Origin of the sequence: Lachnotalea glycerini (genome assembly GCF_003201285.1) — a bacterium.
Lineage (GTDB): Bacteria > Bacillota > Clostridia > Lachnospirales > Lachnospiraceae > Lachnotalea > Lachnotalea glycerini.
This window is the reverse complement of sequence record NZ_QICS01000008.1, coordinates 57,672-171,400: the sequence shown is the minus strand read 5'-3', so window position 1 is coordinate 171,400 and position 113,729 is coordinate 57,672. Positions and strand designations below refer to the sequence as shown.

Genomic DNA, 113,729 nt, shown 5'->3' with positions numbered 1-113,729 from the left:
AGAGTAGCAAACGGTGTGAATCCTGATAATAATTTTCCTACACCTAGCATTTTGGCAATGTTAATTAAAAATCCACCTATAGCGCCGCCAACAGCTAAAAGAGCATCTTTAAATATTAAAAATCCAGTTGCAATCTTTGAGCCTGCAACAACTTTAGCCAATGACTCTATGCCAATTGCTATTGTCCCAATTGTTTTAAAACCTATCAAAGCAGTTGCGATTATACCAAGCGCATATCCTATTTTCTCAGCCTGCTCAGGGCTAATTTTTTTCAATGCTCCTGCAATTCCATTTAATCCACCAGGGACAACCGCATTGATGAAGTCAGCGCCAAAAGATAAAAGATCCGAAAAGAATCGAATCAACCCCTCCCCGACTTTTTCTGCAAATGGCTCTAGTGCCTGCCAAAAGTTTTTTAAAGCAGAATTAATTGCACTCCAATTTATCTTAAGTAAAAAGTTGTTAATAGCATCAATAAACATTGGCAATCCCACGCCTAACGTCCACTTTCCGATAGGTACAAGAAACTCATTCCAAAAATCTTCTAAAGCTTTCCATGTGAAATTAGCAAGTAACGATAACCCCTCATCCCAAAGTTTTTTTACTGCCAATCTTGTAGGTTCAGCAATGTCGTAAATTTTTTTAAAAGCTGCCTGAATCTTATCTGCTATATCTTCAGCTTTACTTTCCATGTTAGCAAATGCTTCATCCCAAATAGCTTGATACTCAGCAAGTGCGGCCGTAATTGCATCATCAAGTACTCCATATCCGCTGCTTGTCCCTGTCGTTCCCGAGTTACTACCGGAATCAGATGTTGTGTCTTGAGTTGCTATATTCAATTCATCGATGCTTGTTGTAATATTTTTAAGTTTCTCAGCTTGCTTTGTCGCATCTGTGAGTCCGTCTGTTAAATCATCTGTAGAGTCACTTGCATCTTCAATATCTAAAGCCGAATCTCCTATAGAGCTTGACAATCCTGTAATATCAATACCCATTAATCCGCTTATCCATGTAAATAATCTTCTAAGTGCAATAACGAGTCCATTTATGTATGGTAGTATTTTTGCAACAATAGGTAGAAACATATTTCCGATAATACGTGCTAAATTAGAAAAGTTTTGTTTTAAAACTCTTAACTGATTTGCAGGTTGATTTATCGTATTTGCAATATCGCCCATGGCAACCTTAGACTGATCTAAGATAGCCAATAATCTTAATTGAACTTTTGCAGCTTGGCTCATCTCTGAAACAGCATCAGAAATTCCATATTTTAACGCATATGTTTCTAAGGTTGTTTGTGATATGTCAATACCTAGTTCACGAACTGGTCTGATTTGTCCGGTCAAAGCAGATGCAAACTTATTCATTGCTGTGTCCATGTCAATATTTTTCAAGGATGACCAGTCAGCACCTAACATTGTCAACGCATTTGATACATTAATGGTAGTATCTTCCAGCAGACCCATAGAATCAGTCATTTGCGCAAATGTAGCTTGGTAATTTAAAATTTCATTAACATCTAAACTAAGGTTTTTAATGTCTAGTTCTGTCGTTGTTCCATCTTTATTAACCTGAAATCCTGTCATTTTGGAAGTCAGATCAGTCATTCTGTTCCGAAATGAATCATAATAAGCTTGTGCCGAATCGTATCCACTTTGCTTCCAGCTTGAAATTGCATCATTGCCGATTTTGTCTACGGTTACATCAAAATAATTTAGAGTCTCAATATAATCCATAGAACTTTCAACAATTTTCATAAACGCTCTTACTGCTCTTACAAGTAACCAATACTTTGCGTATAACGTTCCAATTGCTGCCGCCAAACTTAGTGTGCTTTTTGTTGCCCTATTTGAATAATTAACATATCCATTTAAGCTACTTCTAATACTATTTGTAGCGCTATCAACTCTTGAACCTTGATTTGTTAACCTAGACAAAGCTTCTGTCAATCGAATCAAGTTATTGGAAACTCTAGGTGTCCTAGACAGTTGCGTCATCATATCATTTAATGCTGTTGAAAGCCTTGGAATATTAGCAATCGCATTAGTTACTGACTTGTTTCCAAGCTTGGAAATGTTTTTGGATAATTCCCCAATCTTCACGGCGTTTGAAGACACATTCCCTACATTATTAAACGCTCTGCTTATTTGACTCATGGCGCTCGCGGCATTGTTTAAGTTTGCAGTGTTTATGTTTCCTAGTTTAGTTATATTGCTTGCAAGTCTGGTGAAATCCGAAGTCTTAACATTGTTCATAGACTGCATAGATGTTGATAGTCTTTGAACTCCATTAGCAAGGCCTGTCAGTCCAGAAGCGTTGATTCCGCTCAATGCGCCTGATACACTATTAAGTTTTGAAATAAGCTTATCTAATTGCTGGCTCGCCTTTGTCGCTTGTGCTTCGACCGCAACCTCAAGTCTATCTACTTCTGCCATTGAGTATCACCAACTTTCTTTAATTACTGGCGCTCAATGGCACTCATTTATTTTTGTTTTCAAATTTCTTATTAAAGACTTCTGCAAATGCTTCAAATTTCTTAGCTGCTATTTCTGCTCTAAGTTCATTTGAAACATTTCCATCTTGTTCAAGATTTTTATAGGAGTATGGCTGCGTTGGATATTTAGCTTTTTTATTAAAGCACGAGTTAACTGCTTCCATAAAATATCTTCCTTGAAACCAAGATGCGTAATCAATCTTGTTAAAATCATCTTTTCTTTCATTAATAAAAACCTCTTGGTAAATATCCATTTTCACAGGATTTAGACTCCAAAAGGTTTCATATGATATGCCATATTTGATTGCTGCTGGAAGCCAAATTTTATTTATGGCATCCTTAAAGCTGTTAATTGTTATTGTTCCTGATCCTGTTCCTTGTCCAGACTCTTCACATTCGCTTTCTTCTTCTCCCCTAAATCGAGGAGTTTTCTGAAAAAAGCTGATTCCTCCATAGCTTTCATAAAAGTTTCTGTGATTTCCTCAAAAGTTCCTCCACCTAGCACATGTTGCTCACAAATACGCTCCGATTCCTCTCTGTCGCACCCCACAACAATAGCGACAAATCCAGTAATTAGAGAAAAAGATTTATTTTTTCTTATAATATCGTCAAGACTAAATCCCATATCTTCTAATTTAGTCATGTGCTTAAATCCCAGCTCTGGAACGGTGTAATTTTTGTTATTAATTCTTACTCGCATAATCTAAGTCCCCCTTAAGATATTTTTGTAATTACAGTACTTGGAGTAATATTGATAGTCATTTCAATAACGCCATTTACTTCTGTTTCATTGATAAATACAGATAACTGACCGTCAAATTTGTATTTTCCAGCGCTACCAAGACCATCATTTCCAAACCAAACTGCATAGTGCTCAGTTTTATTTTCAAGTACCTTTAATTCATCATACTGATCACTGTCGTAATTGGCCGTAAAAGACATTGCCTCAGATGACTGTATACCATTGATAAAAGTCTGCATATCATCATCTAGGGTTGTTGTTTCAAGCTGTTCTCTTTCTCCACCAATTTGTGGTGTCGTTTTAACTGGCAGCAATTGTGTCCATGCTGTGCCGTCCGTACTGTGCATGAGTTTTGTATTATAACTCGAGATAGACATAGTTAAATTCCTCCTATTTTTACATAAAAAAATAAGCAGTCACCTAAACGACTACTTAAAATTAAAAAGTTTTATATTGTATCCCCATCAGCCACCACACGCCTATATCGTGCCACCCAACGAGAGATTGATTTGTCTGTGTTAGCAATTTTAGCCGGGCCAAATAAACATTTGAATCCCATTTGTAACATTGCATCTTTTGCTTTTTTACTAATGTTTTCACATTTCGTATCTTTTGTACTTGTATTATCATATACAGTGATTAATATAACAGGAGTAACAGAACCCTCGTTATTATCCAAATCATAATGTCCACCTGGCATATCCTCCACTGACATATCGCAATACGGAAAGCTTGCAGGAGTATCACCACTTGAATTTTTACCAGTATTAGTGCAAACATCTTGTATTCCATATTTTAATTTCGTGTAGACAACATTTGAACTAAATCCCATGATATCAACTCCTAACTCTTAAATACTTCCCTTGCAATTTTTACTACACTGCTTGCCATTACAAGACTTGCAGTATACATAGGCATAACTGCTTTTGTACCATAACTATGTTTCCATTCTCCATTTTCATCCTGATACCACCAACCGTTAGGGTCGTATGCATGTGTTTGGTCTGGATAAGTTCCAACGCCATAACCAAGTTTTCCTGCTTTTGGATTTTCATTTCCTTGGTTATAAGTGATACCTGCACCAAACTCCAAAAATAGAATAGCTTCGCTTTCAACAACTACTCTCATGCGTGTTATTTGCCCTGTGGAATCGGTCACTACTCGTAGGCTTCCAATCGTTGAACCACTAGCGGTATGGCTTTGAATAATTGCTCTGGCCGTAATTAAGCCAAATTCAGAAAGACGTCTTGCAAAGATTTGAACTTTATTGTTTAACTCTTTTTTGTAAGCTTCTACTTCTTGGATTGCCTTATTAACTTCACTTACGCTTAAACCAAAGGATATTTTTTTTGCCATATCAATCACCCATTCTGTAGCTTTTTAACAGCATACATGATACTGTTCAAGCTTCTTGCCACTTGCACAACTGAATAATCAGCACTATCAATGTCAACCATTCCATCCGTTTTTATAACTGGTTCCGTTTCATACCAAATCTTTGAAGTTTCAGAAATAGGTAAACTCATATCTGTTACGCAAATTGACTTCGTGTAATCAAGGTTTAGTCCAAAAACTTCCTGATCTGCACTTCCTTTTGCTGGTGATATATTTGCTTTAAATTCTAATGGAAGTGAGTAGCCAGACTCATACTCACCAGTTTCAATTGGTACCTGTTCTCCGCCAATATTAATATAGACAATATCTCCGTTTTCGTCTCGTTCATAGACTGGTGCAGATTCAGAGTATGTCGAGTAGTACATTTTTTGTTTATTTCTTTTTAATGAACGCATCTAACACACCCCTTATTGACATTATAATAATTCTGCTTCTTAGTCTTTTTCTGCTCTACAAGAGATAAAATCTTATCTCTGTAGATTTCATCATTGGAAACTCTTGATAGACTTATCAAAAGATAAATTGATAGATGCCCAGGTATTCGCTCATAATGCACCATATCAATTATGTACTTCGCTGTATTAAAACTGTCTAAGTGCGTATGACCGTACTTAAACTCTTTCTTTGTGTTATGAACTATATATCCATCACATGAACGATAGATATTGAATCCAAATTTCGAATATATCATTCTCATAATGCCTGCACCCAACCCCTTGCGTATTTGTGGCATTTAACCCTGCGGCACGATTTGTACCACGTTACCAACTATAAACCAACAATCACCATGTGAAAGTCGGATTCCTTTTCTGCGCATGGCAGATAGGTATTTATGCCCTTAAGGCTCTGTTATTCAACAATGGACCAGTCTTCTGCAAGCATATCGGCTTGACTTGCCAACCAACCTAGTTGAACACCAGACGTACCAACAAATGCTAGTGCTTTATTTCCAATTGCATCATGTTCAGCGTTTACTAATTCGTGTTTTGAATTAATATAACTGATACAGGTTGCCAATTCGACATATTGTTTTTTCCCATTCCAACCTTTACGCGCAACCTTGTGTCCCTCTTTCAAATTTTGAATAGCAGAACCAAAATCAAAAGTATCTTCCACCAAGGAAAAAACATAATCATCAATGTATATTTCATTGCAATTAGCATGATATAAATCATCATCGTAAGTTTTATCAATGTATGCCATCTTTTCAGCTACATTTGGATTGGTAATTACCTCTGTTTCACCAGTCGGCATATGAATAAATAAACACATACATTCAATGCCTTTATCTTTTAATTCCTCATAATTTTTAAGCAATTCTTCTTTCTTTGTCATTATTTAACCTCTTTTCTAATTAATTTCCGCAATAGGAAGAACACCATCAAAGCAATCATTTCTATCTGCAAATGAACGGCTTATACCGTTTTCAGAATGTGAAGTCTGAAATTCACCGCCAACAAGACAAAAATCATAAGCGGCAAGATTCTTGATATTAGAATAGTAACTCTGAATATCCTCTTCAATATAAGTATCCGTTTTACCTTTATATTTCCTTGCCAGCTTTACTTCCCTGATTGCTCCCTTGATTTTAGAAGTCAGGAGAGCAATGTCGGAATCTTCTGTAACTTCTAATTCAATTGTAAGTTCTTCTAAGATTTCATCTATCATTGTCCCCATGCTTCATCACTCCTTATTACATATCTGATCTATTGCTTTGCAGATTTGCCGCTTTTACTCGGTTGTTCTGCGACAGGTTCCTCACTCTCTGCCTTTTCTACTTTTTTATATCCATTGTTCAGAAAGGCGGATGCCTGCCCCTCTGTTTGAACTCTCATTATAATTCCATCTTTTACTAATTCAATCATTAGAATTCACCTCCATTACTAAGCTGATTTGTGAACACCTATAGCCGCTTTCTTTTCATCTAAAACAAATGCATCATAGCGAACACGTCCTTCTACTAACCAACCGGAAATGCCAGGTGCATCCGTATGAATTTTGTATTCCTGCAATTTAACAGGAGAAGGTGTACAAATTGCATTTGTGATGAAGAAATCAACATCAGCCGGAATATACGATGCTGGAACTTTTACAGTTGGAACACCATCAATCTCACCAATCAATCCATTAATAGCAATCTTTGTAGCCATATCACCTACTTTTGTAAATGATTCATCAAGCTTAATCTTATTATGATAAGCTGGAGAACAAATACAAATTCTTCCTCCCTGTGGAGCTAATCCATTATCAAGTAACTCTTGAACTGCTAGAAACTCTTCAAACGCATTTGATTTTGTGGTGGCAATCGTTTTGATATTTGCTGTTTTAGCACCTGCTACAATCGCTGCAAATCTGTACTTATCAACCGATGGAATAATGACTTCATTAATTTGGCGAGATAATGCTTTTCCTGCTTCCATTGTCATTTGAGTATCATCATAAGATGCTCTATCAATGGTAAATGTAAATGATTTATCTTGTGTAATTTTCATTTCCTGAACTTCATTACCTAATTCATCCGGTGTACCATATCTGCTTGAACCGGAACGAGTGTAATCATTTAGTTCAACTGTTGGAATTGAATAAACGTTAACTGTTTCAACACCAATCCAATCAAAGGCATTATTAATAACTCCGTTGGAAAAAGATGCAAGCGTGAATCTTTCATCTACTTGCTGTGAATATTTACTAGCGTAATTTACTGGCATAATTTACATCCTTTCTACCGCTATCTTTTTGCGGTCAGCGACTATCTCTTTTCGATAGCCGGTAAATAATTTTATTTGCTATTAAACCCCTCTAAGAATGGGTCTTTCTTTGAGTCATCATCATTCCCACCCTGTGGAGCTGGTCTGTTTTTAAGCCATTCGGCTTCTTTTTGCTTTACAATAAATTCGGTAGTTTTCTTGATGTTAGAAGTTACCGTATCTTTATCTCCCTCCAATTCAGCTTTAGCTGTAGCCTCTGCCGTTTCAGAATCCATTCCCATTGATGTATAACGCGAACGTGCTTCAATTAGTGCAAGTTTATTTTCAAGTCCTTTTACATATTCTGCGTGTTGCTCTGCCTGTTCCATTTTAGCTTCTGCTTCCTGCTCTTCTGCTGTCTGCATGGAACGAACTGTTTTAGTCAAGTCACCGACCTTTTTCAGTGCATTATCAAGAGCCGCTTTGTCTTTCGCTCTTGCTGCTCTTTCAGCTTTTAAATCAGCCATAACAGATTCAACAGTAATTTCCTGTTCGCCTTGACCTGCACCATCATCTTGATTTTGTTCTCCACCCTCTGCCTGGCTAGTATCCTGTTCGCCACCCTCTGCAAAGAACTGCAATTTGTAAGGAATTTTAGTTTCTAATACGTTTTTTCTCATAATTAGCTACCTCTTTCTGTGTTTTTAAGTCTTCTCTGACATGAATATTTTGTGTTTAAGGTTCTCTCCGTTTTTTAATGTGTTTGGTTATCCGCTTCTCTGCGGAATATATAAAAGACAGTCGATTTTTCGACTGTCCTATTTAACATTACTCCCAAGAATAGGTGAATTATCTGTCTGATCTGAATTATCAGACAATGTCCTATCATTATTTGGCGGATTTTCATTGTTTGTATTATTCAATTTTTCAAATATGGACTTTTGATATGCTTCTATCGTATCTTTGCTGTTCGTATAAACAGCTTCGATATTTGACGTAGCATCAACCATGGCCAGCGCATCACGACCATGAATGCCATGACCGATATATGTAGCAAAAGCATTGGCTTTAGTTGCCATATCGTAAGTCTTGTTACGAATAAATCTTATTTCTATATCACTTGCAGTTAACTTTAACAATTCGCTATCTGCCGGAACATCAGGACTTTTTTTGATTGCTTTTAAAATAACTTTTAATGCCTGCAATTCACTCTGTTCAATAATCAAAGCTTCTTTTGATGCTGAACACTCTGCATCACTCCAACCGCTTGACATGCTCATTGCTGTTCCAGTTGAGCCGCCGCCCGGCTCACTTCTAAGTGGAACGCTACATTTCTGCATAATCACATCACGTCTGTATTTGATGTTTTCTAACATGCCTTGATAATCATATTCAGTTGCTAAAGGCTTGACAAATGGCTGTTTTCCATCTCTGGTAGTTTGAGTGTTTAACCATTCATTAGATTTTGGTGTTATAGAATCTCCATTTTCATCAGTTGGAAGTTCTACGTCATTTAAATGCCAAACAGCCTGTGTACCCTGGTCAACATCATTTGTAAAATCAGAAATAAGAATATTTAAGTTGTCCATGTCACTTATTTGTCGTTCAAAACAGCCCATTCGGTCAGCGCTGCGGTTGTATTCAATAATCGGAATCATTCCCAATGGATTTAATTCTGTATATTGGTTGGCAACCATATAATTATCTTTTTTCTCTCGACTTACAATTTTAACTGCATTGATAATTTCAAATCTTGTATCTTTTGTATAGCAAGTATAATAAGAATTTCCGTTTTCAACAGTTCGGAACGAACATGCCATAACAGGTTTCCTGTAAGCATCATTTGTGTAAACAACAAAAGCAAAAAGAGGATTCAGTATTGAAATATCAAATACTGCTTCCCCGTCTTCGCAATCTCGTTTTATATCAATTAGCCTATAGCCAACTCCGCAAATTTCTATGTATCTTGCTAACTCCTGGTCTTTTGTATTTTTATATTCGCATTTGAGCATATTATTTAACAATGTAATTGCGCTATCTTCTGTATCTTTATTAGAACCTTTTGGATGGTCATTACTGCGCTGGACAAACTCAATGGGATTTCCCCAGTTGTAACCTAATTTAAATTCTGTTATTTGATTTGCAACATTATCACAAACCTTTATATCAATATCAGACCTTACTTTCTTTTCTCTTGTAAGCGGCTGATATCCTGCTTCATAATTTAATAAAAAACGAATCCTATCCGCATTTTGACTATGAGTGATAAGCGCATCCCTAAGAACTTGAAGAATATTGCTTTCATCAATCACACGTTCATCTGTATAAATTCTTTTTCTACCTGTAAAGGAATATTCTTTTTGCTCATCCATGCTCAATCACCACCTAATAGAAAAATGTTTTGCCGCTAATCGTTGAACGCGGCGGCTCTTTACGACTTTTGTAATCGTCATTATCATATTTGAATGACACGATTACACCGCAACCGCTACGAGTACATTTAATTTCTAAATCCCCATTTGTGTAGCATAATTTTTTACTGCAAACAGGGCATCTTATTTCTTTCATTTTCTTTTTTGACATTCCGTCACCTCATTTATTGACACGCAAAAAGAGCCGCCTACATTTAGTAAACGACTCATTCGCACCATAATCTGAAAGGAAAGTACATTTTATGAAACTTATCTACGATATCATATTAACATATTACCTTGTTGCATGTGTTGCATCTTCTATTGACTTCAAAAACTTATCTATTTTTCTTGAAATACTGCTCTTATCATAATTTAATTCTTCTCCGATTTTTTCCATTGACATATTATCAATATATTTCATTTGCATTATAGTTTTCATCTCCAAATCAGCAATACCCTCTAAAAACAGTTCAATTTCAAGCTTCATATCCTCATATAACCGCTCATTTCCCTTAATGTCAATTAGAAGCTGGCTAATTATTTTTTGTCTTTCTTCGTCTGATTTTATATTTGGTCCTGTCACAACAAAGTGACATTGCGCATATGGAAAATTGGGCATTGAACCAGTTACAACACCGTATTCTGACTTAATGGGATTCTTTTTATAATATTCATATTTCCGCCTCAGCCTCTTAATTTGCGATTCCAAATATGTATACTGTGCTAAATATTCTGATGTAATATTCATAATCAATCGCTCTCCTTTAATCTATCTTGCATATGGGTTTTTCATAATAATTGCTACGCTTGGCGTTGAATCTGCATAGCTACATAAGTATGCCAGCATATCAGGTCCATCTTCATGCGGATTTTTTCCTAAAACCTTATAGGAATAAACATTACTCATAAGTTTTGAGTAATCCTTATCTCTCTTACTATCTTTCAAAAAGTAAATATCTCTGATTTCTGGCGCCCTATCCATAATTCTATTTTGCTTACTCTTTGTAGTTGGAGCATAGGAACCTATCATGTTGTGCCTATAGCCTTTTTCCTTTAAGAGCCTTTCTATATCATCTTTAAAACCCTCACCACCGTTGTTATATTCCCAAAAACTACGCTTAACTTGATGTTTTAAAATCATCTGAACAATTCGAGGTTGAGTAATATTCTTTTCACTGTTATCAAAAATACAATCAACAAGATACTTTTCCTCTCCATAAATATATAAAATTCCAAATGCCAAGAAGTCGGGACCACCAAAAGCAATGTCACACGCTGCAACAATATTATCTGGTTCCCCTGCAGGAAGAACACCATTGTAAAATCTCATAAATTCCGGTGTAAATAATGCACCTGCTCTTTCAATTGGTTCTTGCTGATACTGTGCTAACCAACTGGCCGTATCTTCGTTTCTTTCAAACTTAGCTCTGATTTGCTTATAATGCTCTGTATTAAATCCAACATTGTAATCATAATCAAAATTGCTTTCTTCATTTTCATCTAAAGCCGGAATTTTTACAACTTCCCACCGTATATATTGCGCGCTTTTATCATTTGTTAAGAACTCAATTCTATTTGAATATGGATCTTGCAAGCTCCATATTGTTCCCATCCACAACCTTTTCGCTCCTGATTTTGCTCTTGGAATATAGTTATTGTCAACAATGGCTTGTTTCCTTTTCAAAATTTCGGGATTCATTGCATCTTGAATACCCTCTAACAAATCATCACCAATTTCAATTCCATTACAGTCACACAAACCATTTAGCCCTGATGTTAAACCCTTTGCGGTAATACTCTTGTATTTTTTCTTTCTGCCAACATCAATCATATTTCCTTTTGAATCTGTACCAACTATTTTAAAGTCTGGGAATATTTCTTTATGTAGGTATGTTGGGTCTGACATTAGCTCTAAACAACCGTCATAAAATGCACCTGCAACACTATCTGCGTAGGAACAATATAAGTTGCTCTTTTCAGGGAATCGACTTGAATACCAACAAAGAAATTCTGTAACTAATTGAGTCTTTCCGACTCTACCAGGCATATGAATAAACAATTCGTCAAGTTCATCATCTGCAAGTGCCTGCAATTTATCTACCAATACTTTTAAAGTTTTTCTTCTTGGCAAATAAAATCGTTCCTTAGACTCCCTATTTTTCTCCAAGTAAATACAATAACTATCAAAATCATAGGGAGCCAATAGCAAAAGTGACTTATAATACAAATCCATGAATCTAACATCTTTTCGGGAACCAATTGCGGCCTGTCTTTTTACAAACTTAGATTCTTTAATAGCAAGTTCTAAATCATCATTCTTTACCGCTATACACATGTCCATAAGCATGCTAAGATTCTTGTATTGGCTTAGATCAATCTTATGTAATTTTTCAATTATTTGTCTATTTTTTTCTATATCGCCCATAAATACCACCCTTTTAAAATGGCACTCATAGGCGCTCAATAGTTATTTAATTATGATTGTGAAATTCATCAATGATTTTCATTACCATTGTTCTTCCAATACATCTTGAAAAACAAAGAATAAGTTCTTTATTTTCTTCTTTTGCTTTTTGATATTTCAACAATATCTCTTTTTGAAACTTATTCAACTCTTGATTAGGACAAACTCTTTTCGCAAATTCTATTATATCCATATCATCACTCTTTCTTAAATCCTTGAAAATCAGCAAATCCAAGTGAGCCATCCTTACAACGATGTTTTTCTGTTAGATGTAGCAGGTAATTTCTTCCACTAGCATATGATCTTAATTGAAAATCCGAAATAATCTTTTCAATGTTATCTGAATATATTTCTATCTTTGGAAGTGGAAATTTCTTACCACATAAACAACATTTATAAATTGCCTTGTATGTATCACTCATTTTAACAATCCCCCTTTTAACGGAAAGAATGGGATTCGAACCCATGCGCCGTAATTTAGTACACGGCATCACTTTATTTATTTAACCAATTGTTATCTAAATAATAGAATCCAGATACCAAACATGTCATTAACATAATCCATGCTATCCAAAATAATATTGTTCCAACTCTAACTTCCAAATACTTTACTGTTTCCTGAATTGACATATTATCATAAAACTTTGAATTGTCAGATATTGTATTATCTTTTAGTTGTGTAAAAATCGTTCCTGTATATTTTGTTTGACAACCATATAACTTATATCTTATATATTTCGATTCTTTAACAGTTTTTATATATTTAGAATCAGGAGTTTTAATCTTGTTATAATCAAATTCAACACCAAGAAACTTAATTCTATTTGAGTGAATATTTTCTGAATCAACTCTATCCCAAGTCCAATATGTTTCAGTTGTTGTCCATGATGTTTTACCATTTGAGTGATGAACAATTCTTGTATGTTTTGTATATTTTTCTTTTACTTTCTCAAGATACAAATATTCTCCTGTTATTTCAGGATAAGATACTGTGTCAACTGCTTCAAAATCTCCATAAACAAAAGCATTACCAACATTAGTTTCCATTCCATACTGAAACAAATCGTTTGATTCAATCTTTAGTGATTTATTATATTTCTCATTTTCATCTAATTCATAGTCAGAAATTTTAGAGCTTATCCAAAATCCAATTACTAACATAATAGCAATAATCGAAATACTCACTACAATTTCTCGCTTTGTTATCTCCATAACTTAATCCTCAAATAAATCTTGTGGTGCATCGTCTGAAACATCGTATTGCAAATATGTATAAACAACACTTTCATAATCAAGCATACTCAAAAATTGATTATTAGGAAATTTACGAACATATCTGTTATATTCTTTAATCTGCTTATTATAATTACTCCGATACTCTGCAATCATATTTTCCGTTATACTCAGTTCATTCATTAGCTGCTTATAATTATCACTTGATTTCAAATCCGGATAAGCTTCAGCTGTGGCCGCAATCAAAGTTGTAACTTCTGAAATATCTCCATCACTGGAACCCCTAGCATCCACAACGTCTTTCAGTGTGCTGTATTCGTGCTTATCATATTCTTTTACAGTATCAACTAAGTTATAAAGCAAATCGACACGTCTTTTTTCTTGTACCTTAATATCTGAATCTGCCGTCTTTATCTGCTCTTCAAGTGAAATTGCCCTGTTTTGAACTCCGTTGACCGCAAATACACACATAAGTATTACGACCAAAACTCCTGCAATTGATATCAATATCATTTTTCCATTTTTCATTATCCTAACTCTCCTCTTGTCTTATTTCAAAATCTTCAAACCCAACGCTTAAAGAACCTCTTGAATTATCCTGCAAGTAACAAATTGAAACTCGTTTTTGCTCAATATGTAATTCTGTTATTTCGTGCGTATCAAATTCTAAATACTTGTTTCCAACTTTAACAATAAAAGTACAATTACTTAACCGCATTTAATTTCCCCTTTTCAATACCACCATATCAAATATGTGTTTATAAGTGTAAGAACTGCCAGTGAGTAGAAAAACCAATGTTGATTATTCTTACAATCCTTCGAATTTCCAAACCATATGTACAACAGTGCAAGTATAATATTTAAAATTGTTACTGATATTGCTATTAACTTCATAAAATCACCCCAGTCTATGTATTTTCTCAAAATCTACATCGTTGAGAATCTGATACAATTCACGAATAACCTTTGCGTCATATAAAGCATTGTGCTTATCACCTTGTACTTTATTTTCTTTGTAATGCTGATACAAAATATCCTCTCTTGACTTATCAAAAGCTTCTTTCATGGAAATTCCATACTTTCTTGCGATATCTTGATTAATATCATAGCAAGCATGAGCAACATTATTTGGCATATTGAAAGCTGTTGCAAATAAATCTATTAGCAAAACCATATCGTAATGGCAAACATCAGACACTAACTCTACCTCTTCAAACTGGACTAACCAATTATCTAATGATTTCCCAATTTCCTGTTTTGCACCAATATGATAATTTGGAATATATGTCCCTCTTTTTTCCCTCCAGTCAGTCTTTCTCAAATGCTTAATCACATTTTCTTTTATCCATGTATCGCAATGATTTTCATTGTAATCAATTAATTCTGCGTAGAACTGTCTTCTATCTTCCGAAATCAATCCAATACTAATCAGCGTAGTATTTTTATGTAATCCTGTAAATTCTGTATCAAAAAATATTTTCATTGCTTTTCCCTCCTATGTATCCACTTGATATTATAAAGGAGTGGATTTCGACCCCCTTTAATTTACAAACCAGCTTTTTCAGCTTTATATTTTGCGAACATATCTTGTGCTATCTTAGCAGCTTTATTACGGTCCTTTTCAGTTGTGACAACTTTAATCATATATTTATTGTCTGCATATCCATTTTTATTTTCTCTAACTTCGTTTTTTTCTCCATTTACAGCTAAACTGCCTTGTACATTTTCCCAGTAGTCATTGAATTTTCCATTAAACGTAAATGTATATTTAGGATATATCAATGATAAGTCAATATTTTCATTGAGGTTTTCCAATTCGCAAACTTCGTAATTCTCGTGTGGATATTTATCATTCATAAATTGGCAATATTTTTCTGCCTGTAATTTATCCGTAAAAAATCCTACTATATTCCAATCTGAATATTCGCCAGTTCCAATTCCATAAACTTTATCCACTTAGAACTACCTCCATTCTCAAATTTAACCGTGTGCAATTCGATACGGTTAGTTATATGGCAAATCGCTATCGAAATTCAAAGATACTGATTGCCGCTTTTTAAATAACTTCAGAAATCTAAAGTTCCAAAATATAAACCATTTATCACGAACCTTGCCGCACTCATGGCAATAATCTTCTTAGACTGCAACTGAAAATAGTTTATTTTGATATCTCTCTGCCAGACAAATTCCTTGTCTTGCATGAAAATGTTTTTCAAAGCATTTTTTATTTGTCATGGTGTCAGCTCCTTTTTTATTTTTTGAGAAAGTTTAGAACACGTCCTCATATTTCAAAATCTGATATTCTTCCGGCACACATGAGTGGCATAGAAGAAAACGTTTTATTTTCAAAATATTTTCAGCCTTATTACTTTCAATCAGCCACCTATCATCATCAAACAAAATTAACTGGTCGATACGTACCGCACGACGAGAGCTTAATAAGTTAGTATTTGTGATAGGGATTATCTTGGTCTCATCTGCAAGTTTTAAAAACTCTTTTTTATGCTGTTCGACCTGTTCCTCATTGTCACAGGCTAAATCATGTAAACCCCTGAATGATAAGTCTGTGTTATATCCAAGGATTCCAATGGTTAACGGCTTAAGTTGTTCAATTTTATTCAATACTCTACACGCCCCTTCTATCCATTACACCGCCATGAATCTTTCTCTAGTTATTTGATGTTGGGAATCCAATAAGGGCAAGCCATAGCCTTACATGTGATCTAGGCTTAATATTTAGACTAACTTCACAACTACTTGACGGCATTTCGAAATCTTTATTGCTAGTCGCTTCGGTATCATTTGAGTTTAGTGTTAGTTCCGGTATTCCTGAAAGTTCAATTTCTTCTCCTGTTTCGCTGATTAAACAAATTTTCATTTTGTCTATATTTTCACCCATGCTGGTCACTCCTTTCGCAATATATCTTTTAGCTTAGTTGGCAGCAATATATCAATACAATCTTGTATACCTTGCAAATAAGCTGACTGCATATCTACATCATTCGGATATTTTTCATCATAGTGATATGACAGGTCTTCAATACGTTTTATTAAATCGCCCTCGTATCTAAGCTGAACTAAATTGTTAAAACATTTATCGCATATATCAACCTTTACCCAACTGATTATTGGTAAAACATTTGTGCAGTCGGTCATAAGCTTTCGTTCTTTGATTTTAAAATGCCTTTTTGGATTTCTATTCCGCATATGTCGCAAACACATTTATTCATAATTTCTTGTACCCCTTTACCATCTTCAATTTTGTAAAACTCTCATATTCTTCTTTGGTCATTAAACATCTTGTTGGAGCTAATACATATATTTCAGTGATTTCAGCAGAAACAAGCATTAATTTTTCATTCAGTAATTTTATGTATTCAAAGTTGTTATCTTTTCCCTCTGTGTAATATGCTTTTTGCAATTCACTAAAAAATAAATCTCTTGTACTGTATAAAAATGCTAGTCTGGATTTTTGATTTTCAGTAAATTCATATTCTGTTTTCATAGATACCTACTTTCTGTTGTTTGGCTAGAAAAGGTCTTTTTGTTTTTGGGGGGAATTTCGGGGACTCACTACCCCTCTGCGGCACTTTCCACACAGACCCCCGTACCGGTCTTTCTGTAAAAATACTTTATGCTTTGTTGCAAAAATAGACCCTACTCTAATTTAACACTTGAAACACTTCATTTATTGTAAAATATAGGTTGTTTTACATGTTTATTTTACATTTTGTAAACGTAGTTATAGACTTATACTTTACATTATGTTATAATATCCATAACAAACACATACGGAAAGGATTGATATAATGAATATCGCATATGTTAGAGTATCTACAGTAGAACAAAACGAAGCACGACAGGTTGAAGCTTTAAACAAACATAATATTGATAAATGGTTTACGGAAAAGGTATCAGCTAAGGACACCAAGCGCATACAGTTGCAGGCTATGTTAGAGTTCGCTCGTGAGGGTGATTCAATCTATGTACATGACTTTAGCCGTCTTGCTCGTAGCACTAAGGACTTGCTTGACATAGTCGAGATGCTTAATGCAAAAGGTGTTAATCTTGTAAGCAACAAAGAAAATCTTGACACCAGTACACCAACTGGAAAACTTATGCTTACAATGATTGGTGCTATCAACGAATTTGAGCGTACAAACTTGTTGGAGCGTCAGCGTGAGGGAATCGCAATAGCTAAGTTACAAGGCAAATTCAAAGGACGGCAAGCTAAAGAAATACAAGGCTTTGACGAACAGTACAAGCGATATAAGAACCGTGAAATTAACAAGGTTCAATTAGCCACTGAACTTAATATCACTCGCCCAACACTGGATAAACTTATCAAGGAACACGAAACAAACAACTAAGCACTAACTCCAAAGCATCAGGCATTCGCTTGGTGCTATTTTAATGCCTTATTCCATGTCAATTGGTATGTCGCTCTCAATCTGTTTTGCTATCTCGTCAGGTGTATGACCTGCTTCTAGGTTATTATTTGGTGTAATCGTGATATCCTGCTTATCCTGCATGCCATAATAGTTCTTTGCTCGAAACATGTAAAGGATTGGATTATCCACTCCTTCTACTGCCAAAAGTTCATCATATTCCGCTATAAATTGCTTGGCTTTTTTAATCAATGCCGAATAAGCATTACCCAGTTTTCCGTCTCTTGCTCCATTCTCCCAGTCATTAAGAGTACTATAGACAGTTCCAAGGCTTGCAGCTAGTCCTCTTATAGTCGGTCTAAGGTTGGCTTCTGCACAGTCCTTGAAATACTCTTCAATCAAAAAGGCAGCTTCTTCCGTACTCTCAAACTTTGGTACGCCTCTCTTACTTGTGATATTCCATAGACGGTTAAATAGATCCGCTTTAATCTTTGCTTTCTCTGAATCAGTTTCTTTAATAGACATATTAACAGGATTAGGGTTTTTAACTGTACTCTTAACAATGTCTTTTATATTATCTTCAATACCACTACTCTTTGTATTACTCATACTCTTACTCACCTCAATGCTATAAAAAAATAATAAATATATTAATAGTTCCGCTCTTTGTAATAATTAATTTTGTGCTCCGTTTTCCAGTATAACTTTAAGCTCTAAAAGTTTTTCTAATACTTGTTTATTATGTTCCCCTAACTCACGCTGTTTACCTGTAGTAGCCATCTTGAGAGGTGATATATAATTTAATTGTTCCTCATATACTTCTTTAACTTCTGCAATTTCCTCATCTGTTATTTTTAGAACATTTCTGCATATTCCATAAATTTTATTCTGCATCTTGCTTTCCTCCTAATTTATCAATGTTATTTACTGTCTTATCTATGTAATTTACAAGCTGTCTTGCTAATACTCCGTAGCGGATGTATACTTCCTCTTTCGTCTTTGAACCCTCGTTAGCAGCCAAGAGAAGAACTTTATTTGCTATCGCTCCAACATCCGCTACAATTGTCTTTTCTCTTCCGTCCATCTGCATAATTTCAACTATTCCGTTTTCTGATTTTACCTCTAGCACAATTCCTCACCTCACAATCTATTTTCAAACAACAAAAAGACCCAAACACGCAAAAAGCGAACCGGATATAGCACTTGATCTTGCTATGTAATTCTCCGTATTCCCTCGTTCGTGTTTGAGCCTTATAGTCTCAAAAAGTTTATTTAATTGTCTTTATAATACAACAGTACTTACAAGATTGTCAATCCCCAGATATTTATTAATTATCTTAATATCTTTTTTATAAATACCCTCTCTAAGAATATTCTTTAGTTCGACTGTATTATCTTCAATTACTGGCATATTATTAAATGCTACTTGCTTTTCAACATCTAATTTTCTAAATTCCTCGTCAGACATATCCAAAACTTCTCCAAGGTCGTATTTTTCATTTACTGTATTAGCTTCAATCATAGCATACACTTCACCAATTCCGTCAACAAAACCGTTGCTCTGTTCCTCTGTCATATCAAGCAACTTTATAAATAAATCGTTCAGCTCTTCATCCTCAAAGTAACGATAAAATTTCCACCATCCAATTTGAGTCTTATCATAATCATCTTCGTGATTTGGATTGTATCGCTTCATTTCCATTTTTTCATCATCCTTTCCTGCAAAAACACAATATATATTTTGTTTTATATCTTGTTTTATATCTTGTTTATCTTGTGCATGTGATTGCGTGCCTGTACATGCATCTAATTGCATGCTACTACATGCATGTGATTGCGTGCCTGTACATGCATCTAATTGCATGCCTGTTATCGTTTTGCATGCGTCTAATACATCTACACTCCACTCATTGTAATTTTTATTAAATTTCAAAGTACGTGGACTAGTAAAAGTTGATGCTCTTATTACTTGAATCATGTTACAATCTATTAAGTTGTTAATTTCTTTGTTAATCACCTGTCTGGTAGAACTGACTGCTTTAGCTATAAAAGAATCTGATATCTCGGCTTCTTTTCTGCTGAATCCGTATGTATACCGCCATAATGCTAAAATAATTTTAAACTGCGTACCATTCAGTTTCAACTTATAAACATGCTCTAGCAGCTCATTTGCAACCGGAGTATATCCATTTTCTTTTTGTGGATTTGCCATGGTATCACCTCACTTTCTTTTTTACAAACCCTATTTTAAGTTCATACCCTAACAAATCAGCTATCTTCCGTAATTCTGATTCTCTGAAATCATCGTATTTTAATTTATAATTTAAATTTTGTGGTGTAGTCTCTAATAATTTAGCCAATGCCGATACAGACATGTTACTATTTTTAACCAACAAAATTCTTATCTCTTCTGCCATTCCCATGATATCACCTCGCTCTATTTTATTATAAAGTATATACTTGCCATTTACAATAAATTTATTTATATTTTAAAATATTTATTTTATTCATTTAATAAGAATTACTAATTATATATCACCATATTTATTAATTATTTTCATGAGTGAATATGGTGAACAACTAAAAAAATACCGCATCCAATTATGAATACGATAATTTTAAGTATTATTCATTTTTTATCATCTTCTCTATGTATTGCCTTACCTTAAAATCTTCTTCATCCGTAAGTGAATAGACTCTATCACTTCTCATAGTAAAATCAAAACCTGTTCCTTCAATTTTTATTCCGCAACTTTTTAAATATCGTTCAATTTCTTCAGCGCTTTTGGTTAGAAGTAAACATGTATTGTCAATATTAGTTAGTTTATGATACCTCCCCAATTCGTTATCTTTATTGTATTCATCAAGAAGTTGCTGCAACTTTTCATCAGATAATAATTTAATTTTTTCCAGATCTAAAACTGTATCATCATTTAATAGTTTATTTTGACTTTCAAAAAATATCCCAACCCTATCATCATCCTCAATCAGTTCTTCTATTGTATCAAAATAATCTGTTGTAAAATGCATTCCTTCTTCAAATAGTCCTTCTTTAATATCTGTATATCCCTTATAAATTCTTCTCATTGTAATTTAATTCCTTCCTATATGATATTATTGTTAATACAAAGTTAATTATAGTGTGCAATATTTAAATTTAATTGTCAACAGCGGCTTTCCAGCATTTTAAATATTAATATGTTCTTCTTAAAAAAGCACCTAGAAATAATTCTAAGCGCTTTAGTAAAATTTTTATTCATTGTAAACATGATTCATCATATCAACGATTTCGCTTACAACCACATTTCTTGTTAATGCCTCACATAATATCTTAGTAAATTCTTTTTTATCAACTGCAAAATCAACTTTTCCCCAAATACCAACGCTACAGTCAAAAGCTATGTAGTCTACAATTTTGTGTAGCTCTTTCTTAGTTCCCTCAAAATCATCATATACTTTATTTTCCATAATCCTTTACCTTTTTCAGCTATCTATTATATAATAGCCTTGCCTTTCTTATTTGGGTGCTGGTCATGTTCGTTGGTAGCGGTGTGATCAGCTTTTATTATTTAGCCTATCTTCATCAGAGCCGGGCGGCTAGTCCTCGGCTGACGCTCATAAGAGTGTTTCGACTCTTCTCTATTTCATGTAGAACGTGGAATACATATAATTCCCGTTATCATCTTGAACTATTTTTACCTCTGCAATATTTTCAAGTGCTTTCGACATTGAACTGCCGTAAGTTCCTTTTATGTAAAGACCCGATTTTTCAGCCATTTCAAAGAAACAATTTGTTTCAATTCCTTTTGCGAACTTTGGAATTTTTCCAAATGTTGATTTTATAAAATTCTCGCACCATTCAACTTTTATATTCTTTGTCTTTTTCATTTCTACTTACCTCCGATTTCTTTATTTGTTATACTTATATTATCACTTTAAAAAGTGATTGTCAATACTATTTATAACTTTTTTTAGTGATATTTTATTGACTTGTTTTTATATGTGTAGTATGTTGTATTTAGATGAAATCAATAGGAGGCTTGAACAATGATAAAATATAAAATAAATGTCGCTGATGCTTTGGAACGTGCAGGGATAAATATGTACATTGCAAAAAGAACAAAGATACTAAGCCAAGATACTTTAAAGAAAATTAAAAATGAAGATACAAATATATCACTTGAAACTATAAACAGAATTTGCGCTATTTTGGATTTACAACCGAAGGATTTAATTGTATACGAGGAAGATGAAAAAGAAAGAGAAGAACTCTTTAAATATTTCAATTAATACTTGACTGTAACTTTTAAAAGTGATATAATTAACTTATCTTAAAGAAAGGAGAACAATCCAGTGGGTAAGAAACAAAAGAGGAAAAAAGAAAAGCTATCAACTTTATCATTAAAGCCATGGTCGCCACCGCCGCTTTAATTACTGCAATCGCAGAGTTAGTAAAAGCTTTCAAATAGTCACAGGGGAGAGAAATCTCCCCTACCTAAAATAATATTACCACATTGGATTTAAATTGTAAAATGAAAAAACTATCGTTTGAAACACTATTTTTAATATTTGCTTTGATACTGGCGATTACTACTGACTGGACTGTTTACTCCTGCGTATTTGCCATTCTAGCGTCAATTTTTATGCTAATTGATGTTATTCCTAAACTATGGAGGTATGGACGTGAAATTAAAAGAAATAAGGACTAGCAAGGGGCTTTCTGTACCTCAACTAGTCGAATTAAGTGGAGTACCAAGACGCACGATCCAAGACATAGAGAAAAATAATAATTGCAAGGTTGATACCGCTTTAAAACTGGCGGATGCCTTGCACGTTACACTTGATGAATTATGCAGGGATTAAGGTAGCTTATGGCTGCCTTTTCTTTTTTCTAAACAAGCGCTTAAATTTATTTAAATAAAACTTATATGTTCGTTTTGGAGGAATATTAGTTTTGTCTTTTAATTTACACCACTTTATTGATTCAGATATAATTTGCTTATATATGGTTATTTGTTCTTTTTCCTTTTCAATAAACTTTCTTCTATCTTCTCCATTTCTAACTAAAATATTTATACTATCATCTAATATTAGATATTTGTCAAGCAAATTTATTATGTCTTTTCTATGATTATTTATTTCTGTTATTATAATACCCTGGCATTTGCTTAGCTTAATTCTTTCACTTTTGGAAGGAAAATTATAAGTAGCATCTTTTATGCGTCTAACGCTATTTACCCTATCATTCTTTTCTTTTCAATTGATTTAGTCATTAATTCGTTAAATACTTTATTTGCATAATCATTTATAGCTTTCATATAATCAATTTTATCAAAATTATTATCTCTTATTCGTAAAAATATTGTTACAATTAAGCCTAAAACAAAACCTATAAACGCACCAATAATTGTCCAAAAAATTGTAGTTGGATCCCACATCTATTTTACCTCCCTATTCTAAAATGATTATTTAATTGCATTAACTCTTATCTTAATACCTAATCAATAAGCTAGCAATTGTAGCAATTACAACCACTATAGTTAATATAGTCATAGTCTTTGTATATAACAACATTTGATTATTAATTTTCTGTGCCTGTTCATTTATTTGTTCTTGTTTTTTAATAAAATATATTTGTTGCCAAGTTGATAATGCTTCTGCCGTGTACCTAGCTACATCATTATAATTTTCAGCTACTTCTTGCAAACTCATTTTTTCGATATCTTCAATTTTTCGGCTCATACTTTCCCTTTCGTACATATGATACTAAATATATGTTATATATCATATATTTTTTTCATCATTTCATCAATGTAATTATCATATAAATCATTTAATTCATTCCTGTTATTATTAGATAATCTTGATAGTTCTTTAATATCTTTTAAAACACCATCAATAAATTCTTCATTTGTATTAGCAAGTCTTTCTAACAATGTGAATCTTTCATATTTAGCAATTAAATTTAATCTTTTGAAGAATTCGTTTTTATGAGATGTAGCTTCATTAATCCATGCCATTTTTTTTAAATCTGATTCAATATCAAGAAAATCACGGGAAAAACTTTTATATTCGTCAACCATATCGTTTTTGTTGCTAAAATTAAAACGATATTTATCTAGCAATATTATATTTTTGACCTTAGTTGCGCGCTCTATCTCTTTCTCAATTCTGCTGTTTTCATATTGCTTACTTAGTTGTAGCCTTGATTTTTTACTCTCAAGCCTAATAGTAATATAGAAAGTTAATATTGTTATTATAGAACCAATATACCCGCTCCAAAAAACAAACCACTCAGAATTATTAAATGACGATGGAATATTATTATAAATTACCAAAAATTCTAGCATAATGGGAAAAATCAAAGCAATAATGATTACCAAAATCAGTGGTAAATATTTAATCTTTGCTCTATTCTTTTTGCAAAATAATTGTAATAATGCTATTTTAATATTATTCAAAGTAATTTCTTTTAATTTCTTAGCCATAACATCACTCTCCTATCATTCCATCTCCATCCCGATCATCCATATAATTACTTAATGTGTAACTAATAATTGATTTGATGTTATAATAACAAGTTTTCTTCCTTCTTCTGATATATAATAAGTTGTGCCAACTTGTTTTACAACTAATCCATTTATAGATTTACTTTCTGAATTCATATAGTTTATTTTGTAGCATTTTAATTTACTTGTCATACCAAAATAATTACCAAAATCATAAAATGCTACATATAATAAAAAATATAACATCGTAAAACAAAGTATAAAAGTAGGAAATAACATTATTTTTATTGTTTTATTCTTTATCATAATTTTATTTTTTTTTATTTTTTTAAATTTCTTTTCATATTTCTTAACATTTTTTCTAGATTCTATAATATTAGATACCTTTTGTATTCCCATTAAAGATAAAACCACAAAAAAAATAGCACTTATTGTTAAACTATTAAAATTATTGTACTTGTCATATATAATATAGCTTACTATAATAACAACCAAGGAAGATGCAATAAATATTTTTATATTTGAAAAAATATATATGAGGGCTATTCCAGCTATATAAAGTATAAAAAGAAATATTGCTCCATAGTAACTATTAAATTCTATTGAAATCATAGATGAAAATATTACTAATGCAATTAAACTAAATAAATAACAGAATGAAAAAAACGTTCCTAAAAGAAGCTTCTTAATAAAAATTATATTGCATTTGATGAATCCTAGGAAAATATACAACATAGAAAATAATTGATATAATAATTTAGTATAATTACTGAGATTTAAACCACCTACAATAATATTTATTAACTCAGTTATTAGTAAGTACATGAAACAGTTAATTATAGCATAAAAAATTTTAGTACAAAGATTGTTATTATCACTTACAATCATATATGCTACTATAAAAAAAAGACTTAGTATTCCTGATATTCCAATTCCAATTATTACAATATATTTAAAATCAAATGGAATTTGATTGATTAGTGTAAATATAGGAGCTGCTTCTTCTCCTCCAAAATAATAACCATATAAAAAACTATATCCCAACTGATAAAATAAATATGCAGCAAATAAAAACACACCCGTTAGAACAGCTTTACCGACATAATTTGAAGAAAAATCCACTATAATTTTATAAATTTCTTTATAATTATAAGTTTTTATTGTTTTTTCATTCGAATTAATTATTTCATTATTTCTGTTTTCATTTACCATATATTCTCCTTTGCAAAATAAATATAATGTATTTTATCGCTAATATATTTTGTTTAAATTTACTGTGGCGGATTGCACTTACTGCAAGGCTCCAACCCACTTGCTTTTGCCTTGTCCAAGGTTGTAATAATATCACTTTTACTTAAATACTGACACCCAGCACTATGATATTTCTTTCCAGTATTCGTTATATGTACTTCAATACTTGTTTCGTCTGAACTAGCTGCTGCCTCTTCTACTTGCTCAACAACTTCCGAATCTTGATTAGAAGTGGAGTTATTTGCCACTGCTGAATTAGATGTTGCTGCAACAGAAGAACTATTGTCATCTACCTTTGCATTTATTTCATCAGGATTAACATTGTCAAAATCATCTGTGATGGTTTCTCCATTCAGGACATATGTGTAATTGTAGTGTGACGGAATCTGTGTTTCGGTATCAGGATATGTAATCGTAGCAACGAAGTTTTCACATCCACCAGCATCCCTGATTACCTTTTCCATATAAGCCTGATCACCGTGACGATTCAAGGTACTGTTTTGAGGAGTAATATTATATGCATTAGAAACGCCGCCAAGGCTATCCGCAATTACATGTCCCTCATCCAGGTCGGTTGCTTCTGTTCCAGGGACTTTTGCTTCATCATTATAATAGCGGCCATCAGAATTTACCTGTTCAGTCTCATCATCCTGCAATAATATTTTATCCGCTACTATATTAGTAAGTTGTCCATACTCATTCGTATACGCCCAATACTCTCTATCTCCAAAACCAATATCTACCGCAACATTGCTCAGTCTATCGCCAGACAAATCGCCGCCATCAACCTCTATAATTGTATATGTATCACCATTATATTCCCTTGTGCTTAAATCCTGTTGATCTGTCTGTTTCTCGGAATTTGTATCGGTTGGCTCTTCTGGCTGAACCTCTTGAATTACCTTTTCAACATCAGTACTTGATTCTTCTAATTCCTGTATTTGTTCAACTTCATTAGTCTGTATCGCATTATGGTTAGTTGATTCCGAACATCCAGTGATAAGTAAAGTGATTAAAAACGGTATAAATAATTTAGTTCCCTTACCTTTTATTTGTTTTCCTACGCTTAATAAATCCCATAATAATTTTTTTTGCTTCATATTTCCTCCCTCATTGTTCTATCTTATTTGTCAGAGCTGTTAGTACATATGTATAATGGGCATATCCACCCTTAAATCCATGATCATTTAATCCGTTACATTTCCTTCCCCTTTCAGTATCATAATATATCGGTCATTGACTCCTATTTAATGTTTTTTGCCATCAATTAATTCATACTCTTCCATAATATTTATTGACTTATCCACCTTATGACAATGATATAATCTATCAAAATAACTTGTCATTTTACGCCTACTCTCTAAATGCTAAAGTATTCCATCTTTTTGCTGCCTCAAATAGATTCCTATCCTCTAGATGACTTGTTGCTAAATTGCGATATTCTATAAATGTATTTATATCTCTTGTGTTTAAATAAATAAAGTCAACTGTACTAGCATCGTTAAAAGATAAAACATTTTCTACAAAAATAGCCTTTGTATCATAACATCCTGTATTTAACCTGTTATTTTCGTATCCTTCTTCTGGTAGTAACTCCTTACCTTTAAAAAAATTAAAGAGGACTAAATCATCTCCATAATGAAGATACTTTACAACTTCTTCTAGCGTTTCAAAAGTAATAATTCCTTCATCCAAAATAACTACTTTACCTAGTATTCCCTGTATGGAAGATATCCGCCTTTTCCCCGCATTTTTAAAGAACTCTTTCCAATTTTACAAAAAATTGCACCATTTTGTTCCTCTTTAATAAAATCTTTTAATACCATATTAATAACCTCTCACTTACTATAAATTATTTAACATTATAAAATTATATCATATTTATAAAAAAATCGTAAATATTTCCTATTAAGCAAGAAAAAAGAGCCTCAAATGAGACTCCAAATTCAGTTTGTTATTTTATATTACTTTTCACTTTACTTTCATTTTAAAAATAATATATCTTACTTCTATTTTATATTTCTATCTATTTGAAGTGGTATAGTGGATGCCGTATAACATCCACATACCAACATTAATTAATAAAGTTAAATTACTTTATTACCGTCTGCTCTTAATTATGAAGCTAACCTTATAAAATAAATTAAAAACAAAGATAATACTTACGATACTAGCTGTAATAATCAGCGCTTCCATTTACTTTGCCTCCTTTGTTAATAAATATGATTATAACATTATTAATTCAGTTTGTAAAGTTTTTTGTTTATTTTTTATATTTTTATGTAGTTTATTAGCGTTTTTATTGTGCACTTTTATTTAATATTTCTGTTTACTTTAAACAGACAAGAATAAACTTGCCTGTTTTTGTTATCTAAGCAAACCTCAGTTGCCCTTTGTTTTCGACCTCTATACTCATATTTGGAACTCTTTCAAAAATACAAATTTCTGGTAAATTAGCACGAACAAGGACATTTGCGAATGGAGGCGGCACAGCGTTACCGCATCGTTTTACTTGCTCTGTACGGCTGTATGTTTTCCCCTCAAAATCTTTATCAATTATGTAATCATCAGGGAAGCCCTGACAACCATATAATTCCTTTGGTTCTAACATTCTAAGTCCAATATCAACTATTTGATAATCAACTCCATGGATTGTAACCAGTCCAAAGCGGTCATTTGATGTTACAGTGTCTAAGGGTTCTTTAATTTCTTGCCCTGTACCTTGCCCATAGTACTTAATTAAAAATGCTCTTACTTCCCCAAAGTGTCCATCACCTGCCGTTATTGTTGGAATAGGTTGTCTTATATCTCTTCCGTCACAATTATTATTCATTTGAATAAGGTTTGTTGTCACTATACTGTTATGGTCAACTGCTGTCACGGTATGAAGCGGCTCGCTCAAAGAACTTCCAGCACCTTTATAATTACCATCATAGTATTTATGTAAGAATGATGTCACAAGTCCATATCGATTAGAGCCATCCACGGTCGCTAATGGTTCATTCATACTATGAGTATAACTCCAATCACTTCCACTGTGATTTACTTGAACTATAAAAGGTTCTTCGTTATCAATTACAAATTTCTGTAAACCCCTTGCAATTCTTTGCATTGTTTTAGGAGCCAAAGGTCTTACCGCTCTTATTTTATATTTCTCTTTAATTTCTTCTGCTGTATCAAAAATACTTGGACATGGCCTATTAAAATCTATTTGAGTATATGCTCCAACATAAGGCTTACAAATATCAGCCTTAACCTTTTCACTATCAACTGGTGCATGTGTAGGCTCTGGCCAAACAATTGGATGACCATCACACCTTGCAATCATGAAGAATCTTTTTCTTTTTGTAGGTGTTCCAAAATCTGCGGCAACCAATTCTTTAAACTCAACTTCATATCCAAGTGCTTCCAGTGCCTTAACAAATTTTCTAAAAGTTCTTCCTTTGCGCTTCGGATCCGGTTCCATGACTTGTAAATTTAAAGGAACTACTTCACCCGGTTGTGCAACTCTAAATTTTGGCTTTCTTTTTTGCTCGTTCTTATTCTTTCTATCCGAAAAATCATAGACTATGCATCTTCCTGTTTCTTTATCCCTTTGTGGTCTTAATGGCCCCCATGTTTTAAACTCCTCAACGTTTTCTAACATGATAACTCTTGGTCTTACTGCCGCCGCCCATCTAATTGCAACCCAAGCAAGTCCTCTTATTTCTTTTTTAACTGGTGTTCCACCTTTGGCCTTTGAAAAATGTTTGCAATCTGGACTAAACCAAGCTAATGCCACAGGTCTGCCCTTACAAGCTTCAACAGGATTAACATCCCATACTGATTCACAATAATGCTTTGTGCTAGGATGATTTGCTTTATGCATTTTTATAGCTTCTGGATCGTGGTTGATTGCGATATCAACACTACGACCAGTCGCAAGTTCTATACCGGTACTGGCTTCACCGCCGCCGGCAAAATTATCAACTATTAATTCACCATTTATCATTTTCTTTAAAGGAGCCGACATGTTGTTGATTTATAATTAAAAATGAACAGTCGTTTACAAGGAAATCTGAACACTTTTAAGCGGTTCGGAGAATCGTAAATTACTGATTTGAATAAAACTTTTACAGATAGAATTGAACACTTCCATTACATCATGTACCATTCTTTCGTATGTCAAAAACGAAAGGTGGTGAAAAAGGAAGTGAAAGATTTGCAGGATTGGGCTGCGGTGCAAAAGCTACGCAAGAAGAATAAGAAAGTAGCTGTGATTGCAAAAGAATTAGGAATGTCAAGGACTACAGTTTATAAGCTCCTAACTATGGATGAAGAACCTATATATTCAAGAATTGTTTATCTCTGTAAGGTGGATTTCTATGCAGAACAGATTATAGAATGGAGATTTAATCCGGATTACGATTTCAATGGAACCAGGATTTTTAGGGAACTGAAAAAACTTGGCTATAAAGGTAGCATTACACCCGTTTATACGTTCTTGAATCGTATTTCAGAAACAAGCTATTCTGGTAATCGTAAAGCAACCATGCGTATTGAAACACCTGTCGGAGATCAGGCACAGTTTGACTGGTCTCCATATGAGATGTGGATTGGGACAAGGAAAAGAGAAGTCTATTGCTTTACCATGATTTTCGCAGCATCAAGAAAAAAAGCTATTGTATTTTCATTAAAATCTGATGCAGATGCTATTTATGAAGCAATACAGGAATTGTTTGAGGATCTTGGTGGCGTTACACTGGAGCTGTTGATTGACAATCCAAAGTCTCTGGTTATTGAGAATGATCCCAAAACTGAGGATGAAATTACGTATAATCCCAAAGCACTGTTGGTTGCGAAACACCTTGGAACTGAACTAAACGCATGTAACTGCTATTGGCCCCGTACCAAGGGAAAAATAGAGAAGCCTTACCAATACATCGAAGAACAGTTTGTAAAAGGAAACCGCTTCACAGACATGGAGCAATTAAATCGTGAAGCAAAAGATTTTATGAATAAATGGTGTAATGAAGTTCATGGAACAACGAAGAGAGTACCTAATCTTCATTACGAGCAGGAAGAGAAGGCAGCATTGCTGCCACTGCCTTCACACCGATTATATCTGGATACGAACCTTGACAAAAGAGTTGTCAGCCCTGACAGCTACATAAGTATTCATACAAATAAGTACAGTCTGCCTGTAAAGTATGCAGGGATGAAAGTGCAATTTCGGATTATTTACGGATTTCGAATTCAGGTGTATTCCATGGAAAAAGATTTCATACAGACATTGTGGGTGCAGGATGATAAATATCAGACAAAGACCCAGGATGAACATTTTACTGATATCCGGATAGTTACAAAATCTATTCCACAGATAAAGCGTGAATTCACAGAACGTTTTCAAAATGGACAACGTTATCTTGAGGAACTTGCAAAAGTTACGCAGCAGCCATCCCACCATGCCAGAAAAATTCTTCAGATGTGCGATACCTTCAACTTTGAAGATCTGGATATCCTGCTTTTACATGCTATCAAGCAAAATAAGCTGGAAATCAGGGAATTTAAGAAAATGGTAAAGGAACAAGGATATGAACTGCTACACAAAAAAACATCCCCATTACAACAGGAGCTAAAGAAGCAGTCCGATGCAGGTCTCACCAGAGACTGCAGCTACTATGAAACAGCACAGGAGACAATAAACTTATGAGTAACAATACGAAACAAGTATCAAAGACTGAAATTGAAGAAATTTGCCGGAAACTAAAGCTTGTGGACATTCGAGAGAATTATGAGGACATCATTTCCGAAGCCGTTTCAGCCAAAGAAGGCTATCTGAGTTTTATGCACCGGCTTCTATCAAATGAAGTACAGGGGCGTAAGGACCGATTATCGGATCGATTGATCATAAAGGCTGGTTTTGATTACGTTAAGACACTGGATGAGATTGCATTCGATTTTAATGCCTCGTTGAATTATCAGTACATTAAAGATCTTGGCACGCTCTCTTTTATGAATCATGCAGAAAACATTATTATTATTGGTCCCCCTGGGGTTGGAAAAAGCATGATTGCCACCGGAATCGGTGTAAATGCCTGCCGTGCAGGGAAAAAAGTCCTTTTCTGTAATGCCAAGGAACTGATGGATGACCTTAATGATTCCATGTGTAAGGGGAATTTAAAACAAGAATTAAAGAAACTTTCAAAAATCGAATTGCTGATTATAGATGAATTATCTTATCTAAAAATGGACAGAGAAAGAGAGAGCATATTTTTTCAGATTATCCGCCAACGATACGAAAAATGCTCCCTCATTATCACGACCAATCTTCCACTGGGAAGGTGGGACGAAGTATTTACCGGACAGCTGGCAGCAACTGCCATTCTGGACAGATTGATGCATCACTACCATGTTATAAATATAACTGGTGACAGTTTCCGTGTCAAAGGAAATGATTACATAATGAAAAAGGAGCATGCGAATGAATCATAAAAATGACAGCATTTTAGCTGAAAACATATTGGAAGAACTTCCATTTCCAGGGAATGATCCGGAGATGTTAGAAATAAGAAATAAGCCTGAACCAGATTACAGCCTGATGGATTGTAGTTGTAATAATTGCCAGGATTTAATAAAGAGTTATCTCTTAATTGATTCTCTGGTTCAAGATATTCTTGGGCTTGAAGAAGAAATGGTCAGATGGCGTCAGGCATTGCTGAGACATTTGCCACCTATAGATGCGCAAAATCTGAAAAGTGATATTTATGATAACCTTGCGCGTCGTTATTACGATAATAAAAGTTATCAATCCTATCTAAAGCGGATGTACAACGGACAGGATCCAATGGAATCGAAGGAACACAATCAAATGCTTCACCGTCTGAAAGAAGGAACGGATGAAACAAGTGTAGTTTTATAGGATAATAAAAAATCTGGCACTGGTTTTTCTACTGATCTTAGTGCCAGATGATTCAACATGAAAGTATCGCCCATGGCGTTTATATGATAGATATCACATGTAAAGGAGAAGAAAAAAATTGGCACGATTAAAGGTAGAGGATTCAAAAGTAATAGAAATCTACAATACACAGGGAAAAGCCGCTGCTATTGAGACAATCCACGCAACTTATGGGGTAAAGGATGCATACTATGTGTTACGCCGGTTGAAAGCAACCGAATCCTATGCGTATGATTCAAAAAGAGATTTATTTTGTAAAAAAGTAGAGATGCCATTTCTGGCACTTGATGAATTATGTATAGAATCACGCAAAAATAGTATTGATAAAGATGTGGACTGCAGACCAACAGTTCAGATTGAATCAAAATTCGATTCCTATGTTCAGGAATTAGTAAAAGAACGTTTTATGGAATACGCAAGATTCATCCAAGCAAATTCTGTGGACAGAATCTGGAGAATTAATAAAACAGCATTAAAATCAGCGGGATATCAACTGGAACTCTATTAAAAAGTGTTCAATTCTAACTGTGAAAAAACAAAAAAATATAAAGAAACAGGGAAATTAAAACTGTTCATTTCTATCTGTAAAAAATAGAAAAAAGTGTTCAGATTTCCTTGACAATCAACACATGTCTTTGCCCTGCAGGAGCTCGTCTCCTTTCTTTGTTTAATATTTCTATTTTATGTACAAAAAAACTACCAATACGAATATTGATAGTTGATATTGTATAAATACTAATCTACGCTTTTATATTTCAGTTTTAAAATATCTTTAAGTTTTATTACTTTTTCAGCAATGCAGTTAATTTCATCTTTAGTATTCTCAAATTTTGTCAAATCCATAGCAATATCAATAAAATCATTTTCGAATTCTTCTAAAAATTCCGTACTCCACAAATAATCTATGCTACAATATTTTTTACAAAAACTTGCCGTCCCTAAATAATAAAAAGTCGTAAGAATGAAATCATCTAAATTTGTTTTGTTGGGTTCTTCTATAAAGCGATCCCTATAATTTTCAGCTTCCGTACTAAGATTTTCATTTAGCTTCAATACACTTCCATAATAAGGAATTTGAGTAGATGATTTAAACTCTTTATACTTATCTATATTTTCAAACCCTAAAGCACATGCTAACTCAACTTGCTTTGCATGAAATTCTGTATACACCCTATAGAATATAATTTTATTGTTCATTAACATTACAACTTTTTGTAGTTCTATCCAATCATATATGTGTGTAAATTCATGAAATAATGATTGTTTAATTAATTCGGGTTTTTGGATCATGAAATCAGTATTAATATGTAAAATAATCGGGGGTCTTAGTATTGGGTTTACACTCATAGCATAACCAGCACTTCCATTGACCTCTGAATATTCCGTTTCAAAATCTGGTAAATTATCATTATTGCAAAATCTTTTATATTCTTCATAAATTTCATTTTTTATTATTATATCCCACTTCTTTTTTACTTCTTCTTTAGTTCTGCACATATTTACCCTCCTCCACACTATGCGTATATTATACTTCATCTTAGTTCAACTATCAATATTCAATTATCAATGTGCTTTAGTTTAAAATATTTCTTCCTCAGAGTAATTTGTTGACTATTTTTTCTTTTTAACCTTTTAAAACGCTTAAGCCTGAAAACCTCTATCAGTATTGTCGAATATATAGATGGACATAGTGTAATTAATATGTTATATTGAAATTACTAGCTAGTGATTTTAATTTTGAAAGGGGTTATTAATTATGAAAACAAAAAAACTTATTACTTCACTACTTCTTTGTGCTATGATTTTGACAAGCTCATTGCCATTGACTGTTAATGCAGCAACATTATCTACAACGAAAAAACAAGCATCTGTATCTAAAACAAGTTCAACTAGTGTATCTAAATGGATAGTAACAGCTTCATCATTAAACATTCGTAGTGGACCTGGCACAAATTACCAAACAACAGGAAGCTTAAAAAAATATGATTATATTGAAACTTATGAAAAAAGTGGAAGTTGGTATCATCTTACTTCTAAATATGGCTCAGGTTGGGTACATGGAGACTATCTTCTTACTTATGGTGCATAATTAAAACTAATAAAATAGTTATAAATTTTTAATTGGACTTTCGATAATGAAAGTCCTTTTATTTTTAATACTCACTTTTGCTATAGTCTATTGCCTTTTCTCTATCTTTGTCATAAAACAAGTAAACATCCGGCTTAGAGTTTCCTTTATGCCTTTTTCTATTATATCATAAATAACTTTCATTATTTTACTTCCTTAAAGCCTACTTTACACTATAGGAGCTCTTCTACTTTCTATAATTGCTAAAGCCTAATTTAACTTAGTAAACTCATATGTACGCAAGAACTCTGCCGCATCCGAATAACCTTGTTCCTTGAACAATTCCCCAATTGCATCAATCTTCGCTCTCTTACCCATTGTTTCATCATTTATATCCTGTGTAGCACTAACAAGATCAATATCAATTCCTAAATTATACTTTTCGTTTGCTTCTCTAGCGTAGTCTGTAAAGGTCACATAATGATTACCAAATCTCGTTAAATCTGCAATACACATTGTCTTTTCATCAAATACCTTTTTAAATCGCTTCAACCGTTCTTTTCGGAATCCAAATGTATCATGAAGTACTGCATACGCAATAGTTAAAATATTGTTATAAATCCTGCCGCTCATTAACTTGTAAAAGCTTTCTAATTCCTCAGGACTAAATCTCATTGGAGCCTTTAAAATATTTCTACTTCGAATATCATTTTCTAAGGCTTCAACTCCATCTTGTTTTGCTATTTTCAAAGCAAATAACATTCCTTCCATTCGCCACTGAAACTCTTTATCACCTTTAGCCATCTTGTTTGATCCTTTCTTTGTATCTCCTGTCTATGTCATTTGCTATAGCAAGTAAAATATCTTTGCATAATTGTGTTTTATATTTGCTATAAATCACATCAACTTCGGCTTTTAATTGCTCCCAAAATTCATCATTTGACTCCGGCATGTAATACTTTTTTAGAAGAGTGAATACGTCACCAAACATATTAAAAATCTCTGGAATATCTTTACTTGTAACAGATGCCATATTATCACTCCTCCCATGGTAATCTTGTATTACTATCAAGTACCATAAATCCATCTCGTGACTCACTTGATTTCTCAACTGCTTCAATACTTTTCTGTATGTTTGTCTTGTCCAAGGAATAGAAAGTCATTAATTTTCCCATGAATCCAATCTTAGTTTTACCTGTTTCACCTTGTCGGCTTTTTGCAACTTTAACGTTTCTCAAATCTTTAATTAGATTGTTGCCACCGTCAAAAGCTTCATAAAGGAAAATTACAGAATTACAATCTTGCTCAATATCTCCACTTTCTCGTAAATCTGCCAATACTGGTTCTTTATCTGGTCTACCCTCAATACTTCTACTCATTTGAGATAAAGCTATTACTGGTACTTTCAACTCCATTGCCATTGCTTTTAAACCTCTACTTATATCACCAATTTCCTGTACCTTGTTTCCATTTCTGCCCTTATCAGGTTTAAGTAATTGCAGGTAATCAATTATTATTAACCCTAGGTTATCAATGTATTTGCACTCGTTTCTAATTTCTCTTACCGTTTTGGTTCCGCAATCATCAATAATTAGATTCTCGCAATTAAGAAATTTACTTTCTGCATCTCGAAATCGCAATTCTTCGTCACTCATAAATTTCTTAGCGTGCCTTATTCTGTCAAATGGTATCTTTGTTTCCGAACATAGTATTCTGTCAATAACCTGTTTATCATTCATTTCTAGGTTATAAAACATTGTTTTTCTGCCCTGTTTTGCCTTGCTATAGGCTATTTGCGTAACAAAAGCCGATTTTCCTATACTAGGTCTAGCAGCAATACATACAAGGTCAGTATCTTCAATTCCACTAAGCATTCTATCAATATCATCAAACCCAAGGTTTAAATATTCAGGATCGTAATTTTCATTGAAATATTTGTGCTTGTTTTCCTCGTATATCTCTTTCAGGGTTTTAGATGTTGTTTTCCTGTCTGCTGCCAATTCAGATAATTTATTGATTGTTTCTCCAATGACCTCATTCACATTTCGTTCATCCGCTACACTTGCATCTGATACAATATTTCGTAGTAATCTTGATTTATAATTGTCAATTAGTTCATTTGCATGATACTCAATATTTACTGTTGTAGGAGTTGACAATACACATTTTCTAAGTATTTCGCTTAGTTCTAACTCTGTTATGTCTTTTGTTCTTGCATGATTGGCAACTGATTGTACATCAATAGGCTTTCCCAAAGTATACAGTTCCTGAACGGTTGCATAAACTTTTTTAAGCTTTGTATGTGTAAAGTGTTCAGGCTTTAGCCTTGTATATACTTTCTTAATGCTATAGTCAATATCAATAAACAAGGAGCCTATCACATTCATTTGCGTTTCGATTAGATCTGCCACACTTTACGCACCACCTTTGTTGTCAATTATCAAATCTCTACCTATTTTTTCAAAATCCTTGCAGAACAATTGATAATCACTGTATTTCTTAATCATGTATTTATTATTGCTTTTAAACATTGTTGCCATAACAGCATATATTTCCTTTGGTGTTCTGCCGTTTATTGTAAGTTGCTCAAAGCTGGTACAAACAAGGTTAATATTTTCATATTCAAATTTACTATCCAGTTTTTGTATGAAGTTTTCAAAACACTTAGCCAGCTTAAAACAGTTCGAATTTTCATCATAAGTTTTATTTACAAAGTCATTTAGGTAGCTGTCAAAATTACTAGGAATGAACAATGTTTTTGGTCTTAAATAGATTTCTCTTTCCGTGTTAAGCCACTGCTTACACTTAACATCAATAACTCTCTTAAAATCTTCCAGTGTATAGCCATCTTCAATCCTAGCACAAATATGTCGCTGGGTTTCTGCAGTGGAAGCTCTGAAATTTTTACCAGTCTTATCATTCAAGTAAGCAACCACTTCCGCACATAATGTATTATTTTTTTCTTTCTTTTTATTTATATCATTCTTTTCTTTATTAGTTGTTGCTAATAGCATGTCATTAGACTGTTGACTGACTGTAAGCTGACTGTTCTCTTGACTGTCGTTGTACTGATATTTATCGTAGTTAAGTACTGTAAATAAGCCAAATTTATTGAATTGCTTGTGTGTAACCTCGCCTGTCTTTTTCAAATGGTTCAATGCTGTTCTAATCTCTCCTGTTGTCAGTGCTGTTTCCTCGGATAACTTTGAATAAGAAGAAATAAACTGTCCTCTATCCACTGTCATTCCCTGCCACTCTTTAGCTTTCCAATTTGCCTTTAGAAGCAAATGCAAAAACAAAACCTTTGTATTTATGTCACTGTACCACTCCCATTCAGTCATTTTTCTATGTAATCTTATATAGCTTCCGTCAGCCAATTTGATTCACCTACTTGCTTATATATTTTGCTTTTCAACTCTTTCAAATTCTATAACCCAAACCCAAGGATTAGCCATCCAAGAATATTGTTCTGCCTGCTCTTTTTTGATTGTGGAATCCCATAATAATTTGAATTTAGTTAGTGCATGGTTTAGGTTCATACAAACGCAAGAATTAATTCCCTCTTTCAAGCAGTCTTCATTTTTCATATCCTGCAACCGTTCAACTCTAGCATTTGTTACTTTCAAAAAGATTCTTGCCGCTTCTGCTGGCATATGAATACTTGGAAGCCATTTGCCAATGTCACTTGCATAATCCGAATCACAACTTGCCTTATAAACATATTCTTTGTCACTGTAAGGATTTAAGCATTGCCACGTTTCTCTTACATAAAGAATATCTCCTGTATGACATGGTGGTTTTGCATAGCTTATAACTCCGCCATATTCATCTAAACCCCAACCAAAATTTCCGATATTTTTATTGTCCGTTGAATCAGTTACAAACCCTAGTGGATATTGATGTTTAGTGCTTGGTTGCGGTTTTACAACTCTTCTTGTAACTGTCTTTCTATCTTCCAGAATTGCTTTTACCATTTCTGTATTGAATAAAATTGGTTTCATGCTTAAGCACCTCCCATAAAATCAAATAATGTAGGTACGCTTATTTCATTTTCCGCAGACTGCAGGTACCCAACACCATCTCTGAAATAATCCTCGTTTAACTCAATCCCATACCCTCTACGCTTCATTTTAACTGCTGTCATAGGTACCGTCATAAGTCCACCAAAAGGGTCTAATACCAAATCGCCCTCATTGGAATATCTGTTAATAATTCTCTCAACTATATCAATCTGCAAAGGGCATACATGCATTTGTTGTCGTCTGCGGCTCTGCTGTGTATTCAAGGTTTTCATTCGGTTAATATCGTCCCAAACCTCTAATGTATTCCATGAACCAGGAGCAACAACCATGAACGTTGCTGGTAATTTCCCATTTTTATCTAGCTTTTTAGCAAGTTCAACATGCTCCTGATAGTTGTAAATACTTTCCCTTGAATAGATTCTGTAAACACTCTGTAATTTGTCTACAGGAATATTTTCAATTTCTTCTTTACTTATCAACCTATCACCACTGCTTCTCCAGTATCCATGAGCATCTATCTGCCATTGTGCCCTTGTGTAATCTTCCTTGGTTTTTGATACCGGTTCATCCGCATATGCATTTGAACGGTCCGTAGGAAGCTTTCTGAAAAGTAATATATATTCAGGGCAACCAACCCCCATTTTGGAACCATCTTTGCACTGTTCAGACCATCCAAGGCGGTACGTTTGATTATTTTCTCTTACAACATCAGTAAGAATCGTAATCATTCCAAAGTACATAAATCCATGTTTCATATAATGCCTGATACAATCGGAATGAAAAGGTTCAATTGTTGGCATTCCGGTACCGGTAGCATTTCCAAATAATACACGGTCCTTAACATGAATAGCTGCAACTCTTCCCGGCCTTAAAATTCTAAGAAGTTGCGGTGTAAGAAAATTCATTTGTTCAAAGAATTTCTCCGTATTTTGATTATGGCCAAAGTCATTATAATTTGCGGAATATTCATAATGATTTCCGAATGGAATTGATGTATGAATAAGGTCAATACTGTTTTCTTGCATTCTTTTAGTTTCCTCCACACAATCATCCAGTACGGCCGTGTAATATTGTCCTTGTACTTTCACTGTTTCTACACCCATCTTTCTCTTTAATCTTTCTACTTTATTTGGAGAATTTAGACCATATTGCTTTACAATTTCTATCATCTTTTGCACCATGTGGTTATGATTTTTCCATTTTTCTAGCAAAACATTTTTTATATTCTCTTCATTCTCCATATAGATAATATCTATGATTACTTTTTCAGTTTGCAAGAATCGGTAAATCCTATGTATTGCCTGAATAAAATCATTAAATTCGTAATCAATACCAACGAATATTGCTCTGTGGCAATGTTTTTGAAAATTGCATCCGGATCCTGATAATTCTTTCTTAGTTGCAAACAGTCTAGTTCTTCCCTCTGAAAAATCAATAACTCTTTTTTCCCTGATTTCATAATCCTGTGAGCCGAATATATCAACGGTTTCTGGAATGGCTTTCTTTATGGCCAGACGTTCCGCTTCGAGGTCATGCCAAAGAATAAAACTATCTCCATTGCTTTGCTCAACAATTTCTTTCAATTTAGCAATTCTAATATCAATACTTTCCCTCTTAACTGCTGCTGCATCTTTTAATCCTGCTGCTGCTTCTTGAAACAACTGAACTTGTCCATACTTATCTGTTGAGTTGCCGTACTCAACTGGTATCTCATGCCAATTAACCTGTAATGGTGGTAAATCATAACCTGCATCTGAATACTTCTGATTCAAGTCTGAAGGTTTCGTTACAAATAACGCCCAACTACTTACCCATAACCAAAATTCATCTTCCTGATTTGGATATAAAGTTAAATTATTTGCTTTTGTAGAATCTCTTTGAAAAAATCTTGTTAATGCCTGTCCGGTGTCCATAACCTCTAAATATCCGGCATAGTGGATTAGCTCCTTGTATCGGTTCGGTGACGGTGTGGCCGTAGCAACTAATTTATATTTAACACCTTTAAATTTATCCAAGAAAGTTTGATAAGTCTTACTTCCGAAACTCCTTAAAACACTGGCTTCATCCAAAGAAGTTGCTGTGAAATATTCTGGCCGGATATCTCCATCACGTACTCTTTCATAATTCGTAATCATGATATCTGTATTTGCAGATTCTACCTCTTGCATGTTTCTCACATATAAAGGCATATCGTACCCAAGTACCCCAACTGCATCTCTTGTAAATTCTTGCTTAACTCCAAGTGGTAAAACGATTAGTGCATTTCCACCCTCGTGTTTAATGACCTGATAGCAAAATTCTATTTCTTGTATAGTTTTTCCAAGTCCAAATGATTCAAATAAGGCTCGCTTGCCGCCTTTAATTGCCCACGCAACTGCATCTTTTTGATGTGGCTTTAAGGCTTTATTAATCTTCGACACATCAATGTCAAATCCGCTATCGAAAACAAGTTCTACCTTGCTGTACAAAAACTCTTTATAATTCATTCGTGTACGTCTACACGAGTGCGCACTCTTTTACCTAGGATTATGCTTTTCCTTTCTAAAATTAATTACTCTTTCAAATCAGCAATACTAAATACAATACCCCTGCAATAAGGTTCTCCATCTTCATAAACCATAAATGTTTCATGCGGAATGTCAGTTTTGTAAGTCCAAGTAATGATGTTTCCTGAATCATCTTTAGATTCCTTATCATCACACCATAAAGCTTCAATTCTGTTTGTGGCATAACCATCACTACCAAACGCGCCCTGACGGTCGAAATATATCATTCCCCCATCGTAGCAACCTTGTTCATCTTGAATTGTACCCTCAAACTCCATCAAGTCATCAGACGCACCACTCACAATTACAAAACCATTATCTTTTGCAATTTGTAATTCTTTTTTGCTAAACATTGGATAACCATATTCTTTACCGTCAATCATCTTTGCAAAATTCTTTATATCCATTTGCACCTTACCTTTCATCTTTTTTTTCTTGTAAAAATCTACGAATCATCACCAACCGTTTTGAATCATCATTTTTGTGTAAATCAATAGATTTGTTCCATGTTGCTATAAAATCGCTAACTGCATCACTATATCCAGATTCGTAATTACTAGGTTTCCTTGAATAGATTCCATATATCTCTCTGCTAGCTACAACTAATATGAACATAACAAACCATTCAACCCTTATCATTCCTCATTACCTAGGAACGGAACCTTGTATAAATGTTGTACCTTCGAATTTTTATCATCTATGTAAATATCAGCACATATCTTACGAGGATTACCACCAAATAAAGCAATTAGTTCCGGTAAATTCTCATTAACTGCATCAAATTCAAGACCTTGTTCTTTGCACCATTCAACCGCTTCTGTGAGCCTTTCCTCGCATCTGCAAGTCCAGAGGATTAATTTGTCACCTTGTAATTTTCTAAATTTTAAATGCCTGATAAGGTCTTTGTTCGGTTCTCCAATCTCGGGCCATTCACTTACGCATAGCGTTCCGTCAAAATCAACTGCAATCACATCAAAATTTCTACTCATTTATTTCACCACCTAACAGATCAAGTACTTTTTTTCCTGCTTCATGCGGCTTACAAAATATAAATTCTACGCCATACTTATGCTGCATAGTCCCCATTGATTTTGCCAGTGTAATGCCACTTGTTGGCTTTGCCTTTGGAAGTTTTCTACTTAACCACTTCCCAATGCTATGCATGTAAGCAATCTTGTTGTAATTATGTAAGCGTGGATTATTCCATTCATACAAATTATTGATGCAAGTCACGCCGTCTAAATTTTCTACTAACACATAAAGTTTAATTCCATTATTTTGTGCAAGAATACATTCATCACGGAACCTTGCGTGTGCCTTACCACAAATATTGCCAACCACTTCCTCGATATCTTTTTTTGTATCCACAGCTATGGAATATGTACCAACAAAATCCATCTTTTTGATGTCTATTCCCCTGCCTGCTTTACGATTCATAACATCATTTACTTTCTCATTTGCAAGTATATAATCACCAACTGGTAAAGGAGCTCGAATAACTTCAATTCCTTGACTCTGCCAGTATCGGTTTTTAGTTCTGTGCTGATTTTCTTTGTTTCCTATATCTTCAAGTAATGTCACTGTTATTCCCCCTTTTTACAAATCCGCACTATCATCATTTAATTTGTCAAAATTTTTAGACATAGATTGTGTTGCTTCTAAAAATCCTCTATATACTATTTCTTGCGCTTCTGTCAACTGCTCATTAGCTGTTTTTGGATTCATAAGTCTGACGATTTTATACTCTTCATGCAATTCCTGTCTTGTTGCCATTGTTATTCTCCCTTACAAAATATATTTTTTACCGGGGAGCGACCAACTCCCCACATTTAGTTTCATTATGGCTTAAATATTTCGTGATATATTATCCAAACATGAACAACCGGTCTGATACTGCCAACTACAAGACGGTTATTTTGTTATGTATAGGCTCATGCCTAAACAACTAGGATATTACTGTGAACTGATCCAAATCCTCTAACTCGTCTCTCAAATAATTTTTGATATTCTGCATTGCTTCATTCTTCCATGCACCGCCATCAGCTTCAAAAATTGCACATTGGATTCCGCGCTCTGATTTCATTCTGAATACGAAATCCGAAAGAGGTTGTGCTACTTCTAAGAAAGTTCTGTATGGAGCAAGATTAACTGGGTTAGGAATAATAGCTTCTGTTTTACTTGCAATTCCATTTTTAACTGTAGCTTTTTGCGTAACTCCATCGTCCCCATACTCTGCCACGCTTTTATCTTCAACAGTTCCAGCGAATTTAAGAACCAATCCTCTATCACCTGAATCAATGAATTTAGATTGAAGATTAATCAAAAATTCTTCATGGTCAATGAACTGGTTAAAACGAAACTCTGGCACTCTTGCAACTACGTTTACAAGGTATTCTCTTTCACGTTCAGCGTCCAATTGGGAATACAAAGACACTTTAGTTGGACTTTCTACATGAACAATCATTTTATCGCTCATGCTGTCAATGTTGGCTCTAATATAGTCAACAAAACTTGTTAATGTTCCCATCTGTATAGAGGATGCCTGTGGGTTGTGATTGATTCTGTGAAGTTGCTTATCAGAATACTGCTGTCCTTTAATTTCTTGTACAACCGGCACACTTAATCCAACTACATATTTTAGTGCTTCTTTAATCATCTTCTTTTCCTCCATTTTCTTAGGCTTGTTTTGCCTTAAAATCAACTACAGTTTCATTTTTAATCTCACCTGTTTCGGTATCTACTTCTTTGCCATCAATGACAACCTCTTTGGCTGCTGCCTGAACATCTTCTATGGACATTTGACCTCTTATTTGTCTGCCATACTCTTCTGCATAAACTTGACCTGTTTTAAGGTCTTTTCCAATAGCAAAACGTGTTTCAATTGGCTTAACAGGTGCAAGTTTTTTATCAACTGAAATCTCGCAGTTTGAATCGTTTCTTTCTTCATTTTGGGTAAATTTCAGCTTGATTGTAACCTCTCTTTTGTTCTTCCATGGAGTGTTCGGATCCTGCATGTTCTTAACCACTTCCTCAATTGCCTTACTTGCATTTTCCTGTAATGCTCCATCAACTAACTCTTCTAATTTAACTTGCATCATATGATCGTATTCCTCTCTATAAAAATACTGGTTTTCTAGTTACATATATTTCAACGGCCGTTAAAAACTAATTCGTAGTTTAGCGTCATTGCGGACAAGTGCTACTTTCTCTCTTCAAAATCACAACATGTATGGTTGTAATCTGTTTCTAATCCAAAATCCTCTGCTTCATCATTATCACAAGTCCATTCGCCATCAACTATGGTATGATAAAAACAATTTCCACAACATTCCATAAATCATCACTCCTTATATTCTTGATTCCAACATTTAGTGCAATCTTCACTTCCAGTATCGCATTCGTCTTTCTCATAATGTCCATCTAATTCAAAATAACAACCTGGGCACATATCAACTCCACCTTCAAACTCTTCTGAAACACTTTCAGTGTATTCCTCTGCAATTTTTTCTTTCAATGTTATATATTCTCATCACCTTTCACATAAACGGTATTAAGTTTAAATTTACTTCCAGTCCCTTATCTGCAATATAGCAATCACAGCGAACTATCTCTTTTGTCTTTTGAAGAAATTTCTCCGAATCGGAATTTGAATCTGATAAATGTAATAACACAACATTCATCAAGTTTGGATTATCATTCTTCATAAGGAACTCACAAGTGGTATCAATGCACATATGACCTGTCAGAACATGATTTCTTTTAAAATCCTCATTACACATCAAATCTTTATCATAGTTAACTTCAACTAGAATATGGTTCGATTTAAGGCTACTAAAATTTTGTGGCACATACTCCGTATCAGTTATGAATAACAATTTGCCTATTTCATAATGTCTAATATAGAAGCCAAGGCAAGGAACATCATGTATTAATTCAAAAGGCTGAATAATGAAATTTCCAATCTTATAAGCCTTATTAGGCATCATAGACCTTGCATATTCACCAGTTGTAATTTCAAGATGCTCTTGTGTTTCATCACTTGTGTAAACTTCGATACCAACTTTCATATAATCTGTTATGTACTTGGCATGGTCACCTTAACCATGTTCGTGAGAAACTAGACAGCCAACAACTTTTGATATGTTGAAATCCAAGGCTTTTTTAATATCTAATAACTTACAACCTGCTTCAATTATCAAGGCTTCTTTATCATCTTGCAGAATATAGCCATTGCCACTACTACCGCTATTTATTACCCTCAAAAACATTTAATCACCCTCTTTCAATTCCCAATGTTCGCATTCTGATTGATAATGTTTTTCCAGTTTCATTGGTTTAATATGGACAGACATAAGTGTTTTACCGTCAAAATCGCAGAAATAATAAGGTTCTTCGTAATCATCATCACCGTAATTACTATCTCCTCTCGGTGGAACATAGACAGTATTATAATCTTTTATAAAATATTTGCATGTAAGGCAGGCTTTATTGTCTGGATTTTTAAAACACTTCTTTTTATGTTTCCTTGCACCACTTTTAGTCATATATGCTTTACTGCAACACTTAGGTTTATATGCTTTAATCTCTTCCATATTTACCTCTCTTTCCAATCCTTGCACTTAATACGCTCCGTGTGGTACGGTGGAAATGCCTTTAATATAAATTTGTCGTGTGCTTCACAGCCATAGGCAAGCTCTGAATCAATATCAATTAAATTTGCACATGTGGCACATACACCGTCTTGTTTCTTTGTGAAACGTTCTAGTAGTCCACCTTTTTTCATTTCTCTTCCCCATAACATATAAACGGCAAATAAAATCTTCGATAAGAATTAAAAGCACCACTGCTATAAATATCAATTGGTTTTCCGTGTAGTTCAAATCTGAAATGCACTGAATTAAAAATGTTGCTTTGGCCATCAAGGAAAATACTGGTATGTGATTGCCCCATTCGAATATCTGTAACATCGTATTCTTTTAACTCTAAATCATAATGCTTATCTATAGGAATTGCCTTTATAGGCAACTCCATTGATATATTAATTTTCATTTAAACAACTCCTATTTCATGAAATCTGGTTCGATATCTCCTGATTCCTGAATCACTTCGGTTTCAACAACTTCCTGCTCCTGCACTGGTTCTTCCGCTTCTGCTTCTTGAAATACTTCGGCGTTGGCTTTTTCCTCAATCTCAACAGCAACATTTTCAGCAACAATATCTAATTTGTCATTATCGCTAGTTTCATTGAATGATTGCAAGAAATCGTCACCCATAATTGAACTATCATCGGTGGCATTAATAAGACGTTTTGAAGCACGATTAAGAACTGTTTTCTTTGCCATTTCTTCCGGAAAGTTCTTATGAGTTGCTGATTCATATCCGTTCTTTTTAGCAGATTTCCATGACTGCCCCTGCGCCCAAGCACTTTCAATTTCATTTTTAGACATAATCTCAACAACTTTTTCTTTGTCCGTTGAAATTATTGCATATGCTGCAATTATTGGATTATTAAGATTCTCAAGCTTTGTTTCATGCTTATAAATTACCATTTCTCCGTCATTTTCCAAGTCATATCCATATTCAAATATATCACCTTGTCTTACTACATTTGCTACTGGTTGACGTTTTAGGCTCTTAACACGATTGAGCATTGCCAATGTTCCGAAATATGATGGAACTAAGGTACATTTCTTTCCATAAGCCACAAAATAGCACTGTTTTTTTACTGGGTTTAAACCTTGTGTAGCCATCTGCATAAGTGATTGAATTACACTTTCCTGTGTACACACTTCCAATAAAGGATTATGATTCTTGTCCTCTGCTTCTTTAAGCATTAAGTAAGCCGAATTCATGGCGTTCTGGACACTATAGTTTGTTGGAAATTTTAAGCCTTTCTTTTCTTTTTCTTCTAGCTGAACAGTTAGCTGTTCGATTGTTTTATTTGTTACTGTTAATTGATTTGCCATTTTCATCTACCTCGACTTTCTTAATCCATTCAATTACATTAATTGTCTTTTCGCGCTCAATTTTAACAACTTCAATTGGTTGTTCCCAAAACTCATTTTCTTGGCACTCTGTTAATCCCTCCTGCCAGTCAACAGCAAACGTCCTTTCACCTAACTGACATATTGAACGAACTTCTCTTTGCCATCTGCGGTTACCTCCCTCAATACGCTCAATATCAAATTCAAGAGCCAGCATTTTCAATTCTCGTTCCGACAATCTATCTCCACTGTCAATTTTGGAAAGTAAATCTTTTTCATAATCACTCATCTGTTTGCTCCTTTTCTACAACCTTACCTGTGATGGTCTTTACTCTATCTTTAAAAGCTTCAATCTCACTCTCTGGCACATCAACTTCGGTTACTACACCTTTGGCACTTGAATTGATTTGTACTAAGTCACCAGGCTTAACCAACTCATTAGAGTAAAACGTGTAGTCCTTGCCGTTCGGCACTTCTCCTTTTAAATACTTTACTTTGATAATTTGCATTTAGATTTCCTCCAATTCTTTTTCTAACTCTTTGATTTTTGCATCTATTATTTGTTTCATATTATTAATAGAATTGCGAATACCAGCTTCGCCTATTGAATCATTTGTTATCTTTGTATCTTGACCAGCGAATGTAAAACAAATTGTATAATATCCCTCGCAGGGTTCACTGAATGAATCTCTAAGTTGCTTCAATTCATCTAGCTTTTCTACTACCGATTTCGCTTTGTGATAGTCTGACATTTTCATAATTAACCTCCCCCTACTCTTGGAACGCCACGCCCATATCTTCTAAAATATCGTATAGCTTATCTTCAAGGGTTTTCTGGTTCTTCTTTGCGTCTTGCTCTTCCTCTTCTTTCTTTGATTCCACAACAAAGCCTTTCTTCTTTAAGCACTCTTTGCAGATATCAACTTCCAATGTCGTAGCTCCTGTAAATCCTGCAATTCTAACTCCGCGATAAGTACCTGCTGTTACTTTGATTTTTAATAAATCATCATTACTCTTTGATTGCTTGCAAATATCGCAAGTATAAACTGTTGTCTGTGCCATCTATTTTCCCTCACTTTCACTTCTACAAATCAAATCCAATCCGTCCATGGCATAACCACCTCGAACTCCTTCTAGTTTCACAACCATAGTTCCGCATAAATTCCAAGGCTCGCTGACAACCTCAAATTCCTTGCCCTGCTTTTCTTTGGGAACATAGTATTTATTATTCATGATAACAATATCACCGATTCTTGCATCTAACATTTACTGATCCTCACTTTCCACTAAATCATAGGTAACTTTAATCTCTTTAATTTTTGTTTTGTATCCACTGCAATACTTTTCAACAAAGTTCTCAACTGATTTAATAGAATTCCATTTTTTTGCAGTAGTAATTTTTACAGTTAAGTTTAAATCATGACAACTCCAATAAGTCTTTCCAACATATTTGTAAATGCCGTTTCTTTCAGCAAGCAAAACATATTGATGCTTTGATTCATGAGTTCTCAATGTTCTATTGTCAGTTGAATGAGTATTCATACTATTCGCCCTCCACTTTCAATTTATCATCAGATACTTTCAAAACAATTAACTGGCTATCCATGCTAGGAATATTCTCTGTGCTTAATCTCTCTGCATTATCAAGGAACACTGGTACTGACACATTATTAATCTTCTGCAGTGTATTGATAATATCCATTTCAATAAGGATTTTGTGACCTGCATTTAATCCATTTCCGTACAAAGTACCTTTATATGTAGGTTCACAAATATTTTTATATCCCTCTGCTTGGATATTCTTTTCAAACAATCTCCATTTAATAATTGAGAAGTGCTTGTTTACCTCATCAGTTAGCAAATCAATCTTTGCCTTTTTGAAATCTTCATAAAGCATCAACTTCTTTTCTTCGTTAGCAGCCAACTGGACAACCTCTTTGTGACGAGCCTTGTATCTTTCAATCTCTTCCTCGATTTTGGAATTATCGGCTTTGGATATTTGAGTATTTACGGAATCTAGTTCCTCTTTCAATTCATCCTTTTTGACTTTTAACTGCTTGCGATAATCAGCACCGCTATTCATTGATTTCAAAGATTCTTCTTTTTTTGCAATTTCAGCAGTCAAGGCTTCGTATTCTTGATTTGTTGACAGGTCAGCTTGTTGTGGAAGTTTTGCGAGTTCTTCCATTGCCTTTCCCTTTTCAGCATTGAACTTTATTTTTTCTTCTTTAAGTGATTCTAACTGTTTCTCATATGTAGCAAGTTCTTCTTTATGCTTTTCAATTTCAGCCTTTAATTTCATTCCTCTTTCATACATCAAAGCAAGTCCATTACTCTTTTTAGTCTCGAAATCCTCTCTATACCCTGCCGATTTTTCTTCGGGAAATTCCTGTCCACACATGGAGCAAATCAGTGTATTTTCATCAAAAACTTTACTTTGAAATTCCTTGTATTCAACACCTAATTGTTTACGTTCTGCATCTTTACGCTCAATATTATCCTGTAATCTCTTGATATCCATTTCAATGTTACTGTGTCTTGAAAAAGTATCTTTAAATCCTCGGTCAGCTTCATCAATTTTCTTTTGAATTTCTCTCTTCTGACTGTTTAATTCTTCATATGCCGCTCTTTCAATATCACTTTGCTTAAATTTCAATTGCATAATATCATCAGAAAACTTGCTAAACTCTTCAAAAGCCTTTTCGTTATCCTCTTCCTGTTTTTCAATTTCTGCAATTTGTTCTTTTAAGGCGTTTTTCTGTAATTCCAAGTCAGATACATCAACACTCACTTTTAGCTTGCTAATAGCGTTGATTTCGGTTGGGATATCATCAATTTCGCCCTTGTAACCTTTGTTGGTTTTTCCATTACCCCTTAGGGCGAAATTACTTTCACTTATCAGATCATCAATACTTTTTGATTCAAACAACTCTCTTAATTCTTCAAACTTAGGATTAATAACATCAGCATCTGTTTTGTCTGAAATCAACTCAAATAACTTCTTTCGTCTATCTTCTGTTTTCAACTTCAAAAAAGCATTTGCGTTGGTAGTGAATTTGAAAAGTTCCTCGTCAATAATTTCTGAAAAGAACTTCTTGAACTCTGTTTCACTCTTTGGAGTACCATTTACAATGTAGCCATTGGTATTTCCCTTAAAGTACTTCTCTGTTTCGCCTCTTCTCGTAACCCAATCTTGATTTTGAGTTTTAATAATATTCAGAGGTCTTTTATCCACTTCCATATCCAGTTCAATAAGAATTTCAACAAAATCAATATCAACGCCGTTTTCATCATGCGGTCTGATTTTATCCGCCTTGGTACCGTCTGCAAGCTTGTTGAAAAGAACCCAATTTACTGCATCTTCAATGGTAGTTTTTCCCTCTTCATTCTTGCCACTGATTTTTGTTACTGTGTCAGAAAAATTTATTGTGAAGTTCTCATAACACTTAAAATTCTGCATTGTAAGTTTCTTTAATTTAATTACCATAGTTTTCTAGCTCCTTTTCTAACATATTTATTACAGACTTAAGCACTTGTTTGTTAATTGTTATTGTTTCTGTTTCGCATCGATCAGTATTATGATTTAATCCGGATTGTTCCTCTTTAATCTCTTCTTGAATATTAATCCAGAGTGTATGAAGCAAAGCTGAATTACTTGTATATACAGTTGTTAAATACTTATTTACCATATTCAAATTACTGCCTTTTTCGATTACACTATCAAAAGCGTGCTTGATTGCTCTTTCGACCCTTGAATAAGTATCATTGTTCTTTTTAGCTATTGCATTGTATAAACCTATTGTCTTTCCATTGCCGTCCGCTTCATCTAATAAAGCAATCGCATCACAGATATATCTAAATCCTTTTGTGGCAGGATTAAAGCCAATTTTTAAAAGAATTTGTTTTGTTTTTTCTCCAATGTCCATTTCAAACACCTCCTTAATCCTGTTTTGCTTCTGTTAGCTTAGATACAGATAATTCATAAGCTACCTTTACTTCTTCATTTTTTGCATATTCCCTGCTCTGTAGTCGGCCTATAATCTTTATACAATCTCCAACGACTAAACCCTCTGAGTATCTTGCGTTTCTGCCCCACGTAATACATGGAATATAGTCAGTCTTTTTATAAGGTCTGTTAACCGCAAGTAACAAATCTGCTATCTCTCGTCCTAATGGTGTCTTTCTGTATACAGGTAGCTTACAAATATAACCGGTAACCTCAACATTGTTAAAGTCTTTCTCTCTCAAATCGATAATATCAAGCATAAATATAGATACCAAAAGCCTTGATTTACCCTCTTTATACTGATTGTAAGTTCGAACTTGCCCAATAAAAGCTATTTTTGTGTCAGTAAGGTCTACTTTTACGTCAAGTAATCTTTCAGATACCATTGCAGGTAATACGTCTTCGATATCACTATTTCTCTTTGTTGAGAGCATAAATGTATAGAATTTCTCTCCAAAAACCTCATGACTGAACTCAAAATTTGATACTACCGTGCCTTGAATTTCTATGTAATTGTTAATTTCCATTGCTTTTTCCTCCGTTGTGGTGATATAATCACTTTATAAATTGTTTATTAGTTGCTTGAATCCTTTGGAATGGCTGTTCCTTGGGATTCTTCTTTTTTGATTTCTCCAAGTTCCAAAATTACAATATCTCTTACCTCTCTCCACTTGTCAAAGGTCAAAGGCACTTTGTAGCTTATTGCATTTGCGATACGCTCTGCTTTGTCCATTACGTTCAATTAATCACCTTACTTTCTTCTTATATTTATCAATTAATTTGATTTTACCTGTGTTTTTGTGAATGATTTTCAGATAAGAACCCAAGTCATCTGCAAACATCCACTCTTTGGTAATTAAATTATTGTTCGCAACGATTTCTTTTTGTTCCCTGGTAAGTTTCTTTGGCTGTTTAATATTTATCACTCCTTTCAGAATCTAACCTGCAGCCTATGTACTCCTATTACGCTTATATATAAACCACATACCGCATCATGCTCGCTCAAATAGTTGTTGAACTCTTTGCACGCCCTAATATGTGAGGAAATTGTTATTGACCGCTTTACATTATTACTGCAATCAATCCAAATTTCTTTGTAAGACTCTGCTCTGTTATGTATTTTACATGCGACCGGAAATTTTTCTTTTTGATTGAATTTGACCCGATTTAATATTTTTTGCAAATCAGACTGTGTTAGTTGTTTACCCTTTTGCATCTACAATCACAACATCACAATCATTAATTCCCCAATCCAAAGCATCTGAATGATTTTCAAAGTACATATCAATCGTATTTCCCTTTATATCACCGCCAATATCCTCCGCTTGGTAAATACCAATCAAAGAATCCTCATAGTAAATCAATACTGTTGAGCCTAAAGGAATCACACTTGGGTCGACTGCAATCGTTCTATCCTGTAACGCTGTTGTTTCGGTATAGGTTAACTTGTCCGATTTGTCACAACACTTTTTACATGCACAATAGCCATAAACTGTAAACTCATTTGTCGTACCATAAAATATCTTTGGCTTAGCATCTATTTGCAGTTTTGGAAGCAAAAGAACCGCCGCAAACACTGCCATTAATTTTCTCTTCATCCTTATTAATCCTTTCTGCAAAATTTTTTATTACCTGTTCTAAATTTTCGTAATCATAATTAGAAATTGCATTTGTAAGCTTCAGACCTGTGACAAATCCATGCCACATAGCCACGAGTAAGCATCTTTTAGATAAGTTGGTTTCAGTTAAAATCAACGCTTTCTGTCTTGTTACAAATCCATCTATTTGTTTTGATGTATTGTCTGTCATTGCTCGTTCTCCTTTATTTCAAAATGTTCATTTTCAAGTGGACACTTTTCTAAATCTTTAAAAATACAATTTGATTCCTTACAATTTCCGTAGCAATTTTGTGTTATTATTGCTATTTCTTCGTAGGTTCCAATTATCATCATCATTTATACCCCCTTGTATTAATGATTAGCCCTCAGATTCATTAATGTGATGCTCTTTAACTTTTCAAGTATTTTGTAATGTTATGTTTCCATCATTTCTGCTACTCCTAAAGTGGTTATTGTTATCTGCTCTAATAATTCACTTAATCATCCTCTGCTTTCTCCACTTTTCAAATTCTTCTGTATCAACTATCCACTTTCCACCTCCGGGTGTCTTTGTTCCAGGGAAACCTTTTATGTAGGTATATTGTTTTAATGTTTCTCTGTTAAATCCAAGGGTGGTAAGTTCTGTTATACTCATAATTGGTTTTGGATATTGCATAAATAAACTCCTTTCTACGCTGCTCCATATCTAATAGCCATTTCTTTTACAATAGCCATGTAACCCTCAATCAACTTCTTATCTTCTGCAATGATATCAACATAAGATAGCTTGTCTCTCTTAGATTTACAGATTCCTTCATCTGCCATTCTCCTACGTTTATTTGTAAGTCTTGTTGCTAAGCTCACACCCATTCGTTTTTCTAACAACTCATAACTCTCTGCTCTCACTTGGCTATAAATTTGACCACCGCCAAGACTATGTCCAATTTTTTTAAGAATATTACTCGTATCTTCTCTCCAAGAAGTTGTATCAAGTGCAACTACTTCACGAATACTTTCAACTCGGTCTTTAACCGAAGTGATTTCTTTATCATGCTTTGCAAATTGCTCTTTCATAGCTTTCATTTCTTGAAGTGATTCAATTAGGACATCTTCTATACAATGAGGTTTTGTGAGGTCCTTCAATTTATTTTCTACCTTAATGAAATAGTTTCTTGCTTGCTCACCTTTTTCTGATTTGGAAGCCATTGCAAGTTTTTTAGCAAAATCAGCAGTAAGCTTGTAATCTTTGGTATCGTTGCCCTCGACATTGATGTCGAACCCTATGTAATCCTTATTTTCATCTGCAAAACTATTTGTTAAAATGTTACTATTGCACCATCTTGAAAATTGTCCTTTTGCTAATTCTAAAAATTCATAGAGTTTCCTAGCCGTAGTCATTCCGTTTTCATCAATCTGCAATGTTATTTCAATAGGGGTCAGTCCTTTTTTGTTAATTAATTCAAATTGATTCATATGTTGCTCCTTTCAAGTTCAATTTAATTGAACTTCTTGATTAAAAAAATATAACATTATCTCATTATCAGATATTCCTAGAAGATTAGATGCCTTTGTGATCTCGTCTTGTTTAAAGTAAATTGCTCCATTTAACTTTAAAGACAACGTTCGCTCTGACACTCCTAGCTCTGCCGCGAATTTACCTTGCGTGCCATATTTCTCTACAATTTTTCCTCTTAACTTATTATAATTGTACGACAAGATTATTCCTCCTATCTTTTTAATGTTCAACGCGTTTGAACTATCTTCATATTATCATCAATAAAATTCACTGTCAATACTAAAATTCAATTATTTTGAACTTTTTGTTTTTGTCTATTGAACTTTTATTCAAAACGTGTTAATATAGTAAATAATAAAATGAAAGCGAAGGGGTAACATGAAAGTAGGAAATACTGCAAAAAGACTTAAAGAAATTATGGAAGAGAGAAATCTTAAACAGATTGATATTCTTAATTTAGCTCAACCTATTTGCGAAAAATTTAATACTAAGCTTAGCAAATCCGATTTAAGCCAGTATGTATCTGGTCGAGTTGAGCCAGGCCAAGATAAGCTGTCTATTTTATCTTTAGCACTAAATGTGAGTGAAGCATGGTTAATGGGATATGAAGTACCAAAAACGCCTGTAATAATAGAAATGCACAAAAAAAATAATAATGTTTTAAAAAGATTATCCACTTATATGAACTCTGAAATTGAATTAAATCTTTTAAAAGAATTTGATAAACTTAATATGGAGGGCAAAGCAGAAGCTGTAAATCGCGTGTCTGATTTAACCTATATACCTCAATACACAGAGCAGAATATCGTATCATTGGAAGAAAAGAAAGAATCTAAGAAAAAATACGAACCAACCGAGGAAGATATCAAGTCTCTGGTTGCTAGAAATGGTAAAAAGATAACACGTGAACAAGCTTACGATTTGGTGTCATTATTATTTTCAGTGGATGATGACGAAGAATAATATAAAGGTACTAATATGGATTATTTAAAAATTAAATCATCAATTTTAGAAGTATTCAAAGAATGTGATGTTCATTCTTTTCCTATTGATTGTTTTAAATTATTAAAGATGTATGGCTTTAAAACAAAATCATATAATTCGCAATCTTCTAAAAAGAAACAGGGTTGCTTTGTTGTATCTAATGATGCATTTACACTTAAAAATACAGTTTTTTATAATGATAATATGCCTTATGGAAGAGTTCGCTTTTCACTAATGCATGAATTAGGACATCATGTTTTAGGACACGGTACACCTAGAACCGAACAACACGAAAAAGAAGCCGATTATTTTGCAAGCCATATTCTTGCTCCTCGCATGGCAATACATTATGCAAGATGTAAAAATCTCAATGATGTATCAAAATTGTTTTATTTAACATATGAAGCCGCGGACTATGCCTTTCAGGACTATAGACGTTGGCACAGATATGTTACATATCACAAAATGAGTGAATTTGATAAGTCCATGTATTCTCACTTTTATAGTGATGAACACAAAAAGTTTGTGTACACTGTGAAAGAATGTACTTTATGCGGTAGAAAGTTGATTAATTTCAATAAAGATTCCTGTCAATCCCACCACTCTTTATATGAGCCACGTATGCATTATCATCAAGACCCCTTAGAATCTTCTCTTCTAAGGGAAGAAAAAAGATTTCTTTATGGCGGATTGTGATTGACATATTGGTACATTTTTCCTATTATATAACTATGTGCATAATCGCATAAATAAAACTTATGAGAAAGAGGGAATACATATGGCATTAACAACATGTAAAGAATGTGGAAAGGAAATATCCGACCAAGCGACTAGTTGTCCTAACTGCGGTCATCCCATTTTTACACAGCAGGCAAAAGTAACTGTAACTATTGACGATTCAAAAACAAAATTTAAGGGTGCAAAGACAACAATTGGAATTATATCCATTATACTATTTGTTATAATCTCTTTTCAGTCTTGCGCCGCTGGAGTAGGTAATGCACTTTCTGAAAGTGGCGAAACAAGTGGTTCATTCGGGTTTTTTCTTGCTTTGTTTATGTTGATAGCTGGAATTTTAACAGTTGTTAATCGGAGTAAGTCAAGCAAATCTAGCTTTATTATACCAGCATGCTTTTACATAATCGGAGGTTTATTTGCAAAAATTGAAATAGGTTCCTTTACCGACTTAGGTATTTGGTCAAATCTTTCAATCTTCTTTGGTGTTTTACTTATTATTTTTATGATATTTGCTAACAAAAAGAAAGAATCTTAATAAAACAAAATAAAACCGCTTCCATGGATCGGAAACGGCTTCATATAGATTACTCGTAACATGACTGGTTTACGAATAACTCTACCTTCGACAAGTAGAATTATATCATAATCCTGATGGAAAATCGAGGGTTATTTTTTATACCCTTTTATAAGAAAGGAACAAAAATTTAATGGCAAAATACAAGAAAAGAAAAGATGGCCGATATGCTGCAAACGTCATAGTTGGACATGATGAAGATGGTAGAAGAATTTATGCCCCAACTATATACGCTCACTCTATCCCTGAACTGGAACGTTTAAAGGCTGAAATAATTACACAAGTCAATAAAGGTACATATGCTAACGATAAAGGACTTACTGTGGGTAAATGGGCTAAGGATTGGATTGTGGCATACAAAAATAACGTTGCTACCAGTACGTATATGAATTACGAAAACATCATCAGGAATCACCTTAATGCTATTAATGATATCCGTTTAATGGATTTAAGAAAAATTGATGTGCAAATGCTTATAAATAGCAAGAGTCATTCTTCAGAAACTCAAAGGATGATTAAGATCACCATGAATCAAATGCTTGAGGATGCAATAGACGATGGCTTGGTCTATAAGAATGTATGTCGAAGTATAAAAGTATCTAAACAAAATGAATCTCAAAAGCGAGCTTTAACCGATAAAGAAAAAGAAGCAATCAAAAAGTGTGAGTTTACTGACAAGGAGCAGGCATTTATTGATATTCTTCTATATACTGGCATGAGACGTTCAGAGGTGCTTGCACTAAGTAGGAAAGATATTGATTATTCAAATAGGTGTATCAGTGTAAATAAATCTCTATCATGGGCAGGGGGTAGCCATATTAAAGACCCTAAAACAATTAAATCCAATAGACAAGTAAACATGCCTATTAACCTATCTCACTCACTAGAAAGATATATAAACACTATTGATACCCTTTACTTATTTACAGGGCAAAATAGAACAATTATGAGTAGCGCAACTTTTAAACGATTTTGGAATGATATCTTTAATAAGATAAACTGTGCTATGGGTGGAACTCCTAAAATAATATACCAAAATAAGGTAACACAACATGGTATCCAGGTAACTGATCTTACTCCTCATATCTTTCGCCACAACTATGCTACTATGTTATATCATGGTGGGGTTGATGTAAAAGAAGCTCAAAGGCTTTTAGGACATTCAAGTATAAAAGTGACTTTGGAGATTTATACTCACTTAATGGAAAACAAAACAGATTTAACAGATAAACTAGATAATATCATGTGCATATAAAAGAAATTGCATAAATTTGACTAACCTAGAAATTTTTATACAGCCTAAGTACCTAGAAAATATAGGGGGTTTTGACTAACTTTTTGACTAACTTGTTCCGAATTTTGCTTGTGAATTATCTGACAATTATCGACTGACTAACTTATGACTAACTCTATTTTACACAACTTTACAAAATTACAGACTATTAAAAAATAGCTTCAAACCCTTACTATTAAAGGATTTGAAGCTATTTTAAACTAATTTTCACTAAGCTGTTAACGAGAGTCGAACTCGTGACCTCAACACTACCAATGTTGCGCTCTACCACCTGAGCTATAACAGCATTCTTATGTAACCTTGTATAATATATTATATTATTCATTAAAAGTCAAGTGTTATGATACAATTTGTGTGAATTTATTTTACAAATACAAAAATTTATAATTTTATTGTCTTTAGATAAGACAAAAGGCAACGAAAAAGTATTTATTTTCTATTGCCTTTTGCAATTATTCAAACTTCTTTGCCAAAATTGTACTTAACTTCCCTCGAATTCGCTGAATTGCATTATCTACAGACTTAGGAGTTCTCACCAAAATCTGTGCTATTTGTGAATAAGGAGTACCTGCTATATACAAATCCAGTACTTCCATTTCAAAGGGACTTAAATTTTCATGCAATTGCTCTTCAATATACCCTTTGTTTTCTTTATCAATAACCAATTCTTCTGGATTTTTGTCTTTTATCGAATAGACCTGATTCATCAGTGTCTGATTCTCATTCTCTTCCTCTGACATTGCTGAATATAAGGAAACATAGGTATTTAAAGGTATATGTTTTTTTCTTTTGGAGGCATGAATTGCAGTATATAATTGCCTGGATATGCATAAATCTGCGAAAGTAAAAAATGAAGTATCCTTTTTAATATTAAAATCTCTGACTGCCTTAAAAAGTCCAATCATTCCTTCCTGTATCAAATCATCATTATCTCCACCAGTTATATATAATTCATATGCTTTTTTTCTAACAAAATTCTTGTACTTTTCCATCAGATAATCCATTACCTGATTATTTCCATTCTGTGCTAAACGAATTAAATGTTCATCGCTCATTTCGTTGTACTTATTCACATACTCACCTACTTTTTATAACAACTCCTCATTTCTAGCTCATTCTCTGTCTTACTATTTCATAAGACAATACTCCCATTGCTACCGATGCATTCAAGGAATCTATATCTCCATGCATAGGGATAGAAGCAGCAAAATCACACTTTTCCTTTACCAGTCTACTTACACCTTCTCCCTCACTTCCTATAACAAGTCCGATTGGCCCCTTTAAATCAAGCTTGTACATTAAATCTCCGCCCATATCAGCACATACAAACCACATTCCCTGCTCTTTCAACTCTTCTATGGTATTGCCCAAATTAGTAACCTTTGCAACAGGAGTGTAATTAATTGCACCTGCAGAGGTTTTCGCTACAGTAGCAGTAAGTCCTACTGCACGCCGTTTAGGGATAATAACGCCATGAGCTCCAGCCAGATTTGCTGTACGAATAATTGCTCCCAAATTATGAGGATCTTCAATGTTATCAAGTAATATGACAAATGGCGGCTCGTTCTTTTCCTTAGCTATGTTTAAAATATCTTCCACTTCTGCGTATTCATAGGCTGCCGCATAAGCAATGACTCCTTGGTGCTTGCCTGTCTCTGACATATTATCCAATCTGTCCTTATTCACATAATTGATAATGGTATCATACTTTCTTGCTTCTCGGGTTATCGTTTTAATCGGACCGTCCTGACATCCGTCTAAAATGAAAACCTTATCTATAGTCTTTCCTGCCCTAAAGGCTTCCAACACTGCATTTCTTCCTTCAATCGTTAATTCCTCGTATCTCACTGCTACCTCCTATAATAATGGTATTCTTATTTTTCTTCTAATTCACTTTTCTCTAAACCGCTCTTGATCAAGTTTATCATTCGTTCAAATTGTCCTTGCAAATACAAGTATCCCATTAGTGCTTCAAATCCTGTTGCACGTCTATAATCTACCATGGAGGCATTTTTAGCCACAGTTGCAGACTTTGCATTTCGACCTCGTTTGTAAATCTTTCGTTCCTCCTCCGAAAGCTCTTCCATAACAGCTTCTATCATAGCTGATTGGGCAGAAGCTTTTACTAAACGACTTGTTCTTTTATGCAGCTTATTTGGCTGACTATTCCCTTTTGTAACGATAATAGTTCTGATTATGATATCATAAATTCCATCTCCGATATAGGCTAATACCAACGGTGAATACGTTCTGATATCCACCTTAGGCAGATTAAATGCCTGCTCTAAATAAGGCATGATACCTTCTATGCTTTTTTCCATTTTACCCCTTCTCTTGTATCCTCTAACACGATTCCTTGCGAAAGTAATTCATCTCTGATTTCATCTGCTCTTGCAAAATTTCTAGACTTTCTCGCTGCCTGTCTCTCTTCTATCAAATTCTCAATATCTTCTGCTAAAATTTCAACTTCCCTATCAACAACAATACCCAGAATATCGCACAGCATTTTTATTTGCTTATATAACTTATCTAAATATTCCTTAGAATAATTAACACTCGAATTCATATTTGCATATTTTACCAGTTCAAAAACCACTGAAACCGCATCTGCTGTATTAAAATCATCATCCATGGCCTCTTCAAACTTTCGAACAAATTCTTCTGCTGCCTTTAAATTAGAAGCTTCTTCTTCTGTTATGGAAAGTTTCTCAGAAGCCTCCTTTAAATGTTTTAAATTATCTACCGCAGTAAGAATTCGTTCCAAACCGTTTTTCGAAGCCTCCATTAAATCTGCACTAAAGTTTAAAGGGCTTCTGTAATGAGCACTAAGCATAAAGAAACGCAGCACTTGCAAATTATATTTTTCACTGATATCTCTGACCGTAAAGAAATTTCCTAACGATTTGGACATCTTTTTATTATCGATATTTAAAAAACCGTTGTGAAGCCAATACCTTGAAAACTGCTTTCCATTGCTCGCTTCACTTTGAGCAATTTCATTCTCATGGTGAGGGAATATTAAATCTTCTCCCCCTGCATGAATATCAATTTCATCACCCAAATACTTTTTAGCCATTACTGAACATTCAATATGCCAGCCTGGGCGGCCTTTTCCCCACGGTGATTCCCAGTAAGGTTCCCCATCCTTTTTTGGCTTCCATAATACAAAATCCATTTCGTCTTCTTTTTGTTCTTCTACTGCAATACGCTTTCCAGCCTCCAATTCATCCAAATTTTTCTTAGATAACTTTCCATATTCGTCGAATTTTTTGGTTCTGAAATATACCGTACCTTCTTTTGCATATGCATAGTCTTTATCAATCAGCGTCTGTATCATCGCAATCATTCCGTCAATCTCTTCGGTAGCTAAGGGATGCTTTGTAGCAGGCCGTACATTAAGAGATTCCATATCCTGCTTACATTCTGCTATATAGCGGGTTGAAATCTCAGACGAGGGTACTCCCTCCTCAATTGCCTTTTTAATTATCTTATCATCCACATCAGTAAAATTCGATACATAATTTACTGAAAATCCTTTGTATTCCATATATCGTCTAACCGTATCAAAAATAATCATTGGCCTTGCATTACCAATATGAATAAAATTATAAACCGTAGGCCCGCATACATACATTCTAACCTTGCCTTCTTCAATGGGTTTAAAATCTTCCTTTTGTCGCGTTAAAGTATTGTACAGTTTCATGTTTTTCTCCTTTATTTTTTTATTGTATATCAACGTCTGTCTTTTTTAAACATTTTTGAATCTTCTCAATACAACCTCTTAATTCCTCATTTTCTTTTTTAAGCTCCATGAGATCACAATAAATGGGATCGGGAAGATGAATCTGATCCATATCACTTCTTGGAATTTTTATATTATCCTGTTTAACAATCCTGCCCGGAACACCTACAACAGTACAGTTTGGAGGCACTTCATTTAATACTACAGAGCCAGCACCAATTTTTGAATTTTCTCCAACTGTAAAGGAACCGATTACTTTTGCGCCTGCACTTACCATTACATTATCTTTCAATGTTGGATGTCTCTTTCCCTTTTCTTTTCCAGTTCCTCCCAGAGTAACACCCTGATATAATGTTACATTTTCTCCTATAATTGTGGTTTCACCAATTATAACGCCGCTGCCGTGATCAATAAAAAGTCCCTTTCCAATCGTAGCACCAGGGTGTATTTCTATTCCAGTTTTTCTTACTGCTCTTTGTGATACCCATCTAGCCAGAAAAAAATGTCCTTTTTTGTATAATTTATTAGCAACTCTATAATGCAACATCACCTTAAAGCTTGGATACAGCAACACCTCCCAGGGTGATCGAATCGCCGGATCTCTTTCTGTTATAACATTGATTTCTTCTTTTATATATTGAATCATTCCCATAATTAGACCTCCCTTAATTTAAATGAGAATGCAAATATTCTGTCTCGAATAAATTTAACATACCCTATTTTTGCTACAGAATTTTACTTTATTACTTTAATGAACTTTCCAATAGAATAAAAAATAAACCTCATCTCAAAATTAGAGACGAAGTTATCCGCGGTTCCACTCTATGTAAAGGTATAGTCCTATCCCTTCCACTTATACACTTAACGGGTGTTATTCGTATTAAGCTACTAAAAGTTTTCACCTAATCTGCTCCTGGACGCACATTCATTTGTTAAAATATAAGAATTGCTTTCAGCCGATGACAATTCCTCTCTGCTAATTTTACCAAACTACTTTTTCCACTCAACACATTTATCTTCTATTATAGTGTATTCAAAAAACTGTATTTTGTCAACCAAATATTGCTATACAAACTCATTCAAAAAAATTGAATGAAATTTTGAAACCTTATTAAGCTTATTTATAACATATTCATTCGCTTTCTCTTCTATTCCTTTTGGTAATATTTCATAAAAACACAATGCTGTAAATTCACTGATACTAAGCTTAATTTCAGGTTCTGCAGAGGTACGCTCAAACTCTGTACTATTATCATCAATGTATAATTCAAAAATTCCGTTATTTTGCTCTATAAATTGGTCTTCAATTTGTAAAATCAGTTTAACAGGCTCTGAGGCCTTAAGATATTTTACAAACATATCAAGTGAAACAATTCTGGTCATAACTGTAGGTTTCGTGGTTATATTTTTAAAAGCATCTTCATTTAAGAAATCAAAAGCTGTTACTCTAATTTGCTTTTCACAACCCTTAAACTTCTTTGCTATTACGTGAACCAATTCATCACGGTATGTATCAAGGCAAACCGGTTCCATAATTTCAATCGCTTCATATTCACCATAGAAAAAATATCCAACCAACAAATCTGAATGGTAAACACAAATTATTCCACCATGCTCTGCCTCATACTGTGCTTTTATCATCTGGTAATAACTTTCTTCTCTATTAACAAATACCTTATATTTTTCCGATAGAACTTCCTCCGAAAACCATGCCAGATATTTAAAGTCCTCCTCCGAAGCATTTTTAAAGGTAAGCTCTGTTTCATCTGAAGTTTCAAGAAGAATGCCGCTCTTTTGATAATAAACTGTTACAAAGTCAAAAGCTGTATAATATTCTTCCTTTGCCGGCATTAAATAAGTAAAAGGCTCTTTATTTTTATACATTTGTTCAAAACAGGCGGCCAGAATACTTCTCATAAAACCCTTCCTGCGGTATTCCTCTAAGGTTGCCACGCCAACAATATAATGTGCCAAAACGATTGATAAGCCCAAATGTATCTGATAAGGGTTAAGTTGTGCCATAGAAAGTATTAAATCGCCTTCTTTAGCAACCCATATACTGTTATCAGTCACTTTATTATTATAATAATAATCGATAAACTCCTTGCTATCTTCCTCAAATGTTGTTTCCCACAAAGGTCGTGTAATATTATGTTCTTTATATGACAGAGATTGTATTTGCTTTCCATCCTCTTTCTTTTTTTTATTATTTTTAAATAACATCTTTTCCTCCATTCGTGCATTTCGCACGCACAAACTTATGTTGCAAAAAATGGGATACGCCTATTCTTCTGTCTTGTTTGGGCATCCCGCGCATCCATGGCATCCTTCGCATGCTGGAAACTTTCTGGTATTTCCTTCATTATAACGGTAATCTGCAATTGTGTTCAAAGCACATATCGAATGTGCTGAAATACCTTCTCCACTTCCGGTAAAGCCCAGTCCTTCTTCTGTAGTCGCCTTGATATTAACACAATTTACAGGAATTTTTAAGGCATCCGCTACATTTTCTATCATTTTAGGTATATATGGCAACAACTTAGGCTTTTGTGCAACTATAGTAGCATCTATATTTTCTATAATATACATATTTTCTTCAATTAATTTTGCTACTTGTTTTAATAAATTGATACTTGATACGCCTTTATAAGACGAGTCTGTATCAGGAAAATGCTTTCCTATATCTCCCAGGGCTGCCGCTCCCAAAATAGAATCCATAATCGCATGTACAATGACATCTGCATCCGAGTGACCCAAAAGTCCTTTTTCATAAGGAATATTTACTCCTCCCAGTATCAAATCTCTGCCTTCTATTAGCTTATGGACATCATATCCCATTCCAACTCTCATAGTTATCCTCCTATTATTCTTAACCAAAAATTACACTATATTCATTCGCTTCATTTTTGTTCGATTTATTTTAATTTACAGAAAATAAACTACCTACTTATCATGAGGGTTGCAGATTCAATTCTACTAAAATCTGTCTCATATGATATATTCCTTATGCATTCGTGTGAATCTCACACGTATAAAAATAGGTAATTGCATTCGTGCGCATTGTGCTTTTATTTCATAGGAATCAAAACTTTGATACGTTGCCACAACAAGGTCTTTCCTATGAAACAAAAAAACCTAACATAACCACAGTTATATCAGGTATTCGAGTAGCGGAAATTGGATTTGAACCAACGACACCACGGGTATGAACCGTGTGCTCTAGCCAACTGAGCTATTCCGCCATATACTTTTATTCAATTAATATGGGACCAATAGGGCTCGAACCTATGACCCTCTGCTTGTAAGGCAGATGCTCTCCCAGCTGAGCTATGATCCCATAAACTGCGACAAGTTTCTCAACCTGCTTTGCTAGTATACTAATTTAATCAAAATTTGTCAATACCTTTTTTACAAATTCTTACTAATATTATATAAGCAATTTGGCTAGACCTTATACTTTTCATTACAACTTAAAGTACTGTATCATTCTCCATATTTACCGTCAAACCAAAATTCCAAGCTACATTTAATGCATCTATGCTTATAGTGCTCTTTTTCATTAATTATTTTTGTATCACCTGTGTATCGAAGTTCTGCACCCTCGCAAATTGGGCACATTCTGGTTCTTCCTGTCTTAATTGTATATCCTCCAACTGTCTGCATATTCATCCCTCATTTTCTCATTGTGTGCTAAATAACTTAATTTACTTTATGTTATCATATTTTTCCTATTTCAACAAGTTTTTCTGATTAATTATTAAATGTTAAATTTTTAAAAACTTTGATTATATTCAAAATGGATTATTCATTCCATATAGATCTAATTATTCAATGGTCGTCTTATCTTTCACCTAACTTATATTTTATAAAAGCAGAGAATTTTAATTCCCTGCTCTCATACTTTTGCCATATTTTCTTTACTGTGTATATGTTCCTCCAAAAGCAAAACTATCATCACCAGATTCACTTTCCGTTACTGTAATTGTATTTCCCTCTTTTACAAAACTTAACTTAAAACCATCTTCATCCTCATACTTAGCTTCCTTACCACTTACCTGTGCCACTCCTGTTAAGGAATCCGTATTATTTTCATTTGCAAACGTAAATTCAAATGAATTAGAATCTGCCGGCATTAAATCCAATGTCACAGTTTCACTCTTATATGAACCTTCCCACTCGGTTTCTTCATCTGTGCTTTCATCATATAGCGTGAATTCAGAATATGGAGCTATGGTTTTATCTTCCTTATAAGCATAAAGCTCACCGGATATTTTATCAACAGCTACACCCATTGATAACTGCTTGTCTCCTTCAAGAATATTAAATATATAATAGTTCACGTCATCTACCGTTGCATCTTCCGCTTTTTCAACTGAATATTTTGTCGTATCCAGTCTTTCTTCAACCAATTGTTGTGCTGATTTTTCATCCATCTCTATGATTTCACCAGAATCCTTAGTACTATCTACTTGCACAGATTCGTTCGTTTTGTCTTCCTGATATGCTTTTTTACTGCTGCAGCCTGATACTGCAACTATTACAATAGCAAAAAATAATGCATGCATCATTTTTTTCATGAAAACACCTCTCTTTCTTTATCATAGTTTCATTATAGCAGTTATTTTATACTTTACAATTGCAAAAAGTATACTTTTTTCTTACAACTTCTTTGTGAATAAGTGAAATGTTTTACAACTATTTCATTAATTAGATATTTATGTTGACTATAATTATAAACCATATTATAATTTATTTAATTTCCGGAAATTAAATAAATTATATGGAGGGATTTATATGAAACTTACTGTCTTATTTAAAAACTTGAAACGTTCCTTTGTAATAGTTGCGGCATCATCAATACTTATTTCAATACCTGTTTCAGCTTATGGAGGTACTTTTAACTTTAAGCTTACTTTCAATTCAGACAATGATAATGCACAATCAAGTTATGCTTACAGAGACGAAATATTCCTTGGTGAAAACGCATATGTTACGGTCTTAAAGCAAAAAAATGCACATAATAATTTAAAGATGAAATTGTTAAAATACTATGCAGATACTGATTCAATTAGTGAAGCTGCTACAAGTATAAGTACATATACAAATTCATGCTATCAAAAAAATTTAACTTTAACATATAAATCAAATTATATTGCTAAGGATGGGGCATATAAATTATATGGGTATTGTTCAAAATCAGATTGTACCGCTTCAGGAAATTGGCGTCCATAATATTTAGTAAAGAATCAGAGAGCTCTTAATCAAAGCTCTCTGATTAAACTTAGGAGGGAAATATAATTATAATGAAATTACAAATCAAACTACTCTTAATATCCGCTATTTTGCTCACATTATTTACTTCGGCATGTAATAATACGCATACTTCAAATACGGTTGAAAATATAAGTAACAATACTTCTTCACATATTTCAAAAACATTAGATACTAATTTAGAAGTAAATGCAGATGTGATATCCTCACCCTCAAGCACACTTCCTGTTTATAACGCTCATATTTATGAACCGTCTGCGCAACAGGTTCAAAAGGCTTTCTTTTATGATGCACCGGAAAGTGAGCTTATCTATCAATCTGATACAACAGAGGATGATTATAGCTATAAACTTAAATATCAAAATAGAGCATATCATTATCTAGGCTTCCAAAGTTACAGTAATTATGACTATTACAATTATTTTACGTTAATTAGCTATTTTCCTGATTCTGCCTATGAACTGCCTCAAAATTTTGACAATGCCGGAATCAAAGATGCCGGCAGCCTATCCTTTATGACGAAGGAAGATGCACTGAGCTTAGTAAAAAACGCTTCAAATATATTAGGATTATATCTTGAAGATACTCCTTTTACGTGCATCGCATTAAATTCTGAGAGCTTATCCACACTATATGATTATATCGGAGGTTCTCCTGAGCTTTTTTACTCTGAAAAGGACATTTCGTTTGAAAATGATAAAGGATGTTATTACATTGTATGGAATCAAAAGTCTGTCAATGGGGAATCCATAATGAGTGAAAATTACTCTTCCAATACACTTTCAGGTATTGGAAACTGCAGAGGTGATTATATTTCTGCAATTGTAAACGAAGAAGGTATCGTCACATTTAATTCAAAGGTAAACTATGAGCTTGATAAATCCAAATGTGACGAACAAATTATCGATGTAGAAGCTGCTCTAAATTGTATCAAAGAAAAATATAGTTATATAATTTTAGAAGATCCTATCACAATAACGGAAATCAATTTTTGCTATACTTATACATTAATTGATAGAAATTCCCTGACCTATGAATTTATTCCTACATGGAGTATTTTGTCGCATAATGCGTCTGATGATTCTTATTCCTTGACTGCTATAAATGCGGTAACCGGAAAAATATTTTAATCGGAGAGAGTTTTTATGAAAATAATACGTGCTGATTTATATAGGTTTTTTCATTCAAATAAACTAATTGTAACACTTATTTTATATATACTTGCTCTATACTTTTGCAATTTCAGTGACATGATACAATTTAATGAATTTCTCTCAGTAGATACAATGATAGACAGCATTACAGAAAGCGGATGGTTCCGTGAAATACTTTATGTTATATCAGCACTTCCTTTTACATTATGCTACTGTGAAGACATAAGCAATAACTACTTTTTATGCATAAATACGCGTACTAACATAACTTCCTATGCACGTTCAAAAGCATTGGTTACAATACTCAGCACCTTTTTTGTAAGTATTGCCGGTTTACTCATGGTCATTGTTTTATTCTCTTTTAATTATCCTTTATATGACCCTAAATCGGCTTTGCAGCTAAATATCTCCGGGGGCTATGGTACATTAACTACAGGAGCTTTTCCTTTCTTGTTTTTCTTTGTTAGAATATTGTTGTTTGCAAGCGGAAGCGTTTTATGGGCCATAATTGCCCTGTTTGTTTCAAGTTATCAGCCTGACTATTTTTTAACTACAGTTATGCCCTTTGTTTCAAGCTACGTTATATACCGTTTCGTCATGAATCTGCCGGATATACTGAATATTGATTATTGTATTTCCGGTTATTGCGTAATTGATCATGCAGGCATTATGTATAACTTTTTATATTCAATGGGATATATTTGGTTAGCCATACTAATAATAAGCACCGCCTTTATTCAAAAGTTGGAAAGGAGTATATGATGATTCTACTAAAAAAGGCATTACGCGTTACTCAGAATGACATCTTGAATCTATGGTCTGAACTGCGTTTTAAGATATGTATTTTTTTAATTTTTTTATTTACCAGCATCATTTTGGAAGAAGTGAATCATTTTGCTTATCGTGTTGGTTATAAAATATCTCCTTGGCTTTTACCTTTTATTATGAATCAACGTTTTATGCGTGTTATTCTTTTCAGCCTATTTTTATTTTTGATATGCGAAGTACCTTATTCTAATTCTAACCAGCTTTTTCTACTGGTACGAAGCGGCAAGATAAGTTTTTTTATTGGCAAAGTAATTTATCTTTTCATTCTTTCTATCGTTTATACATGCATAATTTGTCTTAGCTCCATTTTAATTATTATACGGCATATTGATATTACAATGAATTGGGGCAAGGTTTTAGGTACTCTGACTTTAACCGATGCTGGTGCTGATTTTAATCATTCTATAAAATTAAATTCCAATTTTATTTTAAAATTCTCTCCCGCTAATGTTTACTTGCTCTCCTTTTCTCTATGTGTATTATCTTTCTTTACTCTCGGATTGTTTGTTTATGTCTTTAATATTATAATAAGCAACCGATTAATCGGAAATGCCGTAGCCGCGATTATAATTCTTTTTGATTTTCTATTGGAAACTGATATTGTATATCAACGGCTAATTTATTTATCACCACTAACATGGTCTAATACATCCTTATTGGATTTGCGGAAAAATGTAACGGTATATCCGTCCTTATTTTATTCGATATGCGGTTATTTAACTCTAATTTTATTATCTATCTTTATTATTATAGCTTGTGGCAAAAGATATGGCATTGATAAAATTGCAAATTAATTACTAATATTTAAATTAAAGCATTGGAGAAATAGTATGAATGAAAAAAATATCCTAATTAATAACGCAACCAAAAAATATGGAAATGTAAATGTCGTTAAACATGTTAATCTGACATTCGAAAAAGGAAAAATACACGGTATTATAGGTAGAAACGGCTCTGGAAAAACCGTTTTGTTAAAAGCTATTTGTGGATTGATTACATTAACAGAAGGGGAAATTAATATTTTCGGAAAAGTAATTGGAACCGATATTGATATCATTGAAAATGCAGGTGTGATTATTGAGTCTCCCGGCTTTTTGTCTAATTATAATGCTTTTAAAAATCTCAAATTTCTATCTATGATAAATAAAAAAATTGAAAATGATGCAATTTATGATGCTCTAAATATAGTTGGTCTTGAGCCAAAATGCAAAAAAAAAGTAGGAAAATTTTCCCTCGGGATGAAGCAGCGTTTGGGTATTGCTCAAGCCATTATGGAAGATCCGGCTATTCTAATTCTCGACGAACCGATGAATGGTCTTGATAACCACGGTGTTGCAGAAATAAGAGATTTATTACTTAGTTTAAAGAAACAAGGAAAAACTATAATCATTACAAGTCATAATAAAGAGGATATTGAAATCCTTTGTGATACCGTAGTTGAAATGGATTTAGGCAGCATAATAAATACCAAATAATTGGATAGCCATTACGTTCGTATGCCTCTTTCACAGAGTGCTTCTATCATGGGAAATTTATAGAATTTCATATGATAAGAAAGCGGACAAGTCCGCATCAGCTCCCTAATCCCTCACTCATGAGGGACTTGACCGCTTTGCCGCGTCGAATGCAGTCATGCAGTGACATTTTCCACTTGCATTCGTGCGCATCCTGGGGAACATTTTTATGTAATAGGACGCAATTCCTATTACATAAAAAAACCATCCTGTGCATTTCATCAAACACAAGATGGTTCTTTCTAAAATTATAACGAATAATTATTTAAAATATTCTACACCTGATTCAAATAGCTTCATATCCTGCTCACCATAGATATTGATTGCTACTGCCTCACCTCTACGTTCTGCATGAGCCATTTTACCTAAAATTCTTCCGTCAGGACTTGTAATTCCTTCAATTGCAGCATAAGAGCCATTTGGATTCCACTCTTCGTTCATAGTAGGATTTCCAAGCTCATCTACGTATTGAGTAGCAACTTGTCCATTTTCAAACAATTTCTTGATCCATTCTTCATTTGCAACAAAACGTCCCTCTCCATGTGATGCAGGGTTACAATAGGTTGAACCAAGCTCTGCTTTGATAAGCCAAGGTGAATTATTTGTTACTACCTTTGTATAAACCATTTTGGAGATATGGCGTCCGATTGTATTCATTGTAAGAGTTGGCGAGTCACTTGACTGCTCTACAATTTCTCCATATGGAACTAATCCCAGTTTAATCAAAGCCTGAAAACCGTTACAGATGCCGAGTGCCAAACCATCTCTTTGATGAATAAGCTGATTTACTGCTTCTTTTATTCTTTCATTGCGAAAAGCGGTTGCGAAAAATTTAGCCGAGCCATCTGGTTCATCGCCTGCACTAAAACCTCCCGGAAACATAATGATTTGTGCTTTCTGAATGCCTGATTCAAATTCTTGGACTGAATCTCTGATATCCTTTGCATCTAAATTTTTAAATACTTTCGTTATCACATTTGCACCCGCATTTTCAAATGCTTTTAAGCTGTCATATTCACAGTTTGTACCAGGAAATACGGGTATAAATACGGTCGGCTTTGCAATTTTATTCTTTGCCACATAAATGCTGTCACTTTTAAATAATCCAGTCTTAATTTTAGTTTGCTCCACTTTAGAAGAGGTAGGGAAAACATTTTCAAGAGTACCTGTCCAAGCCTTAATCGCTTCTTCAATTGTAATAACAACATCCTTATAGGTGAACTGATGATTGTCTGTTACCTCACCAATAATCTCATAATCTCCCGCCAGTTTATCTAATTTTTCTTGCGGAACCTCTGCTATGATATTGCCAATCTCAACCGCAAACAATTCGCTTGGGCTTATATTATCGTTGATTTTCACACCAAATTTATTACCAAATGCCATTTTACTAAGAGCCGGAGCCACACCGTAGGCATCTGCCACATAGGCTGATAAGATTACCTTATCCTGAATTGCAGTATGAATTGAATCATACAGACTCATAATTTTTTCATATGCTGGTATATCATACTCATCTCTTGTAATTGTAAATTTAACTAGCTTATTTCCTGCCTTTTTAAGTTCAGGCGTAATGATATCTTGATAGTTTGCAACATCTACTGCAAAAGAGGTCAATGTCGGAGGTACATCAATATCCTGAAATGTACCTGACATACTGTCTTTTCCACCAATTGATGGAAGACCAAATCCCATTTGGGCATCATATGCTCCAAGCAGTGCTGAAAATGGCTCGCCCCAACGTTTTGGATCCTCTGTCATTCGTTTGAAATATTCTTGAAAAGTAAATCGAATTTTCTTAAAGTCTCCGCCTGCTGCAACAATTTTAGCAACAGACTGTAAAATAGCATAAACCGCTCCATGATAAGGACTCCAACTGGATAAATACGGATCCAGACCATAGCTCATCATAGTAACCGTATTCGTTTTTCCCTTTAGTACAGGAAGCTTAGCTATCATACACTGTGTCTTTGTCAACTGATATTTTCCACCATAGGGCATAAAAACTGAACCGGCTCCGATTGATGCATCAAACATCTCCACCAGACCCTTTTGAGAGCAAACATTTAAATCCTTTAAGGTAGTAAGCCATTTTTTCTTAACATCTGTTACTTTCTCTGTCTTAAAATAATTATTGTCTTCTTTTGGAACCGTTATTTCTACCTTAGTTTCTTGATGTGCACCATTGGTATCCAAAAATGCCCGGTTGATATTAACTATTTCTTTGTCTCTCCAAAGCATAACCAGTCTAGACTCCTTGGTTACCTTAGCAACCTCAATTGCTTCCAGATTTTCTTCTTTTGCATAATTCAAAAATTTTGCAACATCCATAGGATCTACAACAACTGCCATTCTTTCCTGTGATTCTGAGATTGCGATTTCTGTTCCGTCTAAACCTGCATATTTTTTAGGTACCTTATCTAAATAGATATGAAGTCCCTCTGCCAATTCTCCGATTGCAACTGATACTCCGCCTGCGCCAAAATCGTTACATTTTTTTATCAGCTTACTCACTTCTTCACGTCGAAACAATCGCTGAATCTTTCGCTCGGTTGGCGCGTTTCCTTTTTGAACCTCCGCACCACAAGTCTCAATGGACTCTTCCGTATGAACCTTAGAAGAACCGGTTGCTCCGCCGCAGCCATCTCGTCCCGTTCTTCCGCCAAGTAAAATAATAATATCCCCTGGATCCGAATTTTCTCTAATTACATTTCTTCGTGGAGCTGCACCCATGACCGCGCCTATTTCCATTCTTTTTGCGACGTAATTAGGATGATAGACTTCCTTGACATAGCCTGTTGCCAAGCCAATTTGATTACCATAGGAGCTATAACCACTTGCTGCACTTGTTACAATCTTTCTTTGCGCAAGCTTACCCTTCAGTGTCTGATCAAGCGGAATAGTTGGATCTGCTGCTCCGGTTATTCGCATTGCCTGATATACGTAGGAGCGTCCTGACAATGGATCACGAATTGCTCCTCCAAGACAGGTGGCTGCTCCTCCAAACGGCTCAATTTCTGTTGGGTGATTATGTGTTTCGTTCTTAAAGCTTATGAGCCATTCTTCTTCTTTTCCATCGATCTCAACAGGAACAACTATACTGCAAGCATTGATTTCATCCGACTCTTCCAAATCCTGAAGTTTACCATCTGCTTTCAACTTTCGCATTGCCATTAAAGCTAAATCCATCAAACATACGAATTTATCCTCTCTGCCCTTGAATAGTTCTTCTCTGTCTGCTAAGTACTTCTCATAAGTTTTTATAATAGGTTCCTTATAATAGCCCTCTGTGAAAGACACTTCTTTTAGTTCAGTTGAAAATGTAGTGTGTCTGCAATGATCCGACCAATACGTATCCAATACTCTGATTTCAGTCATGGTAGGATTGCGTTTTTCTTCTTCCTTAAAATATTTATGAATGTGAAGAAAATCTTTAAAGGTCATGGCCAGATTTAAAGACTGATACAGCTCTTTCAACTTCTCTTTGTCCATTTCCTTAAATCCATCAAATATAATAACATCTGCCGGTTCTTCAAATTCTGTCACCAACGTTTTTGGTTTAGCTAGGTCAGTTTCTCGGGAATCAACCGGATTAATACAAAAGTTCTTAATTCTCTGAAATTCTTCCTCTGTAATTGTACCCTTGATTACGTAGGTTACAGCAGTTTTAATTTCTGGTTGCTCCTCTTCATTGAGTAGCTTTACACATTGCACGGCCGAGTCAGCTCTTTGATCAAACTGCCCCGGGAGGTACTCAACGCTGAATACGTTACTATCGTCTTCCATTTCAAAGCTTTCTTCATACAAATAATCAACCGGTGGTTCTGAAAATACAGTTGCACAAGCCCTTTGATAGGTTTCTATAGATAAATTTTCAATATCATAACGGATTAAAACACGAACTGCACGAACCGTGTTAATTCCTAAATAGTTTTCAATTTCTTCCTTTAATTCTTTTGCCTTTACAGCGTAAGGCTTCTTCTTCTCAACATAAATACGTTTTACACTCATAGGTTTCCTCCAATTGCTTCACTCACTTTTCCCATTTGTTATCCATGTTATAACAGCTTACCATGACAAATAAATTATGCTACTATTAGTATGACTAAATAATATCTGTCTTTCACATTATAATACCATAAGACATATCATTAATAAAATTAATATATCTTATGGCATTTATAATCTGTTCTTATCAAATGAAATTTATTTAAGATTCTTGCTTCACTGTTTCCGGCGTTGTCTTACCATATCCAATATTACTGTAATCAACAATAATATTCCTAAGAGACATCCAAACATAATACCAATTGACTTAATTGTATCATAGAAAAAACCTTCCGGCAAAATATTAATCATTAAATCCGTTTTTGGATTTAATATCCAATAATCATTATCAAAAAACAAATAATGAAATTTTAAAAAAACTTCAATAAAATTTCTAGAAATATAAAATGCTGCCACGCCTGTTATAGCCCCGACTATTAGAGTAGCAATTTGAAAGGCTCTAGAGATTATGCGTTTTAAGTCTGCTTTTCTAAATATTAATATAAGAATTGAAAGTATTAATGTAGCAAATGCAATTCTTCTAATCATAAGTCCAGCCATAAACAGGTTCTTAACATCCTGCATATGAAGCTTTTCTCTCTCATTAAAGAATTCACTTTGCTGCCCATCTACAACAGTTTCTACTACTAAATTATCTCTTTTGTCAATCAGATAATTCATCATTTCCTGTGTTACATACAGTACATCCTGCATATCCATCTTGACCTCTTCAAGTACTCCGTATTTCGTATATTCTTTCTCATAAAATCCAATGTCACTATATAATACAAATTTAAAGCTGGTTAAAAATAAAATAATAATACATGCAATCGAACCAAGAATTGCTACACAATAGTTTACTTTATTCATTCATGTGCTCCCTTACTATTTGAGATATCCCCTATTAAGTAATTTTATCCCCTGCATTCATGTAATCTTCTTATTATTTATATCCTATTTCGTTCTAGTTGACAAGGGGAGATTTTATTTTTGCTTTCGTGCGCATTGTGTTTTTATTTCATACGAGAAATCAATACTTTTATACGTTACCATAACAAGGTCTTTTCTATGAAATAAAAAAGACACTCAATTAACTGAGTGCCCTCACTACATCCAATATTTTAGTACAACATAACTGTTATGTCAATTTGCCAGCATCATTCTGTCGTTAGCAAATTCCCCTCCGCTTGCCTGTTCAAATTTAGCAAGCAAATCAGATACTTTAAGATTCTTCTTTTCTTCTCCTGCTATATCATAAACCACACTGCCTTCGTGCATCATTATAAGCCTGTTTCCATATTTAATAGCATCTTTCATATTATGTGTAATCATAATTGCCGTAAGCTTATCAGCCTGAATAATTTCATTTGTCAAAGTTAATACATTTCTTGCCGTTTTGGGATCAAGAGCCGCTGTATGCTCATCCAGCAGGAGCACTTTTGGCTTTTGCAGCGTAGCCATTAAAAGCGTCAAAGCCTGTCTTTGACCCCCTGATAAAAGCCCAACCTTTGAAGTCATCCGATTTTCCAAGCCAAGACCTAATACCTTTAGTTCTTCATGAAATTGTTCCTTTTCCTCCTTGGTGATTCCCCAGCTAAAACCTCTCTTTTTCCCCCGTCTGTAGGCTATTGCAAGATTTTCCTGAATCTCCATGTTGGCGGCTGTTCCTTTCATTGGATCTTGAAAAACTCTGCCTAAATAATTGGCTCGTCTATGCTCCGGTAAGTAAGTAAGCTCGATTCCATCCAACACAATAGAGCCTTTGTCAATTGAATATACCCCTGCTATCATATTTAGTATTGTAGATTTTCCTGCTCCATTTCCCCCGATTACGGTTACAAAATCCTGAGGCTCCAAATGAAGGTTTACTCCATTCAAGGCTTTTTTCTCATTTATTGTTCCTGCATTAAAGGTTTTGTAGACATTACTAATGTTTAACATCAAAGCTTCCTCCTTCCTCTTCAAATAATTCCTCTTTCGCTGCCATAGTTGCTTTTGCGGGCAATAACTTAGGAATTGTTAAAGCCGCCGAAACCACGAGTGCCGTCAATAATTTCAAATCGGTTGATTTCAGACCCATCCAAAGAACAAAAGCAATAATAACGCGATAGATCACAGAACCTAAAATAATAGAAATCAAACGAAATTTAAAGGTTCTTGCTCTTCCCATTACTACCTCACCTATTACAATGGATGCAAGACCAACTACAATTGTACCAACTCCCATACCCACATCGGCATACCCTTGACTTTGTGCTACAAGCGCTCCGGAAAGGGCAACAAGACCATTTCCGATTACAAGACCATACGTTTTCATCTTGTCAGTATTTTCTCCCAACGCCCGAACCATATCCTCATTATTTCCCGTTGCCCTTATAGCACAGCCTATTTCAGTTCCAAAAAGCCAGTACATAAAAATAACTGCCAAGGCAGAAAAAATAAAGCCTATTACCAAAGTAACCCAAACTGTAAAATTAGGAATGCTTTCAAGAAATGTCGGAAGGATATCCTTAATTAAGCTTACTATTGTATCCGTTCCGATTAATGGTATATTTGCCTGTCCCATAATTCTGCTGTTAATAGAATAAAGTGCTGTCATAGTAAGAATTCCGGAAAGAATTGCCGGTATTTTACATTTATTGTGTAATAAAGCTGTAATGGCACCTGATATTCCTCCTGCAAGTACTGCTATAACAAGTGTGAGATATGGATTCCATCCAGCATTTACGGCTAACACTGCACTAACACATCCACCAAGTGCAAAGCTGCCATCACAAGTCATGTCTGGAAAATCCAACACTCGAAATGTAATATACACACCAAGCCCCATAATTCCCCACAAAACACCTTGAGAAGCTGCTGAATGAGCCGCCCATAACAGTGTGATTAATATACTCATATAACTTTTCCTCCTGAAAGTGATTTTACTTAGAAAGTGTATTAGGACAGACTGATTGTCTGTCCTAATACGATGAAACAAAGAATTATAATTCCATAGTTTTTCATCATATATGATTATTCTTTCATAAGCTTGTTCAAAATATAAGCTTAATTTCCTTAGTTGATTATTTTGTTACTAAATCGGCCGGAATTTCAATTCCAAGTTGCTTTGCAACTTCTTCATTTACGCTTACCTGAAGCTTTGTAGCATCCAAATATTCAATCGGCATATCAGCAGGTTTTTCTTCACCTTTTAAAATTTTAGCTGCTTGAGCTCCTGATAATTTACCTAATTCATAATAATCAATACCATAAGTAGCAAGACCACCTGCCTCAACCATTCCTGATTCTCCACATATGACGGGAAGATTATTTTCATTTGCAACCATAGCAACAGTTGCCATACCTGCTGCAATCATATTATCAGTAGGTGCATAAATGGCAGATACCTTACCTACTAAGGACTGTACTACCTGCTGAATTTCATTTGAATTAGATACGGTCGCATCTATAACCTCAAGCCCGAGTGCTTCTCCAGCTGTTTTTGCCATTTCAGCCTGAATTTTAGAATTTGTCTCACTGGAACAATATAACACAGCTACTTTCTTTGCATCGGGAACCAGCTTTAATAATAAATCCATTTGTTCGTCGATTGGATTCAAATCAGAAGTACCTGTTACATTTGTTCCAGGTGTATCATTACTCTTAACTAACCCTGATTCTGCCGGATCTGTTACTGCTGTGACAACGATTGGAATATCGGAGGTTGCATTTGCACATGCCTGTGCTGCTGGTGTTGCAATCGCCAATATTAAATCATCCTGATCATTTACAAGCTTCGAAGCAATCGTTGCACAGTTTGCCTGTTCACCTTGCGCATTTTGATAATCTATTTTCAGATTTTTACCTTCTTCGATTCCTGCTTCCTTTAATCCATCAACAAAACCATTATATGCTGCATCTAATGCATCATGCTGAACCAACTGACATACACCAATATTATAAACGGTGTCGTCTGTTACCTCTTCTGTTTTTCCTTCAGATGCAGTGTCTTCATTTTGTGTTGTATCTGCTGTGGAAGCGGAATCTTTAGCTGTGTTGCTTGAATTGCAAGCGGCTAAAGATGTTGCAAGTGCCAAAGCTAATGTAAGTGATAAGATTTTCTTTTTCATAATTTTATCCTTCTCCTAACCCTTTTTATTTAACAGTCTAAAGCGCAACACTTTAATTTGTTAAACTGTACTATTGAAAATATACTACAATTTTTTCTCTACGTCAAGCTAAGAATCTCTTAAAACAACGTAAATTTATGCCATTCTTTTTTATGATACTTTTCGTTTTATTGGTAAATTATTTTATAATATGTTATAATGAGTCTAGTATTTATAAGGAGGACTTATTGTGGATATAAACTATGAATTATACAAGGTGTTTTATTTTGTCGCTATTTCCTTAAGCTTTTCAGAAGCTTCAAAGCAATTATATATTTCTCAGTCAGCTGTCAGTCAATCCATTAAGGTTTTGGAAAAAAAACTGAATCAATCTCTATTTATAAGAAGTACCAAACGAGTACAGCTCACTCAGGAAGGCGAAATTTTATTAAGACATATTGAGCCTGCCATGAACCTGATTAAACGGGGAGAGGCTCAGATACTAGAAGCCAATACACTTGGAGGTGGTCAGCTAAGAATTGGTGCCAGTGATACAATTTGCCGCTATTTCCTCGTTCCATATCTGAATCGTTTTCACAAGGAATACCCTAATGTTCATATCAAAGTAACCAATCAGACTTCCATCAAATGTGTTGATTTGCTAGAGAGCGGACAGGTTGATCTTATCGTAACCAACTTTCCGAACTCGCAGCTAAATAACACCAATCAAATTAAAGTAATTAAGGATTTTGGCGATGTTTTCATAGCTAACAAGAAATATTTTAATTTGGACAACAAAAAGGTTACCCTACATGAGCTGCAAAAACATCCCATTTTAATGCTCGACAGAAATAGTACAACGAGCGAATTTGTTCATCATATCTTTCAACAGCATCAGCTTGATTTAGTTCCTGAAATTGAGTTAAGCAGTAATGATTTACTGATAGATTTGGCGATAATCGGGCTTGGAATTGCTTTTATTCCCGATTATTGTGTTCCTGTCGATTCCAGTGATTTATATATTGTAGATTTGGAGGAGGTTTTACCGAAACGACAAATTGTTGTAGTGCACAATCAGCATTTACCTGTTTCACAGGCCGCCGAGAAATTTATAGGCTATTTCTAGCTTCTGTTCCAGAATGCTTCTATTTGTTGATTCACATTTGAGATTGAACATAATGGGGGCTGTTTCCATTCTCTTGGAAACAGCTCTTTGTATTGCCTTGAATTAAACCGTTCATCCAAAAGCAATATGATACCCTTATCATCACTCGTCCTAATAACACGTCCGGCTGCCTGCAATACCTTATTCATACCCGGATAACGATAGGCATAATCAAAGCCATTCTCATTTTTTGCATCATAATAATTTTTGAGTATTTCCTTTTCATAGGAAATTTGGGGTAACCCTGTACCAACAATCAAAGCACCTATTAAATAATCTCTTTTTAAATCGATTCCCTCGCTAAAGATTCCTCCCATAACGCATAAACCAACGATTTCACCTGATGGATGATTCATGAAATAGCTTAAAAACTCCTCTCTTTCTTCCTCGTTCATTCCCTGCTTTTGACAAATACAGTTTACATTGAGTGAATGTATATAATGATATACCTCTCTCATATAGCTATAGGATGGAAAAAACACCATATAGTTACCTTTCTTACATTCAATTACACTTTTAATATACTCTGCTGTTTTCTTATATTCCAAATGATTTCTTCTTGTGTATTTACTGCTTACATCGTTTCCAATTAGAATTAATCTATTTTCTTCTTTAAAAGGAGAGTTCGCATAAACTGCATAGTCTTCTAAATCTCCGCTTAAAAGCTCTTTATAATACGAAATAGGTAATAAGGTAGCCGAAAAAAATATTGTACTGTTACCCTTATTTAAGCAGTCTATTAAATTTACGGATGGATTAATACAGAATAATTTAATTTTAAATTGCCCTGTCTGATCATGCTCGGTATAGATAACATAATTATCATCCAAACGCTCATACATGCTTAAAAAGTGTCTGACTTGAAAATAAAATTCAAGCACTTTATCCCGGATATCCTTCTCATCATTTTCCTCAAGAAATTTTTCAATCTCAGATGCCAATGACATTAAATTCAGTACAAACGCTCCTATACTGTCTATCACTTGATAAGTTTCACACTCTCTTTTTAATTCAAGAAGATTCTTATTACATTTTTCAAGATTTTTTTCAAGCTTTCTGCTATAAAATTTGACTTCATTCTTTAATCGAAGAAAGTCCTCCTTATATAAAAATGCACTATACATTTCTCTGCCACGCTCTACTAAATTGTGTGCTTCATCCACTAAAAACAAGTATTCTCCCTTCGCTCCCTCTGAAAAAAATCTTTTTAAGGCTACGTTTGGATCAAATACGTAATTGTAATCGCATATTATGGCATCACACCATAAGGACACATCAAGACTCATCTCAAATGGACAGACCTGATACTTTTTAGCATATTCTTCTATGACCTCTCTGGAGAAAGTATTCTTTTGCGTAAGCATCAAAAATACCGCATCATTAATTCTATCGTAATGACCTTTGGCATATGGGCAATGAATGGGATTGCATTCTGTAGTCTCACAAAAGCATAATTTTTCTTTTGCTGTTAAGGTCACTAATTTAAAACTTAGACCTTTCTCTTTGAGTATCTCAAAGGCCTCTTGAGCCACTGTTCTTGTTATTGTCTTTGCAGTAAGATAAAATATCTTTTCTCCCAAACTCTCACCAATGGCTTTCACTGTAGGAAAAATAGTTGACATAGTTTTACCGACACCTGTTGGAGCTTGAATAAAGAGACGTCTCCTGCGATTAATTGTTTTGTAAACAGATGCAGCCAAATCTCTTTGACCTTCTCGATAGGAAAAAGGAAATTCAAGTGGTTTAATGGAATCATTTCTTTTAATCTTCCACTCATATTGAAACCTAGCCCATTTGTAATATTCCTGAATTAATTTTTGAAACCACATCTCAAGACGATCAAATTCTATAGCTTCATTAAAATATTTTTTCTGCTCGTTATCTAAATTACAATAGGTAAGCTGAATATGAATCAGATTCAACCCTTCCTGCTTACTATAAATATAGCCATAGCACATTGCTTGCGCTCTATGAACTTCAATTGGTGCATTCAGATAATCTAAATCAAAGTAGACTCCCTTTATTTCGTCGATTGTAATTTTGGATTCTTCTATAATAATTCCATCAGCACGGCCTTCAATTGTAATAAAAAAATCTGGCTTTTCAATTTGTAATTTAAGAGGATATTCCGCATGATATTCCGATCCCATCTGTTTTTGTATTTTTCGATGCATTTTACTTCCAGCCTGCATAGCATCCTTATCATTTTTGCTTCCCTGACGATTGTCTATATCACCGCTTCGAAGAATAAACTCAACAAGATTACGAACAGAAATTTTTATATTGTTATCATCTTTATTCATCTCAACTCTCCTGCCTTATCTATTATAATATTAACTGTTTATCATCAACGTTGCAACAACTTAATCTCCCTACTTTAAGAAGTCTATCCTATATATCCAGAAAGCGGACAAGTACGCATCAATTTCCTAATTCCTCTCTCATGAAGGACTTGGCCGTTTTGCCGCGCCGAATGCAGTCACGCAGTGATATTTTCCATTTGCATTCGTACGCATTGTGTTTTTATTTCATAGGAACTATTAAATAAAATAGGATAAGCTTGCGCTTATCCATTCTGGTCTACAATTAAAATGACTTATTTTTATGCTACTGCATATTTCTTAAGTAAACTTTCAAATTGTGAATCCTGACCACCAAACTGTACGGTCAATACTTTCGTCAGGTCTAGACTTAAAACACCTAATATTGATTTCGCATCTATTACAACACGATTATAAAATACGTCTATATCGAAATCACATTTTTCAGCTGCTGAAACAAAATCCTTTACATCAGTAGTAGCTTTTAATCTAATTTGATATTTCTTATCCATAACAAAATCCTTTCTAAACTGCACTTATAGTAATCTATAAGCTCAAAAATATATAATTATTAACATTAACATCTCGCTTGTCATACTGTTAACCAATACAACGATAAGCTTTATTCAAAAAAATACTTACAGATTTATATAATAAATTAAGTCTTGTCATTATGACATCATTTTATACTTTTGTCAATTTTATATTGCAAAATGTTAGTTCAAAATCATGAACTTTTTGATAGTATTTCTAAGTTTCAAAATCATATTTTGTTATTTATTTACCAAAGATTTATCTAAATGCTATATTTTATCTACAAATTGTATTTTATATAAAAAAATTTAGTGTTTACTATTTTGCTAGATTCACAAATTTGCAATTGCACTGAAATTATTCCATTTCTTCTAATGAAATTCAACCATGTTCTCTTGGAATCGAAGAGGCAAATTCTGCTTTTGTAACTTTATATTTTTTCTTTCTTTAATTGAAATACTTTCACAAAATCCTTTCCACCAAGCTTCAAACAATTTCTCACTATCAGACATCTGTTTCAGCATTTCGAAATTTAGCTTCTCACTTTTTATTACTCCCCATTGTTCACCTTTTTCATGAATGACAGCTATATTTCTGCCTTTATCGTATATCATCCACTTTTCACCAGGCAGCCTATCTGCAAAATGAGGGGCAATCAACATTACTACATTATTCTTAGGTTCTATCACAGAACAAAGTACTTGACTGTTTAGCTCCTTGAATCTCACAAATCCTAGCAAATGGGAGCGTTCGTTAAAAACGGCTCTGCTTAATTCAAAAACACGACAAATATGTTTATCTTGCAAATTCTCCATTAATTGTCTCGGTCTTTTACTTTTTAATCCTATATTTATAGTTTTAAAAACAGCCTGTGCCTTATCCTTTGCATTTGATAATGCTGCTTGATAGATGCTGGTATATACTTCGTTCCCAAATTTTAGCTCCAGTGTTTTGGCAACTCTATTTGCTTTATCAAAATCAGTCACAACATTAATATATTCTGAAAATAGCTCATAGTTACTCTCATAGCTATTGACAGACAACTCAACAAACTCCTTTGGATATCTATCTTCCCATGCATTATATACTCCTGTAAAAATACTCTCTACACTATCTTCACACAAATATATTCTCTTATTCATCATTTTCTTCCTTCGCTTCTAAAATTATATTACACCAGTATCAGAATTTAATTTTTACATTTGTCCATATAAGCTTTGAACATGATCTAACGTCTCTGGTTGCGGATTAAATCTTACATCATCAAATAGAGACATCTGCTTAAAGCTAGTTTGCGATACCTCAATCGGAATCCGCTCTTTTAGATTTAAAAGATTTCTTGTAATGTAGTCTTCTTCAATTTTAGTTCGGTACATCATCCTACCCTTGCAGGAAATAAAATAAAGTGCCCGCTTCAAGACAACTCCCATTCTCTTAATATCCTCAAAATCTAACGCCGCCTGGAGTCTGGCCTTTACAATCCTCTGCGCAGACTTGTTACCTATACCCGGAACTCTAAGAAGCGTAAAATAGTCAGCCTTATTAATCTCCACAGGAAAATTCTCTAAGTGTCTTAATGCCCAATCGCATTTGGGGTCAAGCATAATATTAAAATTTGGTCTGGACTCGGATAATAATTCATCCGCCTTAAAACCATAGAATCTTAAAAGCCAATCTGCCTGATATAACCGATGTTCTCTCAGTAAAGGCGGACCACCCGGCAGAGCCGGAAGCAAGGCATCCTCATTAACATGAATAAATGCTGAATAAAAGACTCTTTTCAAATTAAACTTATTATATAAATTCTCAGCAACTGATACAATTTGATAATCACTTTCCGGTGTAGCACCTATAATCATCTGTGTACTTTGCCCTGCTGGTACAAAGGAGGGTGCCTTTTTGTAAACCATAAGCTCATTCTTATTATGAATGATATTCGTTTGTATCTGCCTCATAGGCTTTAATATATTCTTTCTGCTTTTATGCGGAGCCAGCATTTTTAAGCTGTCTGCAGTAGGCAGCTCTAAATTTACACTCATTCGATCTACTAAAAAACCTAGCTTATTAATTAATTCACTTTCCGCTCCAGGAATTACCTTAACATGGATATAGCCATTAAAATGGTATTGAGTTCTAAGTTTAAATATAGTCTGATATATTAAATCTAATGTAAAATTTGGACTTTCAAGAATACCAGAGCTTAAAAAAAGTCCTTCAATATAATTACGTCTATAAAATCCCATCGTTAACTCACATACTTCATCCGGTGTAAAGGATGCACGCTTTACATCATTAGAAGAACGATTAATACAATATTTACAATCAAATATACATTCATTTGTAAATAATATTTTAAGCAGCGATATACATCTTCCATCTGCTGAAAAGCTATGGCAAATTCCACTGGCAACAGAATTTCCCATATGAATTCCGTCTCCCTTTCTATCTACTCCGCTTGAAGTACATGCAACATCGTATTTTGCTGCATCCGATAATATTTCAAGCTTTTCCATAACGGACATATTTTCTTGTATTATCATAAAAACACCTCTTGCATTAAGTTCGAACATTTGTTCGTATTATCATAACATAGGTTCGTCCCATATGCAAGGGGTGTCTTTATATTTGTTCTTTTAATTCAGTCTTTTATTTTATGTTAAATTTATTTACCTCGCTTTGTAAATTAACCGACATAGATGCCAGCGTCTCTGTTGCTCCAACTAATTCTTCACTTGCTGCTGACTGTTCTTGCGCTGCAGCTGCAATTAACTGAACTTCCTCCGACGAATTAGTTGAAACCTCAGTCATTTTATTAACTGAGCCTAACATGTCATCAGTACTATTTTGAATTTTTTCTACATTGATAAGAGTATGATCCATCTCACCTGCAATTTGATCAATACTGTACATAATATCATCAAAAGCTTTCTCGACACACTCCACAGCCTGACTCGTCTGAGCAACTGCTTTTCCGCTTTCAATTGACAGCTTTTCCGTTTTGGAGATACCATTATCAATATCCTCAATCAGTGTAGCTATCTCTTGAGCCGAAGCATTAGACTGCTCTGCTAATTTACGTATTTCTTCTGCTACCACTGCAAACCCCTTACCTGCTTCCCCTGCTCTGGCTGCTTCAATAGAGGCATTCAATGCCAATAAATTTGTCTGATTTGCAATCTGTTTTATAGCATCAATAATACTGTTGATTTTACTGGATTGTTCACGTAAAGTCTGCATTGCAACGCCTGATTCTTTCATAATACTTTCCGTACTAGACATACTGCTTACAGCCGTTTGTACTGCTTCTTTTCGTTCCACTGACTGGGTTTTTGCAGAATTTAATTGCTTATTTGTTTCATTAACACCATCTATCATACATTTTAAGATATCAATAACTTCATTCTCCATATTTTGAATAGACTCAGACAGATCCTGAATCTTTTGTGAATCCTCTGCAATTTCATTGATAGAGGTGGCTACCTGCTCTGCTGCCTTTCCGTTTTGCTCAGAACTTGTTGAAATTGCTTTTGCTGAAGTCATAACACTTTCAGAAATATTTGCAATACCTCCAATCATTTGACCTAACTTGCTTCTCATTTCCTCCATATAAACAGCCATTTCACCAATTTCATCACTACTTTTTATTGCAATCTGCTTTGATAAATCTCCATTTGAAATTGTCTGAATTTCGGATTTTAACAACTTAATAGGCTGAGTGATCTTATTTGCCATTACTATGATAATCGCTATAATGATAAGAACTGTTGAGATAAAGCTTATAAGAATAATCTTTAACAACGCGTTCGTCGAAGCGATAATTTCGCTTTTGGGATAACAAAGTGCAATAATCCATTCTGTCTCAGGTACTGAAGAAAAATACACAGAATAGACCACATTATTTTCATCTTTAAATTCCTGTTCTCCCTCTTTTAGCTCAAGCATTATTTTGCCTAAGGCAGCAATTGAAGTATTACTGTCCTCGGTTATCTTTGGAAAATTACCGCTATCATCTGCTGTAACCTCCGCTCTTGCATTGGCTAGATAACTACCATCTTTTGTGATCAGCATGGCATATCCATTTTCTCCAACTTTCATACTATCGACAATCCCCTGTATACTGCTTATATTCATGTCCGCCGTAGCAACACCAATAATATTTTGATTATTGTCTCTGATGGGCGTACTTGCAGTAATCATTGCTACCTTGGTTACAGTATCACTATATACATCCGTCCAACCTGTCACTTGGTCTGTTTGACCAGCTATATACCAACTCTCACTTGTATTGTCCTTATTGTACTCCTCAGTCAAAATGTAATTATCACCCTCTTTATATGCAAAGGGGCAAAACCATTCACCATCCGTTTTGCTTCCCATAAAAATACCATTTCCATATGTATCATCATTTTTCGACGAAATATTTTGTACAACAGCTGATATCATAGGTTTAGTATCCTCACTGATACCAATGTCTTCCACCACTTGAGCTAAAGTAGCGGCTATCATTTTGTGTGTTCCCAATCTTACTTCCATCTCCTGTATAGCCAAATCAATTTGAAAATTCATCTTCTCAGTTACTTCATTCTGAATTGTTGATCTGGATGCAAAAACTACTAAAAATCCTATGACAATAAATGAAACTAAAAAAATTGGTATTATGGTTAAAAGTAATTTAAATTTCATGCTTTTTTTTGATTTCATCTTTTTTGATTTCATCTTTTTGTTCCCCCCTTGATTTATTATAATAATTTAGTGTACTTTACATTTCTAAAATAAGTTTTATCTTAATTTAATACTAGCATATTTTAATATTTATGTACAGTAAATTAACATTTCAGTCAAAAATTAATTGAATTTATCATTAAAAATACAGCATCGATTATTAATATAAAAATCGATGCTGTATTTTCTGATAACATTTTAAATTATAATATTTCTTTTAGTATTCATCCGGAATTATTATAGCTGCTATAATATAAGCAACAATTCCTGTTCCCGTAAAGCATAACAAAGCTAATAGTAATCGAATTATGGTTGGATCTACATTCATATACTCACCCAATCCACCACATACTCCACAAATTAAACGATTTGTTCTTGATCTGTATAATTTTTTTGGTTGCATAATACATTCCTCCTATAAATCTGCAAATTTTATTTGTACACTGCCAACACCACAGTCTATATCCATATTGTTTTTGGCATTATTGTCGATATATTTATCACAAGCAACACCGCCTATTGACAACTCTCCAACTTCAACATTACCGATACCACACTTGATATCATAATTGTAATAGCTTTGCTTTTGTTTTAAAATCATTGCAACATTGCCAAGTCCACACTCAACATCAGAATTTCCTCTAATATCTCCATTGATTTCCACCTTACCGGTTCCGCAATCCAAATTAATTTCATCTGTGGAAAATTCATCCAGTAACATGTGCCCTGCACCTACCGTTAAATCTGCATTTTCTGAAGTTATCATAGATCCCTCAAATTCACCAGCACCTAAATCGATGACCAATTCATCTGTATTAATATGATTCGCACTGACATAACCTGCCCCAATATCTATCTTCACCTTATCCATATTGACATTCTCCGGAATATAAAGTGTTATGGTTGGATGATAATCCCTTTCAAAACCTATAGACCATTTCATTTTAATATTATCTTTTATTATTAGTTTACCATCCTTTTCATTGCAGGTAAAGCCATCTAGCACATTATCTGCCTTCACCTGAAATACATTATTATCTGATTCCACTATCTTAAACTCACAATAACTTAAATCAACGTCCAACTCATCAATATTATTAAATTCGTCTGAGAAAGAAACTAAATCATCATCGTTAAAAACTACTTTATCATTACCAAGATGAAAAGAAAAATTTCCAATTCGAACCATATTGGCAAATGTACTTCCTGCTCCCAGTATCCCTCCTATTATTGTTAATATCAAACCAATGGAAATGACTACACCACTAAAAATTAAACAAGCTCTTGCAAATGATTTCATACTATTGTCTCCTTTCTTTTTAATGGGGCTCTAAATAAATCAACTATACATCTGATTAACCATGGTATAAACTTGTAGCAAATAACTGCGGTTAACAGTACGAATAAAATTCCAATTCCCACCATAATCATACCAACACCACAACTAAATACTCCTACTGTTGGTGTTGAAAATAAAGTAACTATTCCTACTATAAAGCAAACAACTCCACCGATTGATAGTGCAAGTGCTAAAACAACTATTGCAACAAAAATTCCGATTCCCAGTCCAAGAACTCCTGCAAATAAACCAATTAAACCACCTAAAAGAGGAACGCCGACCGGAATGGCCAAAGCACACAATATTACGATCAATGCAATTTTTCCTCCTGAAGTTTCTTTGGCATATTTCCTCTCTCTACCGGCTGTTCTTTGATTCTGACTGCTATTCGTATCTTGATTGCCCTTATTTGTGCTATCGATTACTTCATAATTTATTGTAAATCTTGGATCTGAATAACCTCGCTCAGTAAATTCACCTGATTCATTTTCATTCTCTTGAAGGCTGGTTTTTATTATTGCTGCTACTTTTGCTGGTGTTCCCAATTCATTAATTACCTGCTCCTCATTCTCCGGCCCTGCCTCATCAAAATAATCGTTATAATACTGCAAGGCTTCTTCTCTTTCGTTTTTTTGAATGTTTTCCAGCATATTTTCTAATTCTTCCATAAATTCTTTTCTACTCATTATTCATGCCCTCCTGAAACATCATCGTTATTCGTTTCGAATAGTTATCCCATTCTGTAATATATAAATTCAATTGTATTCGTCCCTTTTCTGTTACCTTATAATATCTTCTGTTACGTCCACCACATTCCATATCATAAACCTCTAAGCAATCATCCTTTTGCAATCGCCTAAGCACAGGATATAAGGTGGATTCGGAAATTTCGATAACTTCTCTAACTTCTTGAGTTATCTTGTAACCGTAAGTACCTTCTACTTCTTTTGATACAACTGCAAGAACGATCGCATCCAGTAATGCTGCGCCAGTATTAAATACCATGGTATCCTCTCCTTTTCAATTAATTTTTCTTATCATTTTCATATTATTATTCAAAAATTAATATTATTATTTTTTTAATATTATTAATTTATCAATATTATTTTTTTATTAATATTAATTCATATACAATACTATATGGCATATAATATTATATGTCAATACTTTTTTATAAATTTATACATTTTTTGTATCTAGTGATTAGTTACATTAAAATTTTAACAAATAGTATTTCAACATTTATTTCAATAAAGATATATGTTACTATTGATTTACAGCTTGCAAGAAAGCCACAACTTTCTGTTATGCACATAATCTGAAACTGATAAGCTCACATTCGTTTCCAACAATAAGCTTCCCATTATATTTAGGAAAGTTATTGAGATGCAAAAGAAAGACAGGCAAATTTAGCATCGACAACTGTGATTTGGAAAGGAAATATTTATGAAAGAACAATTGAACAAAGTTTTACTCTCTTACGATAAAAGTATTGATTTGGGCAGAAAAGGAATTGATTCATATAGTAATCTTCCTAAAGAGATTATCCATAATCCTAATTATAAATTATTTGAAGAAATGAAAAATGAAAATAATCTTTCGGATAGTGGACGAAAAGAAATATATGAATATTTATCTCCTACAACAACTATGAAATTTATTGATTTAGGATGTTGCTTGAATTTGATGTTTCGTGGATATGATAAATGGGAATCTACTTATTATGGAGTTGATATTAGTCCTAAAACAATACAACTACTTAAAGAATATACCCAAATTCATAATATAAGTTATAGTTCTTTATTTTGTGGAAGTATGCATCAAACACCTTATGAAGCTAATTATTTTGATATAGGTTGTTGCATAGGTTCCTTAGAATATTTTGAAAAAGATTTTGTAAAAGTTTGCATTGAGGAATTTTTAAGAATTATGAAACCAAAGGGGAAATTTGTTCTTGATATTCCTAATGTTGGATCAGCAGAATTTGAAATTACCTTTTTAATTGAAAAAAGTTTAGGACGAGAAGATAAATTTAATTTATCGATTTTAGAATTTGAAAATATAATATGTAAAAATTTTATAATTGATAAGAAAGAAAATATTGGACCAATGATACAATATTTTTTGAGCATAAATAAATAAAGTGCAACTGTTTTACATTTATTAATGCTTAAACAGTTACACTTATAAATTTTAGTTTTATAATTTAAACTTCGCTATTAAATTCTGCAAATCCTGAGCAAGCTCTGATAAGCTTTCGCTGGAATTTGCTATTTCATCAATAGAAGATGCCTGTTCTTCAATAGAAGCAGAGGCTTCCTGCGTTCCTGCTGCATTCTCCTCTGCCACCGCTGCAAGATTTTCCATTGTGTATAACACTTCATTTTTCTTTTCTTCCATAGTAAGAGCTGTTTTATTAATCACCTTAACTGACTCTATTGAATGTTTCATAGCGGCTGAAATTTCACGATACTTAGTGTCGGTAAGGTTTACATGAGATACCTGCTCTTTCAAAATCTCTTCTACCTGTTCCATTGTTACAACAGCTTCTTTCGAATCCAGTTGAAGTTTCTTTACCATTTCATCAATTGTCTTTGTCGATTCTGTTGACTGCTCGGCAAGCTGTCGGATTTCATCTGCCAATACAGCAAAGCCTTTCCCATTTTCCCCTGCTCTCGCAGCTTCAATTGCTGCATTTAATGCCAATAGATTCGTCTGTTGGGCAATCAGTGCAATTAAATTACTCGCCTCACCGATTCTTTCAGAACTTAGGTTTGTTTGCTTAATACTTTGATATACGCTGTCTGTTGCCCGGCTGCTTTCCAAGGTCTTTGCTGATAGGCTGCTGATAATATCAAGACCTTCATCAACCAATACATCAACCTGATTGGACGTATTATTTAAAACATTAATATTTGTTTTATCCTCTTCAATTAAGCTTCCAAGTCCTGTCAACTGCTGTGAACCATCAGTAGTGCTCTCTGCCTGATCCGTGGCACCCTTTGCAATTTCATTTATCGTCTTAGCAACCTCATTGGAGGCTGCTGACACCTGCTGTGAAGTAGCGGTTAATTCCTCTGATGAAGATGCGACCTGTTCAGCGGTTGCTCCTATTGCCCTAATCAAACTTCTCAAATTATCTTCAATCGTTTGAACCATACGGCTAAGATCGCCGACTTCATCCCTTCTCTTCTTAAATATCTCCGGTACATCTGAGGTAATATTATACTCTGCCACCTCTCCTATGTGATTAATGGCAAGCTTGATTGGATTAGAAATTGCTCTGGATATAAACCATGTACAAAAGAAAGCAAGCAACAATGCTATCACTATTACTATTATAAATAGTCTTAGGGTACTTTCATACTCTCCCTCATTTTGGGCAGCTAATTGCTCTGCTTCTGTTACATTATACTGAGCCAGCTCTTTTAATTTATCCTGAAATAACTCTTTTGCACTTTCTACTTTTTCAAATGATGTATATGCCTCCTTATCCTTTCCATCCATTGCCAAAGAAATAACTTCTTCTCTTCCCTGTCTATACGTTTCCAAATTCGTCTCGATATCCTGAATGATTCCTGACTCTGTCTCATCAATACCTAATGCAACATACTGGTCAAAATTTTCATTGTAAGCTGTTGTTCTTGTTGTAATATCCTCTTGTATTTTCTGCTGTGCCTCGTTATCTCCCACCTTAACAATTAATTCATAGATATCTGCTTCAATCGCCCTTGCATGTGCCCTGTCCTCATTTAGCCATTGAATAGCCAAAAGCTTATTTTGATACATATCTTTCATTCTCTCATTTGATTTTGAAAGATTATAATAACCTATTACTGAAATTATGAGCGTTAATAATACCAAAATGCTTGATAGAATACTAATTTTGGTTCTGATTTTAAAGTTATTTAACATATTGCTCCCTCCGAACATGTATTAATATCAGAAATTATAGCAAATGACCACAATAACGTCAATGTAACTCTTGTTAATTCTAAATATTTAATATTCGACTACACTATTTTAATGAAATAACTAATTATTTAACTTGATTGGAAATTTATGTAAATCAAAATATAGACTTAAAGCTAAATAATTCTTTTATATGTTAACAACAAGGTCTTCTATGAAATAAAAAATCTCCTATCCCCAAATTAATATCTGCGGATAAGAGATTTCATATCTATCGTTTGTGAGTATTATACGTCAGAAATAGCATCTACCGGACAACTATTCATTGCATCTTTTGCACTCTCTTCGTTCGTATTGGTTGACTCTTGATAGGCTACTGCTTTACCATCATCATCCATTTTAAATACTTCTGCCTCTGTTTCGGCACATAAACCGCATCCAATACAGACTTCTGGTTCTACATAAAATTTCATATTGTTCACTCCTTTTTAAATAGAATTATAACCATTTTTAAATGATATCATTCAATTATATAGAGCAAATTTTTCTAATTCATCTATATCAAATAGAAGCTGTAAAATTCCATATCGATTTCTTAATTCTTTTGCATATAATATAGCATTAGACACCAATTCATCATCAACTTGAATCTGCTTTGGTAAATATGGTGCAAAAATAGAATCAAGCAGTTGCTTTATTTCTTCTGAATCAGGCAGCTTATCGATTAACATATGAATTTCATTACTATGCTTATAGATTGCATCTCTTCTTAATTGCACCTCATCATTGCTGTTTTTATGTACACTTTCCTCTAATTCAATTACTTCTTTTGCTGCTAATCCATATACTTTATTAATGCTTTCTTTCCACTTTTCTTCATTAAAATTAGGAGCACTTAAACAATCACAACGAAACGAATTGACATTTAAACGCTCATACAACTTTAATGCAATCACGGTTCCAACTGCAACTTTCGTCCCATGTAAAGCACATGGCCGATTGCTTTGCAGAAAGGATAATTCCCAAAAATGAGATAGATGATGCTCACTTCCAGACGCCGGCCTTGAATTACCTATATAGCTCATCGCTATTCCCGATAATACCAAAGCTTCCATGATTGCTGTTATTGCATCCTTATCCCGCTCATTTATCTTACTAATTGCTGCAACTACCATTTCCAACGAATCTCTAACAAGTGCTTCCACAAAGCAACAATAATATTCTCCTGTTACAATATTTGATAATTTCCAATCAGCAAGACATACATATTTTCCTAAAATATCCCCTACTCCAGCAGTTATCATAGCGAATGGAGCCTCAGCCAGAATATTTGTATCTGCTATAATAGCCTTTGGACGCCCCACTTCATAGGTACATTTTAAATGATTAACGATTAATGCAGAAACATTAGACGCATAACCATCCATAGATGGTGCAGTCGCTACAATGATATAATCAATTCCCATTTTGTAGCTTATAAATTTACATAAATCATTAATCGTTCCCGATCCTACTGCAATAATCAAATCACATTTTGGCGCAATATGAACTAAAATATCTCCAATACTTTTTTCATCCGCAATTGGTTCCTTATCTCTTAATATAATTGGTTCAAATTGAATTAAGTTACTCCTTAATTCCTGATAAACCAACCTCCCTGCCGCTTCCTCTGTTGTACTATCACATACTACACACGTATTGTGGTAAAAGCCTGACATAATAATTTCCGATAATTTAGAAATTGCACCCTCTTCTATTATAATTTTATCTATATCGCATCTGTGTGTTTTTCCACAGTTACATTCAATGTCTGTATTTAAATAATCGTTCCAGTTTCTTATATCCATTCTAATCTCCTAACTTTTCACTTCATTCATATAACTTAATAAAACATTTTAACACATTCCACACTCGATTATATTCCTCTACCAAATCGAATATGGAATGTGTTATTAATTTCTTTCTTGTTTATACTATATTTTTATTATTAAGATAAAGCCTATAGATGCTTTAGTAAAATTTTCTCATAGAAAATAAAATTATTTATGGCTATTATAGCATAGCATTTGAAGACTGTCCATTATGCTTTTTGTAAATCATTGCCATACTGCACCGATTAGAAACGGCCCAATAAATGTCGTAAATGGATCTAGAATATCGTTTTTACTTTTTATCTAATATATTGTTTTGGTTCTAAGTGTTTCCATCTCTTGCTTATAATTCAATGCTTTTTCTGTATATTTTCTCTTATAATCTAATTTATTATAAACGAGAAAGATTCATTCATAAAAATTTTACTTACTGCTTCACTTCTTTCATCCTAAGCCTCTCCAAAACCTTTCAGGCTAATCTAGAAATTAAAAAACATCATTGAAAAAAAGAATCAAGATGTTTTCAGTATGATATGACAAATTTTATTTTTCTAAATATTTTTCATACAAAATTCAAATTTGTACTAGGATATACGTTTTTTTACCAGATTCATAATTTGCTCATCATATACGGTTTCCAATACTTTAACCGCCTCCTCATAATGATAGTCGTGATACCCTATTCTATCATCTGTGATGAGTCGAAAGCCCATTTTGAGATACATTCGAATCGCTTTATGACTCCAGGTCTGAGTATGTAAATAAATATCTTCATCCGGTTCAACTTTCGTAAATGCAGATAATACTTTCATAAAAACCGCTTTTCCAAGACCCATTCCCTGATATTTTGGACGTACTGCTACATAGTGCACTTGTGCCTGATGTCTGCCCTTATAATTAACATACCATGCGCATGCATTCGCAACCGCTATGCCCTCCTGATTTACTATAAATACCATTCTCTTTTTAAGCTGTTCTTGATAAGGAATTAAATCAGTTCTAAAATACGCAAGGGCTTTCTCTCTATTGTCAAATTCTAGCACCTCAACCTCTGTTATGGCCCAATCTTCTTCCATACCCGGTTTGTACATTCGAAAGGAATAGCCCTCCGGCAAATGAATCTCCTCATTAATATTATTATTCTTATGATCTAATTGCATGATAATACGCTTATATGGCACTGATTTATCTAACATAGTAACCCCCAAAACGTAATTGTTTAAAAAGACAGTTCTTGGCTGTTCTGCTAAAACCTCTTCCCATGGAAGAACATCTCCTTCTTGTCTTAGTAATGGATTCCCTGTCAATCATATGATTATTTCATTTTATAATACAACAATATACCATGTAATACAATATATAATTTTGTCCTGCCATTGCAGTTTTAAATGCATAATGTATCATGCTATTTTCTATATAGGCTCCTATAATTTTCTCTATTTTTTGAATTTTAGTTCTGCATCCCGCACAGAATGATTTTTATTCTATAGAATTCACTCACTTTCTCAAAACCAAGTATTTCTATAGAATAAAAAGCAAAGAATCAGGTATCAATACGAATTTCATATCACACGTTATAAATCTACAATTAAGTTTAATACCTCTTCGACTGATGAGGCATTTAATACCTCGTTTAACATTTCCTGCACTTTATGAAAGCTAGTTTTCCTTAGCTCATATTTTACATCTGCCACTTCTGCAGCTGACATACTAAATTCATCCAGTCCCATGCCCAACAATAATTTTGCGGCCTTTTTATCACTGGCAAATTCTCCACACATTCCAACTAAAATTCCCTGTTTATGCCCAGACAAGATAGTATGATAGATGGCTCTAAGAACCGCTGGATGATAAGTATTATATAGCGTTGCAATTTTTTGATTTCCACGATCTACAGCTAATATGTATTGTGTTAAATCATTAGTGCCTATACTAAAAAAATCTACTTCCTTTGCAAAATCTTCTGCCAAAAAAACCGAGGCTGGTGTTTCAATCATCATGCCAACCTTTATGTCTTTATCAAAGTCTATTTCTTCCTTTGTAAGCTCCCCTTTGCAAGCTTCCAGAATTCTTTTTGCTTCGTACAGTTCTTCTAACGAGATTATCATTGGAAACATTATTTTTATATTACCATATGCACTGGCACGTAGAATCGCTCTTAATTGTGTTTTAAAAATCTCTGGCTGATCTAAGCAGATCCGAATAGCTCTATAACCTAAAAACGGATTTTCCTCATTCATAAATTCATAATACTTTAGCTTTTTATCCCCTCCTATATCAAGAGTCCGTATAATAAGCTCTTTTTTTTCTAATAATAGAGCTGCATTTTGATATGCATCGAACTGCTCCTGCTCTGTTGGAAAATGATCCTTTTCCATATAAAGAAATTCGCTTCGAAACAAACCAATTCCATCAATAGGTTGTAAAATAGCTTGTTTTATATCTTCTAAGCTCCCTACATTACCACATAAACAAAATTTCCTTTGATCGACAGTAACGCTTGGGAGGTTTCCCATTCTTTTAATTTCCTGCTGCCTTTGGCTATAAGCAATTGCAGACTTTTCATATAGATTGATAGTTGCTTCATCTGGATGAATCAATATTTCGCTCTCTAATGCATCCATAATAATTATATCATCCGATTTCACTTTTTCAAGTATTCCATCAACTCCAACAAAGCAAGGAATCCCCATATTTTTTGCTATAATGGAAACATGACTTGTAATTCCTCCCTCTTGTGTTATTAACCCTACGACAAATTTCATATTCATTTGCGATACTTCTGACGGTGTTAAATCATTCGCTACCACTATACATGGTTTTGTCATATTCAAAAAAGCATTTTCAGGTATTCCCTTTAGATGGCGCATAATTCGAAAAGTAACATCTTTCATATCCGTTGCTCTTTCTCTCATATATTCGTCATCAATGTTCTCAAACATTTCAACAAATTCATTGCCTGTTCGTTGCAGTGCGGCCTCTGCGTTGTTAAATTCATCCTTGATTTTATTTACTACACCATCATATAGCATCATATCCTCTACTAATATCATATGTGCCTCAAAAATCGGTGACTTTTTTGCCAATTCTTTTAATTCTTCTTTTGCCTTTAATACAGCATCCTCATAACGATAAATTTCTCTTTGCACTTCTTGTTGTGTTATTTTATTCTGATCTATTGTTACTTCTTGCTGTCTTACAATATATGCCTGCCCTGTCGCATATCCTTTTGCAGTTGTTTTGCTTACTGATACCTTAATCATGAAACAAACCTCCTATTCTCCAAGTCCGCTGGCAATAGCAGCTAAAAGCTTTTGTAGATCCTCTATCTCTGATTCACCTTCACATCTTATTTCAATGGTAGCTCCTTTTGTAATTCCAGCACTCATAAGATTTAATACACTCTTAGGGTTGACTTTCTGATCCTTATGAATAATTGTTATATCTGAATTTAAAGAATGTGAAAGCTTAGTTAATTCTGATGCCGGTCTTAAATGTAAGCCTGATTCGTTTGTTACTGTTATACTTGATTTCACCATAATTTTTCCTTCTTTCTGTTTTTAATATTTATGTTCAAAAAGGATGAATCAGATTGTAATCCTTTTCACCCTTTTATCTAAGCTAATCTAATTCAATAACTACATTTTCTTCAAAATAATAGCGATGATCAGAGCCTATTAATCTCATATAATTTTTAATAAACTTCTTCATTTCGTCTTCTGCTATCATATTCACATCCATATAATCTATATTTGGATTCTCCTTTAATGCAATTGCCATGGCATTTTGCGCATGCTTAAAAAAATCTGTGCATACATTAATCTTGTTGATTCCGCATTCTACTGCTTTTTTAATGTTTTCATCACCTGCTCCAGAACCTCCATGAAGCACTAAAGGCATCTTCAATGTTTCTTTTAATACTTTTAATCTGTCAAAATCCAACTTAGGAACAAAATCCTTTGGATAGCTTCCATGCGCCGTTCCGATTGCAACAGCCAGGCAATCACACTGTGTCTTATCCACAAACTCTTTTGCCTGTTCGGGATTTGTATATAAGTCTTGATTTTTGTTATCCTCTTGTGCCGCAATACCAACATGACCTAACTCCGCTTCACAGGAAAGCCCGTTAGCGTGTGCTATTCTTGCTACGACTGATGTCCTTTTTATATTTTCTTCAAATGAAAAACTAGAAGAATCAATCATGACACTGGAAAATCCGCAATGAATCACTCTGGTAATATCCTCATAATTAACACCATGATCTAAGTTAAATGCAACTGGTACATTCACACGTTCTGCCATATTCTTAATCATTGGAGCTAATATTTCTGGATATCCGTGTGCTTTCATCTGTCTAGGTGAAATATTAATAATAACAGCGGAATGCTCCTCTTGTGCTGACTCAATAATTGCTTTCGCCTGTTCCATATTGACACAATTAATTGCCATTACTGCATAGTTATTGTCATGTGCATGCCAAAGCATGTCTTTCATTGATACATACATAATTACCTCCACGATAGATAACCTTTTCTTTCTTCTTTAACCGCTAGAAAAGGTTATCTTATGTCTACTGTTTTCTTTATAATGTCTAAATAAGTGGTGAATTCATGTCCTCATCATCTACGTATCCTTCTGGCAAAGGTCGTCTAAGTACTGCATACAAGCCTCCTGTGATAAATGCTCCCAAAAACCAATATCCTATAAACATGAGAGGATTAGAGGTCATTGCGATAACAAAGGCACCTCCGTGTACCGCTGGAGATTCTAGTGCTGACATCATGCATAAGCCGCCTGTAATCGCTCCTCCAGTCATACAAGAAATTGCAACACGTACCGGATCTTTCATCAAAAACGGAATTACTCCTTCTTGTACATAACAAGCAGATAATACTACCAAAGATTTTGCCTGCTCTCTTTCTCCATCACTAAATTTCTTTTTACCTCCTAGAAATGTTGCAAGTGCAATTCCCAAAGGTGCAGTCATACCAGCGCACATTTTTGCAGAAGTAGGAATTAAGAAACCGTCTGCATTTAATCCATTTACAAATAAGGCCGCTGTTTTATTAATAGGACCGCCATGATCTGCACAAATCATTGCTCCAATTACTGCTCCAAATAAGAACTTTGAGCCTCCGCTTAATGAGGTTAAAAAGCTTGTTAATGCTGTCATAAAACCTTTAATTGGAATTCCAAATACATAATACATCAATAGTCCGGATACTAAGGTTACCACTACTGGTATTACTAAAATTGGCATAATTCCGGATAGTACCTTTGGCACTTTTATCTTTTTCATTGCAATTACTAAATAACCAACTAAAATACCACCAACTAGACCGCCAACAAATCCTGTATTTAATGTATTTGCCAAAGCTCCCATTGCCAAGCCAGGAGCTATACCTGGCTTATCAGCCATTGCATATGCAATAAAAGCAGCGATCGCCGGAACAGTAAAGCTCATTAAGGCTTGTCCAATTAACATAATTGTTTTTGCTAAAGTATCTATTTCATCCATATGACTGCCAATATCATAGCCGCCAAGCATTTTTGCTATCGCCTGAAGAACTCCGCCACCTACGATAACAGGAATCATATAAGAAATTCCGGTCATAATGGAATCTTTCAAAAACATAAACTGGTTCTTTTTGTTTTTACCTTTTCTCTTAATTTCAGCCATTTTTATTCAATTGCCTCCTTTAACTCTGCTATTATACTTTTCGCATCTTTCACTGCTTCACTCACGCTTACATTAAGTGTTGGAATAGGTTCAAATCTTTGACTGTTTTTAATTCTCACATCACTGGCAATGATACACCCATCTGCCCTTTGAATGTCCTCCTTTGTAATTTCATTTTCAACCCCCTGCGCTCCTTGCGTCTCAACTTTTACTTCAATGTTAAATGCTTTTGCCGCTTTTTCTAAATTAGCGGCTGCCATATAAGTATGAGCTATACCTACCGGACAACTTGTCACACACACAATAAACATCTTATCTTTCTCCTTCCCTAAATAAATTTTTTATCGTTTCAATGGATTCTGCTTCAATTAGCTTGTTTCTAAAATCATCCTCCATTAAATTCTTTGCCAGTAAAGATAACATTTTTAAATGAATATTATCGGAATTGTCTGGAGCTGCAAGCATGATAATATATTTAACAGGTTCATTATCCAAAGAACTCCATTCCATTTCATTTTTAAGTTTGATTAGTGCAAACGCTGCTTTATTGACAGCATTGCATTTGCAATGTGGAATTGCAACTCCCATCCCAATTCCCGTTGAGCATTCTTTCTCTCTTTGAAAAACACCTTCTATATATTTTTCTTTATCACTGACTATTTTACTTTCATACATTAAATTTCCAATTTTATTAATGGCGTCTTCTTTGCTGTCTGCTTCAAAATCAAACTTCACTAACTCCTCATTCATCATTTCAATTAATTCCACTCAGTAATCCCTCCTTTGTTTTGATGTGTTGAGTATAGCATCATTCATTCTCTGTAACAATTTATATAGTTGCACTATGTTAGTGCATTTTTTTAATTTATACGCTTTTTATATCTTTATTTTAGTGATTTTTAACATTGATTGTAACTGTTTTTAAATTAATTGCCATTTTATTAGTGCACTATTTATATTTTTTTATATTGTAAGATGGATTCTAGAAATAATTGCACTTATTTAGTGAAATGAATTGTCTACTATAACTACATGTTTCTAATTATAATGAAAGCGTAACAACTTATTTAATAAGAGTAATTAACCTGATCTATAAAAACGGAGGGATAAGCATGATCAATTTTGAATTTTATAATCCTACCAAAGTAATATTTGGTAAAGAAACAGAGGTTTTGGTTGGAAAAGAAATTAAAGACAGAGGATTTAAAAAGGTTTTAATACATTTTAGTGGAACATATCTATATGAAAACGGAGTATTGGACAGAGTACATAATAGTCTTAGTGAATGTGGCATTGAATATGTAGACTTAGGTGGTGTTATCCCTAACCCTCGTATGTCTTTAGTGATGAAAGGCATTGAAATCTGCAAAAAGGAAAACGTTGACTTTATTCTCGCGATTGGAGGTGGAAGCCCAATTGATTCTGCCAAGGCAATTGGTTATGGACTTGTCAATGACTTTGACTTAGTTGACTTGTATATGGGACGTGTTACTACTGATAAGATTGCGCCTATTGGATGCATTTCTACAATTGCTGCAACAGGATCTGAAACGAGCAATTCTTCCGTCATTACCATTGAAGAAGGTATGCTCAAACGTTCGTATAATCACGATTGTGCAAGACCTTTGTTTGCCATCATGAACCCGGAACTTACTTATACGCTTCCCATCTATCAGACTGCCAGTGGAGCATCCGATATTATGATGCATACCATGGAGCGCTATTTTACCAATACATCTGACGTTGAATTAATTGATCGTATGGCAGAAGGCTTACTGGTTACAGTAAAAGAAGCCGCACTTAAAGTGGTAAAGAACCCAACTGATTATAATGCCAGAGCTGACTTAATGTGGGCTGGAAGTCTATCTCACAACGGTCTTACTGGAACAGGCCGTATCGCTGATTTTGCTTCCCATAAAATAGAGCACGAATTAGGCGGCATGTTTGATGTGGCACATGGTGCCGGTCTTTGTGCAATCTGGGGCAGTTGGGCAAGATATGTATATAAAACTAATATCCCTCGTTTTGCACAATTTGCAGCTAACGTATTTGGTGTTTCCACTAACTTGTATGATTTAGAGCAAACTGCATTGGAGGGAATTGAAGCATTTGAAGATTGGTGTGATAAGATTGGAATGCCTACTTCACTCAGTGCGCTTGGAATTCATCCAACCTTGGAACAAGTAGATGAAATGGCAGCGAAATGCGTAGCAACAGGAAATGGACATGTTGGATTTTTCAAACCTCTTTATAAAGAGGATGTTATTGCTATTTTAAATCTCGCTAAATAATGTAACCACTCTGTTTTAGGCATAGTCTTTTCTATGAAATAAAATACTGTAGAGTAGGTCAGAGGTCGTAAGACCTCTTTCCCCTCATCAAACCGTACATGAGGTTTTCCCTCATACGGCTTTCCGACATTCTTCACTAAAGGTTGTAGGGCTTTCTTTCCTAAGTTTTTTCTCATATTGACTCCTCCTTTCTTCATTTTCTATATAATAGCGCTACTGCACACTACTATCCCCTTCAAGAAAACTGATATTTTGCTCATATAACTTTGCAATTTGCGTTCGTTGACTTTCTAATTGTTTATTCATAAGCCCCTCTAAATACTCCTTGTCCAACATTTTCTGTTGGTAAGCTCTCTCTAAAGCTCTTTCTTCCCACTCTTTTGTGCTATCTTTCTTTTTCACTGCTTTCTTACTGTAAAAGGTATTTTTATTATTAGAGTGTGTATCAAAAGCTTCCTCTCCTCCCCCATTGTATGAATAACCTTGATATCCATTTTCATCTATCCATGTAAGAGTGGTACTCGCCATTGATTTGTTTGATGCACATGCATCTTCTCTTAGTACTGACAAAATTTCTTTTTTAAATGCAGGTTCTTTCATCATACGCTCAAATGCTTTATCTGTAATTTGAATTGATAAATTCATTTGTCTATTATAAGGCATCTGATTTATCTCGCTCCAGATTTCCTTTTTAAAAGCATCTAGCTTTTCTGCTTCACTACACTCGGTGCTCTCATTTACCTTAGAATTATTTTCTGTAGTTGTTGTTTTAGAAGTCTGGTAATTAACTCCTGTTGTTAATAAAGAACTGATTTCCATAATATTTCTCCTTCATTTGTTTTATTGTGTTTTATTGCTCGTTTATATTACTTTAATTATCGACGGTTTAATGAAAATTTCAATATTTTTAGCATGAAATACACTTTTTTTGCACGAAATATTCTTTCAATTTTATATTTTAAACAAATTCTAATTTTTTTTATATTTACAGAATATTTATTTTGAATTTTTCTTTCAGTTCTAATACCCTCTTTTGTGCCAAAGGCAACCTTTCTCCGTTACCTAAATAAACCGTCCCATTCTTTATTTTTATAATATTAGCACAATTTACTATTATCCCCCTATAGCAGGTAACAAATCCATATGGCTTCATTTTCTGTTCTGTCTTTGCAATTGTACTATTCTCTTTATCATATCGGACTGCTCTATTTCATCATCGCATATTGCAATATAAAGCACATACACCCCTCCCTTTCTTTTTTTGATTCATACATATAATATCGACAGATTAATTAAATATTTAAGATTAATTAAATACTATTTGTCTATAATTATAAATTTCAGTTAATATATCGCACAGTTCTTTCTATCATGCAACGTTTGTGTGTTTTCGTACCAAATCCAGTCATTCAGTAACATCTCCCTTTTGCATTTACTTGCGGCATTACAAAGACTTTAAAACGCGTCCGTTAGAGGTGTAAAGTGAAAAAAAAGGGGGTGTCGCACTAGAAAATTAGTGCGCACCTCCTTTTTTATATAAAGCTTCCACATGATATGGTACAAAATTTATATAAATTCAATATCGCTGAATTTATCAGCTAAAAGAATCTGTTCTATCATTTCCTTATTCTTTGTAATGTCTGTAAGCTCACTGAATACCTCTCTAAAAATATCCTGTGAATTAGCATTTAGTGAAAGCATAAATACAATTTGTACCTTATCATCAGCCCATTGAATTGGTTTTTTCAATGTCATCATTCCAATTCCCAGCTTCTTTACATGTCCTTCAAAAGCATGGGGAACCGCAAAATTATCACCTATGGAAGTTGATGACAGTTGTTCTCTTTTAAAGGCTGATTCAATATAGGATTCATCTACATACTTTTCAAATACTAAACGATTTCCCAACAGACTAATTACTTCACTTCGTGATTTGCAGTCGCAATTAAAAATTGATATTTTCTCACTCAAAAGACGATACAAATTGGGATATTTCCGTTTCGTTTCATAATTTGCTGATTTTCCTACCTGTAATGCCTGTTCTATCATTTCTACATCCTTTTCGTTTAGCAGTGGAGAAACGTGAATTACAGTTCCCTCCTCAATCACTAAGGGAACTGTTGAAATAATTAAATCGGTATCAGGATTTATTTCTGATTCTACTTGAGAAATTGGCAAAATTTTTTTTACAATTAAATTCGGGAACATACGGGTCAGTCTAGCTTCTAAAAACTGTGAAGTACCTGTCCCACTTCCACATACAACAATCACATTTTTCTTAAACTCTTGTTTCCTTGCCTTTTGTCGTTCCATACTTGCCGCCAAGTACATAGCAATATCACATACCTCATCTACGCCTAACGTTACTGCATAATCGTTAGATATCAGATTTGCCATATAAGATGCCACTTCTACTTCATAGACTAGTTCTTCTTTTACCATTTGCTTCATTGGATTATCCAAATGTACATTATTATTCAGACGATTAAACATAGCCTTTAAATGAATAAATAAACCATACTTAAATGTATCATCTTCTCTAAGATTTTCTAAATATCTTTGATCCGTTTTTGCTATGATGTTTTCCCATTTTTCAACAGACTGCTTATCTAGTGCTATATCATCTTTCCAAAGCTTATTTTCAGTTAATATTTTCTTTGCACCTAAAAAATTCATTTCTAAATATGCCATATCCCCCTCAAGCAATTCAATCTGAAATTTTTCTTGCAGCTTTTTTGCAATATATCGGATGATTTCGCACTCATGGCAATCCCTATTTAACTCATTTTCTACAATGCTGCACCTTTTTTCTTGCCTGATTCTTTGAATGCAAATTGATAACTGAATGATAATTACAGAATAGGATGTATCCGCCAGTACAAAGGCATATTTCTTTTGAGCATCAATGAGTATTTCTTCTACTTTTTTTAAATCAATATCTGGAAAAAATACCTGCAATTTAGAATCCAAACGGTTTGGAGAATTGTCAATAATTTTACGTATTGCATAACCATTCATAATCCTTTTTTGCTTTTCAGTTCCTACTATTTTGATGCCATATTTCACTTTTTTTTCTAATTGTAAACCATGTTGTTGTAAGATTGGTGCTAATTCATTCATACTGTTGACCATAGTACTTTTACTAATGAACATAGATTCACCAATTGATTCCATGGAAACATATTTATCCTCTTCTAACAGCTTCAATGCAATAAAATATTTTCGGTTTTCAATTGTAACAAGATGATTAAAATCATAATCTGCTAAAATTTGCTCAATGTATTGCTTTCCTTTGTCACTATAAGAAAGCCAAATACCATACCCTGCCTTTGTCTTTACAATACATCCGGTATCGTTTTCCAACTCTTTGCGTAATCTTGCAATATCAGATTTAACCGTTCTTGGGCTGATATGTAAGATGCGTGCTAATTCATTTGTCGTATATTCTTCCTTTTTTTTATAAAGAAGTTCCAGTATCTTTTTTTCACGTGGTAACAGCATTGCTTGCACCTCCTATTATTAATTATATGGCAAAGATTATCTTTTGAACATTAACAACTTTTACCAATAATCAATAATATTTTTGATAACATTTACTGATTCTACATTATTCTTTTATAAAATACATAGAAATTCCCTGACCACCGCCAATGCACATGCTAATCATTGCATCTTTTTTATCCGTACGCTGTAATTCATATAGCATTTTAACCGTTAAAACCACTCCAGTTGCTCCAATTGGATGACCAATGGAAATTCCGCCTCCATAAATATTTACTTTATCTTTATCTAAATCTAAGTCTCTCCTTACTGCGTAAGCCTGACTCGCAAATGCTTCGTTAATTTCGAACATGTCAATTTCTTTTAAGTTGATATGTAATTGGTTAGCCAGTTTTTCACTGGAAAGTTTTGGTGCATAGCCCATCAAAGCAGCATCATTTCCTGCCACCGCATAGCCTTTAATCGTCAACAACGCTTTTAAGCCAAGCTCTTTTGCTTTCTCTTTTGACATAAGCACCACTGCTGCCGCTCCATCATTTAGACTGGAAGAATTTCCGGCTGTTACCGTTCCTCCCTCTACGAAACAAGGTTTTAGTTTTTGTAATTTTTCTATCGTTAGACTTTCCCTTGGTCCTTCGTCTGTATCAAAAACAGTAATATTTCCCTTTTTGTCCCTTAATTCAACAGGAACAATTTCATCTTTGAACACTCCGGCTTTACTTGCTTCTAACGCTCTTTTATGACTTTCCAAAGCATATTGATCTTGTTCCTCTCTTGACACATGATACTGCTTAGCTACATTTTCTGCTGTAACCCCATTGTGATTTGGTCCAAGAGGCCAAGTCAGGATATCAATCACGCCATCCTCAAAGCTCTTATGCCCCATTCTTGCACCCCATCTTGCATCCTTAACATAATACGGCAACTGTGAAATATTTTCTGTTCCTGCTGCCACTACTACATCTGCAAAGCCTGTCTGAATTTCCATTACAGCATCTGCTATGGCCTGCAAACCTGAGCCACATTGTCTATTCACAGAATAAGCGGTGGTTTCGTTTGGCATACCTGCTTTTAAGCCGACGGCTCTTGCTACAAATCCGCATTCTGCAATTTGTCCTACTTGTCCAACAATTACTTCATCTACGATTTCTGGTTTGATATTTGCTCTTTCTACTGCTTCCTTAACTACTAATGCCCCTAAATCAATGGCTGAGATATCTTTTAAACTTCCACCATAGGAACCAATTGCAGTTCTTACTCCACTTACTATCACTACTTCTTTAAACTCTTTCATTTTCGTTTTCTCCTGTTTTTTATTTATATTCATAAAAACCTTTTCCTGATTTTCTGCCTAAACAGCCTGCTTTTACCATGTTGTCTAATAGAGGACAAGGTCTGTATTTACTATCTTTAAAGCCTTCATATAATCCTTTCATGGTAGCAAGCATAATATCAATTCCTACAAAATCACATAATTCCAATGGTCCCATTGGGTGATTGGCACCAAGCCTCATTGCATTGTCAACATCTTCTGGCTTACAGCCTTCCATTACTAAGAATGCTGCTTCGTTCATCATCGGTACTAAAATTCGATTGACAATAAAGCCGGGAAGCTCCGGACAATCTACCACCTCTTTTTGGATATCAATGACAAATGCTTTTACCAATTCATAGGTTTCATCTGAAGTGGCAATACCTCTAATTAATTCAGCAAGCTTCATCACCGGTGCCGGATAGAAAAAATGCACTCCCATTACTTTTTCAGGCCTTTTGGTTGTTGATGCAATTTCTGAGATACTCAGGCCTGATGTATTCGAAACAATAATTGTTTTTTCATCTGCATAGGAATCAATTTTTGAAAAAGTTTCCTTTTTGATCTCTATTTTTTCGGGAACGGCTTCTATAACAAGGTCAATCCCCTTTAAGCTTTGAAAGTCAGTACTGAAAGTCAATCGTGATAGAATATCTGCTTTTTCCTCTGCTGTCATGCGGCCTTTCTCTACTTTTTTATTCAATAATTTGACTATCGTATTATTTGCCTTTTCTAGTGCAGGTTCTAACACATCGATGTTGACCACTTCATAGCCTGCCTGTATACAGGTTTGTGCAATTCCTCCTCCCATCAATCCCGCTCCAATCACTGCAATTTTTAATTCTTTCATCTGTCGTTCTTCCTCTCTTTCATTTTTTCCTTTAATCCAAATCGGTTGTCTTGTTTAAACAAATCTGTATCCATCCTCTTTAAGCTCTCACTTATAATTGGCTTAAATTGCATTCTGTCTAAAACTTGAGTCTGTAAGTCAATACCCGGGGCAATTTCGATTAATACAACACCCTCTTTCGTAAGCTCAAACACTGCTCGTTCCGTTACAATCACAACCTGTTGGTTCTTGCCCTTTGCCAAACTGCCATTAAAGGAGATTTGTGCAACCTTAGATACCAGCTTGGTGATTCTGCCTTCTTTGAGAATGACTAACTTATTATCGATAAATTCATATTGCGCATCACCGGCAGAAAACGTACCGCAAAAGACTACCTTTTTAGCATTTTGCGTAATATCTATAAATCCTCCTGCTCCTGTACATTTTGAACCCATTTTAGTAGAATTTACATTTCCTTCTTCGTCTAGTTCGCCCAATCCCATAAAAGTAATATCTACCCCTGCACCATTGTAATAATCCATTTGTTCATGATGATTTATCATGGCATATAAATTCTGTCCTATTCCAAAGTCAATTCCCCCTGCCTGTATTCCTCCATAGATACCTGATTCTACTGTAATCATAACATCCTCGGATACTCCCTCTTCACTGCATACTTTCCCTACCATGTCATTTGGTATACCGGTACCAAGATTTATAACCGCACCGGGATATATTTCCATAGTGGCTCTTCTTGCAATAAATTTACGTTCATTAAATGGCGCAGGCTCGATTGTGTTTTGTGGTACTCTAAGCTGACCACAATAAGACGGATCGTATACCCAGGAAGATGTTTGTCTATGGTCTATTTCAGGATTGTCACACACAACTATGGCGTCGATAAACACTCCTGGTACTACTACGTCTTTTGGATTTAGCGTTCCTGTTTGTGCTACTTGTTTTACTTGTGCTATCACCTTTCCGCCATGACATTTCGCAGCTAATACAGCAGGTAAGACTTCCAGCTTCATAGCCTCTTGTGTTGTTGTTAAGTTGCCCATTTCATCACAAGTGGTTCCTCTTATTATGCAAACATCAATGGGAATTTTTTTATAAAACATATATTCTTCATTTTCATAAGTGATAATATCAATGATATCGCCTAATTTCTTGGTGCGTTCATTCATCTTACCCCCTTCGTAGCGGGGATCGATAAAAGTTTGCAGTCCAACTTTTGACATTTTCCCCGGCAGACCACATGCCATGCTTCGATAGAGCTGTGCAATCTGACCTTGAGGCAGGCAATAAGCTTCCACTTGATTATTTGCTATCATCTCCATCCATTTAGGCTGTAATCCCCAATGCGAACCTATAATTCGCTTAATCATACCTTCATGAGCAAAATGCTGTATTCCGTCCTTTCTATCACTTTGTCCGCAGGAATGAAGTAAGGTCAAATTCTTTGGATGATTTGTTTCCATGAATTTCTTTTCCAATGCCTTTAATATCGATTCACTTGCACTTACCAGTGTCATTGCTATGGTACATATCGTATCCTCGTCTTTCACTAACTGCGCAGCTTCACTCGCACTAATAAAATTTGCTTTAATCATCTGATTCCTCCTTTACAAACATTTCTTTTATTTGCTTTTTATCTATTTTTAACCCTGGTGTCTTGGGAATTTCTTCTGCAAACAGGATCTGAGTCGGAATTTTGTATCTGGCAATTCGCTCTTTTAAATTCAATGTTATTTCTTCACTTGTAATATTAATATTTTTCTCTCTAACTATAAGTGCTACAGGAATTTCGCCATACATGCTATCTTCTATTCCAACAACAGTTGCCTCTTTTACCCCTCTTATCCGATGTAACTCTTCTTCCACATCACTGCACCATATTTTCTCTCCTCCACGATTTATCATATCTTTTTTCCGATCTACAATATAAACATAGCCATCTTCATTGTAATAGCCCATATCGCCGGTATTTAGCCATCCGTTTTGACTGATTAAATCTGTCTTTATCTTGTAGTAACCCTGAGTAACTACATTGCCCCTTATCCATATTTCACCTATTTGATTTTGGGTAAGCTCAGTGCCTTTATCATCCAGAAATTTGAATTCAATTCCCGGTATTGGCTTTCCTGCTGCTCCTGCATAAATACTTGTTGGTGCATCATTTGGAAAAATTAACGCAGGAGAAGATGTTTCTGTCATGCCGTATACAATTTGAAATTTGGTATTAGGTAACCATTGATGTATCTTTTTCATTTTTTCTACCGGCATATAACTGCTTCCACACGCAAGCATTCTAAGACTTGGTAATATAGGATAGTTATCCTTAATCTCTAATAATTTATAGTATACAGTTGGTGAACCATGCATAAATGTTATTTCATGCTTCTTTACACATTCTAATATCTTATTGGCTTCATAACGTCGGCACAGGTAAATCTCTGCGCCTGCGTAGACAAATAATCCTAATAACGCAATTAAACCTGTAATATGATAAATGGGTACGGGAATAATCGTTTTATCCTCTGAGCGGATTCCCAAAATTCTTTGGTATACAATAATTGCATTCACCAGATTGTAATTACGTAAAACTACACCCTTACTTTCTGAAGTTGTCCCTGATGTAAACATAATGACCGCAGGATCTGCCAAATTACGTTCTTCCTCTATATCACTTGGCTTACACAGATTAAGATGTCGAAATCCATACCCTTTCTCTTCCTCTTTTGTAGAAAGAAAGCTTATGTTCTTTAAATGATAACCCTTTATCCATTCTGCAAAGGTTTCACTGTAAATTAAGAGATTTAAATCTGACTTATGTATTAAAGCTTCAATCTCCGGTCTTCTAAACTTACTGGGTAGCGTAATTGCTACCGCTCCCAGCTTTTGTATCGCATAAAAAGCACAGCAAAACTCAATGCTGTTATGCAGAAGAATACCAACGTGATCTCCCCTTTTGACCTTTTTCTCTGTCTGCAAGTAGAAAGCCAGACAATCAACTTCTAATAAAAACTGCCGATAAGAATAGGAGCGCTCCCATTCGTCCCAAAAAACAATCTTATTGCCAAACTTCTTAGCTGTATTCCTCAAAATACAGTACAAGCTGTCTGGTATCTTATCATATCCCATTACTTTCACATGGTTATAGTCTTGTTCTTTTAAATTCTTTTGTATCATATTATCCCAATAATCAATTCCTTGAATCATAAGTTCCTCCATTCAGTTGACTATTTGTATGTCTTAATGCTAATTTTGTGGGAGCGCTCTCATTTATCTATATAATAATTCTTATTATCCCTTTTGTCAATTGTTATTACTAATTTTTTTATTTATCTTTACATACCTTTTGAACATGCTATAATAACAAAAGATAAGTTAATTGAGGTGATTTTTTGGATAAAAAAGTTGATATCGAATATATTGCGAAGATAGCCGGAGTTTCACGTTCTACTGTTTCCCGTGTTTTAACCCATAGCAGTAAGGTGAAAGAAGAAACCCGTTTAAAGGTAGAAGCGGTTATGGAGCAGGAAAATTATAGACCTAGCATTGTCGCCAGAGGACTGGCAACAGGAAAATTAAATATCATTGCCCTCATTGTTAGTGATATTAGAAATCCTTTCTATTCTGAACTGGTCTGGATTATTAATACGAATCTTAGGGAAAATGGATATCTTATGACTTTGTATAACAGTTCTCAAATTGCAGGTGAAAATGATCAGCATTTACAACAGTTATTTGATTATGGTTTCTCCGGTATCATTATTGCGGATGCCAGAAATGAGTTATCCTTTTCCAATTTACTGAAGAAAGCAAATTGTCCGATTGTTTTGGTCAATCGTGAATTAGACTTTGTTTCTCAATACGACAGTATATCAGTTGACAATGTTCAAGGCGGATATATTGCAACGAATTATTTAATTGAATTGGGACATAGAAAAATCGGTATGCTTCACGGTCCTAGCATTTCTACAACAAGCCAGGGCCGATTTGAGGGGTATCAGATGGCATTCAAAGAACACGGTCTGAAGCTTGATTCCTCTTATATTTCATCCGGTAATCTGAATATGGAATCCGGTAAAAAGTATGCGAAAGAGGTAATCGTACATTCTGATTCACCTCCTAGTGCTGTATTTGTCGGAGGCGATTTAATGTCCTATGGAGTACTTGACGAATGTATTCGTAACCATATTAGAATACCGCAAGATTTAAGTATAATCGGATTTGATGATATTCCCTTTTCTCAAACCAGTTTCATTAATCTTACTTCCGTCCAACATCCTTATGCAACAATTGGCAAATTAGTTGCAACTCGTATCATAGAAAGAATTGAAGGAAATGATGAACCTGCATCCAAAATAGTACTTGCTCCAACACTGGAGATTAGAGGTACTACCGCTAAGGTTTCTTAGATATCGGAACACAGTGACATTTTCCTCTTGCATTCGTGCGCATCGTGTTTTATTTCATAGGAATCAAAGCTTTTATACGTTAACAACAAGGGGTTTCATAGTAATAAAATAGCGTTCCCACTTTCTATATTTCATCATGCGGGAACACTATTTTTATAAATAAATACTTTTATCAAAATAGAGTGAATATATTATTTTTTCTTTTACATTTTTTTGTGTCATCCTCATTAGTGCACCTTGATAGTGTTCTATTTGAGCCTTATATTTAGTTGTCAGTTCTTTTTCTGTTCTTACATAATCCGTTTTATAATCCACTAATACAATTTCTTCTCCCTCTTCAAAATATGCATCTATGATTCCCTGAACCAAAATCATATCCTGACTATCCAAATCATTGTTTAGTTCATTTACCTTAACACCGATTACAAATGGACGCTCTTTATAAAGCTTCCCAAAAAGATCCGCTCTTATCATTCGTTCCCCAATTTCAGAATGGAGAAATCGCTCTATTTTCGATATGTCAATAGATTCTCCTGCCTCCTTTGACATTTTATGCTTCTCAAGCATTTTATTCAATTGATTTTCTATATCCTCTGTTGTTTCTATGCTTTTGAAGTCAAGCAGTTGTAGTGCCTTATGATATGCAATACCTCTGTCACTTCCGGTAAGAGTTCCTTCCTCTGCAAGAAACTTAGGTAGTAATGGCACTGGTATCTCCTCCAATATAATTGGCATACTAGTATCTTCATCGATGTTTTGCCCCATTCTCTTAAGCTCTGAAACAGTCATTTTAGTATGAATATTCTTTATTTTTTCATAAGGATATACAAAATTTAACCGTTCCTCCATTTGCTTTTGTATTTGTTCATTCTCCTCGCGGTCTAAAAGTCCACGAAGCAAGTCGTCCTTAATATCCTGATTCGTTATTTGAGCCACCATTTCTTCCTTTACCAAATCTGAAAGCTCAATGACTCGAATCGCATACTTCGCGTTCTTTGCAAATAAAAGCTCGCAAAAGTTTTCCTCTAACTCATACTTTCTTAACAACTCTATACTGTCCTTATGTCTGATCACAGCCTGCAACACCCATTCCATATAGTTAGATGCCTCACTAATGGATCGAAAACTCAATTTTTCTTTATCATTTAAATTCTGGGAATAGCCTAGCAGCTTATTTTTAAGCTTTGACATTGCACCGGTTAGAATCAGCTTTTCCTTGGCTCTTGTCAGTGCAACATACAAGACTCTTAATTCTTCACCCATATTTTCCATTTGTAGCTCTTTTTGTATTGCTTTTTTAATTAATGTCGGTGCTTTGACTCTGTGCTCAAAGT

The 113,729-nt window shown here is 34.2% G+C and carries 142 protein-coding genes, 3 tRNA genes, 1 other RNA gene and 1 other annotated feature (2 of these 147 cut by a window edge); of the genes, 21 read left to right on the top strand and 125 right to left on the bottom strand.

Annotated features, from left to right (window positions below; genetic code table 11):
• The 27 genes from C8E03_RS15170 to C8E03_RS15040 form a co-directional block, all read right to left on the bottom strand.
• Positions 1-2,435, bottom strand: partial view of a hypothetical protein gene (locus C8E03_RS15170; protein WP_110291462.1) — the 5' portion only. It extends 1,882 nt beyond the left edge of the window; only the first 2,435 of its 4,317 coding nucleotides appear in the window; it begins with the start codon at positions 2,433-2,435; the stop codon falls past the left edge of the window.
• A gap of 43 nt (positions 2,436-2,478) precedes the next feature.
• Positions 2,479-2,754, bottom strand: coding sequence for a hypothetical protein (locus tag C8E03_RS15165; RefSeq protein WP_110291460.1), 276 nt, complete (start codon positions 2,752-2,754; stop codon positions 2,479-2,481).
• A 95-nt stretch (positions 2,755-2,849) separates the two neighbouring features.
• Positions 2,850-3,194 (bottom strand): hypothetical protein, encoded by a 345-nt coding sequence (locus C8E03_RS15160; protein ID WP_110291459.1) that lies wholly within the window; start codon positions 3,192-3,194, stop codon positions 2,850-2,852.
• A gap of 14 nt (positions 3,195-3,208) precedes the next feature.
• On the bottom strand, positions 3,209-3,613 hold the full coding sequence (locus C8E03_RS15155; RefSeq protein WP_110291458.1) for a phage tail tube protein: 405 nt from the start codon (positions 3,611-3,613) through the stop codon (positions 3,209-3,211).
• A 71-nt stretch (positions 3,614-3,684) separates the two neighbouring features.
• On the bottom strand, positions 3,685-4,068 hold the full coding sequence (locus C8E03_RS15150) for a hypothetical protein (protein WP_110291457.1): 384 nt from the start codon (positions 4,066-4,068) through the stop codon (positions 3,685-3,687).
• Positions 4,069-4,079: 11 nt separating this feature from the next.
• On the bottom strand, positions 4,080-4,592 hold the full coding sequence (locus C8E03_RS15145) for a hypothetical protein (protein ID WP_110291455.1): 513 nt from the start codon (positions 4,590-4,592) through the stop codon (positions 4,080-4,082).
• Between the two features lie 5 nt (positions 4,593-4,597).
• Positions 4,598-5,026 (bottom strand): hypothetical protein, encoded by a 429-nt coding sequence (locus tag C8E03_RS15140; protein WP_110291453.1) that lies wholly within the window; start codon positions 5,024-5,026, stop codon positions 4,598-4,600.
• A complete protein-coding gene (locus tag C8E03_RS15135; RefSeq protein WP_110291452.1) occupies positions 5,014-5,364 on the bottom strand; it encodes a hypothetical protein in 351 nt (116 codons plus the stop codon). The genes C8E03_RS15140 and C8E03_RS15135 overlap by 13 nt, the downstream gene beginning before the upstream one ends.
• 116 nt (positions 5,365-5,480) lie before the next feature.
• Positions 5,481-5,966, bottom strand: coding sequence for a DUF2829 domain-containing protein (locus C8E03_RS15130; RefSeq protein WP_242993576.1), 486 nt, complete (start codon positions 5,964-5,966; stop codon positions 5,481-5,483).
• A 15-nt stretch (positions 5,967-5,981) separates the two neighbouring features.
• On the bottom strand, positions 5,982-6,308 hold the full coding sequence (locus C8E03_RS15125) for a hypothetical protein (RefSeq protein WP_110291450.1): 327 nt from the start codon (positions 6,306-6,308) through the stop codon (positions 5,982-5,984).
• A gap of 29 nt (positions 6,309-6,337) precedes the next feature.
• Positions 6,338-6,496, bottom strand: a complete 159-nt coding sequence (locus C8E03_RS22025; RefSeq protein WP_170123015.1) for a hypothetical protein — start codon at positions 6,494-6,496, stop codon at positions 6,338-6,340.
• 18 nt (positions 6,497-6,514) lie between these two features.
• On the bottom strand, positions 6,515-7,339 hold the full coding sequence (locus tag C8E03_RS15120) for a N4-gp56 family major capsid protein (protein WP_110291449.1): 825 nt from the start codon (positions 7,337-7,339) through the stop codon (positions 6,515-6,517).
• Positions 7,340-7,410: 71 nt separating this feature from the next.
• Complete coding sequence (locus C8E03_RS15115) at positions 7,411-7,998, bottom strand: hypothetical protein (protein WP_110291448.1); 588 nt, start codon at positions 7,996-7,998, stop codon at positions 7,411-7,413.
• Positions 7,999-8,136: 138 nt separating this feature from the next.
• Positions 8,137-9,690: a phage portal protein gene (locus C8E03_RS15110; protein WP_110291447.1), complete on the bottom strand. Its 1,554-nt coding sequence runs from the start codon at positions 9,688-9,690 to the stop codon at positions 8,137-8,139.
• Between the two features lie 334 nt (positions 9,691-10,024).
• Positions 10,025-10,480 carry a DUF1492 domain-containing protein gene (locus tag C8E03_RS15100; RefSeq protein WP_242993574.1) on the bottom strand — a complete coding sequence of 152 codons (456 nt, stop codon included), beginning with the start codon at positions 10,478-10,480 and terminating at the stop codon, positions 10,025-10,027.
• 21 nt (positions 10,481-10,501) lie between these two features.
• A complete protein-coding gene (gene terL / locus C8E03_RS15095) occupies positions 10,502-12,157 on the bottom strand; it encodes a phage terminase large subunit (RefSeq protein WP_110291444.1) in 1,656 nt (551 codons plus the stop codon).
• Between the two features lie 46 nt (positions 12,158-12,203).
• Positions 12,204-12,431, bottom strand: a complete 228-nt coding sequence (locus C8E03_RS15090; RefSeq protein ID WP_146212333.1) for a hypothetical protein — start codon at positions 12,429-12,431, stop codon at positions 12,204-12,206.
• Positions 12,394-12,618, bottom strand: coding sequence for a hypothetical protein (locus C8E03_RS15085; RefSeq protein ID WP_110291442.1), 225 nt, complete (start codon positions 12,616-12,618; stop codon positions 12,394-12,396). The genes C8E03_RS15090 and C8E03_RS15085 overlap by 38 nt, the downstream gene beginning before the upstream one ends.
• 73 nt (positions 12,619-12,691) lie before the next feature.
• Positions 12,692-13,408, bottom strand: coding sequence for a hypothetical protein (locus C8E03_RS15080; protein ID WP_110291441.1), 717 nt, complete (start codon positions 13,406-13,408; stop codon positions 12,692-12,694).
• Between the two features lie 3 nt (positions 13,409-13,411).
• A complete protein-coding gene (locus C8E03_RS15075; RefSeq protein ID WP_110291440.1) occupies positions 13,412-13,957 on the bottom strand; it encodes a LemA family protein in 546 nt (181 codons plus the stop codon).
• Positions 13,958-13,961: 4 nt separating this feature from the next.
• Positions 13,962-14,147 (bottom strand): hypothetical protein, encoded by a 186-nt coding sequence (locus tag C8E03_RS15070; protein WP_110291439.1) that lies wholly within the window; start codon positions 14,145-14,147, stop codon positions 13,962-13,964.
• Between the two features lie 180 nt (positions 14,148-14,327).
• Complete coding sequence (locus C8E03_RS15065) at positions 14,328-14,912, bottom strand: 3'-5' exoribonuclease domain-containing protein (protein ID WP_110291438.1); 585 nt, start codon at positions 14,910-14,912, stop codon at positions 14,328-14,330.
• Between the two features lie 62 nt (positions 14,913-14,974).
• Positions 14,975-15,385 (bottom strand): hypothetical protein, encoded by a 411-nt coding sequence (locus C8E03_RS15060; RefSeq protein WP_110291437.1) that lies wholly within the window; start codon positions 15,383-15,385, stop codon positions 14,975-14,977.
• 312 nt (positions 15,386-15,697) lie between these two features.
• Positions 15,698-16,051, bottom strand: coding sequence for a hypothetical protein (locus tag C8E03_RS15055; RefSeq protein ID WP_110291436.1), 354 nt, complete (start codon positions 16,049-16,051; stop codon positions 15,698-15,700).
• Between the two features lie 46 nt (positions 16,052-16,097).
• A complete protein-coding gene (locus C8E03_RS15050; RefSeq protein ID WP_110291435.1) occupies positions 16,098-16,328 on the bottom strand; it encodes a hypothetical protein in 231 nt (76 codons plus the stop codon).
• A gap of 5 nt (positions 16,329-16,333) precedes the next feature.
• Positions 16,334-16,636 carry a hypothetical protein gene (locus C8E03_RS15045; protein WP_110291434.1) on the bottom strand — a complete coding sequence of 101 codons (303 nt, stop codon included), beginning with the start codon at positions 16,634-16,636 and terminating at the stop codon, positions 16,334-16,336.
• 19 nt (positions 16,637-16,655) lie between these two features.
• Positions 16,656-16,934, bottom strand: coding sequence for a hypothetical protein (locus C8E03_RS15040; protein ID WP_110291433.1), 279 nt, complete (start codon positions 16,932-16,934; stop codon positions 16,656-16,658).
• A gap of 304 nt (positions 16,935-17,238) precedes the next feature.
• Between C8E03_RS15040 and C8E03_RS15035 the strand changes: the two genes are divergently transcribed.
• Entirely contained in the window at positions 17,239-17,799 is a 561-nt protein-coding gene (locus tag C8E03_RS15035) for a recombinase family protein (RefSeq protein ID WP_110291432.1), read from the top strand.
• 48 nt (positions 17,800-17,847) lie between these two features.
• On the opposite strand, the gene C8E03_RS15030 is transcribed toward C8E03_RS15035, so the two are convergent.
• The 9 genes from C8E03_RS15030 to C8E03_RS14990 all read right to left on the bottom strand — a co-directional run bounded on the left by C8E03_RS15030 (position 17,848) and on the right by C8E03_RS14990 (position 21,705).
• Entirely contained in the window at positions 17,848-18,426 is a 579-nt protein-coding gene (locus C8E03_RS15030; protein ID WP_110291431.1) for a terminase small subunit, read from the bottom strand.
• A gap of 66 nt (positions 18,427-18,492) precedes the next feature.
• On the bottom strand, positions 18,493-18,711 hold the full coding sequence (locus C8E03_RS15025) for a hypothetical protein (protein ID WP_110291430.1): 219 nt from the start codon (positions 18,709-18,711) through the stop codon (positions 18,493-18,495).
• Entirely contained in the window at positions 18,701-18,946 is a 246-nt protein-coding gene (locus C8E03_RS15020) for a hypothetical protein (protein ID WP_110291429.1), read from the bottom strand. Before C8E03_RS15020 ends, C8E03_RS15025 begins: the two co-directional genes overlap by 11 nt.
• Positions 18,947-19,099: 153 nt before the next feature.
• A complete protein-coding gene (locus C8E03_RS15015; protein ID WP_110291428.1) occupies positions 19,100-20,029 on the bottom strand; it encodes a replication protein in 930 nt (309 codons plus the stop codon).
• Between the two features lie 4 nt (positions 20,030-20,033).
• Positions 20,034-20,240 carry a transcriptional regulator gene (locus C8E03_RS15010; protein WP_110291427.1) on the bottom strand — a complete coding sequence of 69 codons (207 nt, stop codon included), beginning with the start codon at positions 20,238-20,240 and terminating at the stop codon, positions 20,034-20,036.
• A gap of 202 nt (positions 20,241-20,442) precedes the next feature.
• Entirely contained in the window at positions 20,443-20,904 is a 462-nt protein-coding gene (locus C8E03_RS15005; protein ID WP_110291426.1) for a hypothetical protein, read from the bottom strand.
• A gap of 165 nt (positions 20,905-21,069) precedes the next feature.
• The gene (locus tag C8E03_RS15000) at positions 21,070-21,285 is read right to left on the bottom strand and encodes a hypothetical protein (RefSeq protein ID WP_110291425.1); all 216 of its coding nucleotides are present in this window, start codon (positions 21,283-21,285) and stop codon (positions 21,070-21,072) included.
• 100 nt (positions 21,286-21,385) lie between these two features.
• Positions 21,386-21,451, bottom strand: an RNA gene (locus tag C8E03_RS14995) — hammerhead ribozyme type II.
• A gap of 5 nt (positions 21,452-21,456) precedes the next feature.
• On the bottom strand, positions 21,457-21,705 hold the full coding sequence (locus C8E03_RS14990; RefSeq protein WP_110291424.1) for an ATP--guanido phosphotransferase: 249 nt from the start codon (positions 21,703-21,705) through the stop codon (positions 21,457-21,459).
• Positions 21,706-21,864: 159 nt separating this feature from the next.
• On the opposite strand from C8E03_RS14990, the gene C8E03_RS14985 reads away from it, so the two are divergent.
• Both C8E03_RS14985 and C8E03_RS14980 read left to right on the top strand, forming a co-directional pair.
• The gene (locus tag C8E03_RS14985; RefSeq protein WP_110291423.1) at positions 21,865-22,107 is read left to right on the top strand and encodes a helix-turn-helix domain-containing protein; all 243 of its coding nucleotides are present in this window, start codon (positions 21,865-21,867) and stop codon (positions 22,105-22,107) included.
• Between the two features lie 387 nt (positions 22,108-22,494).
• Positions 22,495-22,680 carry a helix-turn-helix transcriptional regulator gene (locus C8E03_RS14980; protein WP_242993572.1) on the top strand — a complete coding sequence of 62 codons (186 nt, stop codon included), beginning with the start codon at positions 22,495-22,497 and terminating at the stop codon, positions 22,678-22,680.
• A 371-nt stretch (positions 22,681-23,051) separates the two neighbouring features.
• Here C8E03_RS14980 and C8E03_RS14970 read toward each other — a convergent pair whose 3' ends face one another.
• From C8E03_RS14970 to C8E03_RS14940, 7 genes are all read right to left on the bottom strand, one after another.
• Positions 23,052-23,255 carry a hypothetical protein gene (locus C8E03_RS14970; RefSeq protein WP_110291420.1) on the bottom strand — a complete coding sequence of 68 codons (204 nt, stop codon included), beginning with the start codon at positions 23,253-23,255 and terminating at the stop codon, positions 23,052-23,054.
• Positions 23,256-23,307: 52 nt separating this feature from the next.
• Positions 23,308-23,559, bottom strand: a complete 252-nt coding sequence (locus C8E03_RS14965; RefSeq protein WP_110291419.1) for a hypothetical protein — start codon at positions 23,557-23,559, stop codon at positions 23,308-23,310.
• A gap of 35 nt (positions 23,560-23,594) precedes the next feature.
• On the bottom strand, positions 23,595-24,305 hold the full coding sequence (locus C8E03_RS14960; protein ID WP_110291418.1) for a hypothetical protein: 711 nt from the start codon (positions 24,303-24,305) through the stop codon (positions 23,595-23,597).
• Positions 24,306-24,356: 51 nt separating this feature from the next.
• Positions 24,357-25,538 carry a hypothetical protein gene (locus C8E03_RS14955; protein WP_110291417.1) on the bottom strand — a complete coding sequence of 394 codons (1,182 nt, stop codon included), beginning with the start codon at positions 25,536-25,538 and terminating at the stop codon, positions 24,357-24,359.
• 59 nt (positions 25,539-25,597) lie between these two features.
• Positions 25,598-26,677, bottom strand: a complete 1,080-nt coding sequence (locus C8E03_RS14950; protein ID WP_207657810.1) for a DNA/RNA non-specific endonuclease — start codon at positions 26,675-26,677, stop codon at positions 25,598-25,600.
• Positions 26,678-26,930: 253 nt separating this feature from the next.
• Complete coding sequence (locus C8E03_RS14945) at positions 26,931-27,272, bottom strand: hypothetical protein (RefSeq protein WP_110291416.1); 342 nt, start codon at positions 27,270-27,272, stop codon at positions 26,931-26,933.
• 676 nt (positions 27,273-27,948) lie between these two features.
• Complete coding sequence (locus C8E03_RS14940) at positions 27,949-29,568, bottom strand: DNA cytosine methyltransferase (protein ID WP_242993570.1); 1,620 nt, start codon at positions 29,566-29,568, stop codon at positions 27,949-27,951.
• Positions 29,569-29,769: 201 nt separating this feature from the next.
• Between C8E03_RS14940 and istA the strand changes: the two genes are divergently transcribed.
• The 4 genes from istA (at position 29,770) to C8E03_RS14920 (ending at position 33,025) form a co-directional block, all read left to right on the top strand.
• Entirely contained in the window at positions 29,770-31,269 is a 1,500-nt protein-coding gene (istA, locus tag C8E03_RS14935) for an IS21 family transposase (protein WP_170123014.1), read from the top strand.
• A complete protein-coding gene (istB, locus tag C8E03_RS14930; RefSeq protein WP_110291413.1) occupies positions 31,266-32,051 on the top strand; it encodes an IS21-like element helper ATPase IstB in 786 nt (261 codons plus the stop codon). The genes istA and istB overlap by 4 nt, the downstream gene beginning before the upstream one ends.
• Positions 32,035-32,478: a hypothetical protein gene (locus C8E03_RS14925; protein WP_146212332.1), complete on the top strand. Its 444-nt coding sequence runs from the start codon at positions 32,035-32,037 to the stop codon at positions 32,476-32,478. The genes istB and C8E03_RS14925 overlap by 17 nt, the downstream gene beginning before the upstream one ends.
• A 118-nt stretch (positions 32,479-32,596) precedes the next feature.
• The gene (locus C8E03_RS14920) at positions 32,597-33,025 is read left to right on the top strand and encodes a hypothetical protein (protein ID WP_110291411.1); all 429 of its coding nucleotides are present in this window, start codon (positions 32,597-32,599) and stop codon (positions 33,023-33,025) included.
• A gap of 227 nt (positions 33,026-33,252) precedes the next feature.
• On the opposite strand, the gene C8E03_RS14915 is transcribed toward C8E03_RS14920, so the two are convergent.
• The gene (locus C8E03_RS14915; protein WP_110291410.1) at positions 33,253-34,014 is read right to left on the bottom strand and encodes a hypothetical protein; all 762 of its coding nucleotides are present in this window, start codon (positions 34,012-34,014) and stop codon (positions 33,253-33,255) included.
• Positions 34,015-34,273: 259 nt separating this feature from the next.
• On the opposite strand from C8E03_RS14915, the gene C8E03_RS14910 reads away from it, so the two are divergent.
• Positions 34,274-34,606 (top strand): SH3 domain-containing protein, encoded by a 333-nt coding sequence (locus C8E03_RS14910; protein ID WP_110291409.1) that lies wholly within the window; start codon positions 34,274-34,276, stop codon positions 34,604-34,606.
• A gap of 249 nt (positions 34,607-34,855) precedes the next feature.
• Here the strand turns inward: C8E03_RS14910 and C8E03_RS14905 are convergent, their stop codons facing one another.
• From C8E03_RS14905 to C8E03_RS14740, 37 genes are all read right to left on the bottom strand, one after another.
• The gene (locus C8E03_RS14905) at positions 34,856-35,389 is read right to left on the bottom strand and encodes a hypothetical protein (protein WP_110291408.1); all 534 of its coding nucleotides are present in this window, start codon (positions 35,387-35,389) and stop codon (positions 34,856-34,858) included.
• Entirely contained in the window at positions 35,382-35,618 is a 237-nt protein-coding gene (locus tag C8E03_RS14900; RefSeq protein ID WP_110291407.1) for a hypothetical protein, read from the bottom strand. The genes C8E03_RS14905 and C8E03_RS14900 overlap by 8 nt, the downstream gene beginning before the upstream one ends.
• A gap of 4 nt (positions 35,619-35,622) precedes the next feature.
• Positions 35,623-36,996, bottom strand: coding sequence for a replicative DNA helicase (locus C8E03_RS14895; RefSeq protein ID WP_110291406.1), 1,374 nt, complete (start codon positions 36,994-36,996; stop codon positions 35,623-35,625).
• Positions 36,997-36,999: 3 nt separating this feature from the next.
• The gene (locus C8E03_RS14890; RefSeq protein WP_110291405.1) at positions 37,000-37,962 is read right to left on the bottom strand and encodes a conserved phage C-terminal domain-containing protein; all 963 of its coding nucleotides are present in this window, start codon (positions 37,960-37,962) and stop codon (positions 37,000-37,002) included.
• Positions 37,963-37,980: 18 nt separating this feature from the next.
• On the bottom strand, positions 37,981-38,586 hold the full coding sequence (locus tag C8E03_RS14885) for a hypothetical protein (RefSeq protein ID WP_110291404.1): 606 nt from the start codon (positions 38,584-38,586) through the stop codon (positions 37,981-37,983).
• 2 nt (positions 38,587-38,588) lie between these two features.
• Positions 38,589-41,093 (bottom strand): DNA methyltransferase, encoded by a 2,505-nt coding sequence (locus tag C8E03_RS14880; RefSeq protein WP_110291403.1) that lies wholly within the window; start codon positions 41,091-41,093, stop codon positions 38,589-38,591.
• Between the two features lie 65 nt (positions 41,094-41,158).
• Positions 41,159-41,578 carry a hypothetical protein gene (locus tag C8E03_RS14875; RefSeq protein WP_242993568.1) on the bottom strand — a complete coding sequence of 140 codons (420 nt, stop codon included), beginning with the start codon at positions 41,576-41,578 and terminating at the stop codon, positions 41,159-41,161.
• Positions 41,579-41,788: 210 nt separating this feature from the next.
• Positions 41,789-42,142 (bottom strand): hypothetical protein, encoded by a 354-nt coding sequence (locus tag C8E03_RS14865; RefSeq protein WP_110291401.1) that lies wholly within the window; start codon positions 42,140-42,142, stop codon positions 41,789-41,791.
• Positions 42,135-42,734, bottom strand: coding sequence for an ERCC4 domain-containing protein (locus C8E03_RS14860; RefSeq protein WP_110291400.1), 600 nt, complete (start codon positions 42,732-42,734; stop codon positions 42,135-42,137). The genes C8E03_RS14865 and C8E03_RS14860 overlap by 8 nt, the downstream gene beginning before the upstream one ends.
• A 15-nt stretch (positions 42,735-42,749) precedes the next feature.
• Positions 42,750-42,926: a hypothetical protein gene (locus C8E03_RS14855; protein WP_110291399.1), complete on the bottom strand. Its 177-nt coding sequence runs from the start codon at positions 42,924-42,926 to the stop codon at positions 42,750-42,752.
• A 172-nt stretch (positions 42,927-43,098) separates the two neighbouring features.
• Positions 43,099-43,809 carry a hypothetical protein gene (locus tag C8E03_RS14850; RefSeq protein ID WP_110291398.1) on the bottom strand — a complete coding sequence of 237 codons (711 nt, stop codon included), beginning with the start codon at positions 43,807-43,809 and terminating at the stop codon, positions 43,099-43,101.
• 19 nt (positions 43,810-43,828) lie between these two features.
• A complete protein-coding gene (locus C8E03_RS14845) occupies positions 43,829-44,251 on the bottom strand; it encodes a hypothetical protein (protein ID WP_110291397.1) in 423 nt (140 codons plus the stop codon).
• A 101-nt stretch (positions 44,252-44,352) separates the two neighbouring features.
• Positions 44,353-44,487 (bottom strand): hypothetical protein, encoded by a 135-nt coding sequence (locus tag C8E03_RS22615; RefSeq protein WP_278321189.1) that lies wholly within the window; start codon positions 44,485-44,487, stop codon positions 44,353-44,355.
• A 6-nt stretch (positions 44,488-44,493) separates the two neighbouring features.
• The gene (locus tag C8E03_RS22020) at positions 44,494-44,667 is read right to left on the bottom strand and encodes a hypothetical protein (protein WP_170123013.1); all 174 of its coding nucleotides are present in this window, start codon (positions 44,665-44,667) and stop codon (positions 44,494-44,496) included.
• A 22-nt stretch (positions 44,668-44,689) separates the two neighbouring features.
• Complete coding sequence (locus C8E03_RS14840) at positions 44,690-45,220, bottom strand: MBL fold metallo-hydrolase (RefSeq protein WP_110291396.1); 531 nt, start codon at positions 45,218-45,220, stop codon at positions 44,690-44,692.
• Between the two features lie 30 nt (positions 45,221-45,250).
• Positions 45,251-45,421: an MBL fold metallo-hydrolase gene (locus tag C8E03_RS22015; RefSeq protein WP_170123012.1), complete on the bottom strand. Its 171-nt coding sequence runs from the start codon at positions 45,419-45,421 to the stop codon at positions 45,251-45,253.
• Positions 45,422-45,745 (bottom strand): hypothetical protein, encoded by a 324-nt coding sequence (locus C8E03_RS14835; protein ID WP_110291395.1) that lies wholly within the window; start codon positions 45,743-45,745, stop codon positions 45,422-45,424. It lies immediately after the preceding gene.
• Between the two features lie 2 nt (positions 45,746-45,747).
• Positions 45,748-45,936: a hypothetical protein gene (locus C8E03_RS14830; protein ID WP_110291394.1), complete on the bottom strand. Its 189-nt coding sequence runs from the start codon at positions 45,934-45,936 to the stop codon at positions 45,748-45,750.
• Positions 45,933-46,202, bottom strand: a complete 270-nt coding sequence (locus tag C8E03_RS14825) for a hypothetical protein (protein ID WP_110291393.1) — start codon at positions 46,200-46,202, stop codon at positions 45,933-45,935. The genes C8E03_RS14830 and C8E03_RS14825 overlap by 4 nt, the downstream gene beginning before the upstream one ends.
• 11 nt (positions 46,203-46,213) lie before the next feature.
• Entirely contained in the window at positions 46,214-47,119 is a 906-nt protein-coding gene (locus C8E03_RS14820) for a RecT family recombinase (RefSeq protein ID WP_170123011.1), read from the bottom strand.
• Positions 47,091-47,426 carry a hypothetical protein gene (locus tag C8E03_RS14815; RefSeq protein WP_110291391.1) on the bottom strand — a complete coding sequence of 112 codons (336 nt, stop codon included), beginning with the start codon at positions 47,424-47,426 and terminating at the stop codon, positions 47,091-47,093. The genes C8E03_RS14820 and C8E03_RS14815 overlap by 29 nt, the downstream gene beginning before the upstream one ends.
• Positions 47,419-47,646, bottom strand: coding sequence for a hypothetical protein (locus C8E03_RS14810; RefSeq protein ID WP_110291390.1), 228 nt, complete (start codon positions 47,644-47,646; stop codon positions 47,419-47,421). Before C8E03_RS14810 ends, C8E03_RS14815 begins: the two co-directional genes overlap by 8 nt.
• Positions 47,647-47,895: a hypothetical protein gene (locus C8E03_RS14805; RefSeq protein WP_110291389.1), complete on the bottom strand. Its 249-nt coding sequence runs from the start codon at positions 47,893-47,895 to the stop codon at positions 47,647-47,649.
• A gap of 13 nt (positions 47,896-47,908) precedes the next feature.
• The gene (locus tag C8E03_RS14800; protein WP_110291388.1) at positions 47,909-48,199 is read right to left on the bottom strand and encodes a hypothetical protein; all 291 of its coding nucleotides are present in this window, start codon (positions 48,197-48,199) and stop codon (positions 47,909-47,911) included.
• On the bottom strand, positions 48,200-48,403 hold the full coding sequence (locus C8E03_RS14795; protein WP_110291387.1) for a hypothetical protein: 204 nt from the start codon (positions 48,401-48,403) through the stop codon (positions 48,200-48,202).
• A complete protein-coding gene (locus C8E03_RS14790; RefSeq protein WP_110291386.1) occupies positions 48,404-48,679 on the bottom strand; it encodes a hypothetical protein in 276 nt (91 codons plus the stop codon). It abuts the gene before it with no gap.
• 1 nt (position 48,680) lies between these two features.
• Positions 48,681-50,624: an AAA family ATPase gene (locus tag C8E03_RS14785; RefSeq protein WP_110291385.1), complete on the bottom strand. Its 1,944-nt coding sequence runs from the start codon at positions 50,622-50,624 to the stop codon at positions 48,681-48,683.
• Positions 50,614-51,063, bottom strand: a complete 450-nt coding sequence (locus tag C8E03_RS14780) for a sporulation initiation factor Spo0A C-terminal domain-containing protein (protein ID WP_110291384.1) — start codon at positions 51,061-51,063, stop codon at positions 50,614-50,616. Before C8E03_RS14780 ends, C8E03_RS14785 begins: the two co-directional genes overlap by 11 nt.
• Before the next feature lie 13 nt (positions 51,064-51,076).
• On the bottom strand, positions 51,077-51,670 hold the full coding sequence (locus C8E03_RS14775) for a single-stranded DNA-binding protein (protein WP_110291383.1): 594 nt from the start codon (positions 51,668-51,670) through the stop codon (positions 51,077-51,079).
• A 47-nt stretch (positions 51,671-51,717) separates the two neighbouring features.
• Positions 51,718-51,885: a hypothetical protein gene (locus C8E03_RS22010; RefSeq protein ID WP_170123010.1), complete on the bottom strand. Its 168-nt coding sequence runs from the start codon at positions 51,883-51,885 to the stop codon at positions 51,718-51,720.
• 4 nt (positions 51,886-51,889) lie between these two features.
• Positions 51,890-52,069 carry a DUF6906 family protein gene (locus tag C8E03_RS14770; RefSeq protein ID WP_110291382.1) on the bottom strand — a complete coding sequence of 60 codons (180 nt, stop codon included), beginning with the start codon at positions 52,067-52,069 and terminating at the stop codon, positions 51,890-51,892.
• 276 nt (positions 52,070-52,345) lie between these two features.
• Positions 52,346-52,741 carry a 3D domain-containing protein gene (locus tag C8E03_RS14760; protein WP_110291380.1) on the bottom strand — a complete coding sequence of 132 codons (396 nt, stop codon included), beginning with the start codon at positions 52,739-52,741 and terminating at the stop codon, positions 52,346-52,348.
• On the bottom strand, positions 52,674-52,952 hold the full coding sequence (locus tag C8E03_RS14755) for a hypothetical protein (protein WP_110291379.1): 279 nt from the start codon (positions 52,950-52,952) through the stop codon (positions 52,674-52,676). The genes C8E03_RS14760 and C8E03_RS14755 overlap by 68 nt, the downstream gene beginning before the upstream one ends.
• Complete coding sequence (locus C8E03_RS22005) at positions 52,949-53,098, bottom strand: hypothetical protein (protein WP_170123009.1); 150 nt, start codon at positions 53,096-53,098, stop codon at positions 52,949-52,951. The genes C8E03_RS14755 and C8E03_RS22005 overlap by 4 nt, the downstream gene beginning before the upstream one ends.
• A gap of 136 nt (positions 53,099-53,234) precedes the next feature.
• A complete protein-coding gene (locus C8E03_RS14750; protein WP_110291378.1) occupies positions 53,235-53,417 on the bottom strand; it encodes a hypothetical protein in 183 nt (60 codons plus the stop codon).
• A 14-nt stretch (positions 53,418-53,431) separates the two neighbouring features.
• A complete protein-coding gene (locus tag C8E03_RS14745; protein ID WP_110291377.1) occupies positions 53,432-54,214 on the bottom strand; it encodes an antA/AntB antirepressor family protein in 783 nt (260 codons plus the stop codon).
• Between the two features lie 18 nt (positions 54,215-54,232).
• Positions 54,233-54,457: a DUF739 family protein gene (locus tag C8E03_RS14740; protein ID WP_110291376.1), complete on the bottom strand. Its 225-nt coding sequence runs from the start codon at positions 54,455-54,457 to the stop codon at positions 54,233-54,235.
• Between the two features lie 178 nt (positions 54,458-54,635).
• Here C8E03_RS14740 and C8E03_RS14735 point away from each other — a divergent pair, with 178 nt between their 5' ends.
• From C8E03_RS14735 to C8E03_RS14715, 4 genes are all read left to right on the top strand, one after another.
• Positions 54,636-55,220, top strand: coding sequence for a helix-turn-helix domain-containing protein (locus C8E03_RS14735; protein WP_110291375.1), 585 nt, complete (start codon positions 54,636-54,638; stop codon positions 55,218-55,220).
• 15 nt (positions 55,221-55,235) lie between these two features.
• Positions 55,236-55,937: an ImmA/IrrE family metallo-endopeptidase gene (locus C8E03_RS14730; protein ID WP_110291374.1), complete on the top strand. Its 702-nt coding sequence runs from the start codon at positions 55,236-55,238 to the stop codon at positions 55,935-55,937.
• An 82-nt stretch (positions 55,938-56,019) separates the two neighbouring features.
• Positions 56,020-56,514 (top strand): zinc ribbon domain-containing protein, encoded by a 495-nt coding sequence (locus tag C8E03_RS14720; protein WP_242993566.1) that lies wholly within the window; start codon positions 56,020-56,022, stop codon positions 56,512-56,514.
• A 172-nt stretch (positions 56,515-56,686) separates the two neighbouring features.
• Complete coding sequence (locus C8E03_RS14715; protein ID WP_110291373.1) at positions 56,687-57,808, top strand: tyrosine-type recombinase/integrase; 1,122 nt, start codon at positions 56,687-56,689, stop codon at positions 57,806-57,808.
• A gap of 252 nt (positions 57,809-58,060) precedes the next feature.
• Here the strand turns inward: C8E03_RS14715 and C8E03_RS14710 are convergent.
• The 12 genes from C8E03_RS14710 to C8E03_RS14655 all read right to left on the bottom strand — a co-directional run bounded on the left by C8E03_RS14710 (position 58,061) and on the right by C8E03_RS14655 (position 66,166).
• Positions 58,061-58,133, bottom strand: a tRNA-Thr gene (locus C8E03_RS14710).
• A gap of 166 nt (positions 58,134-58,299) precedes the next feature.
• The gene (gene sigH / locus C8E03_RS14705; protein ID WP_094378289.1) at positions 58,300-58,920 is read right to left on the bottom strand and encodes an RNA polymerase sporulation sigma factor SigH; all 621 of its coding nucleotides are present in this window, start codon (positions 58,918-58,920) and stop codon (positions 58,300-58,302) included.
• Positions 58,921-58,954: 34 nt separating this feature from the next.
• Positions 58,955-59,695, bottom strand: a complete 741-nt coding sequence (gene rlmB, locus C8E03_RS14700; RefSeq protein ID WP_094378290.1) for a 23S rRNA (guanosine(2251)-2'-O)-methyltransferase RlmB — start codon at positions 59,693-59,695, stop codon at positions 58,955-58,957.
• A gap of 26 nt (positions 59,696-59,721) precedes the next feature.
• On the bottom strand, positions 59,722-60,168 hold the full coding sequence (locus C8E03_RS14695) for a Mini-ribonuclease 3 (RefSeq protein ID WP_110291372.1): 447 nt from the start codon (positions 60,166-60,168) through the stop codon (positions 59,722-59,724).
• Positions 60,153-61,550 carry a cysteine--tRNA ligase gene (gene cysS, locus C8E03_RS14690; RefSeq protein WP_110291371.1) on the bottom strand — a complete coding sequence of 466 codons (1,398 nt, stop codon included), beginning with the start codon at positions 61,548-61,550 and terminating at the stop codon, positions 60,153-60,155. The genes C8E03_RS14695 and cysS overlap by 16 nt, the downstream gene beginning before the upstream one ends.
• A 19-nt stretch (positions 61,551-61,569) precedes the next feature.
• On the bottom strand, positions 61,570-62,241 hold the full coding sequence (gene epsC, locus C8E03_RS14685; protein WP_094378293.1) for a serine O-acetyltransferase EpsC: 672 nt from the start codon (positions 62,239-62,241) through the stop codon (positions 61,570-61,572).
• Positions 62,242-62,381: 140 nt separating this feature from the next.
• Positions 62,382-62,605: a binding site (T-box leader), on the bottom strand.
• A 49-nt stretch (positions 62,606-62,654) separates the two neighbouring features.
• Positions 62,655-63,812: a GNAT family N-acetyltransferase gene (locus C8E03_RS14680; protein WP_170123008.1), complete on the bottom strand. Its 1,158-nt coding sequence runs from the start codon at positions 63,810-63,812 to the stop codon at positions 62,655-62,657.
• Positions 63,813-63,872: 60 nt separating this feature from the next.
• Positions 63,873-64,439 (bottom strand): 2-C-methyl-D-erythritol 2,4-cyclodiphosphate synthase, encoded by a 567-nt coding sequence (gene ispF / locus C8E03_RS14675; RefSeq protein ID WP_094378295.1) that lies wholly within the window; start codon positions 64,437-64,439, stop codon positions 63,873-63,875.
• Positions 64,440-64,757: 318 nt separating this feature from the next.
• Positions 64,758-64,831, bottom strand: a tRNA-Met gene (locus tag C8E03_RS14670).
• Positions 64,832-64,853: 22 nt separating this feature from the next.
• A tRNA-Val gene (locus C8E03_RS14665) sits at positions 64,854-64,926 on the bottom strand.
• Positions 64,927-65,072: 146 nt separating this feature from the next.
• Positions 65,073-65,252, bottom strand: a complete 180-nt coding sequence (locus C8E03_RS14660) for a hypothetical protein (RefSeq protein ID WP_094378296.1) — start codon at positions 65,250-65,252, stop codon at positions 65,073-65,075.
• 254 nt (positions 65,253-65,506) lie between these two features.
• Complete coding sequence (locus C8E03_RS14655; protein ID WP_094378257.1) at positions 65,507-66,166, bottom strand: hypothetical protein; 660 nt, start codon at positions 66,164-66,166, stop codon at positions 65,507-65,509.
• Between the two features lie 217 nt (positions 66,167-66,383).
• Here C8E03_RS14655 and C8E03_RS14650 point away from each other — a divergent pair, with 217 nt between their 5' ends.
• The 5 genes from C8E03_RS14650 (at position 66,384) to C8E03_RS14630 (ending at position 70,317) form a co-directional block, all read left to right on the top strand.
• Positions 66,384-66,821 (top strand): hypothetical protein, encoded by a 438-nt coding sequence (locus C8E03_RS14650; protein ID WP_094378256.1) that lies wholly within the window; start codon positions 66,384-66,386, stop codon positions 66,819-66,821.
• Positions 66,822-66,892: 71 nt separating this feature from the next.
• Positions 66,893-67,990, top strand: coding sequence for a hypothetical protein (locus C8E03_RS14645; protein WP_094378255.1), 1,098 nt, complete (start codon positions 66,893-66,895; stop codon positions 67,988-67,990).
• A 15-nt stretch (positions 67,991-68,005) separates the two neighbouring features.
• Entirely contained in the window at positions 68,006-68,776 is a 771-nt protein-coding gene (locus C8E03_RS14640) for a hypothetical protein (RefSeq protein ID WP_094378254.1), read from the top strand.
• Positions 68,776-69,636, top strand: a complete 861-nt coding sequence (locus C8E03_RS14635) for a hypothetical protein (RefSeq protein WP_094378253.1) — start codon at positions 68,776-68,778, stop codon at positions 69,634-69,636. Before C8E03_RS14640 ends, C8E03_RS14635 begins: the two co-directional genes overlap by 1 nt.
• Before the next feature lie 36 nt (positions 69,637-69,672).
• On the top strand, positions 69,673-70,317 hold the full coding sequence (locus C8E03_RS14630; RefSeq protein WP_094378252.1) for an ATP-binding cassette domain-containing protein: 645 nt from the start codon (positions 69,673-69,675) through the stop codon (positions 70,315-70,317).
• Between the two features lie 300 nt (positions 70,318-70,617).
• Here C8E03_RS14630 and C8E03_RS14625 read toward each other — a convergent pair whose 3' ends face one another.
• From C8E03_RS14625 to C8E03_RS14605, 5 genes are all read right to left on the bottom strand, one after another.
• Positions 70,618-74,367 carry a phosphoribosylformylglycinamidine synthase gene (locus tag C8E03_RS14625; protein WP_094378251.1) on the bottom strand — a complete coding sequence of 1,250 codons (3,750 nt, stop codon included), beginning with the start codon at positions 74,365-74,367 and terminating at the stop codon, positions 70,618-70,620.
• Between the two features lie 213 nt (positions 74,368-74,580).
• Complete coding sequence (locus C8E03_RS14620; protein ID WP_110291370.1) at positions 74,581-75,273, bottom strand: TIGR01906 family membrane protein; 693 nt, start codon at positions 75,271-75,273, stop codon at positions 74,581-74,583.
• Between the two features lie 273 nt (positions 75,274-75,546).
• Entirely contained in the window at positions 75,547-76,344 is a 798-nt protein-coding gene (locus tag C8E03_RS14615; RefSeq protein ID WP_110291369.1) for an ABC transporter ATP-binding protein, read from the bottom strand.
• Positions 76,331-77,302, bottom strand: a complete 972-nt coding sequence (locus C8E03_RS14610) for an ABC transporter permease (protein WP_110291368.1) — start codon at positions 77,300-77,302, stop codon at positions 76,331-76,333. The genes C8E03_RS14615 and C8E03_RS14610 overlap by 14 nt, the downstream gene beginning before the upstream one ends.
• Before the next feature lie 166 nt (positions 77,303-77,468).
• Positions 77,469-78,515 carry an ABC transporter substrate-binding protein gene (locus C8E03_RS14605; protein WP_094378247.1) on the bottom strand — a complete coding sequence of 349 codons (1,047 nt, stop codon included), beginning with the start codon at positions 78,513-78,515 and terminating at the stop codon, positions 77,469-77,471.
• Positions 78,516-78,744: 229 nt separating this feature from the next.
• Between C8E03_RS14605 and C8E03_RS14600 the strand changes: the two genes are divergently transcribed.
• Positions 78,745-79,620 carry a LysR family transcriptional regulator gene (locus C8E03_RS14600; RefSeq protein ID WP_094378246.1) on the top strand — a complete coding sequence of 292 codons (876 nt, stop codon included), beginning with the start codon at positions 78,745-78,747 and terminating at the stop codon, positions 79,618-79,620.
• Here C8E03_RS14600 and C8E03_RS14595 read toward each other — a convergent pair.
• The 9 genes from C8E03_RS14595 to C8E03_RS14555 all read right to left on the bottom strand — a co-directional run bounded on the left by C8E03_RS14595 (position 79,617) and on the right by C8E03_RS14555 (position 89,580).
• Complete coding sequence (locus C8E03_RS14595) at positions 79,617-81,962, bottom strand: ATP-dependent DNA helicase (protein ID WP_110291367.1); 2,346 nt, start codon at positions 81,960-81,962, stop codon at positions 79,617-79,619. The two genes, C8E03_RS14600 and C8E03_RS14595, sit on opposite strands and share 4 nt — an antisense overlap.
• Positions 81,963-82,261: 299 nt before the next feature.
• Positions 82,262-82,492, bottom strand: a complete 231-nt coding sequence (locus C8E03_RS14590) for an HPr family phosphocarrier protein (protein ID WP_094376479.1) — start codon at positions 82,490-82,492, stop codon at positions 82,262-82,264.
• Between the two features lie 393 nt (positions 82,493-82,885).
• Positions 82,886-83,656, bottom strand: a complete 771-nt coding sequence (locus tag C8E03_RS14585; protein ID WP_170123007.1) for a TIGR03915 family putative DNA repair protein — start codon at positions 83,654-83,656, stop codon at positions 82,886-82,888.
• Positions 83,657-83,710: 54 nt separating this feature from the next.
• A complete protein-coding gene (locus tag C8E03_RS14580) occupies positions 83,711-85,054 on the bottom strand; it encodes a putative DNA modification/repair radical SAM protein (RefSeq protein WP_094376477.1) in 1,344 nt (447 codons plus the stop codon).
• A 106-nt stretch (positions 85,055-85,160) separates the two neighbouring features.
• Positions 85,161-87,230, bottom strand: coding sequence for a methyl-accepting chemotaxis protein (locus C8E03_RS14575; RefSeq protein ID WP_094376476.1), 2,070 nt, complete (start codon positions 87,228-87,230; stop codon positions 85,161-85,163).
• 223 nt (positions 87,231-87,453) lie between these two features.
• Positions 87,454-87,639: a PspC domain-containing protein gene (locus tag C8E03_RS14570; protein ID WP_094376475.1), complete on the bottom strand. Its 186-nt coding sequence runs from the start codon at positions 87,637-87,639 to the stop codon at positions 87,454-87,456.
• Between the two features lie 12 nt (positions 87,640-87,651).
• The gene (locus tag C8E03_RS14565; protein ID WP_094376474.1) at positions 87,652-88,536 is read right to left on the bottom strand and encodes a DUF4097 family beta strand repeat-containing protein; all 885 of its coding nucleotides are present in this window, start codon (positions 88,534-88,536) and stop codon (positions 87,652-87,654) included.
• A complete protein-coding gene (locus tag C8E03_RS14560) occupies positions 88,533-89,261 on the bottom strand; it encodes a DUF1700 domain-containing protein (RefSeq protein WP_094376473.1) in 729 nt (242 codons plus the stop codon). The genes C8E03_RS14565 and C8E03_RS14560 overlap by 4 nt, the downstream gene beginning before the upstream one ends.
• Positions 89,254-89,580 carry a PadR family transcriptional regulator gene (locus C8E03_RS14555; protein WP_094376472.1) on the bottom strand — a complete coding sequence of 109 codons (327 nt, stop codon included), beginning with the start codon at positions 89,578-89,580 and terminating at the stop codon, positions 89,254-89,256. The genes C8E03_RS14560 and C8E03_RS14555 overlap by 8 nt, the downstream gene beginning before the upstream one ends.
• Before the next feature lie 441 nt (positions 89,581-90,021).
• Here C8E03_RS14555 and C8E03_RS14550 point away from each other — a divergent pair, with 441 nt between their 5' ends.
• Entirely contained in the window at positions 90,022-90,717 is a 696-nt protein-coding gene (locus tag C8E03_RS14550) for a class I SAM-dependent methyltransferase (protein ID WP_110291366.1), read from the top strand.
• A 57-nt stretch (positions 90,718-90,774) separates the two neighbouring features.
• Here the strand turns inward: C8E03_RS14550 and C8E03_RS14545 are convergent, their stop codons facing one another.
• From C8E03_RS14545 to C8E03_RS14500, 10 genes are all read right to left on the bottom strand, one after another.
• Complete coding sequence (locus C8E03_RS14545; protein ID WP_170123006.1) at positions 90,775-92,490, bottom strand: methyl-accepting chemotaxis protein; 1,716 nt, start codon at positions 92,488-92,490, stop codon at positions 90,775-90,777.
• 284 nt (positions 92,491-92,774) lie between these two features.
• Positions 92,775-92,960 carry a ferredoxin gene (locus tag C8E03_RS14540; protein WP_110291365.1) on the bottom strand — a complete coding sequence of 62 codons (186 nt, stop codon included), beginning with the start codon at positions 92,958-92,960 and terminating at the stop codon, positions 92,775-92,777.
• Positions 92,961-93,011: 51 nt separating this feature from the next.
• Positions 93,012-94,334, bottom strand: a complete 1,323-nt coding sequence (locus C8E03_RS14535; RefSeq protein ID WP_094378259.1) for a sn-glycerol-1-phosphate dehydrogenase — start codon at positions 94,332-94,334, stop codon at positions 93,012-93,014.
• Positions 94,335-94,942: 608 nt separating this feature from the next.
• Positions 94,943-95,554 (bottom strand): GNAT family N-acetyltransferase, encoded by a 612-nt coding sequence (locus tag C8E03_RS14530; RefSeq protein ID WP_110291364.1) that lies wholly within the window; start codon positions 95,552-95,554, stop codon positions 94,943-94,945.
• A gap of 378 nt (positions 95,555-95,932) precedes the next feature.
• Complete coding sequence (gene ptsP / locus C8E03_RS14525) at positions 95,933-97,621, bottom strand: phosphoenolpyruvate--protein phosphotransferase (protein WP_110291363.1); 1,689 nt, start codon at positions 97,619-97,621, stop codon at positions 95,933-95,935.
• A 12-nt stretch (positions 97,622-97,633) separates the two neighbouring features.
• Positions 97,634-97,897 (bottom strand): HPr family phosphocarrier protein, encoded by a 264-nt coding sequence (locus C8E03_RS14520; protein ID WP_094376298.1) that lies wholly within the window; start codon positions 97,895-97,897, stop codon positions 97,634-97,636.
• A gap of 82 nt (positions 97,898-97,979) precedes the next feature.
• Positions 97,980-98,864, bottom strand: coding sequence for a class II fructose-bisphosphate aldolase (locus C8E03_RS14515; RefSeq protein WP_094376297.1), 885 nt, complete (start codon positions 98,862-98,864; stop codon positions 97,980-97,982).
• A gap of 85 nt (positions 98,865-98,949) precedes the next feature.
• Positions 98,950-100,038, bottom strand: a complete 1,089-nt coding sequence (locus C8E03_RS14510; protein ID WP_110291362.1) for a PTS fructose transporter subunit IIC — start codon at positions 100,036-100,038, stop codon at positions 98,950-98,952.
• Positions 100,039-100,040: 2 nt separating this feature from the next.
• Positions 100,041-100,349 (bottom strand): PTS fructose transporter subunit IIB, encoded by a 309-nt coding sequence (locus C8E03_RS14505; RefSeq protein WP_094376295.1) that lies wholly within the window; start codon positions 100,347-100,349, stop codon positions 100,041-100,043.
• A gap of 1 nt (position 100,350) precedes the next feature.
• Positions 100,351-100,806 carry a PTS sugar transporter subunit IIA gene (locus C8E03_RS14500; protein ID WP_094376294.1) on the bottom strand — a complete coding sequence of 152 codons (456 nt, stop codon included), beginning with the start codon at positions 100,804-100,806 and terminating at the stop codon, positions 100,351-100,353.
• Positions 100,807-101,150: 344 nt separating this feature from the next.
• On the opposite strand from C8E03_RS14500, the gene C8E03_RS14495 reads away from it, so the two are divergent.
• Positions 101,151-102,329, top strand: a complete 1,179-nt coding sequence (locus C8E03_RS14495) for an iron-containing alcohol dehydrogenase (RefSeq protein WP_110291361.1) — start codon at positions 101,151-101,153, stop codon at positions 102,327-102,329.
• A 213-nt stretch (positions 102,330-102,542) separates the two neighbouring features.
• Here the strand turns inward: C8E03_RS14495 and C8E03_RS14485 are convergent, their stop codons facing one another.
• The 7 genes from C8E03_RS14485 to C8E03_RS14455 form a co-directional block, all read right to left on the bottom strand.
• On the bottom strand, positions 102,543-103,148 hold the full coding sequence (locus tag C8E03_RS14485; RefSeq protein ID WP_110291359.1) for a hypothetical protein: 606 nt from the start codon (positions 103,146-103,148) through the stop codon (positions 102,543-102,545).
• 166 nt (positions 103,149-103,314) lie between these two features.
• A complete protein-coding gene (locus C8E03_RS22955) occupies positions 103,315-103,482 on the bottom strand; it encodes a LytTR family transcriptional regulator DNA-binding domain-containing protein (protein WP_110291358.1) in 168 nt (55 codons plus the stop codon).
• Between the two features lie 413 nt (positions 103,483-103,895).
• Complete coding sequence (locus C8E03_RS14475) at positions 103,896-105,830, bottom strand: BglG family transcription antiterminator (protein WP_094380357.1); 1,935 nt, start codon at positions 105,828-105,830, stop codon at positions 103,896-103,898.
• Positions 105,831-105,936: 106 nt separating this feature from the next.
• Positions 105,937-107,124, bottom strand: coding sequence for a thiolase family protein (locus tag C8E03_RS14470; protein WP_094380408.1), 1,188 nt, complete (start codon positions 107,122-107,124; stop codon positions 105,937-105,939).
• 19 nt (positions 107,125-107,143) lie between these two features.
• Complete coding sequence (locus C8E03_RS14465) at positions 107,144-107,992, bottom strand: 3-hydroxyacyl-CoA dehydrogenase family protein (protein ID WP_094380358.1); 849 nt, start codon at positions 107,990-107,992, stop codon at positions 107,144-107,146.
• Positions 107,989-109,584 carry an acyl CoA:acetate/3-ketoacid CoA transferase gene (locus tag C8E03_RS14460; RefSeq protein WP_094380360.1) on the bottom strand — a complete coding sequence of 532 codons (1,596 nt, stop codon included), beginning with the start codon at positions 109,582-109,584 and terminating at the stop codon, positions 107,989-107,991. Before C8E03_RS14460 ends, C8E03_RS14465 begins: the two co-directional genes overlap by 4 nt.
• Positions 109,577-111,193, bottom strand: a complete 1,617-nt coding sequence (locus C8E03_RS14455) for a class I adenylate-forming enzyme family protein (RefSeq protein WP_110291357.1) — start codon at positions 111,191-111,193, stop codon at positions 109,577-109,579. Before C8E03_RS14455 ends, C8E03_RS14460 begins: the two co-directional genes overlap by 8 nt.
• Before the next feature lie 185 nt (positions 111,194-111,378).
• Here C8E03_RS14455 and C8E03_RS14450 point away from each other — a divergent pair, with 185 nt between their 5' ends.
• On the top strand, positions 111,379-112,395 hold the full coding sequence (locus C8E03_RS14450; protein WP_094380364.1) for a LacI family DNA-binding transcriptional regulator: 1,017 nt from the start codon (positions 111,379-111,381) through the stop codon (positions 112,393-112,395).
• A gap of 153 nt (positions 112,396-112,548) precedes the next feature.
• Here C8E03_RS14450 and addA read toward each other — a convergent pair whose 3' ends face one another.
• Positions 112,549-113,729 carry the final stretch of a helicase-exonuclease AddAB subunit AddA gene (gene addA, locus C8E03_RS14445; RefSeq protein WP_110291356.1) on the bottom strand. Its footprint extends 2,518 nt past the window's final position, so the window shows 1,181 of its 3,699 coding nt (coding positions 2,519-3,699); its start codon lies beyond the right edge, outside the window; its stop codon occupies positions 112,549-112,551.

Excerpts from the sequence above, each read along its gene's own strand:
- C8E03_RS15160 (WP_110291459.1), bottom strand. The coding sequence starts at position 3,194 with ATGCGAGTAAGAATTAATAACAAAAATTACACCGTTCCAGAGCTGGGA.
- C8E03_RS15155 (WP_110291458.1), bottom strand. The coding sequence starts at position 3,613 with ATGTCTATCTCGAGTTATAATACAAAACTCATGCACAGTACGGACGGC.
- C8E03_RS15150 (WP_110291457.1), bottom strand. The coding sequence starts at position 4,068 with ATGGGATTTAGTTCAAATGTTGTCTACACGAAATTAAAATATGGAATA.
- C8E03_RS15145 (WP_110291455.1), bottom strand. The coding sequence starts at position 4,592 with ATGGCAAAAAAAATATCCTTTGGTTTAAGCGTAAGTGAAGTTAATAAG.
- C8E03_RS15140 (WP_110291453.1), bottom strand. The coding sequence starts at position 5,026 with ATGCGTTCATTAAAAAGAAATAAACAAAAAATGTACTACTCGACATAC.
- C8E03_RS15135 (WP_110291452.1), bottom strand. The coding sequence starts at position 5,364 with ATGCCACAAATACGCAAGGGGTTGGGTGCAGGCATTATGAGAATGATA.
- C8E03_RS15130 (WP_242993576.1), bottom strand. The coding sequence starts at position 5,966 with ATGACAAAGAAAGAAGAATTGCTTAAAAATTATGAGGAATTAAAAGAT.
- C8E03_RS15125 (WP_110291450.1), bottom strand. The coding sequence starts at position 6,308 with ATGGGGACAATGATAGATGAAATCTTAGAAGAACTTACAATTGAATTA.
- C8E03_RS22025 (WP_170123015.1), bottom strand. The coding sequence starts at position 6,496 with ATGATTGAATTAGTAAAAGATGGAATTATAATGAGAGTTCAAACAGAG.
- C8E03_RS15120 (WP_110291449.1), bottom strand. The coding sequence starts at position 7,339 with ATGCCAGTAAATTACGCTAGTAAATATTCACAGCAAGTAGATGAAAGA.
- C8E03_RS15115 (WP_110291448.1), bottom strand. The coding sequence starts at position 7,998 with ATGAGAAAAAACGTATTAGAAACTAAAATTCCTTACAAATTGCAGTTC.
- C8E03_RS15110 (WP_110291447.1), bottom strand. The coding sequence starts at position 9,690 with ATGGATGAGCAAAAAGAATATTCCTTTACAGGTAGAAAAAGAATTTAT.
- C8E03_RS15100 (WP_242993574.1), bottom strand. The coding sequence starts at position 10,480 with ATGAATATTACATCAGAATATTTAGCACAGTATACATATTTGGAATCG.
- terL (WP_110291444.1), bottom strand. The coding sequence starts at position 12,157 with ATGGGCGATATAGAAAAAAATAGACAAATAATTGAAAAATTACATAAG.
- C8E03_RS15085 (WP_110291442.1), bottom strand. The coding sequence starts at position 12,618 with ATGAGTGATACATACAAGGCAATTTATAAATGTTGTTTATGTGGTAAG.
- C8E03_RS15080 (WP_110291441.1), bottom strand. The coding sequence starts at position 13,408 with ATGGAGATAACAAAGCGAGAAATTGTAGTGAGTATTTCGATTATTGCT.
- C8E03_RS15075 (WP_110291440.1), bottom strand. The coding sequence starts at position 13,957 with ATGAAAAATGGAAAAATGATATTGATATCAATTGCAGGAGTTTTGGTC.
- C8E03_RS15070 (WP_110291439.1), bottom strand. The coding sequence starts at position 14,147 with ATGCGGTTAAGTAATTGTACTTTTATTGTTAAAGTTGGAAACAAGTAT.
- C8E03_RS15065 (WP_110291438.1), bottom strand. The coding sequence starts at position 14,912 with ATGAAAATATTTTTTGATACAGAATTTACAGGATTACATAAAAATACT.
- C8E03_RS15050 (WP_110291435.1), bottom strand. The coding sequence starts at position 16,328 with ATGGGTGAAAATATAGACAAAATGAAAATTTGTTTAATCAGCGAAACA.
- C8E03_RS15045 (WP_110291434.1), bottom strand. The coding sequence starts at position 16,636 with ATGCGGAATAGAAATCCAAAAAGGCATTTTAAAATCAAAGAACGAAAG.
- C8E03_RS15040 (WP_110291433.1), bottom strand. The coding sequence starts at position 16,934 with ATGAAAACAGAATATGAATTTACTGAAAATCAAAAATCCAGACTAGCA.
- C8E03_RS15035 (WP_110291432.1), top strand. The coding sequence starts at position 17,239 with ATGAATATCGCATATGTTAGAGTATCTACAGTAGAACAAAACGAAGCA.
- C8E03_RS15030 (WP_110291431.1), bottom strand. The coding sequence starts at position 18,426 with ATGAGTAATACAAAGAGTAGTGGTATTGAAGATAATATAAAAGACATT.
- C8E03_RS15025 (WP_110291430.1), bottom strand. The coding sequence starts at position 18,711 with ATGCAGAATAAAATTTATGGAATATGCAGAAATGTTCTAAAAATAACA.
- C8E03_RS15015 (WP_110291428.1), bottom strand. The coding sequence starts at position 20,029 with ATGGCAAATCCACAAAAAGAAAATGGATATACTCCGGTTGCAAATGAG.
- C8E03_RS15010 (WP_110291427.1), bottom strand. The coding sequence starts at position 20,240 with ATGGGAATGGCAGAAGAGATAAGAATTTTGTTGGTTAAAAATAGTAAC.
- C8E03_RS15005 (WP_110291426.1), bottom strand. The coding sequence starts at position 20,904 with ATGAGAAGAATTTATAAGGGATATACAGATATTAAAGAAGGACTATTT.
- C8E03_RS15000 (WP_110291425.1), bottom strand. The coding sequence starts at position 21,285 with ATGGAAAATAAAGTATATGATGATTTTGAGGGAACTAAGAAAGAGCTA.
- C8E03_RS14990 (WP_110291424.1), bottom strand. The coding sequence starts at position 21,705 with ATGAAAAAGACAAAGAATATAAAAGTTGAATGGTGCGAGAATTTTATA.
- C8E03_RS14985 (WP_110291423.1), top strand. The coding sequence starts at position 21,865 with ATGATAAAATATAAAATAAATGTCGCTGATGCTTTGGAACGTGCAGGG.
- C8E03_RS14980 (WP_242993572.1), top strand. The coding sequence starts at position 22,495 with ATGGACGTGAAATTAAAAGAAATAAGGACTAGCAAGGGGCTTTCTGTA.
- C8E03_RS14970 (WP_110291420.1), bottom strand. The coding sequence starts at position 23,255 with ATGTGGGATCCAACTACAATTTTTTGGACAATTATTGGTGCGTTTATA.
- C8E03_RS14965 (WP_110291419.1), bottom strand. The coding sequence starts at position 23,559 with ATGAGCCGAAAAATTGAAGATATCGAAAAAATGAGTTTGCAAGAAGTA.
- C8E03_RS14960 (WP_110291418.1), bottom strand. The coding sequence starts at position 24,305 with ATGGCTAAGAAATTAAAAGAAATTACTTTGAATAATATTAAAATAGCA.
- C8E03_RS14955 (WP_110291417.1), bottom strand. The coding sequence starts at position 25,538 with ATGGTAAATGAAAACAGAAATAATGAAATAATTAATTCGAATGAAAAA.
- C8E03_RS14950 (WP_207657810.1), bottom strand. The coding sequence starts at position 26,677 with ATGAAGCAAAAAAAATTATTATGGGATTTATTAAGCGTAGGAAAACAA.
- C8E03_RS14940 (WP_242993570.1), bottom strand. The coding sequence starts at position 29,568 with ATGATAAATGGTGAATTAATAGTTGATAATTTTGCCGGCGGCGGTGAA.
- istB (WP_110291413.1), top strand. The coding sequence starts at position 31,266 with ATGAGTAACAATACGAAACAAGTATCAAAGACTGAAATTGAAGAAATT.
- C8E03_RS14925 (WP_146212332.1), top strand. The coding sequence starts at position 32,035 with ATGCGAATGAATCATAAAAATGACAGCATTTTAGCTGAAAACATATTG.
- C8E03_RS14915 (WP_110291410.1), bottom strand. The coding sequence starts at position 34,014 with ATGTGCAGAACTAAAGAAGAAGTAAAAAAGAAGTGGGATATAATAATA.
- C8E03_RS14910 (WP_110291409.1), top strand. The coding sequence starts at position 34,274 with ATGAAAACAAAAAAACTTATTACTTCACTACTTCTTTGTGCTATGATT.
- C8E03_RS14905 (WP_110291408.1), bottom strand. The coding sequence starts at position 35,389 with ATGGCTAAAGGTGATAAAGAGTTTCAGTGGCGAATGGAAGGAATGTTA.
- C8E03_RS14900 (WP_110291407.1), bottom strand. The coding sequence starts at position 35,618 with ATGGCATCTGTTACAAGTAAAGATATTCCAGAGATTTTTAATATGTTT.
- C8E03_RS14885 (WP_110291404.1), bottom strand. The coding sequence starts at position 38,586 with ATGAAACCAATTTTATTCAATACAGAAATGGTAAAAGCAATTCTGGAA.
- C8E03_RS14880 (WP_110291403.1), bottom strand. The coding sequence starts at position 41,093 with ATGAATTATAAAGAGTTTTTGTACAGCAAGGTAGAACTTGTTTTCGAT.
- C8E03_RS14875 (WP_242993568.1), bottom strand. The coding sequence starts at position 41,578 with ATGAAAGGTAAGGTGCAAATGGATATAAAGAATTTTGCAAAGATGATT.
- C8E03_RS14865 (WP_110291401.1), bottom strand. The coding sequence starts at position 42,142 with ATGAGTAGAAATTTTGATGTGATTGCAGTTGATTTTGACGGAACGCTA.
- C8E03_RS14855 (WP_110291399.1), bottom strand. The coding sequence starts at position 42,926 with ATGGCAACAAGACAGGAATTGCATGAAGAGTATAAAATCGTCAGACTT.
- C8E03_RS14850 (WP_110291398.1), bottom strand. The coding sequence starts at position 43,809 with ATGATTAAAGAAGCACTAAAATATGTAGTTGGATTAAGTGTGCCGGTT.
- C8E03_RS14845 (WP_110291397.1), bottom strand. The coding sequence starts at position 44,251 with ATGATGCAAGTTAAATTAGAAGAGTTAGTTGATGGAGCATTACAGGAA.
- C8E03_RS22615 (WP_278321189.1), bottom strand. The coding sequence starts at position 44,487 with ATGGAATGTTGTGGAAATTGTTTTTATCATACCATAGTTGATGGCGAA.
- C8E03_RS14840 (WP_110291396.1), bottom strand. The coding sequence starts at position 45,220 with ATGAAAGTTGGTATCGAAGTTTACACAAGTGATGAAACACAAGAGCAT.
- C8E03_RS22015 (WP_170123012.1), bottom strand. The coding sequence starts at position 45,421 with ATGTTTTTGAGGGTAATAAATAGCGGTAGTAGTGGCAATGGCTATATT.
- C8E03_RS14835 (WP_110291395.1), bottom strand. The coding sequence starts at position 45,745 with ATGGAAGAGATTAAAGCATATAAACCTAAGTGTTGCAGTAAAGCATAT.
- C8E03_RS14830 (WP_110291394.1), bottom strand. The coding sequence starts at position 45,936 with ATGAAAAAAGGTGGACTACTAGAACGTTTCACAAAGAAACAAGACGGT.
- C8E03_RS14825 (WP_110291393.1), bottom strand. The coding sequence starts at position 46,202 with ATGAAAATTAATATATCAATGGAGTTGCCTATAAAGGCAATTCCTATA.
- C8E03_RS14820 (WP_170123011.1), bottom strand. The coding sequence starts at position 47,119 with ATGGCAAATCAATTAACAGTAACAAATAAAACAATCGAACAGCTAACT.
- C8E03_RS14815 (WP_110291391.1), bottom strand. The coding sequence starts at position 47,426 with ATGAGTGATTATGAAAAAGATTTACTTTCCAAAATTGACAGTGGAGAT.
- C8E03_RS14810 (WP_110291390.1), bottom strand. The coding sequence starts at position 47,646 with ATGCAAATTATCAAAGTAAAGTATTTAAAAGGAGAAGTGCCGAACGGC.
- C8E03_RS14805 (WP_110291389.1), bottom strand. The coding sequence starts at position 47,895 with ATGAAAATGTCAGACTATCACAAAGCGAAATCGGTAGTAGAAAAGCTA.
- C8E03_RS14800 (WP_110291388.1), bottom strand. The coding sequence starts at position 48,199 with ATGGCACAGACAACAGTTTATACTTGCGATATTTGCAAGCAATCAAAG.
- C8E03_RS14795 (WP_110291387.1), bottom strand. The coding sequence starts at position 48,403 with ATGTTAGATGCAAGAATCGGTGATATTGTTATCATGAATAATAAATAC.
- C8E03_RS14790 (WP_110291386.1), bottom strand. The coding sequence starts at position 48,679 with ATGAATACTCATTCAACTGACAATAGAACATTGAGAACTCATGAATCA.
- C8E03_RS14785 (WP_110291385.1), bottom strand. The coding sequence starts at position 50,624 with ATGGTAATTAAATTAAAGAAACTTACAATGCAGAATTTTAAGTGTTAT.
- C8E03_RS14780 (WP_110291384.1), bottom strand. The coding sequence starts at position 51,063 with ATGGACATTGGAGAAAAAACAAAACAAATTCTTTTAAAAATTGGCTTT.
- C8E03_RS14775 (WP_110291383.1), bottom strand. The coding sequence starts at position 51,670 with ATGGAAATTAACAATTACATAGAAATTCAAGGCACGGTAGTATCAAAT.
- C8E03_RS14760 (WP_110291380.1), bottom strand. The coding sequence starts at position 52,741 with ATGAAGAGAAAATTAATGGCAGTGTTTGCGGCGGTTCTTTTGCTTCCA.
- C8E03_RS14755 (WP_110291379.1), bottom strand. The coding sequence starts at position 52,952 with ATGACAGACAATACATCAAAACAAATAGATGGATTTGTAACAAGACAG.
- C8E03_RS22005 (WP_170123009.1), bottom strand. The coding sequence starts at position 53,098 with ATGATGATGATAATTGGAACCTACGAAGAAATAGCAATAATAACACAA.
- C8E03_RS14750 (WP_110291378.1), bottom strand. The coding sequence starts at position 53,417 with ATGCAATATCCAAAACCAATTATGAGTATAACAGAACTTACCACCCTT.
- C8E03_RS14745 (WP_110291377.1), bottom strand. The coding sequence starts at position 54,214 with ATGAATCAATTTGAATTAATTAACAAAAAAGGACTGACCCCTATTGAA.
- C8E03_RS14735 (WP_110291375.1), top strand. The coding sequence starts at position 54,636 with ATGAAAGTAGGAAATACTGCAAAAAGACTTAAAGAAATTATGGAAGAG.
- C8E03_RS14730 (WP_110291374.1), top strand. The coding sequence starts at position 55,236 with ATGGATTATTTAAAAATTAAATCATCAATTTTAGAAGTATTCAAAGAA.
- C8E03_RS14720 (WP_242993566.1), top strand. The coding sequence starts at position 56,020 with ATGGCATTAACAACATGTAAAGAATGTGGAAAGGAAATATCCGACCAA.
- C8E03_RS14715 (WP_110291373.1), top strand. The coding sequence starts at position 56,687 with ATGGCAAAATACAAGAAAAGAAAAGATGGCCGATATGCTGCAAACGTC.
- C8E03_RS14695 (WP_110291372.1), bottom strand. The coding sequence starts at position 60,168 with ATGGAAAAAAGCATAGAAGGTATCATGCCTTATTTAGAGCAGGCATTT.
- cysS (WP_110291371.1), bottom strand. The coding sequence starts at position 61,550 with ATGAAACTGTACAATACTTTAACGCGACAAAAGGAAGATTTTAAACCC.
- epsC (WP_094378293.1), bottom strand. The coding sequence starts at position 62,241 with ATGGGAATGATTCAATATATAAAAGAAGAAATCAATGTTATAACAGAA.
- C8E03_RS14680 (WP_170123008.1), bottom strand. The coding sequence starts at position 63,812 with ATGTTATTTAAAAATAATAAAAAAAAGAAAGAGGATGGAAAGCAAATA.
- ispF (WP_094378295.1), bottom strand. The coding sequence starts at position 64,439 with ATGAGAGTTGGAATGGGATATGATGTCCATAAGCTAATAGAAGGCAGA.
- C8E03_RS14660 (WP_094378296.1), bottom strand. The coding sequence starts at position 65,252 with ATGCAGACAGTTGGAGGATATACAATTAAGACAGGAAGAACCAGAATG.
- C8E03_RS14655 (WP_094378257.1), bottom strand. The coding sequence starts at position 66,166 with ATGAAAAAAATGATGCATGCATTATTTTTTGCTATTGTAATAGTTGCA.
- C8E03_RS14650 (WP_094378256.1), top strand. The coding sequence starts at position 66,384 with ATGAAACTTACTGTCTTATTTAAAAACTTGAAACGTTCCTTTGTAATA.
- C8E03_RS14645 (WP_094378255.1), top strand. The coding sequence starts at position 66,893 with ATGAAATTACAAATCAAACTACTCTTAATATCCGCTATTTTGCTCACA.
- C8E03_RS14640 (WP_094378254.1), top strand. The coding sequence starts at position 68,006 with ATGAAAATAATACGTGCTGATTTATATAGGTTTTTTCATTCAAATAAA.
- C8E03_RS14635 (WP_094378253.1), top strand. The coding sequence starts at position 68,776 with ATGATTCTACTAAAAAAGGCATTACGCGTTACTCAGAATGACATCTTG.
- C8E03_RS14630 (WP_094378252.1), top strand. The coding sequence starts at position 69,673 with ATGAATGAAAAAAATATCCTAATTAATAACGCAACCAAAAAATATGGA.
- C8E03_RS14625 (WP_094378251.1), bottom strand. The coding sequence starts at position 74,367 with ATGAGTGTAAAACGTATTTATGTTGAGAAGAAGAAGCCTTACGCTGTA.
- C8E03_RS14620 (WP_110291370.1), bottom strand. The coding sequence starts at position 75,273 with ATGAATAAAGTAAACTATTGTGTAGCAATTCTTGGTTCGATTGCATGT.
- C8E03_RS14615 (WP_110291369.1), bottom strand. The coding sequence starts at position 76,344 with ATGTTAAACATTAGTAATGTCTACAAAACCTTTAATGCAGGAACAATA.
- C8E03_RS14610 (WP_110291368.1), bottom strand. The coding sequence starts at position 77,302 with ATGAGTATATTAATCACACTGTTATGGGCGGCTCATTCAGCAGCTTCT.
- C8E03_RS14605 (WP_094378247.1), bottom strand. The coding sequence starts at position 78,515 with ATGAAAAAGAAAATCTTATCACTTACATTAGCTTTGGCACTTGCAACA.
- C8E03_RS14595 (WP_110291367.1), bottom strand. The coding sequence starts at position 81,962 with ATGAATAAAGATGATAACAATATAAAAATTTCTGTTCGTAATCTTGTT.
- C8E03_RS14590 (WP_094376479.1), bottom strand. The coding sequence starts at position 82,492 with ATGGATAAGAAATATCAAATTAGATTAAAAGCTACTACTGATGTAAAG.
- C8E03_RS14585 (WP_170123007.1), bottom strand. The coding sequence starts at position 83,656 with ATGAATAAGAGAATATATTTGTGTGAAGATAGTGTAGAGAGTATTTTT.
- C8E03_RS14580 (WP_094376477.1), bottom strand. The coding sequence starts at position 85,054 with ATGATAATACAAGAAAATATGTCCGTTATGGAAAAGCTTGAAATATTA.
- C8E03_RS14575 (WP_094376476.1), bottom strand. The coding sequence starts at position 87,230 with ATGAAATCAAAAAAGATGAAATCAAAAAAAAGCATGAAATTTAAATTA.
- C8E03_RS14570 (WP_094376475.1), bottom strand. The coding sequence starts at position 87,639 with ATGCAACCAAAAAAATTATACAGATCAAGAACAAATCGTTTAATTTGT.
- C8E03_RS14565 (WP_094376474.1), bottom strand. The coding sequence starts at position 88,536 with ATGAAATCATTTGCAAGAGCTTGTTTAATTTTTAGTGGTGTAGTCATT.
- C8E03_RS14560 (WP_094376473.1), bottom strand. The coding sequence starts at position 89,261 with ATGAGTAGAAAAGAATTTATGGAAGAATTAGAAAATATGCTGGAAAAC.
- C8E03_RS14555 (WP_094376472.1), bottom strand. The coding sequence starts at position 89,580 with ATGGTATTTAATACTGGCGCAGCATTACTGGATGCGATCGTTCTTGCA.
- C8E03_RS14550 (WP_110291366.1), top strand. The coding sequence starts at position 90,022 with ATGAAAGAACAATTGAACAAAGTTTTACTCTCTTACGATAAAAGTATT.
- C8E03_RS14545 (WP_170123006.1), bottom strand. The coding sequence starts at position 92,490 with ATGTTAAATAACTTTAAAATCAGAACCAAAATTAGTATTCTATCAAGC.
- C8E03_RS14540 (WP_110291365.1), bottom strand. The coding sequence starts at position 92,960 with ATGAAATTTTATGTAGAACCAGAAGTCTGTATTGGATGCGGTTTATGT.
- C8E03_RS14535 (WP_094378259.1), bottom strand. The coding sequence starts at position 94,334 with ATGGATATAAGAAACTGGAACGATTATTTAAATACAGACATTGAATGT.
- C8E03_RS14530 (WP_110291364.1), bottom strand. The coding sequence starts at position 95,554 with ATGTTAGATAAATCAGTGCCATATAAGCGTATTATCATGCAATTAGAT.
- ptsP (WP_110291363.1), bottom strand. The coding sequence starts at position 97,621 with ATGATTAAGGTATCAGTAAGCAAAACAACTGCAAAAGGATATGCGACA.
- C8E03_RS14520 (WP_094376298.1), bottom strand. The coding sequence starts at position 97,897 with ATGGTGAAATCAAGTATAACAGTAACAAACGAATCAGGCTTACATTTA.
- C8E03_RS14515 (WP_094376297.1), bottom strand. The coding sequence starts at position 98,864 with ATGTATGTATCAATGAAAGACATGCTTTGGCATGCACATGACAATAAC.
- C8E03_RS14510 (WP_110291362.1), bottom strand. The coding sequence starts at position 100,038 with ATGGCTGAAATTAAGAGAAAAGGTAAAAACAAAAAGAACCAGTTTATG.
- C8E03_RS14505 (WP_094376295.1), bottom strand. The coding sequence starts at position 100,349 with ATGTTTATTGTGTGTGTGACAAGTTGTCCGGTAGGTATAGCTCATACT.
- C8E03_RS14495 (WP_110291361.1), top strand. The coding sequence starts at position 101,151 with ATGATCAATTTTGAATTTTATAATCCTACCAAAGTAATATTTGGTAAA.
- C8E03_RS14485 (WP_110291359.1), bottom strand. The coding sequence starts at position 103,148 with ATGGAAATCAGTTCTTTATTAACAACAGGAGTTAATTACCAGACTTCT.
- C8E03_RS22955 (WP_110291358.1), bottom strand. The coding sequence starts at position 103,482 with ATGAAGCCATATGGATTTGTTACCTGCTATAGGGGGATAATAGTAAAT.
- C8E03_RS14475 (WP_094380357.1), bottom strand. The coding sequence starts at position 105,830 with ATGCTGTTACCACGTGAAAAAAAGATACTGGAACTTCTTTATAAAAAA.
- C8E03_RS14470 (WP_094380408.1), bottom strand. The coding sequence starts at position 107,124 with ATGAAAGAGTTTAAAGAAGTAGTGATAGTAAGTGGAGTAAGAACTGCA.
- C8E03_RS14465 (WP_094380358.1), bottom strand. The coding sequence starts at position 107,992 with ATGAAAGAATTAAAAATTGCAGTGATTGGAGCGGGATTGATGGGAGGA.
- C8E03_RS14460 (WP_094380360.1), bottom strand. The coding sequence starts at position 109,584 with ATGATTAAAGCAAATTTTATTAGTGCGAGTGAAGCTGCGCAGTTAGTG.
- C8E03_RS14455 (WP_110291357.1), bottom strand. The coding sequence starts at position 111,193 with ATGATTCAAGGAATTGATTATTGGGATAATATGATACAAAAGAATTTA.